This window comes from Thioalkalivibrio sp. AKL8, from assembly GCF_000380525.1.
Classification (GTDB): domain Bacteria; phylum Pseudomonadota; class Gammaproteobacteria; order Ectothiorhodospirales; family Ectothiorhodospiraceae; genus Thioalkalivibrio; species Thioalkalivibrio versutus.
Genome location: NZ_AQYF01000009.1, coordinates 566,967 through 671,471 on the forward strand (window position 1 = coordinate 566,967; position 104,505 = coordinate 671,471).

Sequence of the window (104,505 nt, forward strand, 5' to 3'; positions counted from 1 at the left end):
GGATTCCGAGGCCGGCATCGAGGCCGTCATGCACGGCGACGCCGACCTGGCCCTGGCCACCCTGCCCGAGGATCTGCCGAAGGGCGCCGAGGCGCACACGGTATGGACCGACGACCTCGTCCCCATGGTCGCCCGCAACCGCGCTGACGATACCCCGCTGGATACCCTGCGGCGCCTGCACGACTGGCCGGCCATCCTGCCGCCCGCGGATTCCACCACCCGCCGCCAGATCGACCAGGCCCTGGCCGCACAGGGCCTGCACCCCACCGCCGCACAGGAAAGCCCCTACCTGGAAGTCATCCGCATGATGATCGCGGCCGGCCTCGGCATCGGCTTCCTCCCCCGCACCATGGCCACCGCTGACCTCGCCGTACTCGACTGGCCCGGCGCGCCCGTCACCCGCCACCTCGGCTGGGTCCGCCACGCCGACCGCTACCGCTCCCAATCAATAAAGTCAATGATTCTGATGCTAGAGGGCCGTTAACGCTTTCAAGACGAGTGCTTCATCGAGGCGTCGCCCCCGGCTTGCACGCGTCCTGGTCCAGGACGAATTGTTCCCCGTCCCACACGAACATCGCGGCGACCGCCACGGCATCCTCCTGAAGCGGACGAAGGCTGTACTGGGCGCAATCGCGTTCATCGAAGCCCTGGAACACGAACGCCGCGACCGGGTTGCCCTCGGCATCGTACTGGTAGCCGTGGATGTTGGGGTCGGCGTTCATGTCCGCTCCGGCACAGGCCGCAAGAGGGAGGAGGAGAGCGGCCACGAGGACCGCCCGGTTGCAGGTGAGTGTGCGCATCGTCATGGTTCAGAACCGCTTGGAGAAGGTGGCAACACCCGCCGCGTCGGAACCATCCTGATGGTCCGGGTTGTTGGAGTACAGCAGGTTCACGTTCAGTCGGCTATCCACGCTCGGGGCGTAGGCGTAGCCCAGCTCGACATCCTGCTGACGCCCGTTCGGGGCCAGGCTGGCGCTGCGCTGTTCGCGGATCACGTTGCCCTCGACGTCCCGACCCACCGGCACATCCAGGTTCGCGGTGCCGGCGGTGACGCGCAGCGGCTGACTGACCATAAACACCGCTTCGTGCTGATCCCGCTCGAAAGTCAGGCCCAATGCGGACTGCTCGGTGGTCAGGCCGTCAATGGAGCGGATCATCCCCGGGCCGCCGGCCACATCTGCCTGGCCGCGCTCATAGCGCGCCATCAAGCCGAAGTAGTCACCCATGGACCAGTTCGCCCCCACCGACATGAGGCCCATGGTGGAGCGGTCGCCCAGCGACAGGGCGCCGTACCCACGAGAACCCAGCAGGCCGCCTTGTTCGTGGCGCTGGCCGTAGCCGACTTCCAGTTCCAGCGCATCGGTCGCATCGAAGCGCATGGCGACATCAGTGCGGGCCTGACGGTAGCCGTTATACAGGCTGTCCTCGTCGCGCTTGGCCGAGCCTGCCCAGTGGCCCACATCCATCGCTACACGGTCGGTCATCGACAAGGTGGCGGCGAAGCCCGCACCCTGACTCAGCAAGTGGGACAGGCCGCCCGAACCATCGGACAGCATCGCCATCCCGTTTTCCGGGGTCCACGGGTCCATGAGGGCCGTTTCACCCTGGTGGAAGCCGAATGCCGCCAGCTCGACCGTTCCGGTATCGAGGCGCACTTCACTCGCCCCCATCATTCCGCCAGTCGTGTGATGACTGGTCATCGACAACCCCGGGGCGACCTCATTGGTGATCGGGCGCGGGTTCAGGCCGGCCGTGGCGATCTTCTGCACTCGACCCGCCAGGCGCTGGCCATAGGCCATAACCGGGTGACTCTGACTGGACAGGTCCAGCTGGTAGTCCCGGCCCAGGTCATCAAATCCCACGACCCCTTCCAGCGCCGCGGTGTCGAAGCTGCCGCCGAAGCTGGAGGACCACGTCGCTTGCGTCTCGGACAGCGCGTGGCCGCCGTCTTCCACCTTTCCGCTGGACGCGATGGCCGTTTCGCCCTGCGGCTTCAACGCCTCCTCCAGGTCCGCGTGACCCTGACCGAGGTAGTAGTTCCCGCAATTCAGGTTCTCGTCCGGGCCGCAATCGTTCTTCTCGAACAGCTCGGAACCCTGGTCTGCCGTATCCAGCAGCAGCCCCGTGGTCTCTTTCGCCGACATGTGCGGCCACTGCGAGTTGATCGTGGCCACCATGCCCGCGATCTGGGGCGCGGCGATGGAGGTTCCGCCAAACGTGCCCGTGGCGTCATCGCTCGTATTCGAAGCGGACTGCGCAACAAACGGTGCCGCCAGTGCACGGGCCTGGAGATCCTCGTCCGCGCCGGGATAATTACTGGCCGGATACTTTTCCCATTCATCCGACCCGACCGCAATCAGCGTCTGGTCCAGCACCGACAGCAGCCCATCGTCGGTGGCCTTCTCCATGTCAAAGTTATCCGTAACGCTCTCGCCTTCGTTGCCGGCCGCAATCACGATCGCCGTTCCAAGACGCTCGAAGCTACCATCCGGCATTTCCATTTCCACCGAGCTCGCCAGTGCGTCCGCGGTGTCCGCATCGTTCAGGGCATTGAGGCCGCCCGAAAAGCTCAGATTGGCCACCCGGGCATCCTGCTCGGCCGACCACTTCATGCCCTCCTGAAGATAGCTCCTCCGAACAGACCCGCCGGAACCCGCCTTGAACAGGGCGAGCTTCCCATTGCCCGCCACACCGAAGGTGTTGCCGGCGGCGAGGGCGGCCACCGGCGTCCCGTGCATATAGGCAGGAATACCATCCTCGTCGTCCACCGATGCCGTTACATCCTCGCCGCCGGTCTGACGGTTATAGGAGGTCTCGATCCGGCCTTCGAATTCTTCATGGCTGGTGCGAAATTCCGTATCAATCACCGCGATTAGTGCGTCTTCCCCGTCTTCGATCGTGGTTTGCTGAACGGCCGGCGTAACGTTGACGTAAGTGTCTTCTTCCGGCTTCACGTTCGAGGAGGAGGAGCCGCCGCCACCGCAGCCGGTCAGCGCCAGCCCCGCGGCCGCCACCCCAGCAAAGAACACACTTCTCCCTGAAAGAGTCATTGATCCCCCAACGTGAAAAACAGAAAGATGCCCGGTGAAGTCCGGGCAATAGGCAATGGACAAGGCGAACTCACACCTCGTCGCCGGGCCTTGTGTACTACTTCATTATTGCTGCCCGGATCTTCTTATCCGTCTTGTACTGGTTCAACGCGTACACCGACCAGATCACAGCTGGGATCCATCCAATGATGGTGAGCTGCAACAACAGGCAGAGGATGCCCGAGAACGGTCGACCAATCGTAAACATCTGCAACCACGGCAGAAAAAAGGCAAGAAGCAATCGCATGGGACCTCCCTGGTACGCAATCTTGATCAAAAGTGTGATATCCGTCACACAACAGACCATTGCACCGTAAAGAAATCCGACATAGCAGGCAAGGCGACAACGGACCCAGCTGCTCCAAGTTGGAGAATGCCGATTCGGTTCTCAGGCGCGGGCGGCTTCGCGGGGGAGCAGGGACGAGATCATCCAGGTGGCGAAGATGAAGAAGGTGGAAGCGATCAGGGCGCCTTCCAGGCCCCAGACCATGAAGATGGCGCCGGAGGCGACGGTACCCACCAGGCGGCCGCCGGCGTTGGCCATGTAGTAGAAGCCGACCTTCATGGCGACGCGGTCGGCCTCGGCGTAGTCGAGGATCAGAAAGGAGTGGACGGCGGAGTTGATTGCGAACACCACGCCGAACACGCCCAGCCCGACCATCAGCACCCAGGCCGGGTCCAGGCCCACCTCCAGGCCGATCACGATGGCGATCGGCAGCAGCATCAGGATGAACGCCCACAGGCGCGCGGTGAGCCCGGTCGGATGCACCCCGCCCTTACCCAAGAGGCGGGGCACGGAGGCCTGCACGATGCCGTAGCCGATCACCCACAGCGCGAGGAACGCACCCACCTGCATGTGGTTCCAGTCCAGCGTGGCGCTGAGGAATACCGGCAGCGCGACCACGAACCAGACATCGCGCGCGCCGAACAGGAAGAAGCGCGCAGCCGAGAGCACATTGATCGCGGCGGAATTGGAGAACATCTGGGTGAACTTCGGCTTGCCGCCGACGCGCCCCAGCCCGCGCGGCAGTCCGACCACCGAGAAAAGCATGACGAGCGCCAGCATCCCGGCCAGGATGACCAGCGCCACCTGGAAACCCACGCTGTAGAGGAGCGCCCCGCCGACGAAGAAGCCGACCCCCTTCAGCGCGTTCTTCGAGCCGGTGAGTACCGCCACCCAGCGAAACAGCCGCCCCTCCCCGTCGCCGGCGATCAGCTTCACGCCGGACTTCGCGCTCATCTTGTTCAGATCCTTGGCGATCCCGGACAGGGCCTGCGCGAACATCACATAGGCGACCCCCAGCCAGGCCTCCGGCACCGTGAGCATCAGCAGGGCGGCCACCTGCAGCAGCGTCCCGCCGATCATGGTGGTGTTCACCCCCAGCCGCGCGGCCAGCCAGCCGCCGGTCAGGTTGGTGATCACCCCGAACAGCTCGTAGAACAGGAACAGGAAGGCGATCTCCAGCGGGCTGTAGCCCAGCTGGTGGAAGAACAACACGACCAGCATACGGATCGCGCCGTCGGTGACGGTGAACGCCCAGTAGTTCGCGGTGATCCGCGCGTAGGCACCCAGCCCCAGGGTGGGCGGCCCGCCCGGGTTTGGCTGGTCGGCCGCTCCGCTCAAGACGGCCTCAAACCCCCAGCTTGGCGACGCGGGCGACCAGCTCGACCAGCCGGTTCGCGTAGCCCCACTCGTTGTCGTACCAGGCCAGCACCTTCACCTGCGTGCCGTCGACCACCATGGTCGACTGGGCATCCACGATGGACGAGCGCGGGTCGGTGCGGAAATCGCTGGAGACCAGCGGGCGCTCCTCGTAGCCGAGGATGCCGTTCAGATCGCCGTTCGCCGCCTCGCGCAGCAGGCCGTTGACCTCCTCCACCGTGGTCTCGCGCGCGGACTCGAAGGTGAAATCGGTCAGCGACGCGTTCATCAGTGGCACGCGCACCGCATGGCCGTTCAGACGCCCGTTCAGTTCGGGAAAGATGTCGCCAATCGCCTTCGCCGAGCCGGTAGTGGTCGGGATCAGGTTCAGCCCGGCTGCACGGGCCCGACGCAGGTTGTCGCGCGGCAGGTCCACCGGGGACTGGGTGGCGGTCATGTCATGCACCGTCAGAATCGTCCCGTGGCGGATCGACAGCGCCGGGTGCAGTACCTTCACCAGCGGCGCCAGGCAGTTCGTGGTGCAGGAGGCGGCCGTCACGACGTGGTGCTTCGTGGGATCGTAAGCGGCGTCGTTCACACCCATCACCACGTTCAGCGCGCGCTCATCCTTCACCGGCGCCGCGACCACCACGCGCTTCGCGCCCCGGGTGAAATGCGGCTCCAGCGTGTCCATGGTGCGGAAGGCGCCAGTGGCGTCGATCACGATGTCCACGTCCGACTCGCCCCACGGCACCTGCCCCGGCTCGGCCAGGCTCGTGTGGCGCAGCTCGCGCCCGTCGATCCGGATCTGGTCCGCTTGGGCCTCGGGCTCGCGACCCCAACGCCCGTGAACGGAATCAAACTCCAGCAGGTGTCCGGTGACGGTCCCGTCGGCCGCGACCTCGTTCAGATGCACGATCTCGATGTCGTCCCGGTCCCATGCCGCGCGCAACGCCAAGCGACCAATCCGCCCCATCCCGTTGATCCCTACGCGCACCGCCATGGAGCCCCTCCCAGGAAAAATCGCGTCAGCATACCCCGCCCAAATGACAACCGCATGACGCCCAACCGCTGAAGACCCGGCTCGTCAGTTGAGCCAGACGATCCCGGCGTTGAGGTAGATGGCGAAGGCGACCCACAGCAGGTACGGCACCAGCAGCGCGCCGGCGATACGGTCGATCCGCCAGAAGGCAATCAGGGTGGCCAGGATCAGCGGCCACAGGATCAGGATCTCGGCGAGCGCCAGATCCGGGCGTTGCATGCCGAAGAACAGCACCGACCAGCCGAGATTCAGCGCGAGCTGGGCCAGGAACAGCCCCAGCGCCATCGGGGCACCGGTCAAACCGACGCGCCGCCAGACATGCCAGGCGGCGAGACCCATCAGGCCGAACAGCACGGACCAGACCGGGCCGAATACCGCGTCCGGCGGGTTCAGCGGCGGGCGCGTCAGCGTCGGATACCAGTCGCCCACCGACAGACTGGTCGCCCAGCCACCCAATCCCGCCACAGCGAAGACCAACACCATCCAGGCCAGCAGGCCCAGCATGTCCATGGCAAAGGAGCGCCGCCGCGGGCGCGGGGAACGGGCCGAATCGGATGTCGTCACGGAATTCTCCTTGTACTCGGGGGTCCTAGTCCGGGCTTCATCGAATCGGCGCCGGATTCCGAACGGAATTCATGCACGATTCAGTCAGCCACGCGACACTCTAACCTGACCACCCGGCACACAAGCGAGTTGCAATGCCCCGCCCCGCCACACTGATCACCGCGCTCCTGTTCCTCCTGGCCGCTGGCATCCTCGCCTGGATGCTGCTCGGGCCGGAAGACGACGCGGCCCCTTCCGGTCGTCCGGGCGGCGGCGAGACCCGCCCGGTCGCAGTCGCCATTGCCGGCATCGAGACCCGCGACCTGGTCGAACGGCGGCGCTTCACCGGCAGCATCGAGGGCGCCGACCGGATCGAGATCACCCCCCGCGTGGGCGGGCGGGTTGCCGAGGTGTTCGTCAATCTGGGCGACCGCGTGGAGCCCGGTGATCCGCTGCTGCAGCTGGATACCGAGGAATTCGAGCAGGACGTGGCCCAGGCCGCGGCGGAGCTGGAAGTCGCCGAGGCCAGCCTGGCCGAGGCCCTGGCCAGCCGCGATGCCACCCGGCGCGAACTGCAGCGCACCCGCGAGCTGCGCGACCAGGGGATCGCGTCGCGCTCGGAGCTGGAGGCCGCGGAAACCGAACTCGCCCTGGCACAGACGCGCGTCACCCTGGCCGAATCGCAGATCCGCCAGCGGCGTTCCGCGCTACGCACCCGCGAGATCCAGTTGAGCTACACCCGCATCGAGGCGGGTACGGCCGACAGCACCCGCTGGGTCGCCGAACGCCACGTGGATCCCGGCACGGTCATCAGCGCCAACGACACCGCACTGGCGCTGGTCCGGCTGCAGCCGGTGCGCGCCATCCTGGCCGTGACCGAGGCCGACTACGGCCGGCTGTCGCCGAGCCAGGGGGCGCAGGTCTACACCGCCGCCTATCCGGACGCCGGCTTTGCCGGCACCATCGCCCGCATCGCCCCGGAATTCCGGCCCGGGTCGCGTCAGGCGCGGGTCGAGGTGGAGATCCCCAACGAACGCGACCAGCTGCGCCCGGGCATGTTCGTGGAGGCCGCCATTACCCTGGGGGAACGCAACGCCGTCCGGGCCATCCCGCGCGACGCGATCATCCAGCGCGAGGCCGGCCCGACCCTGTTCAGCGTGGACCGCAGCGGCGAACGCCCGCAGGCCCGCCGCCATCAGGCGGTTACCGGCGTGCGTGATGGAGACTGGGTCGAGCTGCTGGAACCGGAGCTGCCGGAAGGCACCGAGGTCGTCGTGCTCGGCCAGCACCTGCTCGCGGACGGCACCCCGCTGCGCGTGACCGACCCGCGCAACGTGCCGGGTGGAGACGACACACCCGAGTCGGACACCCCGTGAATCCGGCCCGCGTAACGGTCCACCGCCCCGTGCTGACCAGCATGGTAGCCCTGATCGTGGTGATCCTCGGCCTGACCGCGCTGACCCGCCTGCCGGTGGATCTGCTGCCGAATATCACCTACCCGGTGGTCACGGTGATGACGTCCTACCCCAATGCCGGGGCCGAGGAAGTCGAACAACTCGTCACGCGCCAGGTGGAGCAGGCCGCGGCCGCCATTACCGGTGCCCAGGAGATCCGCTCGACCTCCGCCGAGGGCAACAGCAACGTCCGCATCAACTTTGCCTGGGGCACGGACATCCGCCAGGCGGTGGACGACCTGCGCGATCGCCTGGCGCGCATCGAGGACCGCCTGCCCGATGACGCCGATCGCCCGCTGGTACGCCAGTTCGACACCCAGGACTCGCCCATCATGCGTCTGGGCATCGGCTCGCAACTGGACGCCATCCACCTGCGCACTCTGATCGACAACCGTATCGCCCCGCGTCTGGAACGCATCCCCGGCGTGGCAGCTGTGGATACCTTCGGCGGCCTGGAGCGCGAGGTCCGCGTGGAGGTGGACCCGGAACGCATCGAGGCCATCGACCTCGGCCTGGACGACCTGCGTGATCGCATTCGAAACGCCAACGTGATCACCCCCGGCGGCCCGATCATGGACGGGCGCCGCGAATACCGCCTGCGCACCCCGGCCGAGTTCCGCTCGGTGGACGAGGTCCGCGACACCATCGTGCAGCGCAGCGAGGACGGTGTGACCTACCTGCACCAGGTGGCCGACGTGCGCGACACCCACCAGCGCGTTACCCGCCGGTTCCGGGTCAACCAGGAGGAAGGCGTGCAGCTCGCCGTGCGCAAGCTGGCCGACGCCAACACCGTAGAGGTCTACGAGGCGGTCCACGCCGAACTGGTGCGCCTGAACCGCGACTTCCCCCAGATCGACATCCGCGCCGTCACCGACGAGGCCGGTTTTATCCGCAACTCCATCACCAACGTCGGTCGTTCGATCCTCTACGGCAGTGCACTGGCCGTGCTGGTGCTGCTCGTGTTCCTGCGCAACATCCGCTACACGCTGGTGGCGGCCACCGCGATCCCGCTGGCGGTGATCGCCACCTTCGGCCTGGTCTACTTCGGCGGCTACTCGCTGAACCTGATGACACTCGGCGGGATCGCGCTGGGCGTGGGGCTGATGGTGGACAACGCCATCGTGGTGATCGAGAGCATCGCCCGACGGCGCGAGGAACATGCCGAGCAGACCGCCGCCGAGGCCGCCATCAGCGGCACCGGGCGCGTCGCGCCCGCCATCGTCGCCAGCACCCTGACCACCGTGGCGATCTTCCTGCCGCTGTTCTTCGCCGAGGAACTGGCCGGCCAGCTGTTCAAGCCGCTGGCGGCGGTGGTCGCCTTTGCCCTGGCAGGCTCGCTGATCGTCGCGCTGACCCTGGTCCCGATGCTGATGGCCCGCGCCCCGATGCCGAAGCGTGACACCAGTGCCCTCGCGCGCATGGAGCAACGCTACCAGGGGGTGCTGCGGCGCACCCTGACCCAGCCATGGATGGTCATCGGCATCAGCCTCCTGCTGCTGATGATCGCCCTGGCGGGGCTGCGCGGCGTGGGCACGGAATTCCTGCCCGCCACCGACGAAGGCGAGTTGCGCGTGCATGTCGCCATGGAGCCCGGCACGCCCCTGGAAGAGCTCTACGCCACCATGTCCGGCCTCGAGGCGATCATCCACGACGAGGTCCCGGAACTGGAAAACCTGGTCTCCAGCTCCGGCGCCTCGGCGTTCCGGGCCTCCTCGCCCGCCTCCGGCAACATGCGCGTGATGGTCGGCTCGCGCGACAGCCGCAGCCGCTCCTCCGACGCGATCGCCGCGGCCCTGCGCGACGCGCTGGGCAGCCCGCCGGGGGTCGAGATCCGCGTGCGCGCCTCCAGCGGGATCTTCTTCCGCGGCTTCGGGCGCGGCGCCGACGAGGAAAGCCTCTCCATCGAGGTCCGCGGCTTCGAACTGCCCACGATGAACGCCGTCATCGAGCGCTTCGAGACCGCGCTGGCGGACGTCCCCGGCGTCACCGACACCCGCGTTGGCTCCGACGGCGGACAGCCGGAATTCGCCACCCGCATCCACCGCGACCGCGCCGCCGACCTCGGCGTGGACGTGCGCACCATCGCCCAGACCCTGGAAACCGCCCTGGGCGGCTCCGGCGCCGGCCAGCTGCGCGCGGGCGGCGACGAGACGCGCATCTGGGTCCAGCTGCGCGACGCCGACCGGAGCTCGCTGGACGACCTCCTCAACCTGACCGTGCGCAGCGAGGACGGCGAACGCGTGGCATTGCGCAGCCTAGTCACGTTCGATACGGCGATCGGCCCGGACAGCATCCAGCGCCGCGAACAGGCGCGCATCAGCACCTTGTTCGTGAACATCGGCGACCGCTCGCTGGGCGAGGTCGCCGCCGACGTACGTGCGGCGCTGGCCGACATCCCGCTGCCGGAGGAGATCGACTTCTCGGTCACCGGCGACATCGAGGAGCAGGAAGCGGCGTTCTCCGAACTGCTGCTGGGCACCCTGCTCGCGACGTTGCTGGTCTACATGGTCATGGCCAGCCTGTACGAGTCCCTGCGCGACCCGCTGATCGTGATGTTCTCCATCCCGCTGGCGATCATTGGTGTAACCGGCGCACTCCTGATCACCGACACCACGCTCAACGTGCAGTCGCTGATCGGCATCCTGCTGCTGGTCGGGATCGTGGTGAACAACGCGATCCTGCTGGTGGACCGCATGGCGCGGCGCCACCGCGAAGACGGCATGGAACTGCAGGCCGCCATCGTCGCCGCTGCCGGCGAGCGCCTGCGCCCGATCCTGATGACCACGCTGACCACCATTCTCGCGCTGTCGCCACTGGCGATCGGAATGGGAGACGGCGGCGAGGCCCAGGCCCCGATGGCGCGGGTCGTGATCGGCGGGCTGCTCTCGTCTACCCTGATCACCCTGGTGCTGATCCCGACGCTCTACCTGCTGTTCCACCGCCGGGGCGAACACCCGCAACCCGTCTACCGAGTCGCCACGGATCATGCCTAGAACTCCCCTGCCCTTCCTCGTCGCGCTCGCACTGGCGCTGGCCCTCCCGGCCCACGCCTCTGAAGCGCCGGATGCCTCCGACGGGCTGCGCCTGTCCCTGCCCGCGGAGGCACTGACCGACGCCCGGCCGTTCGAACGCGAGGCGGTGGCGGAAGCGACCCTGTCCCTGGAGGAGGCCGTCGCCCGCGCGCTGGAAGGCAACCGCGGCCTGCGCGCCGAGCGCCTGCAGACCGCGATCCAGGGCACCTTCGAGGCGCAGGAACGCGCGGTGTTCGACCCCGAGCTGTTCGCCGAGCTGGAGATTAGCCGCGACCAGAGCGTGCGCCAGCTGGAACAGATCGGAGAAACCGATGAAGTAACCACGACCCGGCGCTTTGGCGAGGCGGGCCTGAGCAAGTCGCTGCCAACCGGCACGGACCTGACGGTCTCCGTACGCAGCTCGCGCAGTTCCAGCTCGCGCGTGGAGGCACCCCAGTTCACCACCCGCGCGGGCCTGAGCCTGACCCAGGCCCTGCTCCGCGGCGGGCGTATCGAGTCCAACCTGGTGCGCCTGCGCCAGGCCGGCCTCGACGTGGAGGCCTCGGAGTACGAGGTCCGCGGCTTCGTCGAACAGCTGATCACCGACGTCGAGGGACGCTACTGGGATCTGGTGCTGGCCGACGAACGGATCGCCATCTTCGAGGAGGCCCTGGCCGTGGCCCGCGAGCAGCTCGACCAGACCGAGCGGCGCATCGCCGCCGGCGACCGCCCCGAGACCGAGGCCGTGTCGGCCCGTGCCGAGGTGGCGCTGCGCCGTCAGGGCCTGATCGACGCCCGCGCCGAACGCGCCCGCGCGCAGGACAGTCTCGCCCGGCTCCTGCAGGGCGGCAACGGCGGGCTCTGGGATACCCGGCTGGAGGCCAGCTCGGAACCGGGCCTGGAACGCTACACGCTGGAACCCCTGAATGCCTACGTGGCGCTGGCCCGCGACCACCGCGCCGATCTCAACGAAACGCGACTGCGGGTCCAGCGCGACCAGCTGGAGGTCGTGCGCACCCGCAACGGCCTGCTGCCGCGCCTGGACTTCTTCGTGACCCTGGGCCAGTCGGGCTACGCGGACAGCTTCAGCCGCACCTGGCGCGACCGCCAGGGCGACGGCTACGACCTGGCGGCCGGCCTGCGCTTCGAAATGCCGATCGGCAACCGCGCCGCCGAGGCCGAACACACCCGGGCCCGGCTGACCCGCCAGCAGATCCAGGAAACCCTGGCCAACCTGGAACAACTCGCCATCGAGGACGTGCGCGGCACCTGGTTCGATGCGGCCCGCATCCGCGAACAAATTCAGGCACAGAAGGAAACCGTCGAGTTGCAGGAAGAGCTGCTGCGGGTGGAACAGACGCGCTTCCGCGTCGGCGCCGGGACCGCGCTGGCCGTCTCCCAGGCCCAGCGCGACCTGCTGGAGAGCCGCCTGAACCTGACCGAGACGGTCGTGCGCTTCCGTCAGCTCACCACCGAACTGCTGAACGCCAGCGGCACCCTGCTGCTCCATCGCGGTATCGACGCCCCCGGCGCCGAACGCGTGGAGATCCGTCTGTAAGCCGGCTTGCACACGACCCGGCGCCTTCGGGTCACGCGGCTATTCATCCACCGGCCGGGCGTTGCCCTGCGCGTCGATCTCGACGACCAGCATCGCCCCCGCGCCAATGCTGCGACCACTCAGCTCCATGATGTTCGCCCGGTGCGTTACGTAGACCGCAGGTCCTTGCGCCTGCCGGTATTCCTCCGCCAGGTGTTCGCGCCACGCCCGCATGCGTCGCTCCCGATGCGGGGCATTGGTGCGGAACACCGAGCCCAGCGCCTCCAGCACCACGGGCTCACCAAAGCCCAGGAGCGCCGCGGTATCGACATTGCGGCACCACGGACCCGCGAATACCCGGATCGACTCCAGGCCCGCCGCGCGCAGGCGCTCCCCACTGGCGCGCGCCTGCGCGCGTCCTTCAGCCGACAGGTTGCGCTGCGTGGCGCAGTCATCGACATCGAAGCCCGACGGGTCACCGATGCCGGGCGCCAGGGCATGGCGCATCAGCAGGATGCGGTGGGGCTCCTGTAATTGCGCGACGATCGCGCGTTCAGCCGCCAGATCGCCCGCCACCAGGGGCAGAGGCACCGCCAGCACGGCGATCCAGAACACCAGAACGACAAAGCGCTTTGTCACGCGATCTTCCCCGAACGGCGACGCCGGCAGGCGTCCGAACAGTAGCGAACCTCATCCCAGCACCGGGCCCATTTGCGCCGCCAGGCGAACGGGCGGCCGCATACCGCACAGGTCTTCTCCGGTAGATGCGGCTTGGCGTGGGCCACCTTAGCGGTCCGGGTGACAGACCCCATCGTCGCAGCGCGAGCGCCAGCGATAACGCGCAATCACGTTGTAGACGCGATCCATCAGCCAGACGATCGGCGGCAGGCGGTGCAGCACACCGCCAAGCCAGCGGTAATATGGCAGGTGCCGCCAGACCAGCACGAAGGCCCAGGCGCCGCTGCGAATGCGCCCGTCGGCGCTTACGGCATGCATGCGCTGCATCGCACGATCCCAGGTAATCCCCCAGGCGTCGAGCGGTGTGGCATCGGCATGGATATCACGCCAATCGATCGCGCCCGCGGTGTCGAGCCGCTGGTAGTGGCCGATCTCGCGCCGGCAAAGCGGACAGCCGCCGTCGAAGAACACCACCGGTCGTCCCGGGGCCTCGGAGTATTGGTCCTGGTGGTTTTCAGGCATGCCCCACCGGCCCGGTCTGCTGGTGCCGGGCGCCATCGAGGGATCTGAGCGCCCGCTCGACCACATCACGCGCCAGATCCTGGGTCATCTCGGGGTTGGCCGGGATCATCTCCGTGCGCACGGCCAGGGCCATTGCCAGCGCTTGCAGCACGTCGCCATTGCAGGTATCGCCCAGCACGCCGATCTCGCTGTCCAGCGTGTCGGTCAGGCGATCCAGCAACTGCTGTACCCGCACCGCCGAGCCGGTCTCGGGATGCAGATAAAAATCGAAGGACACGGCCTCGCCGCTCGGGGTGACATAGCGATAGGGCAATACGTCCATGGCTCTCTCCTTCGCGAACGGTTGGCTTGTTAAGGCGAATTCCGGGGTCGTCCTTCTCACCCCTTCGTCATTGGGCCACGAAACCGCAAAACAGTTCGCCGCGCGTGCTTCCAGGCGGGAAGAAAGGGCACGCCCCATCCCGCCCGCCGAGCGCAGGCGTTATCCTTTCAGCCCATGAATCCACGTGTCCGGACAGTCATCCATCCGCACGCCCACCGCCAAGGGGGGAGACCGTAGTGGCCGCGCGCCGCAAGCGCCGCCCGCTCCGGCGGTTGCTCTACTGGACGGGCGGGCTGGCCGCATTCGTCCTGGCGCTGGGAATCGGGGCAATGCTCGCCCTGGTGGTGCTCTTCGCCCGGATCGACCCGCCCTACGGCATGGCCATGGTGGTGGCAACCGACTGGCAAACCGCCTCCAACCGGCGCCCGGACTGGCAACGCCTGGACGATCTGCCCCGCCATCTGATGCTGGCGGTGATCGCGGCCGAGGACCAGCACTTCCCCAACCACCGCGGCTTCGACTGGGGCTCGGTGCGCCAGGCGCTCAGCGATCACGCCCGCGGCGGGCGCCTGCGCGGCGCCAGCACCATCAGCCAGCAAACCGCGAAAAACCTCTTTCTGTGGCACGGCCGCTCCTGGGCACGCAAGACGCTGGAGGCCGGGTTCACCTTCGGCATGGAGACCCTCTGGCCGAAGCGGCGCATCCTCGAGATCTACCTCAATCTGGCCGAATGGGGTCCCGGCATTTACGGCATCGAGAACGCCGCCCAACACTACTTCGGGATCTCCGCCACCGAGCTCGATCGCCACCAGTCCGCGCGCCTGGCCGCCATCCTGCCCAGCCCCGGGCGCATGAACCCGGTCCGCCCGGGGCCCAACCTTGACCGACGGATCGTCTGGGTCGAGCAGCAGATGGCCCAATTGGGCATCGCCTGGCTGGATCCGATGCTGCTGGAATAAAGCCTGTGCGCAGGCCACCGAAATTGTGGCACGGAACTTCCAGCCTTTAGACTGCCTCGGACTGACTGACCGTACCGGGGGCTCGCAAGGATGTCCCTCCCAGACATGGAGGTTTGCCGTGACCCATCTGCGCGCGCCGCGTATCGACTTCTCCCGCCTGCTGGTGCTTGTCGCCCTCCTACTGATCCTGCCCCTCGGGGCCGCGTCCGCACAGGACACCGGTCAGCAAGATTCCGGCAGCGATCTGCGCCAGATGCTCATCGACGCACTGGAGAACGAGGAGGCCCGCGAAGACTTGCTCGAGGCGCTGCGCTCCGGCGACGGGTCCAGCGCGGAGGACTCCGCCACGGATGACCTGCCGGTCGAAACCGGCGAAAGCGAATCCGTGGCGCGCCAGATTGCCCAGCTCACCCAGTCGCTGGCCGAAGGCACCGTGGCCGAGGTCCGGGCCCTGAACGACATCGCAGTGGATGTCGCCGAGCGCGTGCGCGGAGTCGAGCCCACCGTGTTCGGGCTGGCGGTACTGGATCTCGCCTTCGTCATCGTGTTCACCGTGGTGGTGTTCCTGACACTGCGAAGGCTGGGCGCACCGTTGTTCACCCGACTTGATCGCTGGGCCTTGAATGCGGCCGAGCATATGCGGCTCATGCGGGCGCTGCCGGCCGTGGTCCTGGCCGCGGCGATCGACTTCCTCGTCGTGATCCTTGCCTGGCTGGCCGGCTATGCACTAGCGCTGTTCGTGCTGGGCGACTCGGGCGAGATGAACACCCGGCACTCGCTGTTCCTGAACGCATTCCTTCTGATCGAGGTGACCAAGGCGGCCCTGCGCCTGATCTTCGCGACTCGCTACCACGGCCTGCGCCTGCTGCCGATGGCCGGGGACGAGGCCGCTTACTGGAACGCCTGGCTGGCCCGCATCGTGGGGTATATCGGCTACGGCCTGTTGCTGCTGGTCCCGATCACCAACAACCAGATCTCCTCCGAGGCGGGGCGCTCGTTGGGGCTGATCGTGATGCTGACGGCCTTCCTCTACGCCGCCGTGATCATCCTGCAGAACCGCACCCGGGTGCATGACCGCCTGATCAGGTTGGCCAACAGGGCGCAGTACGCCTTCACCCGCATCGTGATCTCGTTGCTGGCGAACTTCTGGCACTGGATCGCCCTGATCTACTTCCTGGCCCTGGCCGTGGTCAGCATCACCCGGCCGGAAGATGCGCTCCCCTTCATGGCCAAGGCGACCGGACAGACGCTGCTCGCCATCTTCGTGGGCATCTTCGTCGCCAACCTGCTGACCCAGTTGATCGGCCGCCGGATTCGGGTGCCCGAAGAGACCCGGGAGAAGTTCCCGTCGCTGGAGCTGCGCCTGAACTCCTACATCCCCAATGCGCTGAAGGTGATGCGCCTGGTGATCCTGCTGGTCGTGCTGGCCGTGGTCGCGGATGCCTGGGGTGCGTTCAGTCTGACCACATGGCTGGCCTCGGATATGGGCATGGCGGTGCTGGGCACCGCGATCTCGGTGGCGCTGATCCTGCTGGGCGTGCTGGCCATCTGGCTGGTCTTTGCCAGCTGGGTCGAGCACCGCATGAACCCGAACACCGGTGGCGGCGGGCCGACCGCCCGCGAGACCACCCTGCTGACGATCTTCCGCAACGCCATGGCCATCGTGCTGATCGTGCTGACCACCATGATCGTGCTCGCCGAGATCGGCGTGAACATCGGCCCGCTACTGGCCGGTGCCGGTGTCCTCGGCCTGGCGATCGGTTTCGGGGCGCAGAAACTGGTGCAGGACGTGATCACCGGCGTCTTCATCCAGCTGGAGAACGCCATCAACGTCGGCGACGTCGTCACGGTGGCCGGCACCACGGGCGTGGTGGAACGCCTGACCATCCGTTCGCTCGGCGTACGCGACCTCTCCGGGACCTACCACCTGATCCCGTTCTCGTCGGTGGATGCGGTCGCGAACTACATGCGCGAGTTCGCCTACCACGTGGGCGAATACGGGGTGGCCTACCGCGAGGACATCGACGAGGTCATCGTGCGCCTGCGCGAGGCCTTCGAGGAACTCCAGCAGGACCCCGACCAGGGGCCCAACATCCTCGACGAGATGGAGGTCCACGGGGTCACCGCACTGGCCGACAGCTCGGTCAACGTACGGGTCCGGATCAAGACCCTGCCGGGCACCCAGTTCGGCCTGGGCCGCGCGTTCAACCGCCTGGTCAAGAAGCACTTCGACGCCGCCGGCATCGAGATCCCGTTCCCGCACCAGACCATCTACTTCGGTCAGGAGAAAGACGGCGGCGCCCCGGCAGCCAATCTACGGCTTCTGCAGGACAAACCGGCCAACGAGCAGGATGGCGACGACTACTCGGATGACCGGCGGGCGCGCCCGAATCCGAAGCACAAGGGCGACTACGACGAGGCCGACGACTGAAGCGCTTGTCCGTGAGCGGGGCGCGCACTCGAATCCCCCCTGCCGCGGCCACTCCCGGGCAGGGGCTTCGCGGGCGACCCCGCTCCCAAGGCCCCAGGGCGACGCTGGCTCTTTCCGACGGCTCGGGCTTCGGGAGATCATGAGCGTATGCGTCTCCTGATCCTGCTTGTGCCTCTGCTCCTGCTCGTTGCCTGGACACCCGGCTGGTGGGTCCGCCACACCATGAAGAAATACCACCGCCCGGCGGACCGCTACGATGGCACCGGCGCGGAGCTGGCGCGCGAGCTGCTGGACCGCCACGGACTGCACAAGGTCCAGGTGGAAACCACGAAGGACGGCGATCACTACGACCCTGCCTCGCGCACCGTGCGCCTGTCACCGGAGAACCACGACGGCCACTCGCTGACGGCGATTACCGTGGCCGCCCACGAGGTCGGCCACGCCGTGCAGCACGCCCAGGGCTATGCGCCACTGCGCATGCGCAGCACGCTGGTCGGAATGACGCGCTACGGCCAGCAAATCGGCGCCTGGCTGCTGGTCGCCATTCCGTTCATTACGCTGCTGGCGCGGCACCCGGCGCCGGGGATCCTGTTCTTCCTGGCCGGGGTGCTGTCCATGGGCCTGGCCGCACTGGTCCACTTCATCACCCTGCCCACCGAGTTCGACGCCAGCTTCCGCCGTGCCATGCCGATGCTGCGCGAGGGCAACTACCTGCACCCGCCCGACTACCCGCATGCCGAACGCATCCTGAAGGCGGCGGCCTATACCTACCTGTCGCAGTCGCTGATGAGCCTGCTGAACATCGCCTCGTGGTTCCGGTACCTGCGCCGATGACCGTTCCCGCCCCGGACGCCTGCCCGTTGTGCGGGCAGCCCACCCGGCCGTTTCACCACCGCGGCATCGGCGACGCCTCGCCCGGAGACTATCGCCGCTGTCAGCACTGCGGCGTGATCGCGCTGGAACGCAACGCCTGGCCGCGCCGCGAGGTGGAACGGGCGTATTACCGCACCCACGAGAACCGGCCGGATGATCCCGGCTACCGCGCCCATCTGCAGCGGCTGATCGAACCATTGGTCAAGGCGCGGCCACCCCCGGCCCACGGACTCGACTGGGGTTGTGGCCCGCAACCCGTGCTCGCCGGGTTGCTACAAGGCTGCGGCTACACGATGGCGTTCTGGGACCCAGCCTTTGCCCCCGCACAACCCGATCCGCCCGACGACGGCTGGGACATCCTTACCTGCACCGAGGTCCTGGAACACCTGCACACGCCCCTGAACACGCTGGGAACCATGGTCGCGGGACTGCGCCCCGGCGGGGTCCTGGCCGTGATGACCGAATGGCCACCTGCGGCGGCCGGCTTTCGTCGCTGGCACTATCGCCGCGACCCCACCCATGTCGCCTTCTACGGCCCGGCCACACTCCAGTGGCTTGCCACCCGCCTGGGGTGCACACTGGACCTGCCTGCCCCCGATATCGCCCTGTTCAGCCGCACAGGAGACCCCCCGCAATGATCCACCGACTGCGTGCCTGGCGCCCGGAGTGGTTCGGTCTGCCCGTCGCGCACCTGCAGGCAATCCACGTCTGTGCCGCGGCTGGCGACCCGATGGAGTCGATCGAGTCCATCGAAGCCATCGCCGGCAGCGGACTCCGGGGCGATCGCTACGCCACCCATCGCGGGCACTGGCATGCGGTCGAGAGCTGCCCGGTCACACTGATCACGGCCCCGGAACTGCAACGGGCGTCACAGCGACGCGGCCGCCCGATCGCCCCCGGGGAACATCGCCGCAACCTCGTGGTCTCCGACTGGTACCGCATACCCCGCCAGAGTGGCTTTCTTCGGATCGGAGAGGCGGTCCTGAAGATCGGACGGCCACGCCCGCCCTGTGGGTATCTCAACCAGCTAGTGGGCGACAACCTCGCGCGAGCCCTCGGTCTCGACAGCGGGATTTGCCTTGAAGTCGCGCATTCCGGGATCCTTCGCGTCGGCGACCGGGTGAGCTGGCACCCGGGCGGGCCCGCATGATTCGGCCACGCTTGTTAAGCTGGGGTTAAGTGCCGTTGACTACGATATACGTGTATTCACAAGGAGAAACTTTATGAAGATTCGTTCCCAGTCCCTCGCCGGACTGATTGCCGCCGCCGCGCTCGCGCTGGCCAGCCCACTCGCCATCGCCCAGGGCATGGGTCAGGGGCAAGGTCAGGGCGGCATGGGCATGCAGGGTGGCCAGGGCGGCAACCCGCAGATGGAGATGCAGCAGCTCCAGCAGACCCTCGCCGAGACCCAGCAGCAGGCCATCGAGAACAACCCCCAGCTGGAACAGAAGGGTGAAGAACTGGAGAACCTGGTGCTGGACAAGATGGAGGCCGCCGGCTACCAGCCGCGCCGGGATCTGGAGACCCTGGAATCCGCCGAAGAGCAGCTGCGCGACCCCGATCTAAGCGCGGAGCAACGTCAGGAAGTCATTCAGTCCGAAGACGTGCAGCAGGCGCAGATGAATCTGCAGGAAGCACAGCAGGCCGTCGCGGAAGACCAGGAAATTCGTCAGGCGCAGGAATCCCTGCGTGAAGACCTGATGGCCGCCATGCGCCAGGAGAACGCCGATATCGACGACGTAATCGAGCGCATGCAGCAAATGCAGCAACAGATGCAGCAGCAACAGGGTGGTCAGGGCGGCATGATGCGCTAATCGCGCAACCAGCCCGGTAACAAAGAAAGCCCGGCCCCTGCAAAGGGACCGGGCTTTTTTCATGTCCGGGCCGGCGGACCGTCAGTCGAGGCGACCCGTCTCCTGCGCCAGCGCGCGCAGCGCCTCGGTCTGTCCATCGGGCAGCTGGTTCCAGCCAAAGCGCCAGCTCCAGTTGCCGTTACCGACTGTTCCGGGGGTGTTCATGCGCGCCTCCGATCCCAGGTGCAGGGCGTCCTGCATCGGCAGGATCGCAAGCTGGGCCGGTGAACGGCAGGCCGCACGAATCAGCGGCCAGGGCATCTCCTCGGCCCGGCCCTCATCCAGTGTCCCGATCACATGCTCCTGCATGGCCGGCTCCAGGGAGCGAAACCAGCCCAGCGTGGTGTCGTTGTCATGGGTCCCGGTATACACCGCACTCAGTTCATCGTGGTTCGCCGGCAGATAGGGGTTGTCCTCCCCTCCTTCGAAGGCGAACTGCAGGATGCGCATGCCCGGCAGATCGAAACGCAGGCGCAGTTCGGTGACCTCCGGCGTGATCACGCCCAGGTCCTCCGCAAGCAGCGGCAACACACCCAAACGAGCCTGCAATTGCTCGAAGAAGTCGGCGCCCGGCCCCGGCACCCAGTGGCCCTGAGTCGCATCCGGCTCGCTTGCCGGGACCGCCCAGCTCGCCTCGAAGCCGCGGAAGTGGTCGATGCGCACGGCATCCACTGTCTCCAGCGTCCAGCGCATGCGCTCCACCCACCAGTCGTATCCGCGCTCGGCAAGACGATCCCAGCGGTAATGCGGATTGCCCCAGCGCTGCCCGGTCGCGGAGAAGTAATCCGGCGGCACGCCGGCCACGGTCTGCGGATGCCCCGTGGCGTCCAGGTCGAACAGGTCGCGGTGGGCCCAGACCTCGGCCGAGTCGTGGGCCACGAAGATCGGCATGTCGCCGAGGATCAGGATGTCCTGCTTGCGTGCATGCTCGCGTACATCCTGCCACTGGTCGAACAGGACGAACTGGGCGAAGCGCACGGCCTCCAGGGCCTGGGCCGCTTCGGCCTCCACGGCCGCCAGGGCGGCCCGATCGCGATCGCGCAATGCGGCCGGCCATTCCCACCAGGGGCGGCCGTCCTCGCGGCCGCAGATGACCACGAAACGGGCAAAATCATCCAGCCAGACCGGACCCTGGGCATCAAGGAAGGCCTGGTAGGCCTGCGCCCAGCCCTCGCCCGCCTGCCCCAGCCGCTCCCGCGCCTGTTGCAGCAGGGTCTCGACCGGCCCGTCGTCCGCATCCAGCCCCGCCCGTGCGGCCAACCGTTGCGGGTCGATCAGGCGCACATCGCCGGCGAAGGCGGAGATACTGGCGTAGGGCGAACCGTCCTCCTGCGGCGGATGCAACGGCAGGATCTGCCACAGGCTGAACCCGGCATCCCGCGCCCAGTCCAGAAACCGGAAGGCCTCCTGCCCGAGCGTCCCCACCGGGCCCGGGCCCGGCAGTGAGGCCGGATGCAGCAACACACCGGCCCGCCGGCGCTGCATCAGGGGATTACAGTGTTCTTCGCCCGCCTCCATCGGTTACTGCCCCTTGCGCATGGTGCCGCCGGAGGCGGGATCACCACCCCCGACCGAGAGCACCTCGCCCAGTGACTCGGGCACTTCAAGGTCTGCCAGCTGGTACAGCCGCGCCAGGTGGCGGCGGTAGAGCTGTTCGAAGTCGCTGACCGAGCCGGCCGGGTTGTATTCCCCGAACCACCAGCACCAGTCAGAGCCCTCGCACACCGCCAGCTGCTTGCGCAGGGCCGGCGTATCCAGCGCGGGATGCCGGGCAATCGCCTGGTCCACCGCGGTCCACGCCTCGATCAGGCGGTCCCAGCCCAGGTTCTTGTCCGGATCGCCGATCCAGGTGGAAAAGGTCCCGTAGACCCAGGAGCCCGCCACCAGTCCGGACAGTTCGCCCCGGTCGGCCCGCGGGCCAGTGCGCTGGCAGACGTCCGAAAAGGTGCACAGGTTCAGCCTCGGGTTTTCCGCCAGGCGCTCATACAACGCCCGCAGGAAATGGAAGCCGTTGTCCGGGTAGTATTCCCAGGCGTTCTCGCCATCCAGGATGACGGCCACCACGCCACCCTCGGGCGAAACGGAGGCGATATTCTCCAGGTGATGGACGAAATCGCCGACTGCGTCGTCGGCATGCCAGTCGGCATAACGAAAACCGATGGCATCGGACAGCCCGTCATCACGGAAAAACATCTCGGTTTTGGCATCCGCCAACCGATAAGGTCGGTGCAGCCAGCCCTCCTGTTCCGCCGATCCGGTATTGGATTCGGCCGTCTGACCCGCTGCGGCCAGGCTGTTACCCAGCACCGTCTGGCCACTGGCCGTCCAGCAAATATCGTAGTCATCCAGCAGGCGCACGGTCGCCTCGCTGATGCCCCCCTCCGACGGCCAGCAGCCACGCGGACGAAAGCCGAAATACTGCTCGAACACCTCCAGCCCACGTTCGATGTGCCAGCGCACGCGGGCCTCGCCATCCGGGTAGACCGGGGCCTGTGGCAGGGCAATATCCGGCATCGCATCGCGAGCGGAACCCAGATCCAGCAGCAACGGCATGATCGGGTGGGCATACGGGGTAAACGACAGCTCCACCCGCTCCTGCTCCGCCAGCGCACGGTAGCGCGGCAGGATCGCCTTGACCTCGTCCCGGATCAGTTTCAGCAACCGTCCGCGGACATCGCGATTGAACCCCGTGTCCGCCTTCAGCCAGCCCTGCACCTCCGGATACGCCCGACGCACCGTCTCCCCCAGCCAGGCCAGGTGGTAACAGGTCGCCAGGTCCTGGAAGTAGCGGGTGTCCAGATGCGCCAGCAGCACCGGATCCTCCAGCGCCTGGCGCGCCAGGGCCGCCAGGCGCTCGAACAGCGGGAACGGCTCGATCATCCGCGGGGCATGCGCCCGCAGGCAGACGCGCAGGATCTCGCGGCGCTGCACCGGGTCCACCGGCACGATGTCCATCTGCAGCAGATCCAGCACCGGATCACCGAAGCTCGAGCGGTTGCCGATGCCGCTCTCCAGCCGCTCGCCGTAATCGGCAATCTGCTCCAGCAGGATCGGGGCGAAGTTCACCACCGCGCGCGCCTGGGGGCAGGCCTCCAGGTGCGCGGCCATGTCGGTGTAGTCCTTCAATGCGTGCAGGTAGGTCCACGGCAACACGTACTCACCCGCGCCCGAGTCGTAGTATTGCGGCTGGTGCATGTGCCAGCACAACACCACATCGAGCTGCGGCGGCTGCGTGGCGAGCGCAGTGGAACTGCCGGATTCAGCGGACATGATGAGTGGCCTGGCCCAGCATTTCCGGCGTGACCACGCGCACTCCGCCCGGAGAGACGAAGTAGTCGCGGGCATCCGCCTCGTCGTCCACCCCGATCTCGGTCCCGTCCGGCACCTTGCAGCCCTTGTCGATCACCGCGTTGCGGATCACGCAGTTCTCGCCAATGGTGACGCTCGGCAGAATCACCGAGTCCTCGACCGTGGCGCAGGCGTTCACCTGCACGTTGGAGAACAGCAGCGAGTGGCGCACGGTACTGCCGGAAATGATGCAGCCGCCGGAGACCATGGAATCGATCGCCATGCCGCGCCGGTCCTCGTCGTCGAACACGAACTTGGCCGGCGGCAGCTGTTCCTGGTAGGTCCAGATCGGCCATTCCGAATCGTACAGGTTGAGTTCCGGGGTCACGCCGATCAGCTCCAGGTTGGCCTGCCAGTACGAGTCGATGGTCCCCACATCACGCCAGTAGCCCTGGCGCACGCCCTGCTCGTCGCGGAACGGGTAGGCCATCACCTGATTCCGCTCGATGATCTCGGGGATAATGTCCTTGCCGAAGTCGTGACTGGAGAAGGTGTCGTCGGCATCCTTGATCAGCTGCTCGAACAGGAAGTCGGTATTGATCACGTAGATCCCCATGGAGGCCAGCGAGTGGGTCTTGCTGCCGGGGATCAGCGCCGGCTCCTCCGGCTTCTCGGCAAACGAGGTAATGCGGCTGGCGGCATCCACGCCCATCACCCCGAAGGCCTTGGCGCGCTCTTGCTCTACCTCCAGGCAGCCCACGGTCATGTCCGCGCCGCTCTCCACGTGGAAGGCGATCATCTGGCCGTAGTCCATCTTGTAGATGTGGTCCCCGGCCAGGATCAGCACGTAGCTCGGATTGTGCTGCCGGATAATGTCGATGTTCTGGTAGACCGCATCGGCCGTTCCCGCATACCAGGAAGTCTCGATGCGCTGTTGCGCCGGCAGCAGCTCGATGAATTCGCCGAATTCCCCGCGCAGGAAGCTCCAGCCGCGCTGCATGTGCTGGATCAGCGAGTGCGCCTTGTACTGGGTCACCACCGCCACCTGACGGATGCCCGAGTTGATGCAGTTGGACAGGGGGAAATCGATAATGCGGAACTTGCCGCCAAAGGGCACGGCCGGCTTGGCCCGCCACAGCGTCAGTTGTTTCAGTCGCGAGCCGCGCCCGCCGGCCAGGATCAGGGCCAGGGTCTCCCGCGTCAGGCGGCTAACGTAGCGTTGCGGTTGCGGAGTCATGCACCCTTCCTTGCTTAGTCATGTTGTACTAGAGACCGTAAACCCGAATTCCGTCGTTCCACATACGAAATGCGAGTTGGATCCGAGTATGGCAACAGCCCCCGACAAATGCACCCGTTCCGTCGCCGATTCGTTAGGACGCCTGACCGAGGCGCGGCTACATGATCCCCACCGCGTCCTCGGGCGCCATGCGCTGGATCAACAAACCACCTGCTACCGGGCCTGGCTGCCACATGCGAGCGCGGCGTCCATCACACTTTTTGACGGTCGTCTCGCGACGCTGGAACCGGCTGCCGGGTTCCCGGGGTTGTTCCTCTGGCAGGGGTCGGCGGACGACCTCCCCGCGCACCCGCAACTGGACTGGCAGCCCGAGGGTGGCACGACAACATTGCAGCAGGTCGATCCCTGGGCCTTCGCGCCGGACATCCCCGAATTCGACCGCCACCTGTTCGCCGAAGGCCGCCACTGGCATGCCCACCGCATGCTGGGTGCCCATCCGCTCACCCGCGACGGCATCCACGGCGTGCGCTTTGCCGTCTGGGCGCCCAACGCCGAGCGCGTCTCGGTGGTCGGCGACTTCAACCGCTGGGACGGCCGCTGCCACCCAATGACCGTCCACCCCGGCAGCGGCATATGGGAGCTCTTTATCCCGGACCTGGCCACGGAGACGCTGTACAAGTTCGAGATCCGCAACCGCGACCAGGGCAGTCTGCACCTGAAGGCCGATCCCTACGCCCGCGCCTACCAGCTCCGCCCCGAGACGGCCTCGCGGATCCAGCCCCCCAGCAGCTACGCCTGGGACGACGACCACTGGATGCGCAATCGCGACCCCGAGGCCTGGAAGCACCGGCCCATGAGCATCTACGAGGTGCACCTAGGCTCCTGGCAGCGCAGCCCGGAGGGCGAATGGCCCAACTACCGCGACCTGGCCGAGCGTCTGGTGCCCTACGCGCGCGACCTGGGCTTCACCCACCTCGAGTTGCTGCCGATCACCGAGCACCCGTTCGACGGCTCCTGGGGCTACCAGAGCACGGGGTTTTTCGCCCCCACCTCGCGCTTCGGCAACGCGGACGACTTTCGCTACTTCGTCGACCAGGCCCACCAGGCCGGACTGGGCGTGATCCTCGACTGGGTCCCGGGCCACTTCCCGCGCGACGAGTTCGCGCTGGCGCGCTTCGACGGCACGGCGCTGTACGAACATGCCGACCCGCGCATCGGCGAGCATCGTGGCTGGGGCACGCTGATCTTCAACTATTCGCGCCCCGAGGTCCGCAACTTCCTGCTCTCCAGTGCGCTGTGCTGGGTCGAGGACTTCCACCTCGACGGCCTGCGCGTGGACGCCGTGGCCTCCATGCTCTACCGCGACTACGACCGCGAAGGCGAGGACTGGCTGCCCAACATCCACGGCGGCAACGAGAACCTCGAGGCGATCGACTTCCTGCGCCACCTCAACGAGACCGTCCAGACCAGCCACCCCGGCGTCGCCATGATCGCCGAGGAATCGACCGCCTGGCCGGGTGTCAGCCGCCCACCGTCCATGGGCGGGCTGGGCTTCACCATGAAGTGGAACATGGGCTGGATGCACGACACCCTGACCTATTTCGGCATGGACCCGATCTACCGCACCCACCACCATGGCCAGCTCACCTTCGGCCAGCTCTACGCCTACAGCGAGAACTTCGTCCTGCCGTTCTCGCACGACGAGGTGGTGCACGGAAAACGCAGCCTGCGCGGGCGCATGCCCGGCAACGAGTGGGAGCAGCACGCCAACCTGCGCCTGCTCTACAGCTGGCAGTGGCTCTACCCCGGCAAGAAGCTGCTGTTCATGGGCCAGGAGTTCGGCCAGGGCCCCGAATGGTCCGAGGATCGCGAGCTGGACTGGTACGTGCTGCAGTACCCCCTGCACCAGGGCCTGCAGAATCTGGTGCGCGACCTCAACCGGGTGTACCGCGAAGACCCGGCCCTGCACGCCCGCGAATTCGAGCCGGACGGCTTCGACTGGCTGGACTGCGACGACGCCGGGCACTCCACGCTCAGCTTCGTGCGCCGCGACCACCAGGGTCGCCAGGTGGTCGTGGTGCTGAACCTGACGCCCATGGAACGCGCGGCCTATCCGGTACCCGCACCGCATGCCGGGCGCTGGCGGGTCACCCTGAACACGGATGCGGAAGTCTACGGCGGTGGCTCACGCGGCCCGGCAGAGGCCTACGCCGAGCCGCTCGAACGTCACGGCCATCCCGCCACGCTCTACCTGCACCTCCCGCCGCTCGCGGCGCTGCTGCTGGAACCGGTCGCAGACTGACATCACGTCGCCTCGGCTACTCGATGCCCAGACGCTTGATCTTGCGCCACAGCGACACGCGGTCAATGCCCAGCAGCCGCGCAGCCCGGGTGCGGTTGCCTCCGGTCTGCTCCAGCGCCTGACGGATCTGCAACACCTCCTGCTCTTCCAGCGTCCGCAGCGGGGCCGCGTCCTCGTGCACTACGCGGGCGCGGGTCTCGCGCAGGGCGCGCGGCAGATCGGCCAGGGTCAGATTCGCCGTACGTGCCAGTGCCACCCCGCGTTCGATAATGTTGGACAGCTCGCGCACGTTCCCGGGGTAGTCATGCTCGACCAGGCGCTCCAGCGCCTCCGGCTCGATGTCGTCGATGCGCTTGCCCATCGACAAGGCGTGGCGCTTGAGGAAGTAGTAGGCCAGCAGCGGGATATCGTCGCGCCGATCGCGTAGCGGTGGCAGCAGCAGGTTCACCACGTTCAGACGGAAATACAGGTCCTCGCGCATCTCGCCACGATCCACCGCACGATCCAGGCGCCGGTTGCTGGCGGCGATCACTCGCACATCCACCGGGATCGGCGTCCGCCCGCCGACCCGCAGCACTTCGCGTTCCTGCAGGACCCGCAACAGGTTCACCTGCATCGCCGGACTGGTCTCGGCGACTTCGTCGAGGAACAGTGTGCCCCCCGCCGCGGTCTCGAACAGGCCCTTCTTCTGCTGGGTGGCCCCGGTGAACGCGCCCTTCTCGTGGCCGAACAGCTCGCTGCTCAGCAGTTCGTCCTGCAGTGCCCCGCAGTTGACCGCGAGAAACGGCCCCTCGGCCCGCGCGCTGTGGTTATGGATGTAGCGCGCCAGCAATTCCTTGCCGGTCCCGCTCTCGCCCGTCAGCACCACATTGCAGTCGGTGGGCGCAATCTGGCGCGCGGTCTCCAGCAACCGCTGCATGGCCGTGTCCTGTGCCACCAGGGTCGCCTTGCGCCCGCCCTGGTCCACTTGATCGCGCAGGGTGCGGTTGTCGCGCCGCAGGCGGGTGAATTCCACCGCCTTGGCCACGACCTCGCGCACCTCGTCGATACGAAACGGCTTGGCAATGTAGTGGAAGGCCCCGGCCTTCATCGCCTCCACCGCGGAGTCCAGGGTGGCGTGCCCGGTGATCATGATCACCGCCAAGTCCGGATCCAGCTCGCGCGCCCGGCGCAGGATCTCCATACCGTCCACCCCGGCCATGCGCAGGTCGGTCAGGACGGCGTCAAAGCGCTCCTGCTCCAGTGCGCGCAAACCCGTCGCTCCCTCCTCGCGGGTCGTCACAGAATACGGGGAATGCCGAAAGACCTGCTCCAGCTGGCGGCAGGCAATCGGCTCGTCGTCAATCACCAGCAGGCGCGCCTCCCGCATTTCGCCGGCCGGAGACGTCCGATGACCGTTGTCCTCGCGACTCATGCGCGGTCCCCGCATTCGCAGGGCAGCCAGACCTGGAACCGCGTCCCGCCCATCGGGCAGCGACTGACGCCGATTGCCCCTCCGTGGTCCTGGACGATTTCCTGGCCCACGAACAGGCCCAGGCCCGAACCGCTCCCCTCGTCCCGTCCGCGGTAAAACGGCTCGAATACGTGATCCAGCGCCGCGTCCGGGATCCCCGGGCCGTCGTCGTCGATCGAAATCCGCACGACCGGGGTCGAATCCTGGCCGTGCACCACAAGATCGCCGACCACATGCCCGCCGGGACCCGGCCTCAGGTCAGCCAGGCGGCCCCGCTGGGCCTGGATGTGGACTTCTACGTCGTCGCCCCCTGCCTCGAAGGCATTGCGTAACAGGTTCACGAACACCTGCTGCAACCGCTCGGGGTCCACGGTGACCTGGAGGGCATCATCCACTCGCATGGTCACCTGATCCGCAGGGAGCGTGGCACGGATCAGATCGAGTGCCCCGTCCAGGATGGTCTGCAGCGAGCGGCACTCCTCCCGTTTGGGGCTCCGAGGCTGCTGGCGCGAATACATGAGCAGTCCGCGCACGATGTTCTGCGCCCGCGCCGTCTCGCCCTCGGCCTGCTGCAGCCACTCTTCCAGCAAGGCCGGATCACCGCCCCGCCCTTCCTCCGCGACCAGCTGCAGTGCCGTGGAGATATTGCCCAAGGGGTTGTTCAACTCGTGGGCTACACCCGATACCAGCACCCCCAGGGCCGCCAGCCGCTCGGAACGGCGCAGATCCTGGCTCCGCGCATCCAGCTCATCCAGCATCGCATTGAAGGCGTGGGTAAAGGACACCAGTTCACGATCCTGGTTGGGCGCGGTCAGACGCCTGCGCGACCCCGCCCCGATCGCCCGCAGCTGGTCCTCTACCGAGCGCAGCGGGGCGAGGATCCGCCGCGCCAGCCACCAGCCGCCCAGAAGGACCAGCACCAGCACGATACTCGTCGCCAGCAGCAATTCCGTACGTGATACCTGAACCCCGGTGCGCAGGTTCTCGCGCTCGCGCTGACTCAGCACCTTGGTCAGCGCCGAGGCCTCGCCGCCGGCGTTGCGAATGGACTCGACCAGCTGCTCGCGCCGCTCACCCGCCAGCCCGGGATACCGGCCCAGCCCCGTGCGATACAGCTCCAGAACGGCCTGTAACTCGTCGAGCTCGCCGGGGCGCGCATGTTGCGCCAGCGCCGCCTCGTTCTCGCGCACCCGTTCCAGCGCCGCCTCGGCATGGTCCCGCGCCGCAGCCAGGTCCCCATGCTCCCCGGAGCCATAGAACTTCTTCTCGAAGCGGCGCATCTCGAGACTGTCCTGCAACAGCTCGGCTACCACGTCCCCCTGTTGCAGCCGCGTCTCGATGGTCGAAAGCGCGATGTACTGCGCGAGCACCAGACCCAGCACCAACCCAACCACTCCGGCATACACCCAGCGGACCTTGCTGCGCAGACTGCGCCCCATAACGTTACTCGTTGCAATAGCGACCGCTACATTCTGCAACGCCCGGATGGTCGCCCGCAACGCTATTCGCGGCCCCTCACCTAGTCAAACGTTACAGGGTGCAACACACGCCTCCTCAGCACCGCATCACAAACCGGATAAGTCATTGTTTTCATGGAGTGGCACGCGATCTGCATAGAGGCTTCGTGGACGAACCACAACGGAGACATCGATGCCTGCCCTGAGCCACACCATGAAACAGATCCTCGAAGGCCTGGCCTATGCCGACCTCGCCGAGATGCAACCGATGGGCGACAAGTATCGTGCGCTCGCAAACGATAACCCGACCGCGAATCCGCCATCGGTCAGCGCACCTCAAGCCGCTGCGCAGCCCGCACCGCGCCGGCGGATTGGCCTGTTCGTCGGGCCATTCGCCCCGCGCCCCGTGTTCGACTATGCCGCCGACAGCTGCGAGCGCCTGGATGCCGAGCTGGTTGTCCTGACCTTTCTGGGCAAGGCCGAGGCAGGCGCGCTGATCGACGGCTTCATTCGTGACACTGGGCCCCTGCCGCACGGCGTTCACATCGAGGCCCTGACCGGCGACCCGGAACGGGCCCTGCGCCGGGTCCTCGGTCGCGGTCTGCGTCTGGACTTCCTGGTCTGCGACGAACAGGGCTACCTCGGCCACCAGATCCTTGCCACCGAGACGGCCGCGGAATTGCCGGTGGTCATGGTCGCCGCACCCCGCAAACCGCGGCCGGGCGACACCCGGACCGCGCCGTCCGGCGCCGCGCTCCCCTCCGCGGGCTAGTCATCCCCGTCGAGTTGCAGACCCGGCCGCAGCGCATCGCGGCCGGGCCGAACACGTTGGCCCGAATCCGAAAAAAGGAACACCCCACCTACATGAATACCGACCGGATCTACCGCCTGTTTCCCTTTCTCGCCTGGTTTCCCATGTCCGGGAAATCCGTCCGTGCCGACGTCATGGCCGGCCTCAGCGTCGCCATGATCCTGGTGCCCCAGGGCATGGCCTATGCCACACTCGCGGGCCTCCCGGTGGTGTACGGGCTGTACGCCTCGGCGATCCCGGCGATCGTCGGCTCGCTGTGGGGCTCCTCGCGCTTTCTGCATACCGGGCCGGTCGCGATGCTGTCGCTGCTGTCGGCCGCGTCGCTCGCGCCGTTCGCGGTGGCCGGCACCGAATACTTTATCCAGCTCTCGATCCTGCTCGCGCTGATGGTCGGCATCATGCGCCTTCTGCTGGGCGTATTCCGCCTCGGCATCCTGATGAACTTCGTCTCCCAGCCGGTCATCGTCGGCTTCACCAACGCGGCGGCGCTGATCATCGGACTCTCCCTGATCAACACCTTCTTCAATGTCCCGAAGCCCGATACCGGCGCCTTCCTGACCGACTTTGCCGGCGTCATTGCCCAGCTGGGGGAGGCCCACTGGCCGACCATCGCCTTCGGCGCCGGCACCCTGGTCACCCTCATCGTGATGCGACGGATCATGCCCCGCCTGCCGGGCGTGCTGGTGGTCGTCGTGCTGGGTACGCTACTCAGCGCCCTGACCGGCTTCGAGAACAACGAACGCATCACGCATGGGCAGATCCAGGCCACCGACGTGCGCAACCTGTACCAGGAGCTCGCCGCAACCCGCACGGAGATGGGTACCACGTCGGAAGAGTTGAGCGAGGCCAACAGCGCACTCAAGGAGGCCGAGAAGGCGGGCGAGGAATCACCCGACCTGGCGGTGCGCGTGGCCCGCCTGGAGGTCCGCGAGTCGCAACTCAAGCGCGAACTGAGCGACCTGCGCATAACAGCCCACCAGGTGCGCCTGGAGCGCACCGAGACCGCAGACGGCCAGGCGCGCTACCGCGCCTGGCATGCCGATGCCGAGGGCCGCCCATGGCGGCTGTCCGGCTTCGACGAGGAGCGCATCATTGTCGCTTCCGGCGGCCAGGTGGTCGGCACGATCCCCCAGGGACTGCCCAGCCTGCAGCTACCGGTGCTGGACTGGGAGGTCATCCCGGCCCTGCTGCCCGCCGCGTTCGTGATGGCCCTGATCGGCTTCATGGAGGCGACCTCCATCGCGCGCGCGCTCGCCGCCCAGCGGCGCGAGAAGCTGAACCCGAATCAGGAACTGATCGGCCAGGGTCTGGCCAACATCGTCGGGAGCTTCTTCCAGTCCTACTCCGTCAGCGGCTCGTTCTCGCGCTCGGCGGTCGCGGCCCGCTCCGGCGCACAAAGCGGACTGTTCGCGGTGGTCAGCGCGATCGGCGTGCTGATCACCATGCTGTTCCTGACCCCCTATCTCTACCATCTGCCCCAGGCAGTGCTGGCGGCCATCGTGATATCGGCGGTGTTCGGCTTGCTCGACTTCCGGGCCCTGGCGCGGTCGTGGACCATCAACCGCGCCGATGGCCTGGCCGGGTTCCTGACCTTCTTCGTCACGTTGTACATGGCCCCGGATCTCGCGAATGGCGTGATCGTCGGCGTAATCCTGTCATCGCTGCTGTTCCTGGTCGGCACCGTGCGCCCGCGCTCCGAGATCCAGGGCCTGCGCCCCGACGGTTCCCTGGCCGGGGCGATCAGCAACGACCTGCGTCCGGCCGGCCCGAACTTCACCGTACTGCGCTTCGATGCCTCGTTGGTGTTCATGAACGTCGCCCACTTCGAGGACGCGGTCATGGACGCCGTCGCGCGCAACCCGAATGCCCGGGCGGTGCTGGTGCTCGGCAACAGTATCAACCGCATCGACGCCTCGGGCGTGGACAAGGTGCGCGCCCTGATCAGCGATCTTGCGGCCGCCGACTGCAAGCTGATGTTCAGTGGTCTCAAGAAACCCGTCCGCGAGGCCATGGAACGTGCCGGCCTGCTGGACGAGATCGGCCGCGGAAACATCTTCCCCAACAAGCGCGTCGCCCTCGCCGAACTGCAGCAGCGCGCCCTCGGCACCCCGGACCGAGTGGAAACCGCCAACCCGGCACCACCCGGCGCTCGAGGCGACGATAATCCATCGTGAAGGGAGGCCGGGACTCGCCCATGCAAGGCCGGCCTTCCCGTCTATACTCGGCAGAAAGCGAGCATGCAACCCGTGGCGAACCCGAATTGACGCGTTTCGAGGAGATCCAGCTGGACGGCGCACACGCGATTGGGCCTTTGCGTGGGGGCCGCCTGATCAGAACCTTTCCTGACGCGCCCGGGGCGCAATGCGATACTGACGCGCAGCCGGTCCTTGCCACTCCCCAGAACCCACCATCAGGTCTCGAACTCATGAATCTGCGCCTTCTCTACCTTGCCGTCGCCCCGCTCATCGTCCTGCTGGCGGCGTGCAGCCCCGGTCAGTCCGACACCATCCCGCTCGAGTCGATACAGGCCATCGTCGACATCGGCCAGGAACACGGTTTCGACACCTTCGAGGAACTGGAGGCAGAAAGTGACCGGGAATTCGTCCTCAAGGGCTGGGACGACGCACAGCTGCGCATGGAGACCCGGTTTAATCTGGATGGTGATCTGCTTCGCGAAGAACGCGTACGCGACCCCGATCACGCGGCGGGCATGACCGCCCAGATGATGCTCCGCTCAGCGGCTGTCGCGCGGGATCACGGCATGCTCCGCTTCAAGGAGATCGAGTTCGAAGACGACGGCGTCATCGAGCTCGAGGGCATCACCGAAGACGGCGACGAGCTGAACATCCGACTCGATGGCGAAGATTTTACGCTGCTGTCACTCGAACGAGATTGACGAAACGCTAACCCCTTCGCCGCCCTCGAACCGCCCCCGGTCGGCATGACCGACGCGCGAGGGTTCAGGCCTCCGGGCGCAGGTGCGGGAACAGCAGCACGTCGCGAATCGAGGCGCTGTCGGTCAGCAGCATCACCAGGCGGTCGATGCCAATGCCCTCCCCGGCGGTGGGCGGCAGGCCGTACTCCAGCGCGCGGATGTAATCGGCATCAAAGTGCATGGCCTCGTCGTCACCGGCGTCCTTCTCCGCAACCTGGGCGCGGAAGCGCTCGGCCTGGTCTTCCGGATCGTTCAGCTCGGAGAAGCCGTTCGCGATCTCGCGCCCGCCGACAAACAACTCGAAGCGATCGGTGACGAACGGGTCATCGTCGTTGCGCCGCGCCAGTGGCGAGACCTCGGTCGGATAGGCGGTAATAAAGGTCGGGTGACGCAACTGGTTCTCGGCGGTGTACTCGAAGATCTCGGTCCACAGCTTGCCCAGACCGAAGCTCGGCTTGATCGGGATCTCCAGGCGCTCGCAGTGCGCGCGCACCTTCTCGATATCCTCGAGGTCGGCGTCCGCGATCTCGGCATTGTGGGCCAGGATCGCCTCGCGCACGCTCATGCGGGTGAACGGCTTGCCAAAATCGTAGCTCTCGCCCTGGTACTCAATGGTGGTCGTGCCCAGCACGTCCTCGCACAGTCCGCGCAACAGGGTCTCGGTGCGATCCATCAGCGCGCGATAATCCACGAACGCCTCGTAGAACTCGAGCATGGTGAACTCGGGGTTGTGCCGCGTGGACAGCCCCTCGTTGCGGAAATTGCGGTTGATCTCGAAGACCTTCTCGAAGCCGCCGACCACCAGGCGCTTGAGATACAGCTCCGGCGCGACGCGCAGGTACAGCGGCATGTCCAGCGCGTTGTGATGGGTGGTGAACGGCCGCGCGGTCGCCCCGCCCGGGATCACCTGCATCATCGGCGTCTCCACCTCGATGAAGTCCTGATCCTCGAAGTACTCGCGGATGTAGCGCACGATCCGGGTACGGGTGCGGAACAGCTCGCGGCTGTCCAGGCTGGTGATCAAGTCCACGTAGCGCTGGCGATACCGCTGTTCCTGATCGGTCAGGCCGTGGAACTTTTCCGGCAGCGGACGCAGGCTCTTGGTCAGCAGACGCAGCTCGTCGAGCTGGACCGTCAATTCCCCGGTCTTGGTCTTGAACAGCGTGCCCTGGCCACCCACGATATCGCCCAGATCCCACTGCTTGAACGCCGGGTACACGCCCTCCGGCAGGCTGTCGCGCTGCGCGAACAACTGGATGTCGCCCGACTGATCGCGCAGGCGGATGAAGCTTGCCTTGCCCATCACGCGCTTGCCGACCATGCGCCCGGCGACCGTCACGCGAATCCCCTGGGCCTCCAGCGCCTCGCCTTCGGTCTCGTCGTGCGCGGCGTGCAGCGCACCCGCCAACGCATCGCGACGGAAATCGTTGGGGAACGCCGGACCGGCCGCGCGCAGCTCGTTCAGCTTGCTGCGGCGCTGCGCGACCAGTTTGTTCTCGTCAGTGGTTTCGGTCATCAGAAATCCATGCAATAGATAGACTTACAAGCCACTCTTGAGACTGGCTTCAATAAAGGGGTCGAGGTCGCCGTCGAGCACACCCTGGGTGTTCCCGACCTCCACGCCGGTGCGCAGATCCTTGATCCGCGACTGATCCAGCACGTAGGAGCGGATCTGGCTGCCCCAGCCGATGTCGGACTTGGTGTCCTCCACCGCCTGCTTCTCGGCATTGCGCTCCTGCAACTCGCGCTCGTACAGCTTGGCGCGCAGCTGGTTCATCGCCATCTCGCGGTTCTTGTGCTGCGAACGCCCGGCCTGACACGCCGCCACCACTCCGGTCGGGACGTGGGTAATGCGCACCGCCGAGTCGGTGGTGTTCACGTGCTGACCACCGGCGCCGGAGGAGCGATAGGTATCGACCCGCAGATCGGCCGGATTGATCTCGATCTCGAAGTTCTCGTCGATCTCCGGGGAGGCGAACACCGACGCGAACGAGGTATGCCGGCGGTTGCCGGAATCGAACGGCGACTTGCGCACCAGCCGATGCACGCCGGTCTCGGTGCGCAACCAACCGAAGGCGTACTCGCCCTGGATGTGCACGGTCGCACTCTTGATCCCGGCGGTCTCGCCCTCGGAGAGTTCGGTGACCTCCGCCTTGAAGCCCTTGTGCTCGGCCCAGCGCAGGTACATGCGCAGCAGGATGTTGGCCCAGTCCTGGGCCTCGGTGCCCCCGGAACCGGCCTGGATATCGAGGTAGGCGTTGGCCTCGTCCATATCGCCGGAGAACATGCGGCGAAACTCCAGGCCCTCGATACGCGCGGTCAGCGCCTCCACATCGGCCTCGACCGATGCCGCCGTCTCCTCGTCATCGTCCGCCTCGGCCATCTCCAGCAGGTCCCGGCTTTCATCCAGCTGGGTGCCGATCTCGCGGATGTTGACCACCACGCCCTCAAGCTGGGCCCGCTCCTTGTTCAGCGCCTGGGCCTGCTCCGGGTCGTTCCAGATATCCGGGTTCTGCTCCAGCTCGCGCTGGACTTCCTCTAGCCGTTCTTCCTTGGCAGGGTAGTCAAAGATACCCCCTAAGGCCTTCCAGGCGGCCTTTCAGGTCATCGATCAGGGAATACAGCGCGTTCAGTTCCATGGCAGTTTCCGTCGGGTGCCGTGGCGCACACGGCAGGTTCGATCACGTGGCGAGAAAAGCCGCGCAGTATAACACCCGACAGCGGCTTCAGGGCCGGCGGGGACGGCGCCAGAACGCCAGCGTGTCGCGGCGTTCCAGCACCAGGGCGCCGGCGCCCGACCCGGCCGTGGATTGCGGATCAACAAATTCGAGCGCGCCCAGGCCGCCACGGATCAGAGCCCGCAGCTTCGGCGCCACCACGTCGTCGGCAACCGACTCCAGAAGCTCGAGCCGGCGCTCGAGCGACGGCGCCGCCTCCAGTGCCTCGACGACGACCACGGTGTCGCCGGATTCCGCCGGGTCGGCCGCCGGGTCGGCCGCCCAGTCGATGCCGGCACCCCGCGCCAGCCAGTGCGCGACCACACCGCCGCCACACACACGGCCCACACTCGTTGGGCCACCGGGATGCCCGGGCGACCAGGGCCAGAGGCCATGCACGGCCCCACGCCCCTCCCGCTCGCGCGCCAGATTCACCGGGTGCTGGAACCAGGCCATCTGCAAGGCGTTGGCCAGCACCTGCAGGCGCCGAGCTACATCGCCCTGCATCGACGGCGCCACCATCGCGCGCCCCATGCCGATCGACGGTGGCGGGCCCGACGCATCGCCCGCGGCGTCCATCCGCAACTCCCACAAGCCGTCTTCGCTCAGCGCCAAGGTCGCCCCGGCCGCCTCCAGTTCCGGCTGTGCAGCCGACCACAAGGCCTCGCGCTCGGCCTCCGACACCGGATCCACCGGATAGGCCACCAGGTCCTTCATCCCCGCAGTCAGCTGCACCGGCTGGACCAGCCAGGTTCGCCAGCCGGAATCGGTTGGCCGGTATCCCAGCCGCTCGGCCAACGCGGCCTCCCACCCTGGTGCTTCCGTGCCGGTGACCCCGCTCCGCGCCCGTCCCAGCCAGCGCGCCAGACGTCGCACAGAGAGCGGAGGCGCACCGGCCACCGCACCCTCGGGCGCTGCCCACAGGCCGGGCAACAGGTGAATCACCCGCCGGCTTGCACCCGGCCGCGTCATCGATCGGACCCGTAGCGCCCCTTCGGCACGTCGCGCTCCTTCGCCGGATCGTCCTCGATGCCCGGCGTGATGCGACCTTCGTCGTCATACGGGAGCCGGACATGACCGTAGCGAAGCACCAGCACTGCGCCTGCCAGAATCAGGACCCCGGCAGTCACCGCGATCAGCTCCCATACGTCCATGTCCTTCATGTCGATGATCACGTAGCGCGCCAGCGCGACGATCGCGATGTAGATCGGCAGGCGCACCGGGAGACGCCCGGAACGCAAGTAGATCCCGACCATCGCCAGCACCTCAAGAAAGATGAACAGCAACAGCAGGTCGGCCAACCCCACCCACATCGCCGAGACCATGGTGGCGATTTCCTGCAGGATCGCGATCACGGTGGCGACGGCGATCACCACCAGCACGGCCACTTCGACATGATGCAGGGCGCGGCGCCCGGCGCGTTCGACGTTCATGCATTCACCACAATTGCCCCAATACGTCCGGCCATCCTACCACCCGCCCCGGGCACGAACGCTCAATTCTCCCATTGGTCTATACCAATAGACACAACGATCTGAAGCACCCGCGATGACTAAACCTCTCCACATCAAAAGTCCGCCCGCTACGCACCGCATCCAGTGGTCCGCCGCACGCGGTTTCGTCGCGGGACTCGTCCTGCTGTTGCTCGCGCTGCCGGCCGCCGCGGAGGACTACCCCGCCGATTCCGCAATCGCGTGGCAGGACTGGGACAGCCAGCTTTTCGAGGAGTCCGAGGCACGCGAGCGGCCCATCTTCTTTTATTTTCACGGCCAGTGGTGCACTTGGTGCCGCGACTTCCAGGACGAGTCCCTGGAGAACCCCGACGTGGTGGACACCATCGACCAGCATTACATCCCGGTCCTGGTCGATCTGGACGAACGTGCGGATCTGTTCCGGCGCTACGGTGGCCGCGGCCTGCCCTTCGTGGTCATCGTGAATCACGAGGACGAGATGCTGACCCGCTTTACCGGTCACGTGAATGCCCGCGACCTGCAGAGCATCCTGGTGGCCCAGCGGGACATGTTCTCGGTCACCGGTCGCGAGATCACGCCGGACGATGCCGCGATCGACGATCTTGATGCCTTCATGGAGATGCTCGACGAGGTCTATGATGCCCGCGCCGACCGCCTGAGCGGCAGCGCCACCTTCGGCACCCTCAGCAAGCGCCCGCAGCCCTGGACCTATCGCTTCCTGCTCACCGCCGAAGCGTGGCGGGATCGCATGCCCGGGCTACTCGACCAGATCGCGGAGGACCTCTACGACGAGGTCGAAGGCGGCTTCTTCTTCTTTCACGACCCGGACCAGCGCGACCCGGTCCTGGCACTGGAGACCTCCAAGCGCCTGGACCAGAACGCCGCCTTCCTGTGGCTGTTCTCGAACGCCTACGAGACGCTGGGTGACGAGCACCACGCCGAGATCGCCCGCGGCATCCGCGACTACCTGCGCAATCAACTATGGGACGAGCGTCAGCTGCGTTTCGGCAACAGCCAGTACGCCGACCGCGACTACTACCAGCTGGACCCGGAGACGCGCACGCAAACCGACCCGCCCCGGGTCGACCGCAACACCTACGCCGACACCTCGGGCCAGGCCATCGCCGCCCTGGCGAACATGGCGCGGGTAATGGAAGACCGGGAAACGCTTGAGTGGGCGCGCGAGGCCCTGACGGCGCTGGATCGCTACCTGCAGACCGAACAGGGTTACCTCCACGGCATCTCGGCTACCGGCCGCCCGGCAATGGGGGGCTACCTGCCCTCGCAGATCTGGCCGGAGATCGCCCGCCAGGAATTGGCGCGCGCCACGGAGGCACTGGACGGGGAGCGACCGGAGATGCCCGACCCGCTCGCGGCACTGGACCGGCTGGAACCGTTCTTCAACAAGGAGCTGGGCGCCCACGCCGAGCGGATCGGCACCGATCTGGAACCCTGGTCGGAGACCCGCACCCAGGCGGCGCTGGCCTGGTGGCTCTACCACCTGCCGGACGCTGCCATCGAGGAATCCCACATCGATCGCGACATGGTGCGCGAACGCCTGCGCATCGAGCCCGGTGCCGACCCCGACGACGTCGCTCTGGGCTTCGACGCCCTGCGCCGGGGCTTCTAAAGCCCCGAAGCAAACCCTCGCGGTCGCTTATCCGGCGTCACACCACCCCCGGTTTCCCAGGATGGCGAGCCGAACCTGCGATGGGCCTGGCTCGGCCGTTACGCCTGTTGACGGAAGCCCGCGACCTCGCCCTGTAGCTTCTGTGCCAGGGCCTCCAGGGCCTCCACCGCCTGCTGCATCTCGTTCGCCCCGTCGGCATTGCGCACGGCGATGTCGTTGATGTGGTGGATGTTGCGGTTGATCTCTTCCGCCACCTGGCTTTGCTCCTCGGTCGCGCTGGCCACCTGGCGGGTCATGTCGTCGATGGCGGTCACCGAGTCGTGGATGTACTCCAGGGTCTCGCCGGCCTCGCCCGCCTTCGCCACGGAGGTCTCCGCATGCTGCTGGCTGACCTCCATCGCCTGCACCGCACGGGTGGCCCCGCCCTGCAGGCGCTGAATGATCTCGCGGATCTCCCCGGTCGAGTCGTTCGTGCGCTGTGCCAGGTGGCGCACTTCGTCCGCCACCACCGCGAAGCCCCGCCCGGCCTCGCCGGCCCGCGCCGCCTCGATGGCCGCGTTCAGCGCCAGCAGGTTGGTCTTCTCGGCGATCTCCTCGATGACCTGCAGGATCGTGCCGATGTTGTCGCTGTCACCTTTCAGCTCCACGATCACGTTGTTCGCCTGACGAATCTCGCCGGCCAGGGTGTTGATCGCCGCCTGGGTCGCCTGCACCACGGTGCGCCCGCCTTCCGCCGCACGCGTCGCCTGCCCCGCGCTCTCGGCCGTACTCTGCGTGTTGTTGGCGACCTCCTGCACCGTGGCAGACATCTGGTTCATCGCCGTGACCACCTGCTCTACATCACCGCGCTGTTCGTGAGTGGCACGCGTCATTTCATTGCTGCGCCCATCCAGCTGCCGCGCCGAGGCGGCAATCCCGTCCGCCGCGTCCGCAACCTGGCGAATGAGCCCCGAAAGCCGGTCCATCACCGTGTTGAAGGCCGCGCCGGTGCGCCCGATCTCGTCGTCGGTCGTCACCTCCACCCGGTGCCCGAGATCCGCGCGGCCCTCGCCGATCGCCTCCAGCCCCTCGGCCAGGCGCTCCATGGGGCGCGTCAGCACATTGGCGTAGAACCAGCCAATACCCAGCGCCACCACGAACGCGACGATCCACAGCACCCACAGCAGCCACCACAACTGGGTCACCAGCGCCGCGTCCACACCCGCAGCGAGATCGCCCTTCATGGTGTGGAAGGTCACCCCGCCCATGATGGACAACGGCACGGTGCTCACCACGATCACCAGGATAATCAGCTTCAGTCGCAGCCCACCCAACGGTCCAATCTTCATCGACGCCCTCCTTTCCGTCCCTTAACGACCAGCCGATCCCGGTCTTGAGCCCGACACAGTATCCATCCGCCCCGCCCCTATCGTCTTGACCCGGGTCAACCCCAGGTCCCACGACAAGCCGAAAAACCGTTTCACCACGAAACGAATGAAGGCACGAAGAAGATCAACGGCGATTGCGCCAGAAAGGACACGGAGTTCACGGAGAGGATGGAAAGGCTGTCAACTTGAAGCAGGGGGCTCGCTTGGTTTCAGCGGTGGGGCCAGCGGCGATGGCTAACGGACGTTCCAGACAGAATTCGTCCTTTCTCTGGGTCCTCCGTGTCCTCTGTGTTAATACGCCTTTGGCCTTGACCTTCTTCGTGCCTTCGTGCGCTTCGTGGTGAATAAAGCCCTTGAGCGGGCGCTCGCCTCACCCCCGATACCCAGACACAAAAAACCCGCGGGCCCGAGACTCGGGACCGCGGGTTCGCGGTACTGCGTTAGCGGATCCGCTTACCGGCTGCGGGCCGCGCGGTTGCCGCTGGCGGACGGGCGACCGTTGCCGCCGCGACCCCCACCGGGCTTGCCACCGCGACCGTTGCGCGGGGCGCCACTGCGGGCACCTCCGCCCGGCTTGCCACCCGGACCACCACGGCGATTGCCGTTGCCGTCATTGGCAGCCGGTTTCGGCGTGGCGAAGCCCTCGGTTTCGATACGGTCGATCGGGCGCTTGATCAGGCGTTCGATGCCCTTCAGCAGCTTGATCTCCTCGCCATCCACTAGCGACAGCGCGGCGCCGTCGGAGCCGGCACGCCCGGTGCGACCGATGCGATGCACGTAGTCTTCCGGCACGTTCGGCAGCTCGAAATTGACCACCTGCGGCAGCTGGTCGATGTCCAGCCCGCGCGCGGCGATATCCGTGGCTACCAGGACCGGCACCTGGCCGGACTTGAACTGCTTCAGCGCCTTGGTGCGCGCCGCCTGGCTCTTGTTGCCGTGGATCGCCTCGGAGCGCACGCCATCCTTCGACAGCTTCTCGGCCAGGCGATTGGCGCCATGCTTGGTGCGGGTAAACACCAGCACCTGTTCCCATTTGTTGGTGCGGATCAGGTGGCTCAGCAGCTCGCGCTTCTGGCTGGTCTCGACCAGGTGCACGCTTTGCTTCACGCCCTCGGCGGTCGTGTTGCGCGGCGCGATGTCGATCTCCGCCGGGTTGTTCAGCAGGCCGTTGGCCAGCTTGCGGATCTCGTCGGAGAACGTCGCCGAGAACATCAGGTTCTGGCGGTTCTTCGGCATCATCGCAATCAGCTTCTTGATATCACGGATGAAGCCCATGTCGAGCATGCGATCGGCCTCGTCGAGGACCAGAATCTCCACACCGGACAGGTCGATGGTCTTCTGATTGGCGTGATCCAGCAGACGCCCCGGCGTCGCCACCACGATGTCCATGCGATCACGCAGGGCCTTGATCTGCGGGTTCATGTTGACACCGCCGAAGATCGTCATCGAGCGCATCTTCAGATTGCGCCCGTAGGTCTTCACGGATTCGTGAACCTGCGCAGCCAGCTCGCGGGTCGGGGTCAGCACCAGGCAACGCGGGCGGCCATTGCCGGCCTGCGGCGCATCCGAGGTGGAAAGGCGCTGCAGAATCGGCAGGGTGAAGCCCGCGGTCTTGCCGGTGCCGGTCTGGGCGGCGGCCAGCAGGTCGCCTCCCTTCAGGACTTCCGGGATGGCCTGGGCCTGGATCGGGGTCGGGTGCTGGTACCCGGAGGTTTCCAGCGCACGCAAAAGGGTATCGGCCAACCCGAGGTCGGCAAAGGTCGTATCAGTCATGGAATGCTCCAACGCCACCCGCCACTCGTTCAACACAGAGCACCCATCGGGGGAAACGAAATCAGGGGGATCACTGCGAGCCGGAAGGCTCTGGATCAAATGAACGGACGCTGACGGGCGGGGCGTTCGATCCGGGCACTATACGCCTTTTGTCAATGAAAAGACACCGCTCCATACCCCATCGGATATATATTTGTTTTGTGCGGGAATATCCGCTAGCTTCATCTCAAAAAAACCGATGCCAACGCAGCATCGGTCAGGCCGACGCGACCCCAAACAACAACGATCGGCCATCAGGGGAACAAAATGAAACGCAACCTGCCTGTCACCGGGATCGAGGTGGACTACCCGGAGAGTGCCAATATCCTCTCCACCACCAACCTCAAGGGGGCCATCAGCTACGTCAACCCAGAGTTCATCGACATCAGCGGCTTCGAGGAAGAAGAGCTGCTGGGCAAGAATCACAACGTGGTTCGTCACCCGGACATGCCCCCTGCCGCATTCGAGGACCTCTGGCAGACCGTTCAAGGCGGACGATCCTGGATGGGAATGGTCAAGAACCGCTGCAAGAACGGCGACCATTACTGGGTCAGCGCGTACGTCACACCGGTGACCGAGGACGGTCAAACGGTCGAATACCAATCCGTCCGCACCAAGCCGCAACGCGAGCTGGTGGAAAAGGCCGAATCCGTCTACACCGCCCTGCTCGAGGGGCGCATGCCCCTGTCGCTGCGTCTGCCACGCATTGGCATCAAGACCCGGGCCGTCGCCTCGGTGGCCGGTGGCGTGCTGCTGGGCCTGATTGCCAGCCTCGCCCTGACCGGCATCACCTGGGGCTCCGCACTGGTCTTCACCCTGACCACCCTGCTGGTCGCCGGCCTGCTCGTCTGGACCAGTCTGACGCCGCTTTGCCGCGCGGTGGCCCACGCCCGCCGCATTGCCAACAACCCGGTCAGCCAGTACATCTACACCGGGCGTACCGACGAGGCCGGCGAGATCCTGTTCGCGATGCAGATGCTGGAGGCAGAGGCAGGCTCGGTCGTCGGGCGCATGGGGAACGCGGCCGAACGCCTTACCCGGACCGCCGACGCCCTGGTCACTGCGGTCGGTGACAGCCGGCAAGCCTGCAACCATCAACAGACCGAGACCGAGCAGGTGGCGAGCGCCACCCAGCAGATGGTGAACAGCGTGCAGGAGGTCGCCCGCAGCGCCCAGGGTGCGGCCGATGCAGCCGACCGGACCGACCGCGAAGCCGGTGCCGGAAGCGGCGTCGTGGCCGAAAGCACGCAGGCTATCGAAAACCTGGGACAGCATATTCGCGATGGATCGGGTGTGATGGCCGAACTGGAACGCCACAGCCAGGACATCAGCAGCGTTCTGGACGTGATCCGCGGCATCGCCGAGCAGACCAACCTGCTCGCCCTGAACGCGGCGATCGAGGCCGCACGCGCCGGCGAACAGGGGCGAGGCTTCGCCGTGGTGGCGGACGAGGTGCGCACACTGGCCAGTCGAACACAGGATTCCACCGCCGAAATCCAGCAGATGATCGAGCGTCTCCAGGATCGCGCGCGGGCTGCGGTGGCCTCCATGGAGCAAAGCCGCACGCAGGCCGAAACCAGCGTCGAACAGGCCCGGCAGGCGGCGGCGGCACTCGAAAACATCACCTCGGGCGTCGGACAGATCCGCGACATGAGCACCCGGATTGCGGCCGCCGTGGAACAACAGGGGACCGCCGGGGAAGAGATCCGCCGGGGGGTCGACTCGATCCGCAGCGCCGCCGACACCACCGCGAACCGGGCCGATCAAAGCGACACCGCCGCCCGCGAGGTCGCGCAGCTCGCAACCGGACTGCAAGGCCTCGCCCGGCAGTTCTGGGCAAGACATCGCTGAAAGGGAAAGCTCCCCAGATGACTTCCCCATCCGATCGGTACCTGCGGCAACATATTGCCCTCGCCTCCGGCGTTCTGCTGGCGCTATTGCTGTTACCGCTGGCGATCTGGATGCTCGGGGCGGAGCTGCCCCGCATCCTGCCCAGCGAACACCTGACCGCCTTCCACACGGGCGCGGAGTTGTTCGCGGTGGTTGTGGCCGTACTGGTGTTTGCGGTGGGCTACCACGTAATCGACCGCCGCCGCGTGGCCGCTTCTCTGCTGCTGGCGTGCGCCTTCCTGGCGGTCGCGTTGCTTGATTTCCTGCACCTGATGACCTATCCGGCCATGCCGGATTTCATCACCCCGAACTCGCCACAACAGACCTTGTTGTTCTGGCTGGCCGCGCGCCTGGTCGCGGCGGCGGCGTTGCTCGCCTACGTGGCCCTGCCCATGGTCTCGCAAAGCGACGGTCCACCACGCCATGTCTACCTGATCGGGAGTCTCCTGCTAGTCGCCTTGCTGGCGTGGATCGGACTTTGGCATGCGGAGATCATCCCGCCCCTGTTCGACCCGGTCAGCGGGCTCACGCCCATCAAGGTGGGGCTGGAGGCGCTGGTGATCAGCCTGCACCTGGTCACCCTGGCCCTGCTCGCCCTGCGCCGTGAGCTGCTGCAACGTCCGGGCATGCCCCTGGTCGCCGCCGCCCTGGTCATCAGCATCGGCAGCGGGCTGTTCTTCATGTTCTACGAAGACCTGACGGACACCCCGTTTGTACTCGGCCATATCTACAAGCTCGCGGCGTATCTCCTGATCTACCAGGGCCTGTTCCTGGAAAGCGTACGCTCGCCCCTCCAGCGCCTGCACCAGGCCCACCGCGATATCGAGATGCGCGAGCAGCGTTACCAGCAACTGGTGGAGACGGCCCCCGACGGCGTGCTGGTCACCGACATGGACGGCCGTATCGTGATGGCCAATCGCAACATCGAACGTCTGTTCGGATATCCACGCCAGCAATTGATCGGGCAACCGGTGGAGCGGCTGGTCCCCGAGCGCCTGCGCGAACGCCACCGCATGCACCGGCGAACACATGCCCACACCATCAACCGCCGCACCATGGGGCAGGTGCCCCACCTGCGCGGGTGCCGCATCGACGGCACCGAGTTCCCGCTGGACATCAGCCTGAATGCTTTCGACGACAGCGAAGGCCGCCGCATCACCGCGTTCATCCGCGACATCACCGACCGCCAGCGCCGCGAGGCGCGGATCCAGCACCAGGCCACCCACGACAGCCTGACCGAACTACCCAACCGCTGGCTCCTGCACGACCGCCTGACGCAGGGGATCGCCCAGGCCGAACGTCACGGCCACCCGATCGCCGTCATGCTGCTGGATCTCGACAACTTCAAGATGGTCAACGACACCTTCGGCCATCACGAGGGCGACCAGCTGCTGAAGGCCGTGGCCGCCCGACTTCAGGGCGCCCTGGACCAGGAGGCGACCATCGGGCGTTTCGGCGGCGACGAGTTCATGATCCTGCTGACCAACGTCGAGGACGAACAGGCCATCGGCCAGGTCGCCCAGCGCATCCTCGGCATCTTCGACAGCCCGTTCCAGACCGAACACGCGCGCAACCTCGCCTCCACCGGGAGCGTCGGTATCGCCCTGTTCCCGCGCGATGCCCGCGACGAATGCACCCTGGTGCGTTACGCCGACATGGCGATGTATGAGGCCAAGCACTCCGGACGCAACACCTATGCCTTCTTCTCACAGCACCTGGACGCCCAGGTGCATGAGGAACAGCGCCTGCAGCAGCGCCTCCAGCAGGCGCTGGAGAACCACGAACTCGAGCTGCACTACCAGCCCCTGCTCGATGTCGCCTCGAACCGCATCATCGGCGTCGAGGCCCTGGCACGCTGGACGGACACCGAGCTCGGACCGGTTGCTCCGGCACGCTTTATCGCCAGCGCCGAGGCCAACGGACTGATCCTGCCGCTGGGCGACTGGGTCATCCGCACGGCCTGCGAGCAGCTCGCCCAGTGGTCCCGCGCGGGTCTCGACCTCCGCGTCGCGATCAACATCTCCGCCATTCAGTTCCGCCAACATGACCTGGTGGACCATCTGGGCAGGGCTCTCCGAGCCACCGGCGCCCCACCCGAGCACCTCGAAATCGAGGTCACCGAAACCGTGGCCATGGCGGACGTCGCATTGACCCGCGATCAACTGCGCGGGCTAAAGGCCTTGGGCATCCGGGTCGCACTGGATGATTTCGGCACCGGCTATTCCTCCCTTGCCTACCTGAAATCGCTGCCGATCGACAAGCTCAAGATCGATCGCTCGTTCATCGCCGACATCGGCCAGGACCCGGAATCCGACATGATCCTGCGCTCCATCGTCCACCTCGGCCACAGCCTGGGCCTGACCCTGGTGGCCGAGGGCGTGGAGACCGAGGCACAGCGCGACTTCCTCCGGACGATCGGCTGCGACCTCTACCAGGGCTGGATTCATTCAAGGGCCATGGCGCCTCTCGCCCTCGCCGACTGCCTGGAGACACGCCTGGTCTGAAGCGGGGCCCCCACACCACCCCGTCGTCCCGGACACCGCGTAGCGGTGATCCGGGATCCCCCGGCCGGCCACCGCGACACCGAAGATCCCGGCTCCGCGCTGCGGTACGGCCGGGATGACATCAAGGGGAAGGACACCCACCATCAGCTCGAACCAGCGAGCGATCATTTTGCGTATCGCTCCGCCTGGCCTCCAACGCCTGCGCGCCAGCCAGCAACAAAAAGGCCGCCCGAAGGCGGCCTTTCGTGACCGAATCCAGCCATTCGCGCCGCCATCGAACCCCCGGCGACGCGGCGCTGGATCAGTACCCCGTACTGCCGTGCACGTCCGGCGGGGCCTCGCGCGTCAGCATCGACCACGTCAGGTGCGCCATCACCTCGGGCGCCACCACCGTATGGCGGTTCCCGCTGTTCTGCATCCCCTCGCGCAGCTCCTGGCGGACCTGCGGCTGCCCGGTCAGATCGAAGATCACGTCCACCTGATCCCCGCGCGCCACGAGATCCGCAACCGACTCCAGCGGGATCCCCTTCGCCTCGGCCAGCCGGCGCCCCTCGGTCTCGCCCTGCTCCGAGGCCGCGCAGATCGTCATCCCCGGCAGACCGGACTCCAGCAACATCTCGAGGAAGCGGCCGCCCACCCGGCCAAGCCCCACCACTGCAATCTGAATCGACATATGCACTCCATCCTTTTCTATTTTTGTTGTTTCCATGCATGCCCACGGTTGCCATCCGCCGGGCACGCTCCCCGACTGTAGGCCATGTGCGGCGCCCACGCACGCCAACCCGTGCACCGGGCCGCCCCGCCCGCCATCCGGCCATTTGGAGCGGCCCGCGGCACGCCCTAGAGTGCCCTGAGTTTGCCAACCAACCGGAGCCCCCCCATGGAAAACGTTCACCTGCCGATCCGCGCAGACCGCCGCGAGCAGGGCAAGATCATTCAGCGCATCGAACGCCTGGAGGGAGTGGAGCTGGAATTCACCGACCTCGACGTCGGCGACTACCTGCTGCCAAACGGCGTCGTGGTCGAGCGCAAGTCCGCCACCGACATGGTGCTCAGCGTCGTCGACAAGACCCTGTGGGAGAGCGCCGCCAAGCTGAAGGCCAACTACCAGCAGGTCGTCTACATCGTGGAGGGGGACCTCTACGAGCCGCGTTTCCACCAGCAGGCGCTGGACATCCACCGCGCCCTGGCCCACCTGACGATCGCCCTCGGGATCAGCGTCCTGCCCAGCTCCGATGCCGACAACAGCGGCATGCTGATCTACCTGCTGGGGCTGAACGCACAGATCGAGCCGGACCCGTCTGACCGCCCGACCAAGCCCGACACCCGGCGCAAGGCTGCCGAATTCATCGTCAGCGGCCTGCCCGGCGTCGAGGCCGACCAGGCCCGCGACCTCCTGCGCGACATCGGCAGCGTGCGCGACATCATCAACGCCGATGCTGCCACCCTCGCCCAGACCGACGGCCTCGACGCAGAACGCGCCCAACGCATCGAATCCGTCGTCACCTACGGCAGCCGCACCACCTGAACACCCCCCGAGCGGCCAGCCGCACGACCCTCTGTGGGAGCCTGCTTGCAGGCGAAGCCCCCGCCAAAGCCGGACCTGGACAGCGGACGATTGGCGAGGTGATGCGAGTCGCGGGGCTCATCGCATCCGACAATGCTGCCAACCCCGGACACGGGCAACGGACGTAGGATGCCGATGAGCGCAGCGAATCGCATCAAGAGGGCGGGTGTTGTCCCGTGAACGGTGCGTTTCGCGATGCTCAACGCACTCTACGACGCGTTACGACGCGTTCCCCAGCCACCGCCGCAGGCCGCCGCTACGGCGGATCTGGCGCTGGCTGGCCGCAACCAGCGTGCCCGCACGTGGCTCCAGCAGGCTGAACCAGCGGCTGGCGCGGGTGATCGCGGTGTACGCCAACTCGCGGGTCAGGATCGGGCTGTCCGCGTCCGGCAGCACCAGGGCCACGTGCTCGAACTCCGACCCCTGGGCCTTGTGCACCGTCAGGGCAAACGCGGTCTCGATGGCCTCCAGGCGGTTGGGCAGCACCCAGCGCACACGCCCGCCGTCCCCGGCGGCCAGGAACGCCACCCGCAGCACCCAGTCTTCGCCCTTGGTGGCATCCGAGTCCGCCTCCGGCTCGCCACGCGCCAGCCAGGCCGGGACGGCCAGGGCAATGCCGATATCGCCGTTGATCAGCCCCAGCGCGTAGTCATTGCGCGTGACGATCACCGGGCGCCCCTCGACCCATTGTCCGCCGGCCCCCGGCCCGTCCATCCGTCCCGCGTCCCCCTCGAGCAGGCCGCGCGCCTGCAAGGCCGCGGCGACGCGCCGGTTCAGCGTCTCCAGCCCCCACGGGCCGCGGCGCACCGCGCACAGGAGCTGGAACTGCCCGTGGGCCGCCAGCACGTCGCGCGCCCAGTCCTCCCAGGCCGCGCGCGGGGCCGCCGGGGCCGGCCGCGCCGCCCGCAGGCCCTCGAGATAGCCCGCATAACCCACCGCCTCGCCCTCCGGCGTGTCCGCGCGCCCGTCCACCGCGAGCGTCACCAGTGCCGGGTCCTCGGGCCCAGCGAGTACCTTTTGCCGGACGGCATCGTCCCCGTCCGGCCCATTCAATGCCTCGCCCGTGTTCACCGCCGCGGCCAACCGCCCGATCCCGCTGTCCGCGCCGAAGCGATGACTCTCGCGCAGCATCACGATGTGCTGGTCCAGCGCCTGACCGGCCGCATCCTGCATGGCCGCCGGCACGGCCATCCCGGTCACGGCCTCCAGCCAGTGCGCGGTCTGCGGCGTGTAGTGCCCGCCCCCGGCGCGGTGGCACAGTTCGCCCAGCACCGCGCCGGCCTCCACCGAGGCGAGCTGATCGCGATCCCCCAGCAGGATCAGGCGCGCCGTGCGGGGCACGGCCTCGACCAGGCTCGCCATCAGCTCCAGGTCGATCATCGAGGCCTCGTCCACCACCAGCACATCCACCGCCAGCGGGTTGCGCGCCCCGTGGCGGAAGTGCCGGGTATCCGGGCGCGCCCCGAGCAGGCGGTGCACCGTCACCACCTCGGCGGGCAGGTTCCGACGCAGCGCGTCGCCATCGGGCAGCTGGTCCAGCCCCAGGCGATCCAGCGCCCCGCTGACCGAGGCATTCAGGCGCGCCGCCGCCTTGCCGGTCGGCGCCGCCAGGCGGATGCGCAGCGGGTCGTCCGGACCCTGCAACCCCTGCAACAACGCGAGCAGTCGCAGCACGGTGGTGGTCTTGCCGGTCCCCGGCCCGCCGGTAATCACACTGAAGCCGGACCCGGCCGCCAGGGCGCAGGCCAGGCGCTGCCAGTCCGGGTCAGTGGCAGCCTCCGCCGGCGGTCCGAACAGATGATCCAGCCAGTCCCGCGCCGCCTGCTCGTCCAGCGCACCTTGCCAGGCCTCGCGGTCCGCCAGGCGCGCGCGGATGGCCTGGCCGATGCGGCGCTCGCTCTCCCAATAGCGGCGCAGATAGACCTGCTCCCCGGTATACACCAGCGGCGTTCCACCCAATTCGCCCGGTCCGGCCAGGCCACTGTCCTGCAGGGCCTCCGCGACCTGCGCAACGGATACCCCCTGCAGTACCGACGAAGGTCGCGGCGGCGGCCGCGAACCCGGCTCGCCCTCCGGCGGCAGGGCCAGCGTGGCGTCGGGGGCCTGCAGCAATGCGTCCAATTCCAGACAGACATGGCCGCGTCCGACCTGATGGCTGGCCAGCGCCGCCAGCAGCAGGGCCAACGGCGACGACGCCGGGGCCTGCTCGTGCAGGAAGCGCACCAGCGCCCGGTCCACGCTGCGCAGCCAGCCGGCCTCCTCCCACTCGCGCAATAGGTCGAGCACGGCCTCCGCCGAGGCCAGGGGGCCCGTTGTCATCACCGCGCTCATGCCGTCGCCTCCCGGTTCGGGCCGGCCGCCATGCGGTGATCCAGCCATTCAATCAGCGCGCGCGGCGGACAGTGATGGAACACCCCGTGCCCCGGCGCATCCACGCCACGCAGGAACAGGTACACCCCGCCGCCCATGTGGTGGTCATAGTCGTAGCCCGGCAGGCGTGCGGCCAGCTGGCGATGCAGTGCCAGGGTGTAGAGCACCAGCTGCAGGTCGTAACGGTGTTCCAGCACCGCCGCCTGCAGGCGTTCCGGGGTGTAGGCCTGGGCCGAGGCTCCCAGCCAGTTGGACTTGTAGTCCGCCACGTAATAGCGCCCGCCGTGCTCGAAGACCAGATCGACGAATCCCTTCAGCATCCCGTTCAGGGTCACGTTCCCTAGCGGCGGGCGCGGTTGTCCGGGCAGGATCTGCGCGCGGACCCCCTGATCCAGCTCGCCCGCCTGCAGGTTGCGCGTCGGATACAGGAACTCCAGCTCCGGCTGATAGGTGGTCAGGCCGCCCAGACTGAAATGTTCGCCGTCCTCCAGCGGGAAGGCGACCGCAAGCAACTGCTGCATCCAGTCCGCGACCGTCTCCGACCACTCGCCCCAGCCCCGCCGCTCGCAGCGTGTCGCGATCTCCTGCGCCATCCGTTCGGGATCTGCCGCCTGCGCAGCGAGCCCCTGCTCCGCCGCCCACTCCAGCAGCCCGTGGAGGAAGGTGCCGGGCCCGGGCCCGCGCGGGAAGGCATGCAGCCCACTGGCCGCGCGCGACTCGGGCTCCGACGCCTCCACCGGCGGCCGACTCGCATCCGCCACCCCCTCGCGCAGCACGTCCTCGCGCGCCGAGTCGGGGGCCACCGGCGCGACCCCCTCGTCATGCGCGGCAATCGCACTGTAACTGGCCACCCACCAGCGCTCGAAGCGGCGCGGCGGCGGCACCCGGGCCGGCCCCGTCGCGGTCGTGGCACTGCCCATCTGCGCGGCCACCGCGCGCGCCTCCGGCAGAGCCCCCACATGAATCGCCGATGCGTCGCCGGCTGCATCCCGCAGCGCGGCCTCCAACCCGCTGTCCTGCACCCCCGCGGGTCCGGCCAGCAGGTATCCGGCCGCCGTGCGGTCGAAGTGATTGGTCTTGCTGTTTCCGGAGACGATCGGCGCAATCCCCAGCCAGCAGGCATGCCGCGCGCGGGTCATGCCGACATACAACAGGCGCAGATCCTCGGCCAGGCGCTCGCGCTCGGCGCGCTCGAACACCTCGCCGTCCATGCGGAATACCCAGCGCGCCCCACCCTGCGGCGGATGATCGCGGTAGGGCACGTCCTTGGCCGTATCCGTCTGACGGAAATTGCAGACGAACGGCAGGAACACCAGCGGATACTCCAGCCCCTTGGACTTGTGCAGCGTAACCACCTTGACCAGGTCCTCGTCGCTCTCCAGGCGCAGGACCTGCTCCTCCCCGGTCTCGCCTTCGCCGCCGCGATGTTCCGTCAGATGCCGGATCAGCGCCTGCTCGCCATCCAGCTCGGCGGCCGCCTGCTGCAACAGCTCGCTCAGATGCAGCAGGTTGGTCAGGGCACGCTCGCCCTCGGCCGTGGCCCGCAGCCGGCGCGGGACCTCGAAGTCGTGCAGCAGGCGGCGCAGCATCGGCAGCACCCCGCGCGACTGCCACAGCCGCCGATAGTCGCGGAACTGCTCGACGCGGACCTCCCACGCCAGCTCGTCCAGCGTCAGCCGATGCAGTTCGTCCAGCGACTGCCCCAGCGTCGCGGTCGCCAGCGCCGCGCGCAGCAGGCGTTCACTGGTCGGCTCGGCGCAGGCGCGCAGCCAGCGCAGCAGGTCTCCCGCCTCGGCGGTCGCATACACCGACTCGCGATCGGACAGGTACACACTGCGCACACCCCGCCGGCGCAGCTCCGCACGGATCGCATCCGCCTCGCCACGCCCGCGCACCAGCACCGCCATGTCGCGTGGCCGTACCCCGGTCAATTCCTCACCTTTGCGGAAGCCACAGCGACCGGCCATCCCGCCGTTGAGCAGTTCCACCATGTAGCTGGCGCAGGCCTGCGCCATGCGCTCGCGATAGGCGCCCTTGCCCACCGGCTCGCCCGGGTCATGGCACCACAGCGTAACGGCCGGCACCGCCTGTCCGTCGGTCTCAAAGGCCTCCGGGCGGCCGTTCGCGTCCACCGGCAGAAACGGCAAGGGGTTCTCCGTTCCCGAGCGGAACAGGAAGGCCCCGTCCTGCCAGCCCTCGGCATGCTGGAACAGCCGGTTCACGCCCTGCACCAGGGCATCGGTCGACCGGAAGTTTCGCTCCAGCGTGTAATGCCGCCCGGCGGTGGCCGCGCGCGCGGCGAGATAGGTATGGATATCCGCCCCGCGAAAGCGATAGATCGACTGCTTGGGGTCGCCGATCAGCAGCACGCCCAGATCGCGCGGGTTCTCGTCGATGCGGTAGACGCGGTGGAAGATCCGATACTGCACCGGATCGGTATCCTGGAACTCGTCGACCAGCGCCACCGGGAACTGGGCGCGCAGGGTCGCTGCCAGGTGTTCGCCGCCGGGTCCGTCCAGGGCGTCGCGCAGCCGGGTCAGCAGGTCGTTGAAACCCATCTGCGCGCGTTGACGCTGTGCCTGGCGAAACCGCGCGTCCACCTGCCGCGCAGCCGCCTGCAACAGGCGCTCGCGGTCGTCCAAACAGACCTCGGCATGATCGTCCAGCCCCGCGAAGGCCGGATGCAGATCGTCCGGCAGCGCCTGCCCCGCCTTCAGCCGGGCCTGCATCCCGGCCGCGCTGAAACGCTCCAGGGGCGAGTCGCCGGAGACCCCGCCTGGTCGCAGTGCGCCGGGGTCCGCCGCCCAGTCGCGCATGGCCCCCAGCAACTTCTCCGGGTTGCTGTACTTCTGCTTGTTCAGAACCGAGTTGCGCAGCGTCTCGAACTGCGCGGCCACCGCCGCAAAGTCCTCGCGCCAGGGCCGCTTCATGGCCTCCAGCCGCGCCAGCCGATCGCCCAATGCAGCTGCCAAGCCTTCCGGCGTCTCCAGCTCCACATCCGCCGTGTGGGCCGGGAGATGCCCGACCAGCGGCCGGATCTTCTGCAGCAACGTGTCGGGATCAGCACCGAAGGCGTTGCGCAGCAGCGCGAGTGGCGCCGCCGGTTGCGGATAGACAAAACGGCGCCAGTAGTCGCGCGCCGCGTCCGCCAGCAACTCCTGCTGGTCGCTCGCCAGGTCCTGGGTGAACAGGCTCCCGCTGTCGAAGGCATGCTCGCGCAGCATGCGATAGCACCAGCCATGAATGGTGGAGACCGCGGCCTCGTCCATCCACTCCGCCGCCAGCTCCAGCCGGCGCGCGGCGCCCGGACGCTCCGCCTCCGTGTATTCGCGGCGCAACTGCTTGTGGATATCCTGGACGCCCGGCACCGCGTCCGGGTCCTGCGCGCGGAACACGCGCGCGGCAATCGCCAGCGCGTCGCGGATGCGTTCGCGCAACTCCTGGGTCGCCGCGTCGGTAAAGGTCATCACCAGGATCTGCGGCGGCGTCAGGGCGTCAATGCCCTCGGGCAGCTCGCCGTGCCCCAGCACCAGGCGCAGGTACAGCGCGGCGATGGTGTAAGTCTTGCCGGTGCCGGCACTCGCCTCGATCAGGCGGCTGCCGTGCAGGGGCAGCCCCAGCAGATCCAGCTTGTGGGCGGTCGCGCTCATGCGGGGTCCTCTGCCTGATTCACCACGAAAAACACCGGCCGGTAGATCCGGTCGCGCCAGAAGGCAAAGTCCGGATCGTCCAGCAGGGTCTCGGGGTCGGGCCAGGCACGCGCCAGCGCCGGGCTGCGCGACCATTCGCCGGCGGCGAAGTCATTCCCGCGCAGGGTCTTCAGCGCCTCGTCATACGGATCCTTCGATCCCTCCTCCGCCGCGAGCCAGGCAAAGGCTGCGGCGCAGGCCAGCGGCAGCGGCCGCTCCTGGCCCGCCGCCCAGGCCTCCAGCAGCGTCCCCAGCAACTCCTCGGCCAGCCCCGGCTCCAGCCCCGGGAGCTCCAGGCGCTTGTCCAGTCCAACCAGTTCGGAGCCCACGCCGCCCGTCCCGGCGTTGGCCAGCAGATGCATCACCCAGGGCGCCATCAGCTTGTCGAAGCGCCACTTCTTGCCATCGCCGATGCGGCTTGCGGTGTAGTCGAGGCACATCCGCGCCTGCCCGTCGCTGCGCAGGGCGGGTGGCACGGCCTCCAGGCCCCAGTGCTCGTGTTCCAGACGCAGGGGCCGCGCGGCCGGCAACGACTCGGGGTACAGCGCATAGCGCTCGCCGATCCGCTCCAGAAGCCGCGCGGCCTCCTCCACCATCGCGCCGCGCTCCAGCTCGCCTGCCGCACCCAGCGGCAGCCGGCCCGCGCGCTGCAGCCGGGCCGACTCCGCCTCTAGGATGCTCGGCCAGGCCTCCGCGTCGTCGGTGGTATCGAGTGCCGCCGCGACCAGTTGCTGACGCACCTGCCACTGCTCCAGCCCGGCCAGGCCAAAGGGTTCCAGGTCGTCGCCGGCCTCTTCCTCCTCGTCGAAAAACACCCCCAGACGATGGCGGAAGAACGCCTCCACCGGGAAGCGCAGAAAGCGCGTTAGTGCCTCCGGCCCCAGGGCGCGCGGCTCGCGCTCGGCCTCCAGCAACGGCACCGCCGCGGGGGCGCCACCAGCGGCATCCGCCGCAGCGGCCGGCGCCGGATCGTGCACCGCCTCCCACTCCCGCGCGTAGGTAAAGTGCCGAGCGTCGGCGGCGTCTGTTGCCGGGAAATTCACCGGGGAGAACGGCTGCAGCGGGTGCCAGGTGGTCAGGTGGTCCACCAGGGCCGGGCCGGCCTCCGGCCCGTCGGACCCGGCCAGCCCCCAGCCCACCGCCAGGTGATCACGCAGCTGGCCCACCAGCACCGACGGCGGGCGCGGCTCGTTGTCGCGCACGTGCCGCCCTACCCAGCTCACATGCAGCTGGCGCCGCGCGGAGAGCAGCGCCTCCAGGAACAGGTAGCGGTCGTCCTCGCGCCGCGAGCGATCGCCCGGACGGTAGTCGTTCGCCATCAGGTCGAAGTCCACCGGGGTCGGGCTGCGCGGATAGTCGCCGTCGTTCATCCCCAGCAGACAGACCACCTGGAACGGGATCGCCCGCATCGGCATCAGGGTGCAGAAGTTCACCTGCCCGGCCAGAAAACGCTGGCCCACCCCGGAATCGTCCTGGCTGGCCAGCCACTGTTCGCGCACCACCGCCAGCGGCAGCGCCTCTTCCAGTCCGGCCGCCGCGCAGTCCTCGCGCCATTGATCCAGGGCCTCGCCCAGCTGCTCCAGGGTGAACAGCTCGGCATCGGTCTCGGCCGCGAAGAACTGCTCCAGCAGCCCGCCCAGATGCACGGCCCAGTCTGCCGGCGCATGCGCCTGGCGCAGCCACGCCCACGCCTCCTCCAGGGCGGCGATCAGGGCGTCCAGCGGCCCCAGCAGCGCGGCACTCAGCCCGCCGATCTCGTCGTAGGGCTCCAGGCCCTGCCACGGGCCCTGGTCTCCCAGCGCGTAGCCCAGCAACATCCGTCGCAGGCCGAAGCGCCAGGTGTTCTGCTCCAGCCCCTCGGGCAGGCCCAGCCCGGCGCGCTGCGCGGCATCCAGCCCCCAGCGCACGCCGGCCCCCTCGGCCCAGTGGTGCAGCTGGCCCAGGTCCTCCTCCGCGATGCCAAAGCGCCGGCGCACCGCCGAAACATCCAGCAGATCCAGCAGCTCGCTGACGCCCATCCGGCTCTCCGGCAGCGACAACAACTGCTCCAGCGCAATCAGCACCGGATCGCGACCGCGCGGCCCCTGGTCCGACAGCGTGTACGGGATAAAACGCGGATCATCGGTCTCCGGCTGGCCGAACACCGCCTCTATGTGCGGGGCGTACTGATCGATGTCCGGCACCATCACGATCACGTCGCGCGGGCGCAGCGACGAGTCGCGCTCGAAGTGGTCCAGCAGCCGGTCGTGCAGCAGCTCCACCTCGCGCAGCGGGCTGTGCGCCACGTGGAACTGGATGGAATGGTCCTCCGCCGGGACCGCGGGCCAGGTCTCCCGGGTCTCGGCGAGCGGGCGCAGCTCGCGGATGTCCTCCTGCAGCTGGTGCAGCAGGCAGTCCTCCGGCCCGCGCGTGCCGTGTGGCTCGAAGACGTCGACGCGCTCCCAGTCCAGCGTGCGCAGCACCCGGCCGTAGTGTTCGGGGTCGTCGTGTTCGTCCAGCAGCCCGATGTAGTCGCGTCCCTGCTTGCCCCAGGCCGCCAGCAGCGGGTGGGCGTGGTTGTGCAGCTCCGCCTCGTCGAGGGCCTCGGGCATGCTTGCCTTGCGCGCCTGGCGCCGGCGCGTGGCGCGCAGCAGGTCCTTGTCGGCGACGATGTCGGCCCAGTAGTGCTCGCAGGGGTTGTGCACGCAGACCAGCACCTGGCAGAACCGCGCCAGGCCCTCCAGCGCCTCCAGGATCTGCCCCGGCAGCGAAGAGATGCCGAACACGATGATCCGCCGGGGCAGGCCCGCCGGGCGCTGCTCCAGCGCGCGCACCGCGTCCATGTACCGGGCATGCACGGCCGAGCGACTGACCGCCTCGCGGGCCGCACCGATATCCGCCTGCAGCAGGCGCCACAGCTCGGCCTGCCAGCGCTGCCCCGGGGCCAGCTCGCGCTCCTGCCCGCGGGCGTCGCGCAGGATGTCGCGTCCGGCCGCCCAGTCGGTCAGCCAGTCAGCGCGGTACACCTGGTACTGATCGAACAGGTCCGCCAGGCGCTCGGCCAGCTGGAAACGCTTGCGCAGGTCGCCCCCCTGCCCCGGATCGTCGTCCTGCAGGAACTGGCGCAGCGGTGCAAAGGCGTCCTGCGCCAGGCACTCGGGCAACAGGCGCATCAGGCGCCAGGTCAGCGGCCGCTTGGCGTACGGGGATTCCAGCGGGACGGCCTCGGCGCCAAGCACCGCGCGATAGGCCGACCACACGAAGCGCGACGGCAACTGCATGTCCAGCGCCGCCGCGATCCCGCAGCCCGGCGGGTCGGCATCCGGCGGCGCGGCCAGGGCATGCCGCAGCCACTGCGCCATGCCGTTGCTCTGCACCAGGATGGTCTCGTTCTCCAGCGGACCGAGCGGCGCGCGGCGCATCCACTCCACCGCCAGCGTGCGCAGCGACTCCAGGTGATTGCCATGCAGCACCACCATCCCTGGCTGCAACTCGCGCGACTCCACCAACCCGGCTCCTTGATCCATTCGGGAAATACCGCGCAAGGCCTCAAGGCCCGCGTGGTCCAGATGCGCCTACCCTACCATCCCCAGGCGACGATCCCCGTCGCGGTATTCACCGTTACGGCGTGAATTCCGGGCTATCCTCAAGGCAACAGGCTTCAGGCCCGAGGCGCAGCCAGCAAGGCCTCGAACTCGAGCGCCGGCACCGGGCGGCTGGCGTAGAAGCCCTGATAGTGGTCACAGCCCAGCTCGCGCAGAACCGCGAGCTGCTCGGCGGTCTCCACGCCTTCCGCCAGCACGGTCAGCCCAAGGCCATGGCCCAGACCAACGATGGAGCGGGCAATGGAGCGATCGTCCGCGCTGCCGGTCGCATCGTCCTCGGCCAGACCGTCGACGAAGCTCTTATCGATCTTGAGCGTATCCACCGGGAAACGCTTGAGCTGCGCCATGGAGGAGTACCCGGTGCCAAAGTCGTCGATGGCGAAGTGCACCCCGCGCTCGCGCAGGCGCATCAGGATGCGCCGGGCCCGGCTCGGGTCCGCCATCAACGCGGACTCGGTGATCTCCAGCTCCAGCTGATCCGCCGGGAACTCGAAGTCCTCCAGCAGCTGGCCCACCTGCTGGTCGATCGGCACCCGCTGGAACTGCAGCGCCGAGACGTTCACCGCCAGGCGGATCGGCGGATAGCCCGCCGCGCGCCAGCGATGGCCCTGCTCGATCACCCGGCGCAGCACCCAGCCCCCTAGCTCCACGATCAGGCCGGTCTGCTCGGCCAGCGGGATAAAGCGCCCCGGCGAGATCGGACCCAACTCGGGATCGGTCCAGCGCAACAGCGCCTCCGCCCCCAGCAGACGCCCGTCCTCGACGTTGTATTGCGGCTGGTAGTGGACCTCCAGCGCATCCGCCTCGATGGCGCGGCGCAGGCGCGCCGACAGGTCAATGCGCTCGCGTGCCGCACGGGTGAACTCGTCGGAGTAATACCGATAGCTCCCGCGCCCGTCCATCTTGGCCTGTGATAGCGCGGTACTCGCCTGCTGCAACAGGGTGTCGGCATCCACCCCATGGTCGGGGAAGACCGCGATGCCAACCGTCGCGGCAATCTCCATCTCCACGCCGTTGCCGAGATCACAGGGGTAGCCCACCTCGCGGATGATGTTCTCCGCCACCAGCGCGGCGTCGTCCACATGCCCCAGGTTCTCCACCAGCACCGCGAACTCGTCGCTCGCCAGGCGGGCAACGGTATCGGTTCCGCGCCGCCCCACCTGCAGGCGCTCACCGACGATCTTCAGCAAGCGGTCGCCCGCGGCGTGGCCCTGGCTGTCGTTGATGTCCTTGAAGCGGTCGATATCCACGAACAGCAGCGCCAGATGCCCCTGGCGTCGACGCATCAACGAGATGCCGTGCGTCAGGCGTGCGCGCAGCAAGCGGCGATTCGGCAGCTCGGTCAGCGGATCGTGATGCGCGAGGAAGTCGAGCTCCGCCTCCGACGCCTTGATCCGCGAGATATCCGCGAACACCGATACGTAATGTGTAAGGTGGCCCTGCTCGTCGCGCACCGCGGTAATGCTCTGCAACTCTGGGAAGATCTCGCCGTTCTTGCGCCGGTTCCAGATCTCGCCCTGCCAGTGACCGTTCACCTGCAGCTCGTGATACATGCTGGTGTAGAACGCCTGATCGTGGCGCCCGGACTGGAACATCTTCGGCGTGTGCCCCACCACCTCGTCCTGGGTGTATCCCATCAACTGGGTAAAGGCCCGGTTCACCGACAGGATATGGGCGCTGGCATCCGTAATCACCACCCCTTCTCGGGTGTTCTCGAACACCACCGAGGCCAGGCGCTGCCGCTCTTCCTGTTCGCGCTGTTCGGTGATGTCCCCGACCGTCGCCACCACCCGGTCCAGCTCGCCCTGCGGCGTGCGGCTGCACTTCACGTCGATATCCGCGACCATCACCCGCCCGTCACGGCGCAGCAGGCGTTTCACCACGCTATAACCCGGACGGTCGCCGCGGCGCATCTCGGCGTCCAGCACCGCCTCGCAACCACGATCCTCGGGTATGGCCAGGCGGTCCCAGTCCATCGCCGCCAACTCGTCCGGCGCATAACCCAGCATGTCGGCCAGGCACGCATTCATGCGCTCCCAGCCCTGACCCCGCGGCCCCGAAATCGCCATGCCGACAAACGGCATATCGAAAAAGATCCCGAGCAGCCGATCTTGATCGGCGTGAGCCCGCACCAGGACCAGGTTGCGCCGCAACCACTGCTGACGCCACAGCAACGCCCCCGCCCCGAGCACGACCAGCCAGACGAACAGCGTGGCCCCGGCCGCCCACGCCCCCTGCTGCCGTGGCAGCGCCTGAAGCGCGTCGAGATCGCGCTTCAGCACCAGGTCCCAGCCCGCGGGTGCCAGCCCCTGTACACCGGCAAGGAACGGACTGTCCGCGTCCTCAAAGCGCTCGATCACAACGTCGCCACGCGGATGATCCAGGACCCGTTCGCGCAGCCGGGGGAAGGCCGCAGGCGCCGGGATAATCAGGCCTCCGGACTCGGTGATCCGGGCAATCATGGCGCGCTGGTCGCCCTCGCGCACCACGATATGCGCCTGGGCATCCATGCCGTTGCGATTCTCGGTCAGGGTCAGCAACGGATGCAGGTTCTCGAGCGTCGATGACAGCAGCACCAGTCCCACCACCGGATCCTGCGGCGCCGCCCGGTCGCGCACCGGCACCGCCCAGCTGATCCGCGGGCGCCGGTCCGGGTCCGCGTGCAGGATCGGCTCACTGGTCTCGCCACTGCGGCGCACCTCGCGCAGCACCGCGTCCATCGCGGCCTCGTCGAGGGCACTGCGGCCCAGTTCGATCACCGGCTGACGATCCGCGTCCAGCAGGGCCACGCTGTCGTAATCATAAGCCGTGCGCATCAGCTCCAGGCGATCGAGCACCTGCTCCAGCGCCAGCGTCGAACGCCGCTCGAGGGCCGTTACCGCGAACAGGTTGAAGCCCCGCGCCTCGCCCAGAACCATCGCGTCGCCGGTACGCTCCGCCAGCCATTGGTCGATCACGCCGCCCTTCAAGAAAGCCGCGCGTTGCAGATCCTCACGCGCCTGCGATTCGGCGGCGGCCCCCTGCAAATGCCACGCGCCTAGCCCTACGCCTGCGGTGGAGGCGATCACCGCCACGGCCAGCACCAGCCAGGGCCAGGAGCCGAAACGCGCCAGCTCCTCGCGCGCACCCGTACCCGGCGCCTCGTCGCGCCAGGCCGGCAACCAGCGCATCGCAAGATAAAGCAGCGCCCCGGAGACCAGCACGAACCCAAAGCCCTTGCCCAGGTTCACCCGTGTCAGGGCGGTCGTGATGTCCGCCCCCGCCCACCAGGCCAGCGCCACATCGGACAGGGCAATCCACAACAGCCCCAGCACGACATAGGCACCCGCGATCCACCCGGCCGCGAAGCGCCGCGACACCTGACGCCGGGTCGTCATCGGCGGTGCCCGCACGCGCTCGACGCGGACGCAAAAAAGCGCCGCGCCCCGTTGCCGGCCGGCGCGGCGCCCCATCGGGCCGAATCGCTGCTAATCGCGTCGCTTCTCGTCAATGCCAACGGCATCTGCATCGGGGGGCACCCCGTCTCCATTCAAGCGTTCATTGCACATTCCAGGGGAACCGGCGGGCCGTCATCCCCTCGGCCCCAACAACAAGGGACCCGCCGAAGCGGGCCCCATTGCACCGGGCACGTCAGATCCTATCCAGCCTGACGCCCGGCCTGCGGTACAGGACTGTACCGGATTGCGTTACTCGGCGATGGCCCGCTCGATAATCGCCTCGATCTCCTCGGAAGACTTCTCCATCACCTCGGCCACGCCTTCCGGCATCATCGGCAGGAAGTCCGGGACATTCATCCGCGAGATGAACACATCCCCCTGGCTGTCCTGATAAATGCTCACCCGGCAGGGCATGAAGGCGGAAACCGGGCGATACGCATCCTCTTCCAGGATCTGCGCGCTGTAGCGCCCGCTGCAGACGTCCAGGATCACCACCGGATCAATGGTGAAACCGCGCTCGGACAGCGTCCCGGCCATGTTGTTGCGGTTCAGGATGCTCCAGCCGGCCTCGGACGCCTCGCGCTCGAACGCGGCCAGGGTTTCCGGGAACGAATGGGGGCTCTGCGTCACCTTCACCATCTCCGGCTGCTGGTCGCCATGGTTATCGGCCTGCGCCGCACCGACAAACGCCAGCGCCAGCAGCATCGCCACCAGTGCGAGGAACCGCGGGCCGTGGCGCATGGTCATCACTTTAGAATGCATCATGGTTTCTCCTTTCCCGGGAAGCGGGAATGCTCGTGATCGGCTGCCTCTTCGGTACGTTGGAGGCAGCAACGGTTATACAGGATAGCGCCCAACGAGCCCGGCTATCTTGATGCAGGTCAACCGAACACGAATCAGACCCGTTCTACACGGGCACAACCGACGTCACCAACATCGCAACCAGGAGATCGACATGGAAGCCACACTGAAGGACGGAACGGTCACCCTGAAGATCGACAAGAAGACCGCGAAGGGCATCGCCGAAAACATCACCGAGCTCGAAGGCGAGATCAGCAACGGCGCGCGGGCACTGGGCTCCGTGCTGCAAGACGGCATCTACGAGCTGGAAAACGAATTCCGCCAGCCGCCGCATGCCTTCGACGAGCAGGCCCCCAAGCAGCCCTCCATCGAGGACTGAGCCTGCCGCCGCAAAGGCATCATCGACTCACCACAAGACACTAAGGAGCAGCACATGCACCTGGAAAAAGCGGAAAACGGGGAACTCGTCATCACCATGCCCCAGGCGGAAGCCGCCGACGCCCTGGCCACGCTCAAGAAGCGCGCCGACGAACTCGACGAGTGCGAGGAGCTAACCGAAGCCCTGGAAAACGCCGGCATCCAACTACCGGAGCAACCGGACCACATCCGCCACGAATACATGCCCCCCGCCGACCACTGACCCGGCACCCGCCCCACACCCCGTGGGGCTGGCCCAGTGCCACCACCGCTGCAAGAGACCAGGCCCCTGGGCGATACGGGTCCAACCAACCCGCAATCGCCGAGCGGCTCGGCTCCTGCACGGCCCGGAGCCACAGAAGGTGCAAGGCCCGACCCTCGTGGGAGCGCCGCAGTCCGCGCCGCCCCGCCAGACCCGACCCCTGCACATCCCCCGGATCCTTCTCCTCGCGACCACAGCCCTTAATCCCGCCATCGCGAGGAGCAAAGCGACGTGGCGATCTCCTCGATCGACCCAAACGCCCGCCCATTAGCCCGGCCGTACTACCCGGCACGCCTCCAGGCTCCAAGACCCCGAATCACCGGAGACAAGCCTGTAACGGCGCCTCCCACCCATCGGAAAGCCACGTCTCCTTCACAAGACCCGCAAAGAGAAAGAGCCGCCTCGGCGTCCATGCCCAGGCGGCTCTTTCGGGGGCATCCTTGTCCCCGCGGCAAAAATTAACACAGCGACAAAATTATTCCATCCACACACCCGGAAAATACGTCAGCGGTCGATTTCCGCCCCTGAGCGGTCGTTTCGCCTCCCGTCGCAGCCCGTGATTCGCGACCCAACGCACTTCTTCCGCCCGTACTGCCCCACCGCGGCACCCGAACCACCGAGGCCATCCCACCAGGGCGCCAGGCCTGAACCCGGCATCCCGAAGCCGCTTCCCCACCTCGTCAATCCGGGGCGGGCCCTCCCCCGTCATCCCGGCCACCGCGCCACCCTTACCCCGTCATCCCGGCCGCAGCGCAGCGAAGAGCCGGGATCTCCAGCGCAGGATCACCCCCAATGTCGAAGATCTTGAATCGCCGCCGAAGGGCCAGCAGTCGCGGGGCAACCTGCCCGAAAGCCGGGCTTCCTTCACCACACCCAGAAAGAGAAAGAGCCACCCCAGCATCCTTGCCCGGGCGGCTCTTTCGGGAACGTTCCGTGTCCCCGCGACAGAAACTAGCACATAAAGTAGAGGATTCCAGCCCCGCAGCAGAAAAACCCGCCAACGGTCCATGTCCGCCTGTCAACGGTGGATTCTCATGGTCTCATGAGTGCCACACACGGCTGCCCCTACCCGTTTCTCCGATCCCGCATCCCGGAATTACGGGCGCCGAGCACCGGCCCTGGAGCACATGCGACCCAGGCCGGGGACGAACCCCCGCAACATACTCAAGCGGCTACCTCCACTCCAGCCGCAGCGCGACCCCGTCATCCCGGCCGTAGCGCAGCGAAGAGCCGGGATCTCCACCGCGTAAGTCACCCCCAACGCACGAGATCCCGGCAACCGGCTACCTGGGCCGCGGTTGCCGGGATCGCGAAGGATGGGAATGTGGCTTTCCGGCAGGGGTGAAGCCCCCCCCCCGAAATCCCGGGGCCAGGGCACCCTCTAGTGGTCCAGGGCCTGAACCGCCAACGGGGCGAGGCACCCACCGGCGAGCGCCCACAAACACTGAATCCTGCGGCACAAGGCCCGACCCCCGATAGGCGCTCAGCGCTCGGCGCGCCCCCCCGCGCGTCGCAGCCCCAGCAGCCAGGGTGCAAGCCCACCTCTGCGAAGCATTCGATGGATCGCCTCGGTCCGGGCGGCCCTCAGCCCTGCAACAGCGCCTGCGTATCCGGATCCAGGGCCCCCCAGTGCTGGCGCAACCGCTCGGCCAGGTCCGCCGGCTCCAGCAGCATGACCGGAACGGACAAGTCCGCCGCACGCTCCCGCGCCTCGGCCGAAAACCCGCCGGGGCTCACATACATCCCTCGGTCCCCGGCACGCCGACCGCTGGCAAAGACCTCCAGCTCGTCCAAATCCGTTTCCGCCGACGGATCACGCGCCACACCCACCACCAGCCGCGGCAGGTCCTCGCCACCCGCCGCAGGCACCATCACTCGCTCCAGCCACGGGCGGGCATCCTCCTCCGGCTCCGCGACCTCGATGTACCCCATAGCGCGCAGCAACCCTTGCACCAGCCGAACGCGGTCCGCAGTCCCCAGTTGTTCCAATCGCTCAGTCCAATCGTCCATCTTGATCGCCCTCCCGGAGTGCCCACACCCCAAACGCTACCGGAACCTTGCCGAATGTACACGCCCGAATCGAGTTTCCACGCAGCCAACGCGCGGTGACGCCCATGCAGGCTCGCTGCACACTCAGGGAAACGCTCACCCATTCCCCCGTCCAGGCCACAGGATCTCATCCCCACCCGGTCATGCCCGCCGCAGCACCACCCTTGCATCGCGAGGAGCAAGGCGACGACGCGCTGTACAAGGCCACCCTCCACCACCGGCCTAACCCCGTGGGAGCGGGCTCGCCCGCGAAACCCCCGCCAAAGCCCGAAAGCCACCAGCCCTTTCCACGAAACGGCACGACCGCCCACCCCACTCTGTCATCCCGAGGCGCGCAGCGACGCGAATGCCATCCCAATCATCCCGGCCGCAGGGCCCCACGACGTCATCCTGGCCGCAGCGGCCCCTAAGCCCGTCATCCCGGCCGTAGCGCAGCGAAGAGCCGGGATCTCCCACGTCGGAACCACACCAAACGCCAGAGATCCCGGATAACCGCAACGCGTTTTCCAGGATGACGAAGGATGGAGATATGGCTTTTCGACGGTGCCGGAAGCCGAAGAGAGGGACGTGATGCGGCTGCTAGACAGCAAAGGACGCCGCGCTCGGTTTGAGGGGCCCGGCCAACGCCGGATCGGCCAGAGGGCTGGCCTCCCACAATACCGGTGGCCCAAACCTTCAGGAGGTCAGGCCCGATCCTCCAGATGCAGTCGGAGCCGACGCCCCGTGGCCTCCGCATACCGGCAAAGGGTCTTCCAGGTAGGGGCCGACCGGCCACCCTCCAGCCGCGCCACCACCGACTGCGTGGTCCCCATGCGTCGGGCGACTTCTGCCTGGCTGAGGCCCGCCCTGGCGCGCGCGTCGAGCAGCGCCTCGATGAACTCGAACTCCGGCCCCAGCTGCTCATACTCGCGGCGTACCTCCGAGTCTTCCAGCAGCTCGGCTTTCAGTTCCTCATGGGTCTTCATCACAGATACTCCTCCCATCGCTTCCTGGCCGTATCAATCGCCCGACGCGGGGCCTTCTGGCTTTTCTTCACGAAGGCATGCAGAACAACCACCTCACGTGAAGCTGCGCAGACATAAAGGGCTCGAGCAATCCCGTCACGCCCCTTCAGCCGCAACTCCCAGATCTTGCCCTCCACCTGCCGCGCATGGGGCATACCTAACACCCCCGGGCCGTGTTCCTGAATCACATCCACCAGCCGCAGATAGCGAGCCTGAAGATCCGGCGGCAGCGCCCTGATCTCCTCCTCGGCGAGTGGCACGACACGCACCTTCCATGGAGTATATCGCATTTTTGCTATCTTCCTTCGCCATCCATGGCGTAATACCGCCCCCGAAGCCACTCAAGCCGCAGCGCCACCGACCCCGCCATCCCGGCCGCAGCACCACCCCGTCACCCCGGCCGCAGCACCACCCCGTCACCCCGGCCGCACCACCACCCCGTCATCCCGGCCGTAGCACCACCCCACACCGTCATCCCGGCCGTAGCGCAGCGAAGAGCCGGGATCTCCCACGTCGAAGGCACACCAAACGCCAGCGCTACCACCTACGCACGAGATCCCGGATAACCGCAACGCGGTTTCCGGGATGACGACGCATAGGACCTGGCTGTGAGGTAGTGCGGAAACCCGCAAACCGAACTACGGCCGAACCCGGTCCCCCGATCCGCGCCCCAGCACCGTCAGCACCAGATACCGAAAATACGCCCGGACCGTCAGCGCATCCAGCATCTGCCGGTCCACCTCGGCCAGCTCGCGCGGCGTGGACATATCGATCCCGCGAATCTGCGCCAGCCCGGTAATCCCCGGCCGCGCATCCAGCACACCGCGCGCTGCGCGCTCCTGCAGCAGCTCTTCCTGGTTGAACAGCCCCGGCCGCGGCCCCACCAAGCTCATCTCGCCCTTCAGCACATTCCACAACTGCGGCAGCTCATCCAGCTTCGTCTTGCGCAGAAAGCGCCCCAGGGGCGTCACCGCCGAGGCCTCGGCCAGATGCGTCGCCACCGACGCCGTATCCGGCCGCATCGTGCGGAACTTCACCAGCACAAACGGCCGCTGATGCCGCCCCACGCGCTCCTGCCGAAACAGCGGCGACCGCGACTCCATCCAGCCCAGCACCCACAACACCAGCAACACCGGCGCCGCCACCACCAGCCCCAACACCGACAACACCACATCCAGAACCCGTATCAAAACACTCTCACCTCTATTCCTACATGTAGGCGCCCAGCCCCCTGGGCGATCACCACGCTAACCCATACCCCATCGGCCAGAGGCTGGCCACCTATGCCAAGCGCCACTCCCGTAGGAGCCGCCTCGGCGGCGAAGCCCCCGCCAAAGCCCGAAAACCACCAGCTCTTTTCAACGTAACGCCACGACCGCCCACCCCACTCTGTCATCCCGAGGCGCGCAGCGACGCGAATGCCATCCCAATCACCCCGGCCGCAGGGCCCCACGACGTCATCCTGGCCGCAGCGGCCCCTAGCCCGTCATCCCGGCCGTAGCACAGCGGAGAGCCGGGATCTCGTACGTAAGTGGCGGTACTGGCGTTGGTGTTTTCCTGACGAGGGAGATCCCGGCTCTTCGCTGCGCTACGGCCGGGATGACAGCAGGACCGTAAGCCAGCAGCATAGGGTATTCGAAGCCCCAGCAAGGGCATTCCCGGTACATCCCCCGTTCACGGAACGATTGGCCAGGCGACACACTCGAACATATCATCCCACTTATATGCCTAGCAGGAGGAACGTATGGGCCAAGTCACCATCTACCTCGACAATGACCACGAACAGCGCCTCAAGCGCGCAGCTCAATCGGCCGGCATCCCCGTCAGCCGCTTCGTCGCACGGCTGGTAGAAGAAAACACCAGAACCGAGTGGCCCGACTCCGTCCGCACCCTAGCCGGTCAATGGAATGACTTCCCCACGGCCGAGGAACTGCGCGACACGCCCCCGGACAGCCCCCGCGAAGCGCTGTGAAATACGCCCTGGACACCAACACCCTGATTTATTTCTTCAAGGGTCAGGGCAAGGTTGCCGAAAACCTGCTGGCCACAGCACCCTCCGACGTCCTCGTTCCCGCCATTGTGGTGTACGAGCTCGAAACCGGCATCGCCAAGTCCAGCGAGCCCGAAAAACGCCAAAAGCAGCTGGCCGAGCTACTCGATGTCGTCACCGTCCTCCCGTTTGACCGACCCACCGCCAGCCATGCCGCCCGCATACGCGCCCACCTCGAGCAACAGGGCACACCCATCGGCCCCATGGACACAATGACCGCCGCCACTGCCGTGGCCCACAACGCGAGCCTCGTCACCCACAACGTGGCCGAGTTCCAACGTGTCCCCAGTCTCCCACTCACCGACTGGTTCACCTGACCCGCAAGCCCCTCCCGGCCATCCCGACCACACCCCACTACAACCCGTCATCGCGAGGAGCAAAGCGACGAAGCGATCTCCAAAGCCAACCCCCGCAGCCGATCCATCATCGGCGGCCGCAGCGCCACCCTACCCCGTCATCCCGCCTGCAGCGCCACCACTACAACGTCATCCCGGCCGTAGCGCAGCGAAGAGCCGGGATCCTCCCACGGATGGGGTCCCACAACCACGGTGCTAACGCTGGCCGGTACAGATCCCGGATAACGGCTTCGCCGTTTCCGGGATGACCCGGCAGGTTAATCCTGCGGGGCGACGGAGCAGGCAGTCTCCGTGGTAACCCCTTGCCGTCATCCCGGCCGCAGCGCAGCGAAGAGCCGGGATCTCCCACGTCAGAGAAACACCAAACGCCGGTGCGGCCACCCACGCCAGAGACCCCGGATAACCACTCCACAGTTTCCGGGATAACGGCCAACAACAAAATCCTCTCCGCCCCAGTGTTGCCCCTACTAACGAGACGCCAATCACCCATGAATGCGAACGTGCACATTCAAAGACATCTCCCTACACTGGGATGCATGAGCCATCGCACCGAAATCGATCGCATTCGTGCAGTGTTGCGACACCATCACGAGCTGGAACTAGCCATTCTGTTCGGGTCCCTGGCGAGCGGAAAAATGCATCCACATAGCGATGTCGACCTGGCCGTCAGCGCGGGAGCGCCGCTTCCAGCCACCACGCGCATCGCGCTCATCGAAGAAATCGCCTCCACCACCGGGCGCCCCGTCGACCTTGTGGACCTCACCCAGGCCGGCGAACCCTTACTGGGCGAGATTGTCACACGCGGCATCCGCCTGACCGGACAAGACGAGGCCCACGCCCGCTTCCTCACGCGCCACTTGCTCGACCAGGCGGATTTTTCCCCCTACCGCGACCGCATTCTGGCCGAACGGAGACAAGCGTGGATCGCCGGGTAATCGAACAAAAGCTCGAAACGCTGCGCTATTGCGTCCAGCGGGTCGAGCAACGTTGCCCCGACGACCCCAACCAACTCCAGTAAGATCCGGACACACAGGACATCATTGCCCTCAACCTGTCCCGTGCGGTGCAACGATGTGTCGACATTGGAGCCCATCTCGTGACCGCGCTCGAGCTACCACCTCCGGACACCATGGGCGAGACGTTCGACCGTCTCGCTGAAGGCGGCATCATTGAAGCGAGCCTGGCCGACCGGCTCAAGAAGGCCGTCGGCTTTCGCAACATCGCAGTCCATAACTACGAGCGCATCAACTGGGAGATCGTTCACGCCGTGTGCTCGCGCCACCTCGACGACTTCCGGACCTTTGCACGCACAGTCAACGAACGCCTCTAACGCGTCACCCCTCAAACAGGTGCAACCATCGATTCGCACGAGCAGCCCCCGTAGGAGCCGCCTCGGCGGCGAAGCCCCCGCCAAAGCCAGAAAACCACCAACGCTACCGCCGTAACGGCGCAACAGCCCGCCGCAACCCCTCATCCAGCGAAACCGGCGGCACCCACCCCAGCACCTCCCGCGCCTTCGAAGCATCCACCTGCAACGACCCCAACAACCGCCGCGCCATCTCCCGCTTGCCCAACGCCGACGCCCCGGCCCGCAACATCCACACCGGCACCGGCACCAACCGCGCCGGCCGCTCCAGCGCATCCCCCACCTTGCGCAACAACCTGGCCGTGGACACATCCTCCCCATCCGCCACCAGGAAGGTCTCCCCGGCTGCGGCCGGATGGTCCAGACACGTCACAATCAGATCCACCAGATTATCCAGCGCCACCAGCGAACGCCGATTCTGTGTCACCGCGCCCAGTGGCAACGGCACACCCTTGTGCACCCAGCGCAGCAGACTGCCGAAATTCGCACCTACACCCGGCCCGTACACCAGCGGCGGCCGAATGATCACCACCTCCAGCCCCGTCTCCGCACTCAACGCCCGCAGTCCATCCTCTGCCTCACGCTTGGACACGCCATAAGGGTCCTCCGGCGCCGGCGCATCCGCCTCGCGGAACGGCTGCCCCGTCGGCGTCTCCTCCCCGTTCACCTTCACCGAGCTGACAAACACAAACCGGCGCACCCCGGCCTCCGCCGCCTGGCGCGCCAGCCGCAGCGTGCCTTCCACATTCACCCCCCGAAACGCCTCCAGCGGATCCGTCTCCGGCTCGTCCATCACATGCACCCGCGCCGCCAAATGCACCACCGCATCCACCCCGGCCAAGGCATCCGCCCACTCCGTCGCGCCGTCAATCCCGCCCACCATCACCGGCTCGAACGAACCCGAAGCTGTCACCTCGCGTCGCACCGCGCCACGAACGGCCACGCCGTCGGCAACTAGCTGATCCACCAACACCGACCCGACAAACCCCGTCGCTCCGGTAACCAACTTCAGGCCATCAGCAGCTGAGTCAGTCTCGGTCACCCCACCATCTCCAGGATGTCGCGCGCCATCTCCCGCATGATCGCCTCACGTGCGTACTTTGTTTTGAATTCCGCCCGCTCGACGGGGCTCGAAAGTCCTTCAAGGCGTTCAAAACCGTCCACCAGCCCCTCGGCGGAACAGGGCGCAAAAACCGCCGCCCCAGGAATCTCTCGCTCAATGAACTCCGCCGCAAAACCGCCCACACCCGCCAGAACGGGTTTCCCCGTAGCCGCATACTCGAACAACTTCGAAGGCAGCACTTTCCTGAACGCCGCGTGATCGTTCAGATGCAGGAACAGGATGTCCGCCTCGCGATAGTGGGCCATCAACTCGGACCGCTGCACCGGCGGCAAGAGCTCCACATTGGAGACCCCGGTCTGTGCCAACCGCTCCTCCAGGATCGGCCGGCGCCCGCCATCACCAATAATCCGAAACCGCGCCCGCCCCTCAAGCCGCCGGGCCGCCTCCGGGATGACCTCATGCAACCCCTGCCCTTCACCAATATTTCCGGCATAAAGAATCAGTGGCTCTGAACGTCCCTTAGTTCGTTCACTGTCAAAGTCCAGGCCAAGGAACTCGCTATCGATCCCGTTGGTGAACGTCCGGTAGTCCCCCTCCCCCGCCACTTGGCGGAGATGGGGCAAGAAGCCGGCGGAAACGACGTTAAGACGATTGGCGGCCTGGAATGTCGAGCGCTCAACCCACCGGAACCCCGGCAGCAGCGCTTTCAATGGACTGCCCGCCAGCACATCGGCCATCGTGTCGGTGAACAGGTCGCGAATGTCGAGATACAACGGTGCATTCAACCCCTTGGCAACGCGAGCCCCCAGCGCTGCCGTCATCAGGCGCGAAGAGGTCGCCACCACCGCATCCCACTGCTTGTGGCGGGTCGCCTTTGACACCTGTTTGGCATATGACAGGAAGGCACGCGCCTGGTCCTTCATACCACTGCGGTGAGAAGGCAACTCATACCGCCGGATGGAGACCCCTTCGTTTTCCTCGAAAACCTCCGCCCCCCAGTCCATGGAGTGGTAGCGGTTGGGCATGGTCGTGAGGACATCAATATGAAGGTCGGACGGGCCCTGTTCCCGCAACGCCTCCACCAACGCCGCCGCACGAAACGATCCGGCGGAGAGGTCCGGCGGGTAGTAGAACGTCAACAACAGAATGCGCATCGGGGGGAGATCCTCAACCACGTCCTTCCTGATAGAGAGGCCCCTCTATTGCAGAAGCCTCAGCAGCCCGCAGGCATCCACGATCATCTTCCCCTGGATCCGAGCTGCCGGCACGGAGCGGAACGGCCGATGTGGGACCAGCGCCACGATGATATCCGCCAACTGCAGGGCTTCATCAAGGGAGGTCCCAACCACGCCTTGTTCCTGCAAACCCGCGGGCAGTGCCTCGATATAGGGCTCCACAGCCAGTAGTTTCCCTGGCGATTGTGCAGCCAGACGTTCGACGATCTGCAGGGCCGGGCTCTCGCGCAGATCGTCGACATCAGGTTTGTAGGCCAGCCCCAGGCAGGCGATGACCGGCTCCTTCAGGCGGCTGGCGCGCTCGACGACCTGCTCGACCACATGCTCCGGCTTGGAGTCGTTAACCTCCCGCGCCATTCGAATCAGCCGCGCCTGCTCGGGGGCGGCATCGACGATGAACCAGGGATCCACGGCAATGCAGTGGCCGCCCACGCCCGGCCCCGGCTGCAGCACATTGACCCGGGGATGCCGGTTCGCCAATTCGATCAGGCGCCAAACATCGATCTCCAGACGGTCACAGATGAGGGACAACTCATTAGCCAGCGCGATGTTGACATCGCGAAAGGTATTCTCGGTCAGCTTCGCCATCTCGGCAGTACGCGCTGTCGTCAATAGCACCTCGCCCGAGACGAACTCGCGGTAGAACGCCGCCGCTTCCTCGGTAGAAGTCTGATCGAGCCCACCGACCACACGATCATTCTCGACCAGCTCCTGAATGATCCGGCCAGGCAGCACGCGCTCCGGGCAATGCGCCACCCGCACCGCCCCCGGCCCCAGGTCGGGTCGCGTCTCGGCAATCCACTCGGCCACGCGCTCCGTGGTTCCAACCGGGCTGGTCGACTCGAGAATGACGAGATTCCCTGGCTCCAGCATCTCCGCCAAGGCCCGTGTAGCAGCTTCGACGTAGGAGAGATCGGGTTGCTTGCCGTCCATGAAAGGAGTCGGAACCGCAATCAAGAATACATCCGCCGCCACGGGATCGGTCGATGCTCTTAGCTGACCGCTGTGGACCGCCGAACGAACGAGCACGTCCAGTTCCGGCTCGACAATATGGATATTGCCCTCGTTGATCGTCTCGACGACTTCAGGGCGCACATCAACCCCATGGACTTTGAACCCCCGCGTGGCCAGGAGACTGGCCGTAGGCAGGCCGATATACCCCAGCCCCAAGACGGTGACTGCACGCCTCTGCGTGGCAACTTCACTCACTGGCTTCCTCCAGTAGTCGATTCACAATACGTTCGGCGGCTTTACCATCCCCGTAAGGATTATGGGCATAGGCCATGGCCTCGTAGGCGTCGACATCATCGAGCAATCGGGTCGCTTCCTCAACGATGCGCTGGGTGTCTGTACCAACCAACCTCACCGTCCCCGCCTCGACAGCCTCGGGCCGCTCCGTCGTCTCGCGGGTAACCAGCACCGGCTTACCGAGCGATGGGGCCTCTTCCTGAATGCCACCGGAGTCTGTGATGACCAAGTACGAGCGGTCCAACAAGGCGACGAAGGGCAGATAATCCATGGGCTCAACCAAATGAACATTGGCTTGACCACCCAGTGCCTCCGTGACCGGCCCCAGCACGTTGGGGTTGAGATGAACCGGGTAGACCACCTGCACGTCATCCCGTTGCCCCAGCAATCGCAGGGCTTCACACAGCCGCTCAAAACCGGCTCCAAAGCTCTCACGACGATGGCCGGTAACTACGATCAGACGACGAGAAGGGTCCAGGAAATCAAGAGAGGACAACTGCTGCTCTGACCATGACGGGTTTGTCCGCAAACGCTCCACAACCTCAAGCAGGGCGTCGACAACCGTGTTGCCCGTCACCCGGATCTGCCCCGAAGAGACACCTTCGCGCAAGAGGTGAACTTGCGCCCCTTCGGTGGGCGCAAAATGCAGCCGGGCTAGCCCCCCTACCAGTCTTCGATTCATCTCCTCGGGCCAAGGCGAGTAGGGATCTCCTGTGCGCAGACCCGCTTCAACATGGCCCACGGGGATTTGCTGATAGTAAGCCGCCAAAGCGGCGGCGAACGCCGTAGTCGTATCACCGTGGACGAGCACCCAATCTGGCTGTTCTCGGGCAAGGATCTGTTGCACTCCCGTCAAGACCGACGAGGTAATGCCGGCAAGATCCTGTCCCGGACGCATGACAGCAAGATCATAATCCGGCCGCAATCCAAACAGGTCCAAAACCTGCCTCAGCATTTCCTTATGCTGCCCCGTGACACAGAGCCGAGCCACAACATCCGGCACCTCCTGAAGCCGCTGGACAACCGAAGCCATCTTGATGGCCTCGGGCCGCGTACCGAAAACAATCAGAACCCGCATTACTGGTACGCCTGTCTAGGCGCCAAAGCGGCCACAATACGACCAGCCGCATTACCGTCTCCGTAGGGCCGGCCGCCGCGGCCGGTGGTGCCGAGGGCGTGGCGGATCTCGGAAGCGATATCGGCACGAGTGGGCGGGGCCAGGCGGTTCCAGCCGAGGTCCACCAGTTCGGTCCATTCGGTTTCGTCGCGCAGCGTGACGCAGGGGACGCCGTGGAAGTAGGCCTCCTTCTGCACACCGCCTGAGTCGGTGGCGATGAGGGCCGCGTGTCGCTCCAGGGCGACCATGTCCAGATACCCCACGGGGTCAATGGCGCGCACCCTTGCAAGCGCGAACCCGTGGCGCCCCAAAGCCGCGCGGGTACGCGGGTGTAGCGGCAAGATGACCGGGTGCTCGGCGGCCACGGCCTCCAGGCCGTCGACGATCGCGCGCAGACGCTCCGGGTCGTCGGTGTTGTCAGCGCGATGGACAGTCGCCAGGATGTAGGCGCCGGCCTGCAAGCCATGCTGCGCGAGTACTGCGCTGCGTTCGGCGGCTCGGTCCGCATAGTAGAGTGCGGCGTCGAACATCACGTCCCCTACCTGCACAATGCGCGCGTCAGGAATGCCCTCCTCCCGCAGCCGCTGGGTCGCCCCATCCGTTGGCGTCAGCAGCAGATCGGAAAGGTGATCCGTGACAATCCGGTTCTGCTCCTCCGGCATCCGCCGGTTGAACGAGCGAAGCCCCGCCTCCACGTGCGCCACGGGGATGTGCAGCTTGCTCGCGGCCAGAGCACCCGCCAGGGTGGAGTTCGTATCACCGTAGACCAGCACCCAATCGGGCGCCTCCCTCTCCATCAGCGGCTCAAGCGCCTGAAGCATCGCGCCGGTCATCGCGCCGTGACCGCCACCGGACACACCCAAATGATGCGCCGGCGCGGGGATGCCCAGCTCGTCAAAGAACACATCGGACATCCCGACATCGAAGTGCTGGCCGGTGTGCACGATCTGCTCGCGCATACCCCCAGCGGCCAGCGCGCGCGAGACCGGCGCCGCCTTGATGAACTGGGGCCGGGCCCCGACGATGGTCATCACTTGCATGAAGCCTCCTGCTTGCCACCACGCGCAGTCCGCAGGATCATGGCGACATTGCACCATCGCCCTGCGCGACCCCGATCCAGGTCGCGAATGCTCTCCACTTCCAGCTCAACCAGGCCGGTCCCCTTCAGCTCCTCCACAAGGCGCATCTCATCCGCGATCCGCAACAAATTATCGAGACTTTGGGGATGATTGGGAGTCTTGCGCCATTTGATACGGCCTGTACCTCGCTCAACCATCTTGGAAGCCAGACGTCTTCCCTTATTCACAACCCAGCCCAAACCATCGGCGACCTGCCCCAAAACACCCGCCTTCAAAGTAGTACCCGCAGTGGTCCGTAGCGAACCCACATCCGGAAGCGGGCTTGCCGCAATCCACTTCCGGTGCGCGCGCTCCATCCATCGTTCTCTCCGTGGAAGCTGATAACCACATTGGACTAAACGAGAATCAAGTAGTGGCGGAACAACCCCGATACCCAATTTCGCCCCCCCCACAACAAAGGGAACCGGAACGTGGGCCATCTTCTCCCAATAGTAAATGCGATCATAAATTTCTGAATTGACTCCGCCTTCAGTCGATACGTCTTGGAGCCGATTCCAACAGGATGAACGAGCCGCTTCCAGACTGACGGAAGCCCTACTGGTCAACCCACCTTTAGACATCGGCCTGCTATTAAATCGGAATCGGTATAGCCTCCCCAAGTTCGCCTTCTTTTTTCTATATCTCGGGAAATCCTGGAGCCACCAAAAGTCCTTGAACAACTCCCCTCCAATACCCGAAAGGCTTACTCGAATCCCACGCTTCGCCCGATCTTCTTGCATCTTTCTGTGCCGAAGCCCATCAAGCACGTCTCCCAGCCCATCCACATAGTCCAACGAGGACCACAAATCGTTTGGCGACTCAACATTCGGTGCCGCCACAAAGTGGTATTTCAGTTTGACCCGGTCGGCAACGGCCTGGCCGATCCGAATCTCGTCTGCATCAGACGTCGAATAGGAACATGAGGCTTCTTTTACCTGTTTGCTATACGGCGAAAACGCAGCAAGCAAGCGAGAATCTGATCCCCCGGTGATATCCACCCCTACTGGCCCTGGCAGCTCACTAACGAGTTCTCGCAAACGAGCAGTAAGATACGTAACGGAATCGCGACCAGGGACATTCTTTTCCAACACACCCGGACTCAACGGGTTCTCGTTCGCACGGACCCTGCGGATCCCCTTGGGACCTACCACAACCACATCCCCGGGACATGTGCAGTAAAGGCGCTCGAACATTGTCTTCCCGGGTTCGGGATAACCGAACTCCAAAAAATGCATGACCGAATCGAAATCCACCTCCGGGCTCCAATCGAGTTCCTCACGCGGGAGAGCCACTAGGCCTGTAAATGTATCGGATACAATCGTTTCCGAGTAATAGACAGGCCGAAGACCAAGAAGATCGGGAATGAGGAGTATCTCACCTGAGGGTAGCCTTTTGACGCCAATAAAAGTCCCAGCGGCAAGCTGGTATTGGGCGGCGTCGCCAATCGACGAGACCTGCTCCAAATCCGGAAGCTCACCCTCAGGGTTCAACCGCATACCGAACTCGCCCTCGTTACCGGACTCCCTCAGCAGGTCCCCCAGTGACCAAGTCCCCATCATCAGCTTGCCATGATCATCATCACGCATCCGTCATCCTCCCCAATCGTTCCTTGTACAGCGCCAGGAGCTTCTCCGCCTCTGGGGCCCAGTTGTACAGGCGCTCCACTGCCTCGCGACCGCGGCGGCCCATGGCCTCGGCCTCTTCCGGATGCGACAACAGCCACTCCATTGCCTGGGCAATCGCGGCCGGGGCCTGCGGATCGACCAGCAGCCCGCAGCCCGCACCGTCCACGATCTCCCGCCACAGGGGGAACTCGGACGCGATAATCGGCAGCCCAGCAGCCATGTATTCGAACATCTTGTTTGGCTGGGCATCCAGATGGTTCGGGGCTGGGTGAAACAGCACCAGCCCCGCCCTCACGTTCCCCAGGAGCGCCGCCACCTCCGGGCGCGAGGCCCAGCCATGGAACGCCACGCGTTCCCAGCCCGACAGGGCGGCAAGTTCTTCGCGATGCGCGGCGGGCGAGAACCCGCCGGCCACTTGCAGCCGACAATCTGGCTCGGTCACTTGGCCAATGGCCTCCACCATCTCCCGCGAACCACGGATGCCGGTGATCCCACCGACATAGGCGAAGTGCGGCTGGCGCTGCTCGTACGGCACCGGGTCCGGTGCCACCAGCTCGGCCAGGATCGGGAAGTTCTGAACGGTAACGGTCTTGTGATCCGGAAAGCGCCGCGCAATGGTCGGCGTCGCGGCCACCACCCCGTCGAACGCATGCCCCGCCAGCCACTCGAACGCCTCCGCTGCCCAGGCCACCGGTCGCCTCAGCCACGGCGAAATCCAGTGCTTGCCCAGGATCTGCCGGGGCACGTCTTCGTGCACGTCGTACACCACCTTGATGCCCGACAGCTTCAGCGCCAGCCCCACCGGGATCAGCTCCGGGTCATGGAAATGCGCGACCTGCGGTCGCGCCGAACGCACCGCCCGGTACATCCGCCAAGCGCCGAGCACCATCCTCCGCACACGCCCCCTGGGCGGCGGCCCGGTATCCACGATCTCGACACCCGAAACTTCATCGCACTCGGCCCCCCTCCCATCCTGGACATATAGGGCCACGCCCGCGCCCATGGCTTCCACCAGCGAAGCCGTCTCCTTCACTCGGATGCGCGTATCGCCACGCGGATGGACGGTGGTGAAGTGGATCAACTGCCTCATCGCTGGCCTCCGCCGTCCTGGGACAGGTTCTCGTACAACGCCGTCAACGTCTTCGATTCGTTTTCCCAGGTGAGTCCACTCACTCGCTCCGCCAAGCCTTGACGCAGGGCGAGACCTTCGGCCCTCGTCAAACCGCGAAGAAAGGCAGCCACGGAGGTCGGATCGTTTTCGACCACCCAACCCCCGTCGTGCTGATCCACCACGGCCGCCTGATCGGGAAGATTGGACGCCAGCACCGGCAACCCGGAAAGGAGACTCTCGAATAGCTTGTTGGGGAGGCAGTAGCGGTGATTCAGACACGTATCCTCATAGAGACAAAGCCCCACATCCGCGCCCGAAGCATGTGCAATCACCTCGCCAGGGGGCACGGGCTCCTTGTAATGGATGCGCGGGTCACGGTCAGCCGCATCGCGGACCGCATTTGCCAACGGGCCGCTACCCATGAAGAGGATGTGGTGTGGCACGCCCTGCTGTTGGAAGGCTTCCAGCGCGATCTCGATACCCCGCCCCGTACCCAGCCCCCCGAGATACAGGAAAAGCAGGGCCTCCTCCGGCACGCCAAACTGCTCCCGTAACGGGACGATGTCGTGTGCATCACCCGGCGCTTCCGGGATGTTTCGCACAAGGTGGATCGGCGTCTCCGGATAGCGCTCGGCGTACCAGGCTTGAATCGAGGGACTGACCGTGATCATGGCATCCGCCCTGGGTATCAGCCGCTTCTCCAGGGATTGCGCCAACCGTTGTCGCAGACCGCCGGCGCCCACGGTTTCCGTCTCCAGCTCATGGGCGTCGTAAATCAGCCGAGCGCCCGTCAACTGCTTCAGTCGCACCGCAATCGGCAGTGGCGCCAGGTCGTGGCAGTGGATCACTCGCAGCGGCGCCTGGCGATAGCGCCGCACCAGTTGTCGGTACCACTCGGCATACTTGATCCCTTGACTCACCAGGTCCTTCGGCAGACTTCGGGTTCGCAATGACGCACGCCAGATGGTCCGCCCGTCTTCCAGGGTCTCCCATTCCGAATGCCCGGGCTCCATGAAGCCAGCGATCTCGACCTGCCCGAACAGGCCGTCTTCATGGATGCTCTTCGTCTCCTTTAAAACGCGAGAGTCATGCGTTACGGGGTTGCGGACGATGTGCAGGCATATATTGCTGGACTTCAATTGGTTTTCCCTCGGAACGATAGGCGTTGGTCCGCCTCCAGCCAACGTGATTGGAATGTAACCGGCTGGGATATGAACCCAAGCGCGAACCACAACACCACCCATGACACCCCGGTGGCCAGGTTTGCGAACACCAGTAGATACAAAAGAATCAGGAACGAATAGATGGCAATCAAGTTCAACCGGTAGGCGTACACACCCCCCGACAGCCGCTGCTTTGATTCGCGATAGAGCTGCAAAAAGACCGTCAGGAAGAGAAGCAGAACCAAAGCCAGGCCGACAAGGCCCAGATTGGCCATCACGTAAGGGAAGAAGCTGTGGAGCGTGCGCCCGGCGCTGCCCGTGGTCAGATAGGCCACGTTCATGTTGCCAAGCAAGGGGGCGTAGCTCAGTTGCGCAGCCCCATGCTCCATCATGATGTCCAGGCGCGAAGCCAACGATGATATCCTCCCCGCGCCAAATCCGAGCACCCGGAGTCTCTCAAGCTCGAAACCTGTTACGGTGATCAGCGCCGCGACCCCCAGAACCACGGCCACCAATCCGACAAGCGCGCTCAGTGCCATGGATCGGAGAAGGCGCTTCGACAGGGGCAACGCAAGGCGACCTCTTGCATACGATAGAAAAGCCTTTTTTCTTGGCGCGAACACCGCCAAAGCCAAAGTGATGACGGTGACGCCTGCGATCACCGCGGTCGCACTGTTGGAACCCATGAGCTGTGCTGTACCGAGCATGGTGATGGCTACGGCGACATAAACGGTTACCCACAAGACTTCAGACTTCAGGCGCGACGAAAGGCTTTGTGTCTTCAATGCGCCAAGGATGAAAAGAAACGAAAACACCAAAAAGACAATAGACAAGAAGTTGCCTGGGCGCTGGTAGCCGCCATCGATCCCCGTCAATAGAAAATAGCGGGTATGAAGCCGCCCGGAAAACTCGAGCAGGATCCACACCAAAAAAAAGACAACCAACGAGAGCGCCAGGGTGATCGGCCAGCGAACTCTCTCATCCTGCACAAGCTGCTGGTAGCCGACTCGAAGGGCGGCGCCCATCAAATAGAAGAGAAGCATGCCACCCGTGGTTGCTATGGTCAGTGCTTTCAGGCGGTCGAGGTCACCCAGGTCGTAGACGACACGAAAGGCGACCCATGCCATAAGGCCCAAGAAGAGGAAGAGATGGGGCCGCACGTAGAGTCGATCTTTCATCCATAACGCCAGGAACAGCACTACGGATGCCCCGACAAACAGCGCGAGCACGGGCAACGCCACGCCGCCTGAACCAATGCTGACGATGTTGTACTTCAGGTAAACCAACAACGTGGCTGACTGAAACGACACCAGCAACCACACCCACGTTATCGTCGGTATTTTAATCGGCAAGATGTACGCCCCGGAATTTTATCGAATGACTCTTTAAGGTCCAATTTAGCAGTATCAACAAACAGTGGTTCTCTCAGGGCTGACAAGACGTTGATAGAAATACCGGTCGTTTGTATTTTGGAAATACGAGTTGTGCCAGAGCAAAACAAACTCGCCGCCGAACTTTTGCGTTATTTCCTTGAAGCGCCTCATGGTTCGAAGCGTCTTATCAGAGTACCCATGACCACCATAGACTGGGGAAAGAACTGAACACTCCATGAGAACCAGTGGGCGCTCTTTGACCAGCAAGGGGCACCGCTGCAACAAGTCATAGAGCGCGTAGGCATGGCACGTGCCACAACGGAATCCGGCGTGGTCTGCAAACGAGAGCGTCGTGTCATAGTGAAAGCCGGCGTCCGATAGATATTGGGCTGTTTTCCGGCTATCCCAGCGCAGGTAGTGCTGACGGCAACCGAGCACCTCCTGGTCAATGGCCTCCTCCGCCATGACCGCGCGCAGTCGTTCCACTTCATGCCGGATCTGCGCAGGATCCCGGTAGGTGCCATAACTTCCATGCAACCCGATCTCATGCCCCCGCTCATGGATGCGCCGCATCAATTGCCGAATACGTGGTTCGTCGATGGAGTAGTGGCCATCCATGCCCGGCACCGAGTGATCGACGATGAAGTAGAACGCCATGCGGTTACCTGCGGCCTCGTTCACCCCCATCATCCAGTCGAAGGTATCGAACGGGTCATGGCGGTAGTCGCCACGGCGGGTTGCCAGGGTGTTACGCAGCGTACGGACAGCCTCCGGCACGCTGCGGCGTTTGAGGAGATCGCCCCCCATCTTGCGCAGCGTCGCCGCCATGGTCTTGGTGTAGGCGGCATAGGGGTTGTCGACGTCGCAGGTGACAAAGGTGCGCGGCTGGCGTTTTTTGCGTTGCAGACCGGGCCAAAGCCGCTGCATCGCCGCCCACAGGATCTCGACGTACTCATCGACAATAGGCCGCTCCAGGAAGCCCTCCCGGTAGGCGAGCGACGCCCAGGCGGGGAAGCGGTCGTGCTCGTCGCGATCCGGTGTCACGAGTTCTTCGTACCGGGAGAGCATGAAGAAGGCGGAGCCGAAGATGTCGATGGGCAGGCTTACCCGCCCGTCTTCGAGAACGGCAAAGGCTTCTGCCCCGGCATTCTGGCGCTTTCCGTCGTCGGACGCGTGGCCATGGCTCGCATTTGATCGCCCAGGGGGCTGGGCTCCTACAGGAATGGGGTGGCCGCCGTAGATCACGGGGACGGTGGGATCCACCAGGGTGATGTCCTTGGCGAGATCGCGCGTGTCCCACTGCGCGAACGGCCGCCGGGGCATGGAGGCCTCGGTGAGCCAGTCCGCATCGGCCACGGAGAACAGGATGTCGGGCAGCCGGATTTCCCCAGGCAGCCCGCCCAGGGTGATCCGCACGTCCTGGCGTTCGCTCACTTCCCGCCGCCAGGACAGGCCGAGGAAATCGCCCAGCAGTACGCCCAGAACATAGTCGCGCTCGGGGCAGCGACCATTCGGCGCTTCAACAAGTAAGGTCATGTCGTCGTAGTTTGTCGTGGCGGAAGTACAAGCGTTCAGAACCGCTCGCCTTTCAGGACGCGGCGGGCACGGCCTGCAAACTGCTTCGCCGCCTGGATCGTCGCCATTACTGCGACTTTCGGATCATCGCGCGCGAACTCGGCGAACACGCCCCTGCGCCCCGAGTAGGTTTTCCACCATTGCCCCGGCGAGAGGACCCAATCACGGGCGTCACTGAATCGATACCACAATAGAGAATTCTGCAAGTCGGCCAGCAGCTTCGTGTAATAGACCGATTCACCATCCCGGCAGCCCAACTGTGTTTCCTCCGGAGCCTCGCCGAAAGCCAGATTCCGATACGCCAACCACGGCAAATCGACGCCTGCAGCTCCCGATACCCCAACCCAGCTCCAGCTTCTCGGGTTGATTTCTATAAGAAATCGGATCTCTGTCTCGGCATCCTGCATTACCTCTAACTCCGCAATCCCGGTATATCGAAGCTGGCGGCAGGCCTTCTCGGCCAACTTCAAGGCCCAATCCGGAACGGGGCTTGCGATTCCGACTATGCAATCACCAAACCCTGGCGGAAAGCCACGAAGCTTCTTCCCGTACACCAGACCCAGAATCTCCCCATCGCGCGCATACAGTCCGATCGTGTGCATCGAATCCGACCGACCCTTGACAACCTCCTGAAGGAATACGGGAATACCTGCGGTATCGGCTTCTGTCAGGACCTGCTCCATTCCTGTACGCGTCTCACAGACACGGAACCTAAGCCCATCTGCGGCACGCGCCCACGAAGCCCCTTGACCCACCTGGCGCCGAGCATTCGCTTTGACGGCAATCGGTAGGGGCAGCTCAGGCTCCTGCCGCGCCTCTTCAACCGACCACACTCGGGGCACTGGCAAGCCCGCATCATGCCCCCACCGACCAAAGCGCTCTTTGTCCAACAGCAGAGAAACGGTTTCGTAATCCGCAACGCAGCATTCGAATCCTCGCGATAGCTCTTCTTGATGCCTCGCGACAGATTCAGCCCAGTGATCATTGGTGGGGATCAGAACCGGGTTGGTCTCCAGCCCTTCTCTATAGCGCCAAAGTGCCTCCACGAACCCCGGTTCGTCCACCATCGGGTCCGGTATCGCGCCGTATTTCGAAAATCGACTGTGCGTTCCAACACCCCGCTTCGCATCGAGCGCACGAACCTCAACCCCGCGTCGCCCCAATGCCTGAATGACCGAGAGTCCGTTGTAATCGCAGTTGAACACCCACGCCTCCAGGCGATATTTCTCTTTCTCAACCTCCATTCTCGCGCCAATCACTCTCAAAACCTAGCCATTAGTTTAGTTCACCAACCGCAAGACAATAAATGAAGTTTGCACGCTTCCCCTAGGGTTCAGACGCATATCCCGCTTTTCCCAAAACGCCCTGAATCTACGGGAATTCAACAGCGCCCGCAACGCGGACTTTCCCAAGACTCGACGAATATACCTATTTCGCAATAATCTTAGACGCGGTTTAGAGCGGAACATCTCTTCAACACGAAAGCCCATGCTATCTACTATATTGGCCCAGTCTTGCGTCGACCGATAGTAGCAGCACTGACCTTTCACGTAACTGGACTGGACAACCATGGATTGTGTCGGCGAAATGAAATCCCGAAGGATCAACACGCCCCCATCAGACAACCTTTCTTTAGCCTCACGAAGAAACGTAAGCAACTTCTCATCATCATAAAAATAGACTACGCCACTAGAAAGAATGACGCGCATTTTCGACCCAAACCTTGCGCCCTCAAAACATTCGTTACGAAATTCAAACTTCCTATCCGAATCGAGAACTTCTTTCATTGTACGGAAAAGCGATGGAGCTGGTTCCAGCAGGACAACCTCGTCGAGAGCCTTGGCAAGGGTACGTGCAAACCGTCCATATCCAGCTCCCACATCTACGCCTGCACCAGCACGGATGCCGAGCCTTTCCAAAAGGCTCGCCAGCCTACGGTTCTCCACATAGTTATCAAAACTCGCCCACAATGGATCTCCACCACTCGTAGAGCTATCCAGGCTTTTTAGACCCGCTGAATCCCAATACTTTACGACCGATCTTATTTCACTATTCCTCATATCCTTTTCACCCACCGCGGCTCAACGCGTCGCCTTGGAAGACAAACGAACCGCCGAAACTTGTTTAAAATCCGAGTCCACACGTACTTTTCGTAAGTCGTACGGAAGTAGAATGGCGCCTCCCTGTTATCATGCACAGCGTTACCGCGCGATACATTTTCCATCGCCTCAATGATAACCCCAGATGTTATCCATGCCCGCTTAAGATTGAGTGTCTTTGGGGATTCTCTCTCACAAATCTGGACCTTGTGTCGGGCAAAGATTCTACCACTATCGAACCGGTCCTCGATCTCATGAACCGACACACCAGAGCTCTTTTCTCCGTTAATCAAAGGAGCAAACGTCACATTCCCCCCGCGGTACTCAGGCAGGAATGATGAATGACAGTTGAGGGCGGCCAACGACGCTAGATCGTAAATTTCATTAGGAATATGAGACTGCCAGCCATTCGAAAACACTACATCAGGTGAGGCCTTTTTAATAATGGACTGCAATTCCCCAATACGCGCCCCCTCAGTTTCGACCCAATCAATGCCATTTTTTTGGCAAATAAGTTCGCAGTCATCGCATTTTATTTCCGCGACAGGATCGCTTCTTGGCAGAAGCAACTTATCTAGAACCTTTGCCAAAAAAAGCCTTGTTCCTTTTATTAATCCTGGGTTTATTTTTGTGTTCGGTGAGCTCCAACCTATAGCGAGATTAACGTTGTATCCGGCATCAATAAGAGCCTGAAGCCCCACCGCACTTTTTACGTTTGATTTCGTGCAGAGGTATACTATTGAAGTCTTTTTGCGGGATTCGGACATGCTTCGCTTCGTCAATTTACCAACCTCCGGCTCGCACAAAAAAATCAAACTGGTTGCTCAAATAGTTCTTCATGACTCACGCAAGAAAATACGCGCGGACCGCCCCATAAATGTATACCCCATTTTTTTTAATCTAGTAATTTGTTTCTTGTCGTACCTCCCCTCTCTTGCCAATGCATCATCCACTGAAAAAAACCTCGTTGGGAAGCCCGAGCCCAGACGCCGCCGGAGTGATTGATACACTGGCAAGTAACGGAGTCGTGCTCTAAGTCCGTGGTGGGTGGTTGAGCTCGCGTTATCTAATGGTTGGCTCCCGCTTGCTGCAGCGTATACGGATTTGACGTATTGCGTGTACCACCTCTTTCCGCATCGCACCCATAAGGGGGCCGCCCCCCAGAAATCCATAAATTCCGAATCCCAAAGCGGCAACCACCAATCGAAGCCGTAAAACTCATAGACGCGAACAGAGTTATTAATGAATTTTGCCTGTCGCTCCTGCCACTCCCACTTCTCGAATGCGTCGGCGGCGGCCTCGGCCGTCTGGATATCGGCTGATTCGGCTCGGTCGATAATGCGTTGGCGCCACTCGGATTCGGGGCGGCGGGTGACCAGCCGCCATGGGGCGAGTGAGACATGCTTCTTGATGACGGCTCCAACCATATCTGCGGTGCTGGCAGATGAACCGGGGACAAACTCGTCCGGGATGTGCCCGCCCGCAACGGAGCCACCATGCCCTGGGCAGAAAACAGCGTCGGCGGCTACAACCCCATTGGCTTTAAGCTCTCTCACAGCCAGCCAGTCCTGAACATGGGGAAGGCTGGCCCAGCCGGAGGCCCAGCGTTGGTAGGCCAGCCGCTCATCGGTTTGCCAGGCTTGGCTCCACTTCGTTCCGCTGTACTCGACAAAATGCCAGGGCAGCGACAGGGCCTCCGCCACCTGGCGGCTGTACTCTGATTCCTTGTTGCCGGGCACGCCATAGGTAAAGGTCAGGATGTTGTCGTAGCCGATGCGCTTGAGCAGTAATGCGATGAGCCGGGAGTCGTATCCACCGCTGAGGGGGATGACGATTTGCCGTCCCGCCGCATACTCCGCAAGGCGTCGAACACTGGACTCTGCGGACTTGTCTAGTTCGTCACGCAGCTCACCCTCATCCCACTGTTGGGGTTCGGTGTGGGTGAATCGGTACCAGCGATGGGTGGCGATTTCGGGCTCTTCTCCGGCGACAATGTGAAGCAGCTCGCCGGCCTGGAGTTGCTTGACGTTGGGATAGAGTGTGTCCGAGCCGGTCACGTAGCCCGCCAACTGAAACTCTTCGCGCGCGAGGGGTTCCATTTCAGTGTCCCCAACGGACTGGCGGACCCACTCGGCATCGTCGCTGACGAAGACTGTACCGCCTTGCTGGCCATAGAAGACGGGGATGCTACGGATTCGATCCACCGCCACCAGAGTAGCCGTAGGGGTCTGGCGGGCGATAGCGAAAAACCCGTTGCAGTGGCTTAGTACATCCTGCCAGGTTTCGGGGCCGGGGTCCGCCTCGCTGAACACAGTGGCGAGCTGCCCGCCCCGCAAGAGTTGGCCATCATGGAACGCTGAGCCGTGGACCATCACTTTCTCGGCGGGATCGCTCTCCCAACCGGCGTTGTTCCAATGCGTTACGACATTATTCATTACCAGGCTTTCCTTAACATTTGGCCGTAGTGGAGAGCAGAGACCAGAAGAGTGACCAACAACGCCGCCAAACCGTAGCCCCAGGCCGCATCAAGCCAGTAATACACCGCTAGTGGCGCGATCAGCACTGCTGCAACTAGCGCGGCCGTCGCTGTCGGACGCCAGGCCTCTACCAGGCGATTACCAGAGGCATGAATGATCCAGATGAGGAATCCAGCCCAGCACAAGGCGCTGCCGATGGTGAACAACGCGACGGCCAGGATCAGATCGCCCAGTAGGCCGCCGATGACCAGTGCCCCAACCCGAACGGCAAGCAGCACACCCTGGAAGAACATCCCCTGGGCCTGCTTTTCCATTACCGAAAACAAGGTGCTCAAGGGGGAGGTGACAAAGACCAGGTAAACCCACGGGGCCATCCATTGGGCAAACTCGCCGGCCTGGCGCCAATCTGCGCCGAAAACCCAACCAAAGAGGTCCGGGCCCGCAAGGAGGAGAATGAAGGCCGGGGGCATGGCGATGTGGGCCAGCTTGCCGTGAATGCTCGATACGAGCGGCGCCAGGTCTCCGTTTCTGTGCGCCTCGGATGCGGACGAGAAGAAGACGTCGGCAATGGCCTTGCCGAGCAACTGCATGGGCATGGCCAGTACGCGGTGCGCCAGCATATATATGCCGGCGGCTGCGGGGCTGAACAGCGCCGCAAAAAGGATGGCGGGGAGTTGCGTACCCGCCTTGTTGAAGAACCCGCCCCACGACGAGTAGATGGGGAAGCGCCGGTAGCGGCTGGCGGCCCAGCGGATATCCGCCAGCCGAACTTGCCGGAACGCGGCCCATTTGCGGCGCACGGCCAGGAGCCCGAGGCTTGAGGTGCCTGCGGCCTGGCCGGTGACTTGCCCCAGCAGCAAGGCCAGGGGGCCGAGCGTGTAGGCGCCAAGCTGCACACCCACCATGCTGATCGCCTGGGTGAGCTTAGTTCGGGCGATCGCCGGGAAGGCCCGGGTACGGATCGCCCAATAGCTGAATACCTGGTACACACCCGTCAACAGCAGACCGAGGGGCAACAGCCACAGATACGGTTCCAGTGCCGGTGTATTCAACGCCGTGGTGATGGGTTCGCCCCATAAGCCCACGATGAGGGCGCTGACGGCGGTCATCCCCAGCACCAATAGCAGGCTGAGCACCGCCACGCTGGCGGCCTCCTCGTCGCTCTCGGGGAGCGGGATGGCCAGTTGGTAGCGCAGGCTGGCGATGACGCCGAGGATGCCGAGCAGCCCCGCGTAGACGGCCAGCAGCCCGAAATCCTCCGGGCTGTACAGCCGCGTGAGGATCGGCGAGGCCGCGACCACGATGATCTGCCCGGCCGCTGTGCCACCGGCCAGCACCGAGACACTGCGTGCAAACCGATTCTTCGGCAGCAGGCGCTTAATGCGTTCCTTCATCAAGCGACTAGGGGAAGGGTGTTGAAAGAAATTTTAGCCACGGATGTTCACGGATATACGCAGATAAGGGCGATAAAGATTAGGGCTGTGCGGCATGAACATTGTGAAAACCCATAGGAGCCACGGATTGGCACGGATGAACGCGGATTAGGGCAAAAGCGATGGGGGCTCTGCGCCATGGTCAGACTCTGTGCCAACTGAAACCATCCGTGTTTATCGGTGTTCATCCGTGGCTACAACGAGGGGGCCAGGGATCCTCGGAAGGACACGGAAAGATGGGTGAAAATCGAAAATACCCGCGTCGGACGGCCCATCCGAACGCGCTCTATCCATCGGTGTTTATCTGTGAAGATCCGTGGCTCACCGGTTTTCCGCTTCGTGGACACTCGGCGGTGTGGCGGGCAGCAGTACACGCCCGGTGTGGGTTTGCGCAGTGACGATGTCGGCCATGTGGCGCATCTGTAACCACAACTGTGGCACGACAAACTGATGGATGAACTGTTGGCGCTCCAGCTCGGGTGGAAGCTGGGCATTTCGCCCCAGTACGTACTCCGCCCGGTAGATCAGACGTGCATGGAACACGGTCAGATCATCGTCGGCCGACGCCGAGGTTTCTGCATCGGGATGCAGGCCTTTCAGGTCCAGTTCCAGGCGCACATGAATAAGGGAGCCTTCACTCTCGCCCCCGCGGGCCGGAAGCCCGGCGCTCTGGTCGCTCGAATGCAGGCGACTGTTCAGGATGCCGGGACGGTCTCCCGGCATGGAGGCGACGCCACGCTCGTAGTGGATGCCATCCAGGTAGGCATCCACGAGTTGCGCATGGGTCGCCCATTCCGGTTGTGGCTCGTTCGCGGTGCGTTCGGTGGTCATCGGGTCATTACCCATGCGGTGTCCTGGCCGCCAAAGCGATGATGAGTTTCGATCCAGTATTCGCCATCCGGGCCTGTGGCCAGGTCGATCTGCACGCGATTGATACCGCCGTCCGGCAGGTTCTGCATGAGGCGATCAATATCGCGCCAGGCATAACGAAGGGAGGCCAGCGTCCACGTACGTATCAGACGATCGGCGACCTGCTGAACGGGAACGTGCCCCTGCTCCCAGCGCGAAACGCTGACGGGGTTCACTCCAATGCGCCGGGCCAGCTCGGTCGCTGTCAGATTCAACTCACGACGCAACAGCGCGAACTCCTCGCCAGTCAGGACGCGATTCAGCGCGCAGAGTCGATCCCGGATCTGGCGAGCCACCTGGACATAGCGCGGGATACGGATGGCTTCGTCGCCGCAGTCGCGGCAACGGGCAAGGGGGGTGTTCAGGAACTCGACGGCGCGCACGCCGAACTCTTCTGCCCGATGCGTAACGCATTCGTGTTCGATGTTGGTGGAGCCGCAGATGACGCACTGATCCATGATGTTCACTCCGAACGCGTAACGGTCACGATGACCAGGGTGTCGGTTTGGGGGATGGCCGTGACCACGGCGGATCGCCCCCAGTTGTCGACGAAGGCGACGCGATACCGCCAGGTACCGTGCTCTTGCCGGGTTTCATCCACACGTCCTTCTCGCAGCACGTGGTCCACCCAATCGGCATGGACCTGGCGCTCACGCATCCGCTGGCGGGCATGCCCGCTGAAGACGCGCGAGACATTCGGATCCCGCGCCATTTCGTGAATCCGGCGCGTGGCCTCTGCCTCCGTGAGAGGGTGATTAATACCATCCGTGGTCATTCAGAAATTAACACAGTGTTAAGTTTTTTACATCCAGGGCCAGGACTGGTGTAGCCACGGATGCACGCGGATGAACACCGATGAACAGGACTAGTGTGAATGGCGGCTCAAAGCGGCTGTTTTTTCCGTTACCCATCTTTCCGTGCCCTTCAGCGGATTCCGTGGCAAAAGCCCTTTTCGCCACCGAACCCACGGAAGTACACGGACGGTAGACAGAGATGGCGAACTGACAGGCATCTTCTGCACTTATTCTCGCCCTTCAATCCGTGTTCATCCGCGTGCATCCGTGGCTAAAACAGCTTTGGCCACGGATTGACACGGATGAACCCGGATGAGGGCCATTTCTTGGAAAGGCGATTGGCCGGTCCGGCCCTTTCCCCATCCAATCCGTGTTCATCCGTGCACATCCGTGGCTACCCAGTCTCTTAGCCTGCGAGCAAGGCGTTGATGACGGCTTGTTGTTCGGATTCGGTAATGTACGGGTGCATGGGCAGGCTCATGACCTGCTCGCTGGCCTCCTCGGCGTTCGGGAATGCTTCCGGAGCGTAGCCCAGGTCGGCGAAGGCCGGCTGGCGATAGAGCGGCACCGGGTAATGCACCGCCGTGGGGATACCCGCCTGCTGGAGCCGGGCCTGCACCGCTTCGCGGTCCTGCACCCGCAAGGTGTACTGCGCGTACACATGGGTACAGCCGGGCGCGGTGAAGGGCGTTATAGCCACGGATGAACACGGATGAACACCGATATTGGGCTCTTGTTCTTCCATCCGTGTCTGTCCGTGTCCATCCGTGGCGAGCAGCAGCTGGTTGTAGCGTTCGCCGGCCTGCTGGCGCAGGTGGACCTCCTCCGGGAAGACCTCCAGCTTGGGCAGCACGATGGCGGCCTGCAGGGTGTCCATGCGCCCATTCACGCCGATGACCGGGTGGTGGTAGCGCCGGTCCTGGCCGTGGACGCGGATCTCGCGCATGGCCTTGGCCAGGTGGTCATCATCGGTGAACAGCGCGCCGCCGTCGCCGTAGCCACCCAGCGGTTTGCTGGGGAAGAAGCTGGTGGAGCCGAGGGTGGAGAGCGCACAGCTCTTGCGGCCCTTGTAGGTGGCGCCGAAGGACTGGGCGCCGTCCTCGATCACCGGCAGGCCGTGCTTCTCCGCAATGGCATTGATCGCGTCGAAGTCCGCACACTGGCCGTACAGGCTCACCGGCATAATGGCGCGGGTCTTCGGGGAGATGGCCGCCTCGATGTTTTCGGGGGCGATGTTGTAGGTGGCCGGGTCGATATCCACGAACACCGGCTTCGCCCCCAGCAGGGCAATCATCTCGCCGGTGGCGATGAAGGTGAACGGGGTAGTGATCACCTCGTCCCCGCGCCCGATGCCAAGCGCCATCATGGCGATGAGCAGGCTGTCGGTGCCGCTGCTGACGCTGATGCAGTGCTTGCTGCCGGTGTAGGCGGCCAGCCGCTCTTCCAGCTCGCCGACTTCCGGCCCCATGATGTATTTTCCGTGGCGCAGGACGGTCTCGATGCGCCGTTCGATTTCGGGCCGGATGCGCCGCTGCTGGGCGGCGAGATCGATGAAGGGGATCGCCGCGTCGGTTGCGTTCGTCGCGGGCTGCAGCCGGGCGAGCGCCTCGCTCGGTTGCATGGCCTCGCACTCGCCGAGTGTGTCGAAGGTCGCGTCGAGCGTGACGATGGCCACGCGGCCGCCCCGAAGGCTGCGGGCGCCCGCCGCGATCTGGGCATCCTCGAAGTCGCGGGCCTCGGCGTACAGGGCGGCTTGCTCGTGACCGGGCAGGCTCAACACCGCGACCCGTTCCAGCAGTTGCTGCATGAGCTGCTGGACGGTGGCGCGGGCGGTTTCCGGTTCGGCACCCAGATCCTTCAGCCGACGCACGGCGACGAAGTCCAAGGTGTTCAAGGCGCTGGCACCGACCCAGAGTTTGGCGCCCGCAACCTCCGCGTCTTCCAGGAGCCGCGCCGTGGGGTTGTTTTCCACGTCCGCGTCCAGCCACATGTCGAGGATGGCACTGACGTCGAGAATATAGTGCCGATCAGCCACGGTGCTTTTCCTCCCACGCTTGGTCGCGCAGTTCGCGCATTTCGTCCTTGCTCAGCGAGGTGTTCTCTGCCGATTGCAGAACATCACGGATCGGGGCCTGGATCGACTGGAGTTCGTCGATGAAGTCCGAGGCGGCCTCTGGCCCGTTGTAGGGGATATGGGGTTCCGGTTCGCTGGTTGCCGCCTCCTCTTCCCCTTCTTCGATCTCGTCGTCCGGAAGGGTGACCAGAACGCGTACCCGCGTATGGCGGAGCTTGAGAGGACGGGCGAACTGCAGGTGCCCTTTGTCGTCGAGAGTGGCTTCAATTTTCATGCTTCGCACCTGGTGATCGTTGGTAAACACGCGCCTTCATCCATTGCCCGGTGGGGCAAGCGGACATACGGGCGAATCTTGCGCGGTGAAGGGCGTTTTGGCCACGGATACACACGGATGGACTCGGATAAAAACAATAAAAACCCAGCATCCGTGTTCATCCGTGTCGATCCGTGGCTACCCTCTGTTCGTTGTGCCCTTGCCGCCGGCTGAAGAAAAGCATACCCAACGGGGCAAACATGCATACGGGCAAATCCTGCGCGGTGAAGGGCGGTTTGGCCACGGATGTACACGGATGGACCCGGATAAAAACAATAAAACCCAAAAATTCGTGTTCATCTGTGTCGATCCGTGGCTACCCTCTGTTCGTTGTGCCCTTGCCGCCGGCTGAAGAAAAGCATACCCAACGGGGCAAACATACATACGGGCGAATCTTGCGCGGTGAAGGGCGTTTTGGCCACGGATGCACACGGATGGACCCGGATAAAAACAATAAAACCCAAAAATCCGTGTTCATCTGTGTCGATCCGTGGCTACCCTCTGTTCGTTGTACCGCTGGAGCGCCAAAAGACCGTTTTTTACCCTCGGCTGAGTGTCGTGCCGCGGAGGGTATAGCCGGTGCCGGTGGCGGGGCATTGGGCGGTGGCCTCGCCCTGCAGCGGCAGATCGAGCTGTTCGCCGTGTTCGCTCATCCAGCCGATCTGTTTGGCGGGGACGCCGACCATCAGGGCGTAGGGCCGGACGTCCTTGTTGACCACGGCCCCGGCGCCGATGAAGGCGTGCTCGCCGATGGTGACGCCACAGACGATGGTGCAGTTGGCGCCGAGCGTGGCTCCGCGCTTGACGCACGTGTTGCGGTACTCGTCCTTGCGCGGCACGGCGGAGCGCGGGTTGTAGACGTTGGTGAAGACCATGCTGGGGCCGCAGAAGACGTCGTCTTCCAGGGTGACGTCGTCGTAGACGGAGACGTTGTTCTGCACCTTGACGTTGTCGCCGATAACCACGCGGTTGCCGACGAAGACGTTCTGGCCAAAGGAGCAGCGCTCGCCAACGCGGGCCCCGCCGCAGATATGGACCCAGTGCCAGACGCGAGTGCCTGCGCCGAGCTGCGCGCCGTCATCGACGATGGCGGTGGGATGGATGATTGTAGTCATTGAATTAGCCACGGATGTTCACAGATGGACACTGAGGGTCATGGGTTTTGGGTAGTCACGGATGATCACGAATTCACCTGGATGCCTTAGCGGACGAAGCGTTTGATTTGCGCCCGGGGCTGTCCGAAGTTGATCAGCAGGCCGAGCGGAATGCCGGTGGCCTGCAAATAGTTGAGCAGTTGCGCCTGGTGCTCCGGCGCCAGGCTGTTGCAGGCCTTCAGCTCCAGCAGCACCCGGTTTTCGACGAGGATATCGGCAACGTACTCGCCAACCGTATGCGCCTTGTAGCAGACCTTGATCGGCTGCTGCGTCTGAACCAGGAGTCCCGCATCACGCAGTTCGATTGCCAGGGCATTTTCATACACTCGCTCCAGGAACCCCGGTCCAAGTTCATTGGACACCGCGAAGACACAGGACCGGATCCGATAGGTCAGATCCTCTTCAACAAGCGTTCCCTGCTCGTCCATACCCATTCGCCCTTCATCCGTGTTCATCCGTGAACATCCGTGGCCGGCTTTTTGCCCTTGGTCGTCAGTAATCCAGCGGCAGAGGCGTTTGGCGGCCGTCGCGGGCGGACAGATACGTGGCGATGAGGATTTCCAGGGAGCGCAGGCCCTCGCGGCCGTCGGTTTCCGGATCGGCTTCGCCGCGCAGGCTGTCGATCACGTTTTCGTAGTACGCCGGGTGGCCGAAGCCGTAGACCGAGGTGGTCTCGTAATTGGCCTCCTTCACCTTGGCGTCTTCGGGCTGCTCGTCCGCGAACTCCCAGTGCTGGATCTCGTTCACCGCGACGCCACCCACGCGTACCGTGCCCTTCTCGCCGAGGATGGTGATGGAGCCTTCCAGGTTCTTCGGGTAGGTGAGCATGGTGACGGCCATGCTGCCCAGGGCGCCGTTGCGCCAACGGACGTTGAGCACGCCCGAGTCTTCGACCTCGATCAGGCGATCCTGCGTGGCAGTGTAGGCCTGCACGCTCTCCACCGGGCCGATCAGCCAGTCGAGCAGATCCACGTAGTGGCTGGCCTGGTTCATGAAGGCGCCGCCGTCGAACTCCCAGGTGCCGCGCCATTTCGCACTGTCGTAGTACTCCTGAGGGCGCGTCCAGAAGACGTTCAGGTTGACCATGAAGATGCGGCCGAAGCGGCGCTGCTCCACTGCGCGCTTGAGCAGTTGCAGCGTGGCGTTGCGTCGGTTCTGCTTGACCACGAACAGCCGCACACCCGCATGGTCGCAGGCTTCTACCATGGCCTTGGCATCCGCCCAGCGCGTGGCCATGGGCTTTTCGGTGATCACGTGCTTGCCGGCCTCGGCGGCCAGGATGGCCTGGCGGGCATGCACGCCGCTGGGGGTGCAGAGGATGACGCCGTCCAGGCCCGGGTCCTGTTCGAGAAGATCGCTCAGATGGCGGTATCCGGGGGCGCCGGTACGCGCCTCGGCCTGGGCCAACGCAGCCGGGTCGATGTCGCAAACGGCGGCCAGTTCGATGTTCTCGGCGTGCTTTTCCAGCGCGTCGATATGCTTCTGGGCAATGCGGCCACAGCCCACCAGGGCTAGGCGGATGCGGCGATCGGTAATCGGGGTGAACTGATGAATCATGGGGTTCCCTGTGTTGAATGGGCTCAGGCGCGAACGATCTTCGGGTCGGTACGATCCCGGTAGACTCCGCGGGTATCGAGGATCAGCGGTGCATGCTTCTGGACTAGCTCGTAGTCCACGGCTTCGTGATCGGTGGCGATGAGCACACAGTCCTGTGCCGCCAGGGTTTCCTCGCTGATCGGCGTGTGCTCAAGATCGAACTGGTGCTCACGCATGGGGGGAAAACTGGGCACGTGTGGATCGGAATAGGCCAGGACGGCGCCCTGCTCGCGCAGGTATTCCATCATCTCGACCGCCGGGGATTCCCGCATGTCGTCCACGTTCTTCTTGTAGGCGATGCCAAGGATCAGGATGCGGCTGCCGTGGACGGCCTTGCCGCGTGCATTGAGCGCGTCGGCGAGTTTGCGCAGCACCCACTCCGGCATGCTGCTGTTGACCTCGCCGGCGAGCTCGATGAAACGGGTATTGAGCCCGTACTCACGCGCCTTCCAGGTGAGGTAAAAGGGATCGATAGGGATGCAGTGCCCGCCCAGGCCCGGCCCCGGGTAGTACGGCACGAAGCCGAACGGCTTGGTGGCGGCTGCATCAATGACCTCGTAGATGTCGATGCCCATGCGCTCGGCGACCATCTTCATCTCATTGACGAGGCCGATGTTCACCGCGCGGTGGATGTTCTCCAGGAGCTTGGTCATCTCCGCGGCACGGGCACTGCTGACCGGTACGACCCGATCCACCACCTGGCCGTACAGGGCCTGGCCTACCTCCTGACATGCGGGGGAGTACCCGCCGCAGACCTTGGGGATCGTCTGGGTCTTGAAGTCGGGGTTGGCGGGGTCTTCGCGTTCCGGGGAATAGACGAGGAAGATGTCCTCACCCACCTTGAGCCCGCCGGAGCCGATGCGCGGGGCCAGCTCCTCTTCGGTCGTACCTGGATAGGTGGTACTTTCCAGCGACACCACCTGGCCGGAGCGCAAATGCGGAACAAGGGCATCCGTGGTGCCCACCACATAGGACAGATCCGGTTGACGGTAGCGATCCAGTGGCGTGGGGACACAGATGATCAGGGCGTCCGCCTGCGATGCCCGCGACATGTCGCTTGTGGCCTCGAACAGACCGCACCCAACCGCATCGGCGATCTGGTCGCTGTGGATATGCTCGATGGGGCTTTGGCCCGCGTTCAGCTGCTCGACCTTGGAGGCGTCGTTATCGAAGCCAAGTACGTGGTAGCCCAGCTCCACATAACGAAGCATGAGGGGCAGACCGACGTAGCCAAGCCCGATGATGCCGATGACGGCGCTGCGGTCTTGCAAGCGCTTGATCAATTCCTGTTGTGCAGACATTCCGTTGTATTCCGTTTAGGTTTTTTGGTTCGCTGATTCGCTTTGGCGCCGTCAATGTCGAGGGCAGTCCTGACCGCCCGAGATCCCGGCTTTTCGCTCCGCTGCGCTCCTCGCGATGACGGAGATGTGTTCTTTGGTCATCCCGGGGACCGCGCAGCCCAAGACCCGTCTTCCTGTGAACCGCCCTGCCCTTCCGTCATCCCGGAAACTGCACCACCCCACCGTCATCCCGGAAACCGCGGCGCGGTTATCCGGGATCTCGCGCGTCCGGGCAGCCTCCACCGGTGGAGATCCCGGCTCTTCGCTTCGCTACGGCCGGGATGACCGGGAAGGTGTGCCGGACGGGTCGTTGGTATGTGGGGTGGCCCGGGGCTCGCGGCCCGCTCTGGCGGGGGCTTCGCCGCCAAGGCGGCTCCTACGGGGTGGGTGGCTCATCCGCGGGTTTGGCGTTTTGCACCTCGGCGCGGAGTTGTTCGATTTCGGTCATCAGGGCTTCGTGCTCGGCGCGTTTGCGCTGGAGCAGGCCGTACGCCAGGCGCGCCTTTTCCTGCAGGCCGTTCGGCGTGAGCTTGTACAGGTAGGCCGAGCGGTTGTCCGAGCGGCGGAAGTTCTGCGCCTTGACCCAGCCACGGTCGAGCACGGCCTTGAGCGCGTAGTGCGTCTTGCCCACAGACAGGCCCAGCGCCCGCGCGAGCTGGCGCTGGCTCATGTCCGGCTCGCGCTCCAGCAGGCGGAGCACTTCTAGATGAAGATCTTCTTCAATCAATGGGTTATCTGGGTCTTGAGCAGCGTTTTGGCACGCTACCGCCGGGACGGTGCACCCGGATTTTCGCGGGTCCGCCCTGGGGGAAGCTGCTGACTGTGCGTTCACGGGGTGAACGAAGGCCGAAAGTAGAGCATATCGGTCGGTCGCATGGCAACGGAACGCGCGGGTCCGGTCGGGCCCGCGCGCAAACATGACCATGCTTTGAAGAAGCCCTCCCCTCCAGAAGCTTCGGCGGGGAACGCTACATGGGTCCGTAGCCGTAGCTAGCCTTGTTCGGGGCGGCGGCTTCGGGCGTTGCTGACGAACTCCCAGAAGAACGCCGCAAACAATCCGAGCATGCCTCCAAGCACCACGGACAGGGCGACAATGAGCGAGCGGCCGGCCCCCACAGGGCTATCGGATTCCCCGGCAAGGAAGGTTTGTTCGGTATCGCGGCTCATTGCTTCAACCGTTTCGGCACTGGATGCCGCATCCGTGCGGGACGAACGCAGCCTGGACAGCTCTCGGCGGATATCGCCAATTTGCTGGGCCACGATCAGGCCGGCGATGTCATCGCCCTCGCCCAGACGCTCGTAGAGCGCGTTGAGGTCCTCCTGCAGCAGCGCGATCTGGTCATCCAGCACCTCGATGCGGCTGTTCAAGGGCCTCAGATGGCTGGCCAGGCTTTGTTCAAACCGTGGCCTCAGCCACTCGGCCATAGCCGCGATCACCCCCTCGTGGAGATCCGCCACATGCTCGGCGGCCTCGCGCGTACTGGTGGACTCCAGGATCAGGCTGTAGTCCGAGCCGTGGGCACTCACGCGAACGCGAGGCCCCCGCCCTTCTCCAGCGAAGAGCTGATCGCGTTGCTGCGGGATCAGCACATCCTCGAGCCGAGCGATCGCCAACTCCTGTGATACGACGTTTGTGAGACCGCCGGAATAGACCCGCGGGAGATCCACGCCCGAGCGGTACTCGTACACCACCGGCTGCATCAAGGCATGGACGACACCCAGAACGACCGTGAGCACCCCGACACCCAGCAGGACCGGCAAACGGCGCATCAGCACATCCCACAGCTCGTACAGGCTGATTTCGTCGTCGTACGGACGGGATTGCGGACCGGCGGGATCGTTCATGAGTCAGTTCCTGTATTCAAACGCAATGTGGAGGGGACCTCGATTCGGCCCGAGGCGTTCGGCCAGGTCGATACCGGCAGTGATGGCGGCCCCGAACCACTTGCCAGGAAGGCGCTCGGGCGTTGCCATAATGCGGGCTCGAAGTGCCTTAAGGGTTCAACCCCAGGGCGTTGCGATTGGACCGGAAACCAGGGCTTTTTGCAAGGTTAGGCGCCGCCCTTTTACACGCGCGCCACCAAATGACACCCGCAACCGGCCAGCCGGTGATGATCAGAGGCATAAAGCCGCATCCGCCGAGATGACCCAACCAAAGGCACCGTCGGTCCGTGGCTGCATGAGCACGGAGACGAGCCTTGTGGGAGCGGGCCTGCTCGCGAAGGGGGACCCGGGCTGGCTTTGGCGGGGGCTTCGCGGGCGAGCCCGTCCTACAGGGGGACAACGAACCGGGCTGGGTCAGTCGTTGTTGAAGAGGTCGCGGGTGTAGACCTTGTCCGTCTGGTCGCGGAGGTCGTCGGTGATGCGGTTGGCGACGATGACGTCGGACACGCGCTTGAACTCGTCCAGGTCGCGGATGACGCGGGAGCGGTAGAACTCGTCATCGGGGAGCTCCGGCTCGTAGACGACGACTTCGATGCCCTTGGCCTTGATGCGCTTCATCACGCCCTGGATGGCGGAGGCGCGGAAGTTGTCGGATCCGCTCTTCATCACCAGGCGGTAGATGCCGACGACCTTTGGCTGACGCTTGATGATCGCGTCGGAAACAAAGTCCTTGCGCGTGCGATTGGCGTCGACAATGGCCTTGATGATGTTGTTCGGAACCTCGTCATAGTTGGCCAGTAGCTGCTTGGTGTCTTTCGGCAGGCAATAGCCGCCAAAGCCGAACGACGGATTGTTGTAGTGGCTACCGATGCGCGGGTCCAGGCAGACGCCCTCGATGATCTGGCGCGTATCCAGGCCGTTGGCTTCGGCGTAGCTGTCCAGCTCGTTGAAATACGCCACGCGCATGGCCAGGTAGGTATTCGCGAACAGCTTGATCGCCTCGGCCTCGGTCGAGTGCGTGAAGACCATGGGGATATCGTCGTCCATCGCGCCTTCCGCCAGCAGCCGGGCGAAGGTCTCGGCCCGCTCGGACTGCTCGCCGACAATGATCCGGGAGGGGTGCAGGTTGTCGTACAGCGCCCGGCCCTCGCGCAGGAATTCCGGCGAGAACAGGATGTTGTCGGTCTCCATCTGCGCCTTGATTTCGCGGGTGTAGCCGACCGGCACGGTGGATTTGATGACCATCACTGCGTGCGGATTAATCTCTAGCACGTCGCGGATGACCGACTCCACCGTGGAGGTGTTGAAGTAGTTGGTCTGCGGGTCGTAGTCCGTGGGCGTGGCGATGATCACGAAGTCCGCTTCCGCGTAGGCCTCCTGCTTGTCCAGCGTGGCCTTGAGGTTCAGCGCGCGGTTCTCGAGGAAGTCCTGGATCTCGACATCGATGATCGGGGAGTGCTTGCGGTTGATCTGGTCGACCTTCTCCGGCACCACGTCGAGCGCGACGACCTCGTGGTTCTGCGCAAGCAGGACGGCGTTGGAGAGCCCGACGTAGCCGGTTCCGGCGACTGCGATTTTCATTCCTGGTTTCCTTCCTGTTGCAATCTGTGTAGCCAAGTTCGTCGGCCTTGCGTCCGAGCCCCGTAGGAGCCGCCTTGGCGGCGAAGCCCCTGCCGAAGTCCGGCGCGGGCAGGGGCTTCGCCTGCGAGCAGGCTCCTACAGGGGCGTTGGCACGTTTGCCCAGCGCCGAGGATACTGGGGCGCCATGAACAATGATGCGATCGGGGGCACGAAAGGTTAACGCCCGCCTTACCCAGCCACGCGTTCCTGCGGTGGGTGATTGGCCGGGGCGTACTCGTGCACTACAGCGCGGATGGTGCGGCAGGCCCGCTCGGTGTCCATGTCGCGGTCGGCCTGGTCCAGCTGATTGAGGGCTGCGTGCAGGTCCTTCGCCGATACGCAGTCCTCGCGTGCGCGCATGATCCGCGGATGGCCTGTGGCCTGGACGTTGTCGCAGATCAGCAGCTCCTCGTAGAGCTTCTCGCCCGGACGCAGGCCGGTGAACACGATCTCCACGCCATCTTCGGGCACGCCGTCTTCCTTCACCTGGCGCCCATGCAGATGGATCATGCGGCGCGCCAGGTCCACGATGCGGACCGGCTCGCCCATGTCGAGCACGTAGACCTCGCCGCCCTCGGCCATGGCACCGGCCTGGATCACCAGTTCGGCCGCCTCGGGGATGGACATGAAGTAGCGCGTGATCTCCGGATGGGTCACCGTCACCGGGCCGCCATCGCGGATCTGCTGGTGGAACAGCGGCACCACGGAGCCGGACGAGCCCAGCACGTTGCCGAAGCGCACCATGCTGAAGATGGTCCCGCGCTGCTCGCGGGCGCGATCCTGCAGGACCATCTCGGCCAGGCGCTTGGTGGCGCCCATGACGTTGGTGGGGCGCACGGCCTTGTCGGTGGAGATCAGGATAAAGCGGTCCACGCCGGCATTGAGCGCCGCCTCCGCGAGCACGGCGGTACCGAAGACATTGTTGCGCACGCCCTCGATCAGGTTGGCCTCGACGATCGGCACATGCTTGTAGGCCGCGGCGTGGTACAGCGTTTGTACGCCGTATTCCGCCAGCACGGAGGCCACACGCCGCGCATTGGCCACCGAACCCAGCACGGCGTGGATGGCCGGGCACTGCTCCAGTTGCGCCGAGTACTCCTGCAGCTCGCGCTCGATGCTGTAGAGCGCGAACTCGTTGCGCTCGAACAGGATCAGCGCCGCCGGCTCCAGACGGATGATGCGCCGGCACAGCTCGGAGCCAATGGAACCGCCCGCGCCGGTCACCATCACCACCCGCCCGTGCACGCTGCAGGTCAGCAGCTCGGGGTCCGGGGGTACCGGGTCGCGCCCGAGCAGATCGGCGATGTCCACATCTTCCAGTTGTTCCAGGCTCGCATGCCCGGAGACCACCGACTCCATCGACGGGACCGTCTGCACGTACACCGGGAGCGGTTCCAGCTGTTCCAGGATGCGCCGGCGTTCCTGGCGCGTCGCGGACGGAATGGCCAGGAGCATCCGCTTGACCCGAAAACGCGACACAAAGCGCTCCAGACGATCCGGACTATGGACCGGAATCCCGTCGATCGAACTCCCCTGCAGGCTGCGATCCTCGTCTACGAAGGCGACCACTCGAAACCGGCCCCCGGCCTTGAGCCCGGACAGGAGCTGCACGCCGGCCTCGCCCGCCCCGAACACCACCACCGGCTCGGCACCCGCGCCCGCCTCGACGATCGAGCGATACCACGTGCGCACCAGGAAGCGGCTGCCGCCGACATAGATGAAGGCCACGATCGCGAAGTTAATCGGCACCGAACGCGGGAAGCCCTCGACCCGTCCCAGCATCGCGGCCGCCCATAGCACCAACGCCAGGACCACCACCCCGGACCCCACGGCCCAGATGGTGCGCGACCCCATGAACCGCACCACGGCCCGATAAAGCCCCAGCCGCACAAACAGCGGAATACCGACCAGGACCACCAGCGGGAACAGCCACCAGGTCTCCAGCATGATCGGCGGGAACGGCTCGGCCAGGCGGATCGCAAAGCCGGACCACAACGCCAGCGGCAGCATGACGATATCCGCCATCACCATGAGCCAGCGCTTCTTCGAGCGCGGCAGCTTGAACAAGCTTTCCAGGCCCTTCCTCAGCATGATCTGCAACACCGTCCCGGCATGTCTCGCCCGACTCCCCCGTCCACAAAAACTACCCGGATTACACTACAGCAAGTGTACGCACCCGCTCGCCGCCGCTCTCCATCGCGGCGTGCGGAGCATAAGCAAGCCGTCATAAAAATGCACTCACGGCCGAGAGTGTTGCCACCAACCGACGCTGGCAGGGGCTTCGCGGGCAAGCCCGCTCCCACAGGGCCGCTACCGCTAGCAGACTCCATCCCCGCTCCCTGCCTCATTCACTGTGGGAGCGGCCCTGGCCGCGAAGCCCCCGCCAAAGTCCATTCAGCCCCTTACTCCAGCCAGGCCGCATCCCACAGGGGGTAATCACCGAGATTGCCGACCAGCCCTGCCCGCAGCGGGTTCGCCACCACATAGCGGGCGACCGCCTGGAGATCCTCTTCCCGGCGCAACGCGCGGTCATGGAAGCCTGGCTGCCATATCCGACACGGTCGGCCGCGCAATTGACCAATTCGCCGCGTGGCCGAACCCTTCAGCTTCTGTGCGGTGCGGGACAACTCCCCATCTTCCAGTTGCATCAGCCAGTGGACGTGGTCGGGCATGACCACGAAGCAGAGTGTAGTCGCCACCCCTTCCACCTCACGCAACGCCTGAACCACGCAGCGACCGTGATCGAGCGCTCCAAACCAGGCATGCCGGTCGGCGCAAACGGCCGTGATCAAATAGACCCTTCCCGGCTCGCTGAACCGTCCAATCCGCAGCCGGTGCGTTCGTGCCTTCCCTGGCATTCGAACCTCCTGCTCACAACACTTTCGCCCAGTATGGCCTCATTCCATGGGCGCGCACCTTGTGGGAGCGGGCTTGCCCGCGAAGCCCCCGCCCGGGTCGGACTTTGGCAGGGGCTTCGCGGGCAAGCCCGCTCCCACAAAGACTTCCACCTTCCACACCTCGTCGTGATTACCAGCGGGGACGCTCAACCCCGCGAGCTGGGGCGCCTACGCGCGTTGTTCGGCCCATTGGGCGAACTGGTCATACGCATCAAGGGCCGGCGTGACGGCCCCGACGACCCGTTCCAGGTCGATCGTGTCGTAGAGGTGCGTAAGGAGGTTGCGCATGGCGCAGGCATCCATCAAACGCTCCGTTAATGCCTCGTCGAGATCGAGGCGGTCACGGAGGGCCTCGAACACCTCGCGATAGGTCGCAGCGAGCCGATAACCATCGCGGCGCAACAACTGCAGGCCAATGTCCGCCGAGGACTCGCAGAGGAGCTGCAGCAAGCGCTCGATGGCGTAGTGTTCCCGGCGCTGCTGTCTCGGCTCCATTGCCGCGTAGAGCTCCAGGTCCGCCAGGAACTGGCGCAGCATTCCGAGCTTGCGCTGCATCACCTCGGAGGCTTCAGGCGGCATCCGGGCCCTCCGTCAGGTGGCGCTGGAACAGGACGGAATCCGCGTGCAGGAAGAACGCACGGTCCTGTTCCGCGTGGAAGCGGCCTGCCTCCGCCTCGAACAGGCATTCGCCATCCCGGAAAATCTCGAAGCGCGTGGTCGGCGAGGTGCCATCCGTGAGTACCAGAAGATCCACCGGTGAGGGATCGAGCACGTCCTCCAGCTCTCTTTGCCAGCGGCCCTGCGTCATGAGATCCGGCGTCGACCGCGGCTGAACGGCCAGATCCACATCCCGCCCCTGGCCGTCACGCGCAGTAGAGCCGAACAGGATGACCAGGCGCCAGTCATGGCGCGCGGCGAGCTCGGTAATGCGGCTTGTGTGGTCTGGCTGGAGCATTCGAATCACGAACCGTGGTTACCCGTGTTGCCAGAGTAGCAAACGCGTTCACCGCACACCTTCTGTCCGCAAAGATCTTCTGCGGCCCACCCCTGTTGCCTCAATCATCGGCAACACCCCTTATCGCTAGGGTGAGCCCTGTGGGAGCGGCCTTGGCCGCGAAGCCCCTGCCCGGGTCCGACTTTGGCAGGGGCTTCGCGGCCAAGGCCGCTTGTATGTTTACCCGTGGCAGGCCTAGAAAGGGTCTGTCGGGGTGGAGGGACGAGGCCGGCATCTGGCCTGTGGCACAGACGGTAGGAGAGTTCGTCCCACCCCTCACCTTAAACGCCGATAAGGAATCGATCGGCACGGGACCGACGATAGATGGCAAGCCAGCGTTCGGTGAGGCCCCGACAGACAACTCCAAGCTAGCTCGGGAGGTGTGATGATGGCAACGCATCGGATCGGGGTCGATGTCGGCAAGGCCGAGTTGTGGATCAGCATCGACGGTGAAACCGCACAGCCGTGTCCCAACGAGCTCCCGGCGATCCGCCGGTGGGTCCGTGGCTT

The 104,505-nt window shown here is 65.3% G+C and carries 85 protein-coding genes and 2 pseudogenes (1 of these 87 cut by a window edge); 25 read left to right on the forward strand and 62 right to left on the reverse strand.

Features of this window, described 5'->3' with window-relative positions:
• Positions 1-484 carry the 3' portion of a LysR family transcriptional regulator gene (locus G335_RS0112015; RefSeq protein WP_018176898.1) on the forward strand. Its footprint begins 395 nt before the window's first position, so the window shows 484 of its 879 coding nt (coding positions 396-879); the start codon falls outside the window, past its left edge; it ends in the stop codon at positions 482-484.
• Between the two features lie 19 nt (positions 485-503).
• Here G335_RS0112015 and G335_RS0112020 read toward each other — a convergent pair whose 3' ends face one another.
• From G335_RS0112020 to G335_RS0112045, 6 genes are all read right to left on the reverse strand, one after another.
• A complete protein-coding gene (locus tag G335_RS0112020; RefSeq protein WP_018169603.1) occupies positions 504-722 on the reverse strand; it encodes a hypothetical protein in 219 nt (72 codons plus the stop codon).
• Between the two features lie 87 nt (positions 723-809).
• Positions 810-3,029 (reverse strand): S8 family serine peptidase, encoded by a 2,220-nt coding sequence (locus G335_RS0112025; RefSeq protein WP_018176899.1) that lies wholly within the window; start codon positions 3,027-3,029, stop codon positions 810-812.
• 118 nt (positions 3,030-3,147) lie between these two features.
• On the reverse strand, positions 3,148-3,336 hold the full coding sequence (locus tag G335_RS0112030) for a YqaE/Pmp3 family membrane protein (protein ID WP_018169601.1): 189 nt from the start codon (positions 3,334-3,336) through the stop codon (positions 3,148-3,150).
• A 141-nt stretch (positions 3,337-3,477) separates the two neighbouring features.
• Entirely contained in the window at positions 3,478-4,713 is a 1,236-nt protein-coding gene (arsJ, locus tag G335_RS0112035) for an organoarsenical effux MFS transporter ArsJ (RefSeq protein ID WP_018176901.1), read from the reverse strand.
• A gap of 7 nt (positions 4,714-4,720) precedes the next feature.
• Positions 4,721-5,734, reverse strand: coding sequence for an ArsJ-associated glyceraldehyde-3-phosphate dehydrogenase (locus G335_RS0112040; protein WP_018176902.1), 1,014 nt, complete (start codon positions 5,732-5,734; stop codon positions 4,721-4,723).
• A gap of 84 nt (positions 5,735-5,818) precedes the next feature.
• Positions 5,819-6,277: a TspO/MBR family protein gene (locus G335_RS0112045; RefSeq protein ID WP_038034590.1), complete on the reverse strand. Its 459-nt coding sequence runs from the start codon at positions 6,275-6,277 to the stop codon at positions 5,819-5,821.
• A 194-nt stretch (positions 6,278-6,471) separates the two neighbouring features.
• Here G335_RS0112045 and G335_RS0112050 point away from each other — a divergent pair, with 194 nt between their 5' ends.
• From G335_RS0112050 to G335_RS0112060, 3 genes are read left to right on the forward strand one after another with little or no spacing between them, the layout of a single operon-like run.
• Complete coding sequence (locus G335_RS0112050; RefSeq protein ID WP_018176904.1) at positions 6,472-7,692, forward strand: efflux RND transporter periplasmic adaptor subunit; 1,221 nt, start codon at positions 6,472-6,474, stop codon at positions 7,690-7,692.
• Positions 7,689-10,763, forward strand: coding sequence for an efflux RND transporter permease subunit (locus tag G335_RS0112055; protein ID WP_018176905.1), 3,075 nt, complete (start codon positions 7,689-7,691; stop codon positions 10,761-10,763). Before G335_RS0112050 ends, G335_RS0112055 begins: the two co-directional genes overlap by 4 nt.
• Complete coding sequence (locus G335_RS0112060) at positions 10,756-12,339, forward strand: TolC family protein (protein ID WP_018176906.1); 1,584 nt, start codon at positions 10,756-10,758, stop codon at positions 12,337-12,339. The genes G335_RS0112055 and G335_RS0112060 overlap by 8 nt, the downstream gene beginning before the upstream one ends.
• Before the next feature lie 39 nt (positions 12,340-12,378).
• On the opposite strand, the gene G335_RS0112065 is transcribed toward G335_RS0112060, so the two are convergent.
• From G335_RS0112065 to G335_RS0112075, 4 genes are read right to left on the reverse strand one after another with little or no spacing between them, the layout of a single operon-like run.
• Positions 12,379-12,957: a histidine phosphatase family protein gene (locus tag G335_RS0112065; RefSeq protein ID WP_018176907.1), complete on the reverse strand. Its 579-nt coding sequence runs from the start codon at positions 12,955-12,957 to the stop codon at positions 12,379-12,381.
• Entirely contained in the window at positions 12,954-13,130 is a 177-nt protein-coding gene (locus tag G335_RS14515) for a DUF2256 domain-containing protein (RefSeq protein ID WP_077276949.1), read from the reverse strand. The genes G335_RS0112065 and G335_RS14515 overlap by 4 nt, the downstream gene beginning before the upstream one ends.
• Positions 13,105-13,518, reverse strand: coding sequence for a thiol-disulfide oxidoreductase DCC family protein (locus G335_RS0112070; protein ID WP_018169593.1), 414 nt, complete (start codon positions 13,516-13,518; stop codon positions 13,105-13,107). Before G335_RS0112070 ends, G335_RS14515 begins: the two co-directional genes overlap by 26 nt.
• Complete coding sequence (locus G335_RS0112075) at positions 13,511-13,840, reverse strand: hypothetical protein (protein ID WP_018169592.1); 330 nt, start codon at positions 13,838-13,840, stop codon at positions 13,511-13,513. Before G335_RS0112075 ends, G335_RS0112070 begins: the two co-directional genes overlap by 8 nt.
• Positions 13,841-14,076: 236 nt before the next feature.
• On the opposite strand from G335_RS0112075, the gene mtgA reads away from it, so the two are divergent.
• From mtgA to G335_RS0112105, 6 genes are all read left to right on the forward strand, one after another.
• Positions 14,077-14,799: a monofunctional biosynthetic peptidoglycan transglycosylase gene (gene mtgA / locus G335_RS0112080; protein WP_018176908.1), complete on the forward strand. Its 723-nt coding sequence runs from the start codon at positions 14,077-14,079 to the stop codon at positions 14,797-14,799.
• A 118-nt stretch (positions 14,800-14,917) separates the two neighbouring features.
• Positions 14,918-17,230, forward strand: a complete 2,313-nt coding sequence (locus G335_RS0112085; RefSeq protein WP_018176909.1) for a mechanosensitive ion channel domain-containing protein — start codon at positions 14,918-14,920, stop codon at positions 17,228-17,230.
• Between the two features lie 147 nt (positions 17,231-17,377).
• Positions 17,378-18,064 carry a zinc metallopeptidase gene (locus G335_RS0112090; protein WP_018176910.1) on the forward strand — a complete coding sequence of 229 codons (687 nt, stop codon included), beginning with the start codon at positions 17,378-17,380 and terminating at the stop codon, positions 18,062-18,064.
• A gap of 26 nt (positions 18,065-18,090) precedes the next feature.
• On the forward strand, positions 18,091-18,741 hold the full coding sequence (locus G335_RS0112095; RefSeq protein WP_018176911.1) for a class I SAM-dependent methyltransferase: 651 nt from the start codon (positions 18,091-18,093) through the stop codon (positions 18,739-18,741).
• Positions 18,738-19,253, forward strand: a complete 516-nt coding sequence (locus G335_RS0112100) for an MOSC domain-containing protein (RefSeq protein WP_018176912.1) — start codon at positions 18,738-18,740, stop codon at positions 19,251-19,253. The genes G335_RS0112095 and G335_RS0112100 overlap by 4 nt, the downstream gene beginning before the upstream one ends.
• A 73-nt stretch (positions 19,254-19,326) precedes the next feature.
• A complete protein-coding gene (locus tag G335_RS0112105) occupies positions 19,327-19,917 on the forward strand; it encodes a hypothetical protein (protein WP_018169586.1) in 591 nt (196 codons plus the stop codon).
• Positions 19,918-19,998: 81 nt separating this feature from the next.
• On the opposite strand, the gene malQ is transcribed toward G335_RS0112105, so the two are convergent.
• Genes malQ through glgC form a run of 3 tightly spaced genes read right to left on the reverse strand, consistent with a single transcriptional unit; the run spans position 19,999 to position 24,481 of the window.
• Positions 19,999-21,474, reverse strand: a complete 1,476-nt coding sequence (gene malQ / locus G335_RS0112110; RefSeq protein WP_018176913.1) for a 4-alpha-glucanotransferase — start codon at positions 21,472-21,474, stop codon at positions 19,999-20,001.
• A 3-nt stretch (positions 21,475-21,477) separates the two neighbouring features.
• Positions 21,478-23,226: a glycoside hydrolase family 57 protein gene (locus tag G335_RS0112115; protein ID WP_018176914.1), complete on the reverse strand. Its 1,749-nt coding sequence runs from the start codon at positions 23,224-23,226 to the stop codon at positions 21,478-21,480.
• Complete coding sequence (gene glgC / locus G335_RS0112120; RefSeq protein WP_018176915.1) at positions 23,216-24,481, reverse strand: glucose-1-phosphate adenylyltransferase; 1,266 nt, start codon at positions 24,479-24,481, stop codon at positions 23,216-23,218. The genes G335_RS0112115 and glgC overlap by 11 nt, the downstream gene beginning before the upstream one ends.
• A gap of 88 nt (positions 24,482-24,569) precedes the next feature.
• On the opposite strand from glgC, the gene glgB reads away from it, so the two are divergent.
• Positions 24,570-26,783: a 1,4-alpha-glucan branching protein GlgB gene (glgB, locus tag G335_RS0112125; RefSeq protein ID WP_019611641.1), complete on the forward strand. Its 2,214-nt coding sequence runs from the start codon at positions 24,570-24,572 to the stop codon at positions 26,781-26,783.
• Positions 26,784-26,799: 16 nt separating this feature from the next.
• Here glgB and G335_RS0112130 read toward each other — a convergent pair whose 3' ends face one another.
• Together G335_RS0112130 and G335_RS0112135 are read right to left on the reverse strand one after the other, a co-directional pair.
• A complete protein-coding gene (locus G335_RS0112130) occupies positions 26,800-28,197 on the reverse strand; it encodes a sigma-54 dependent transcriptional regulator (protein WP_026304837.1) in 1,398 nt (465 codons plus the stop codon).
• Positions 28,194-29,675 (reverse strand): HAMP domain-containing sensor histidine kinase, encoded by a 1,482-nt coding sequence (locus G335_RS0112135; protein WP_018176918.1) that lies wholly within the window; start codon positions 29,673-29,675, stop codon positions 28,194-28,196. Before G335_RS0112135 ends, G335_RS0112130 begins: the two co-directional genes overlap by 4 nt.
• Before the next feature lie 211 nt (positions 29,676-29,886).
• Here G335_RS0112135 and G335_RS0112140 point away from each other — a divergent pair, with 211 nt between their 5' ends.
• The 3 genes from G335_RS0112140 (at position 29,887) to G335_RS0112150 (ending at position 33,400) form a co-directional block, all read left to right on the forward strand.
• The gene (locus G335_RS0112140) at positions 29,887-30,465 is read left to right on the forward strand and encodes a hypothetical protein (protein WP_018145881.1); all 579 of its coding nucleotides are present in this window, start codon (positions 29,887-29,889) and stop codon (positions 30,463-30,465) included.
• Positions 30,466-30,557: 92 nt separating this feature from the next.
• On the forward strand, positions 30,558-32,678 hold the full coding sequence (locus G335_RS0112145) for a SulP family inorganic anion transporter (RefSeq protein WP_018176919.1): 2,121 nt from the start codon (positions 30,558-30,560) through the stop codon (positions 32,676-32,678).
• 251 nt (positions 32,679-32,929) lie between these two features.
• Positions 32,930-33,400: a PepSY domain-containing protein gene (locus tag G335_RS0112150; protein ID WP_018176920.1), complete on the forward strand. Its 471-nt coding sequence runs from the start codon at positions 32,930-32,932 to the stop codon at positions 33,398-33,400.
• A 64-nt stretch (positions 33,401-33,464) separates the two neighbouring features.
• Here the strand turns inward: G335_RS0112150 and lysS are convergent, their stop codons facing one another.
• The 4 genes from lysS to G335_RS0112170 all read right to left on the reverse strand — a co-directional run bounded on the left by lysS (position 33,465) and on the right by G335_RS0112170 (position 37,589).
• A complete protein-coding gene (gene lysS / locus G335_RS0112155) occupies positions 33,465-34,955 on the reverse strand; it encodes a lysine--tRNA ligase (protein ID WP_018176921.1) in 1,491 nt (496 codons plus the stop codon).
• A 24-nt stretch (positions 34,956-34,979) separates the two neighbouring features.
• A protein-coding gene (gene prfB, locus G335_RS0112160; RefSeq protein ID WP_155986721.1) for a peptide chain release factor 2 occupies positions 34,980-36,078 on the reverse strand; the annotation gives its coding sequence in 2 pieces (ribosomal slippage) (positions 34,980-36,005 and positions 36,007-36,078; 1,098 coding nt in all).
• An 87-nt stretch (positions 36,079-36,165) separates the two neighbouring features.
• Positions 36,166-36,954, reverse strand: a complete 789-nt coding sequence (locus G335_RS0112165; RefSeq protein WP_018176923.1) for a hypothetical protein — start codon at positions 36,952-36,954, stop codon at positions 36,166-36,168.
• A 170-nt stretch (positions 36,955-37,124) separates the two neighbouring features.
• Entirely contained in the window at positions 37,125-37,589 is a 465-nt protein-coding gene (locus G335_RS0112170) for a phosphate-starvation-inducible protein PsiE (protein WP_018176924.1), read from the reverse strand.
• Between the two features lie 115 nt (positions 37,590-37,704).
• Here G335_RS0112170 and G335_RS0112175 point away from each other — a divergent pair, with 115 nt between their 5' ends.
• A complete protein-coding gene (locus tag G335_RS0112175; protein ID WP_026304838.1) occupies positions 37,705-39,258 on the forward strand; it encodes a DUF255 domain-containing protein in 1,554 nt (517 codons plus the stop codon).
• A gap of 98 nt (positions 39,259-39,356) precedes the next feature.
• On the opposite strand, the gene G335_RS0112180 is transcribed toward G335_RS0112175, so the two are convergent.
• Positions 39,357-40,586, reverse strand: a complete 1,230-nt coding sequence (locus tag G335_RS0112180) for a methyl-accepting chemotaxis protein (RefSeq protein ID WP_018176926.1) — start codon at positions 40,584-40,586, stop codon at positions 39,357-39,359.
• 492 nt (positions 40,587-41,078) lie between these two features.
• Positions 41,079-42,398 (reverse strand): DEAD/DEAH box helicase, encoded by a 1,320-nt coding sequence (locus G335_RS0112185; protein WP_018176927.1) that lies wholly within the window; start codon positions 42,396-42,398, stop codon positions 41,079-41,081.
• Positions 42,399-42,704: 306 nt separating this feature from the next.
• Between G335_RS0112185 and G335_RS0112190 the strand changes: the two genes are divergently transcribed.
• Together G335_RS0112190 and G335_RS0112195 are read left to right on the forward strand one after the other, a co-directional pair.
• The gene (locus G335_RS0112190; protein WP_018176928.1) at positions 42,705-44,288 is read left to right on the forward strand and encodes a PAS domain-containing methyl-accepting chemotaxis protein; all 1,584 of its coding nucleotides are present in this window, start codon (positions 42,705-42,707) and stop codon (positions 44,286-44,288) included.
• Between the two features lie 17 nt (positions 44,289-44,305).
• On the forward strand, positions 44,306-46,831 hold the full coding sequence (locus G335_RS0112195) for a bifunctional diguanylate cyclase/phosphodiesterase (protein ID WP_018176929.1): 2,526 nt from the start codon (positions 44,306-44,308) through the stop codon (positions 46,829-46,831).
• A 301-nt stretch (positions 46,832-47,132) separates the two neighbouring features.
• On the opposite strand, the gene G335_RS0112200 is transcribed toward G335_RS0112195, so the two are convergent.
• Positions 47,133-47,504: a hypothetical protein gene (locus G335_RS0112200; protein ID WP_018169568.1), complete on the reverse strand. Its 372-nt coding sequence runs from the start codon at positions 47,502-47,504 to the stop codon at positions 47,133-47,135.
• Positions 47,505-47,711: 207 nt separating this feature from the next.
• Here G335_RS0112200 and G335_RS0112205 point away from each other — a divergent pair, with 207 nt between their 5' ends.
• Positions 47,712-48,359, forward strand: coding sequence for an ERCC4 domain-containing protein (locus tag G335_RS0112205; RefSeq protein WP_018169567.1), 648 nt, complete (start codon positions 47,712-47,714; stop codon positions 48,357-48,359).
• Between the two features lie 258 nt (positions 48,360-48,617).
• On the opposite strand, the gene recD is transcribed toward G335_RS0112205, so the two are convergent.
• The 5 genes from recD to G335_RS0112230 all read right to left on the reverse strand — a co-directional run bounded on the left by recD (position 48,618) and on the right by G335_RS0112230 (position 62,225).
• A complete protein-coding gene (recD, locus tag G335_RS0112210) occupies positions 48,618-50,729 on the reverse strand; it encodes an exodeoxyribonuclease V subunit alpha (RefSeq protein WP_018176930.1) in 2,112 nt (703 codons plus the stop codon).
• Positions 50,726-54,418 (reverse strand): exodeoxyribonuclease V subunit beta, encoded by a 3,693-nt coding sequence (gene recB, locus G335_RS0112215; protein WP_018176931.1) that lies wholly within the window; start codon positions 54,416-54,418, stop codon positions 50,726-50,728. Before recB ends, recD begins: the two co-directional genes overlap by 4 nt.
• On the reverse strand, positions 54,415-57,915 hold the full coding sequence (gene recC / locus G335_RS0112220) for an exodeoxyribonuclease V subunit gamma (RefSeq protein WP_043690124.1): 3,501 nt from the start codon (positions 57,913-57,915) through the stop codon (positions 54,415-54,417). The genes recB and recC overlap by 4 nt, the downstream gene beginning before the upstream one ends.
• Before the next feature lie 182 nt (positions 57,916-58,097).
• The gene (locus tag G335_RS0112225) at positions 58,098-61,418 is read right to left on the reverse strand and encodes a bifunctional diguanylate cyclase/phosphodiesterase (protein WP_026304839.1); all 3,321 of its coding nucleotides are present in this window, start codon (positions 61,416-61,418) and stop codon (positions 58,098-58,100) included.
• Between the two features lie 309 nt (positions 61,419-61,727).
• A complete protein-coding gene (locus G335_RS0112230; RefSeq protein WP_018176934.1) occupies positions 61,728-62,225 on the reverse strand; it encodes a DUF302 domain-containing protein in 498 nt (165 codons plus the stop codon).
• Between the two features lie 208 nt (positions 62,226-62,433).
• Here G335_RS0112230 and G335_RS0112235 point away from each other — a divergent pair, with 208 nt between their 5' ends.
• Both G335_RS0112235 and G335_RS0112240 read left to right on the forward strand, forming a co-directional pair.
• Entirely contained in the window at positions 62,434-62,658 is a 225-nt protein-coding gene (locus G335_RS0112235) for a hypothetical protein (RefSeq protein ID WP_018169561.1), read from the forward strand.
• Between the two features lie 54 nt (positions 62,659-62,712).
• Entirely contained in the window at positions 62,713-62,919 is a 207-nt protein-coding gene (locus tag G335_RS0112240; protein ID WP_018145901.1) for a hypothetical protein, read from the forward strand.
• 1,623 nt (positions 62,920-64,542) lie between these two features.
• Here G335_RS0112240 and G335_RS0112245 read toward each other — a convergent pair.
• The 4 genes from G335_RS0112245 to G335_RS0112260 form a co-directional block, all read right to left on the reverse strand.
• A complete protein-coding gene (locus tag G335_RS0112245; protein ID WP_018176935.1) occupies positions 64,543-64,968 on the reverse strand; it encodes a restriction endonuclease in 426 nt (141 codons plus the stop codon).
• A gap of 722 nt (positions 64,969-65,690) precedes the next feature.
• On the reverse strand, positions 65,691-65,972 hold the full coding sequence (locus G335_RS0112250) for a helix-turn-helix domain-containing protein (protein ID WP_017926249.1): 282 nt from the start codon (positions 65,970-65,972) through the stop codon (positions 65,691-65,693).
• On the reverse strand, positions 65,972-66,271 hold the full coding sequence (locus G335_RS0112255) for a type II toxin-antitoxin system RelE/ParE family toxin (protein ID WP_231368516.1): 300 nt from the start codon (positions 66,269-66,271) through the stop codon (positions 65,972-65,974). Before G335_RS0112255 ends, G335_RS0112250 begins: the two co-directional genes overlap by 1 nt.
• A 378-nt stretch (positions 66,272-66,649) precedes the next feature.
• Positions 66,650-67,201: a sugar transferase gene (locus tag G335_RS0112260; RefSeq protein WP_081623074.1), complete on the reverse strand. Its 552-nt coding sequence runs from the start codon at positions 67,199-67,201 to the stop codon at positions 66,650-66,652.
• A 554-nt stretch (positions 67,202-67,755) separates the two neighbouring features.
• On the opposite strand from G335_RS0112260, the gene G335_RS0112265 reads away from it, so the two are divergent.
• The 4 genes and pseudogenes from G335_RS0112265 (at position 67,756) to hepT (G335_RS13590) (ending at position 69,747) form a co-directional block, all read left to right on the forward strand.
• On the forward strand, positions 67,756-67,983 hold the full coding sequence (locus G335_RS0112265; RefSeq protein ID WP_018176938.1) for a hypothetical protein: 228 nt from the start codon (positions 67,756-67,758) through the stop codon (positions 67,981-67,983).
• Positions 67,980-68,378 carry a type II toxin-antitoxin system VapC family toxin gene (locus G335_RS0112270; RefSeq protein WP_018176939.1) on the forward strand — a complete coding sequence of 133 codons (399 nt, stop codon included), beginning with the start codon at positions 67,980-67,982 and terminating at the stop codon, positions 68,376-68,378. The genes G335_RS0112265 and G335_RS0112270 overlap by 4 nt, the downstream gene beginning before the upstream one ends.
• A gap of 575 nt (positions 68,379-68,953) precedes the next feature.
• Positions 68,954-69,352 carry a type VII toxin-antitoxin system MntA family adenylyltransferase antitoxin gene (gene mntA, locus G335_RS0112275; RefSeq protein WP_017926251.1) on the forward strand — a complete coding sequence of 133 codons (399 nt, stop codon included), beginning with the start codon at positions 68,954-68,956 and terminating at the stop codon, positions 69,350-69,352.
• A pseudogene (gene hepT, locus G335_RS13590) lies at positions 69,337-69,747 on the forward strand (type VII toxin-antitoxin system HepT family RNase toxin). The gene mntA and the pseudogene hepT (G335_RS13590) overlap by 16 nt, the downstream one beginning before the upstream one ends.
• 103 nt (positions 69,748-69,850) lie before the next feature.
• Here the strand turns inward: hepT (G335_RS13590) and G335_RS0112285 are convergent.
• From G335_RS0112285 to G335_RS0112425, 31 genes are all read right to left on the reverse strand, one after another.
• Complete coding sequence (locus tag G335_RS0112285; RefSeq protein ID WP_231368518.1) at positions 69,851-70,825, reverse strand: SDR family oxidoreductase; 975 nt, start codon at positions 70,823-70,825, stop codon at positions 69,851-69,853.
• The gene (locus G335_RS0112290; RefSeq protein ID WP_018176941.1) at positions 70,822-72,000 is read right to left on the reverse strand and encodes a glycosyltransferase family 4 protein; all 1,179 of its coding nucleotides are present in this window, start codon (positions 71,998-72,000) and stop codon (positions 70,822-70,824) included. Before G335_RS0112290 ends, G335_RS0112285 begins: the two co-directional genes overlap by 4 nt.
• A gap of 45 nt (positions 72,001-72,045) precedes the next feature.
• Complete coding sequence (wecC, locus tag G335_RS0112295; protein ID WP_018176942.1) at positions 72,046-73,290, reverse strand: UDP-N-acetyl-D-mannosamine dehydrogenase; 1,245 nt, start codon at positions 73,288-73,290, stop codon at positions 72,046-72,048.
• On the reverse strand, positions 73,283-74,407 hold the full coding sequence (gene wecB / locus G335_RS0112300; RefSeq protein ID WP_018176943.1) for a non-hydrolyzing UDP-N-acetylglucosamine 2-epimerase: 1,125 nt from the start codon (positions 74,405-74,407) through the stop codon (positions 73,283-73,285). Before wecB (G335_RS0112300) ends, wecC begins: the two co-directional genes overlap by 8 nt.
• Complete coding sequence (wecB, locus tag G335_RS0112305) at positions 74,407-75,477, reverse strand: non-hydrolyzing UDP-N-acetylglucosamine 2-epimerase (protein ID WP_081623079.1); 1,071 nt, start codon at positions 75,475-75,477, stop codon at positions 74,407-74,409. The genes wecB (G335_RS0112300) and wecB (G335_RS0112305) overlap by 1 nt, the downstream gene beginning before the upstream one ends.
• A complete protein-coding gene (locus G335_RS14215) occupies positions 75,477-77,150 on the reverse strand; it encodes an asparagine synthase-related protein (protein ID WP_155986722.1) in 1,674 nt (557 codons plus the stop codon). The genes wecB (G335_RS0112305) and G335_RS14215 overlap by 1 nt, the downstream gene beginning before the upstream one ends.
• Positions 77,143-78,279, reverse strand: a complete 1,137-nt coding sequence (locus tag G335_RS0112315; RefSeq protein WP_018176946.1) for a glycosyltransferase — start codon at positions 78,277-78,279, stop codon at positions 77,143-77,145. The genes G335_RS14215 and G335_RS0112315 overlap by 8 nt, the downstream gene beginning before the upstream one ends.
• The gene (locus tag G335_RS0112320) at positions 78,276-79,439 is read right to left on the reverse strand and encodes a glycosyltransferase (RefSeq protein WP_018176947.1); all 1,164 of its coding nucleotides are present in this window, start codon (positions 79,437-79,439) and stop codon (positions 78,276-78,278) included. The genes G335_RS0112315 and G335_RS0112320 overlap by 4 nt, the downstream gene beginning before the upstream one ends.
• On the reverse strand, positions 79,436-80,785 hold the full coding sequence (locus G335_RS0112325; protein ID WP_018176948.1) for a hypothetical protein: 1,350 nt from the start codon (positions 80,783-80,785) through the stop codon (positions 79,436-79,438). Before G335_RS0112325 ends, G335_RS0112320 begins: the two co-directional genes overlap by 4 nt.
• 84 nt (positions 80,786-80,869) lie before the next feature.
• Positions 80,870-82,372 (reverse strand): polysaccharide deacetylase family protein, encoded by a 1,503-nt coding sequence (locus G335_RS0112330; RefSeq protein WP_018176949.1) that lies wholly within the window; start codon positions 82,370-82,372, stop codon positions 80,870-80,872.
• Between the two features lie 35 nt (positions 82,373-82,407).
• The gene (locus G335_RS0112335) at positions 82,408-83,655 is read right to left on the reverse strand and encodes a hypothetical protein (RefSeq protein WP_018176950.1); all 1,248 of its coding nucleotides are present in this window, start codon (positions 83,653-83,655) and stop codon (positions 82,408-82,410) included.
• Between the two features lie 36 nt (positions 83,656-83,691).
• A complete protein-coding gene (locus tag G335_RS14070) occupies positions 83,692-84,471 on the reverse strand; it encodes a bifunctional 2-polyprenyl-6-hydroxyphenol methylase/3-demethylubiquinol 3-O-methyltransferase UbiG (protein WP_081623075.1) in 780 nt (259 codons plus the stop codon).
• The gene (locus tag G335_RS14075) at positions 84,468-85,277 is read right to left on the reverse strand and encodes a formyltransferase family protein (RefSeq protein ID WP_081623076.1); all 810 of its coding nucleotides are present in this window, start codon (positions 85,275-85,277) and stop codon (positions 84,468-84,470) included. The genes G335_RS14070 and G335_RS14075 overlap by 4 nt, the downstream gene beginning before the upstream one ends.
• Before the next feature lie 69 nt (positions 85,278-85,346).
• Positions 85,347-86,945: an asparagine synthetase B family protein gene (locus tag G335_RS13595; protein WP_018176951.1), complete on the reverse strand. Its 1,599-nt coding sequence runs from the start codon at positions 86,943-86,945 to the stop codon at positions 85,347-85,349.
• Positions 86,945-88,381 carry a lipopolysaccharide biosynthesis protein gene (locus tag G335_RS0112345; protein WP_026304841.1) on the reverse strand — a complete coding sequence of 479 codons (1,437 nt, stop codon included), beginning with the start codon at positions 88,379-88,381 and terminating at the stop codon, positions 86,945-86,947. Before G335_RS0112345 ends, G335_RS13595 begins: the two co-directional genes overlap by 1 nt.
• Before the next feature lie 360 nt (positions 88,382-88,741).
• Complete coding sequence (locus G335_RS0112350) at positions 88,742-89,266, reverse strand: hypothetical protein (RefSeq protein WP_231368521.1); 525 nt, start codon at positions 89,264-89,266, stop codon at positions 88,742-88,744.
• Positions 89,248-89,787, reverse strand: coding sequence for a type II TA system antitoxin MqsA family protein (locus tag G335_RS0112355; RefSeq protein WP_018176954.1), 540 nt, complete (start codon positions 89,785-89,787; stop codon positions 89,248-89,250). The genes G335_RS0112350 and G335_RS0112355 overlap by 19 nt, the downstream gene beginning before the upstream one ends.
• A 5-nt stretch (positions 89,788-89,792) precedes the next feature.
• A complete protein-coding gene (locus tag G335_RS0112360; RefSeq protein ID WP_018176955.1) occupies positions 89,793-90,041 on the reverse strand; it encodes a DUF4258 domain-containing protein in 249 nt (82 codons plus the stop codon).
• A gap of 488 nt (positions 90,042-90,529) precedes the next feature.
• Positions 90,530-92,158, reverse strand: a complete 1,629-nt coding sequence (locus G335_RS0112365) for an aminotransferase class I/II-fold pyridoxal phosphate-dependent enzyme (RefSeq protein WP_018176956.1) — start codon at positions 92,156-92,158, stop codon at positions 90,530-90,532.
• Complete coding sequence (locus G335_RS0112370) at positions 92,151-92,471, reverse strand: hypothetical protein (protein ID WP_231368524.1); 321 nt, start codon at positions 92,469-92,471, stop codon at positions 92,151-92,153. The genes G335_RS0112365 and G335_RS0112370 overlap by 8 nt, the downstream gene beginning before the upstream one ends.
• A 578-nt stretch (positions 92,472-93,049) precedes the next feature.
• Positions 93,050-93,625 (reverse strand): acyltransferase, encoded by a 576-nt coding sequence (locus G335_RS0112375; protein ID WP_018176958.1) that lies wholly within the window; start codon positions 93,623-93,625, stop codon positions 93,050-93,052.
• A gap of 86 nt (positions 93,626-93,711) precedes the next feature.
• Positions 93,712-94,098: a GxxExxY protein gene (locus G335_RS0112380; protein WP_018176959.1), complete on the reverse strand. Its 387-nt coding sequence runs from the start codon at positions 94,096-94,098 to the stop codon at positions 93,712-93,714.
• 58 nt (positions 94,099-94,156) lie between these two features.
• Complete coding sequence (locus tag G335_RS0112385) at positions 94,157-95,221, reverse strand: Gfo/Idh/MocA family protein (protein WP_018176960.1); 1,065 nt, start codon at positions 95,219-95,221, stop codon at positions 94,157-94,159.
• 23 nt (positions 95,222-95,244) lie between these two features.
• Entirely contained in the window at positions 95,245-96,561 is a 1,317-nt protein-coding gene (locus G335_RS0112390; protein WP_018176961.1) for a nucleotide sugar dehydrogenase, read from the reverse strand.
• Positions 96,562-96,976: 415 nt separating this feature from the next.
• Positions 96,977-97,327 (reverse strand): MarR family EPS-associated transcriptional regulator, encoded by a 351-nt coding sequence (locus tag G335_RS0112395; protein WP_026304843.1) that lies wholly within the window; start codon positions 97,325-97,327, stop codon positions 96,977-96,979.
• 263 nt (positions 97,328-97,590) lie between these two features.
• A complete protein-coding gene (locus tag G335_RS0112400) occupies positions 97,591-98,445 on the reverse strand; it encodes a hypothetical protein (RefSeq protein WP_018176963.1) in 855 nt (284 codons plus the stop codon).
• A 453-nt stretch (positions 98,446-98,898) separates the two neighbouring features.
• On the reverse strand, positions 98,899-100,065 hold the full coding sequence (locus G335_RS0112405; RefSeq protein ID WP_018176964.1) for a nucleotide sugar dehydrogenase: 1,167 nt from the start codon (positions 100,063-100,065) through the stop codon (positions 98,899-98,901).
• 228 nt (positions 100,066-100,293) lie between these two features.
• Positions 100,294-102,195, reverse strand: a complete 1,902-nt coding sequence (locus G335_RS0112410; RefSeq protein WP_026304844.1) for a nucleoside-diphosphate sugar epimerase/dehydratase — start codon at positions 102,193-102,195, stop codon at positions 100,294-100,296.
• 311 nt (positions 102,196-102,506) lie between these two features.
• Positions 102,507-102,962: an REP-associated tyrosine transposase gene (locus G335_RS0112415; protein ID WP_018176966.1), complete on the reverse strand. Its 456-nt coding sequence runs from the start codon at positions 102,960-102,962 to the stop codon at positions 102,507-102,509.
• A gap of 207 nt (positions 102,963-103,169) precedes the next feature.
• Positions 103,170-103,580: a type VII toxin-antitoxin system HepT family RNase toxin gene (gene hepT / locus G335_RS0112420; protein ID WP_018176967.1), complete on the reverse strand. Its 411-nt coding sequence runs from the start codon at positions 103,578-103,580 to the stop codon at positions 103,170-103,172.
• The gene (locus tag G335_RS0112425) at positions 103,570-103,956 is read right to left on the reverse strand and encodes a nucleotidyltransferase domain-containing protein (protein ID WP_018176968.1); all 387 of its coding nucleotides are present in this window, start codon (positions 103,954-103,956) and stop codon (positions 103,570-103,572) included. Before G335_RS0112425 ends, hepT (G335_RS0112420) begins: the two co-directional genes overlap by 11 nt.
• A gap of 424 nt (positions 103,957-104,380) precedes the next feature.
• On the opposite strand from G335_RS0112425, the pseudogene G335_RS14520 reads away from it, so the two are divergent.
• Positions 104,381-104,505: pseudogene (locus G335_RS14520) on the forward strand (IS110 family transposase); the annotation flags it as partial.

What these genes read in the sequence shown, in the direction of transcription:
- glgB (WP_019611641.1), top strand. Translation starts at nt 24,570, where the DNA reads ATGGCAACAGCCCCCGACAAATGCACCCGTTCCGTCGCCGATTCGTTA.
- G335_RS0112235 (WP_018169561.1), top strand. Translation starts at nt 62,434, where the DNA reads ATGGAAGCCACACTGAAGGACGGAACGGTCACCCTGAAGATCGACAAG.
- malQ (WP_018176913.1), bottom strand. Translation starts at nt 21,474, where the DNA reads ATGGAGGCGGGCGAAGAACACTGTAATCCCCTGATGCAGCGCCGGCGG.
- G335_RS0112175 (WP_026304838.1), top strand. Translation starts at nt 37,705, where the DNA reads ATGACTAAACCTCTCCACATCAAAAGTCCGCCCGCTACGCACCGCATC.
- G335_RS0112075 (WP_018169592.1), bottom strand. Translation starts at nt 13,840, where the DNA reads ATGGACGTATTGCCCTATCGCTATGTCACCCCGAGCGGCGAGGCCGTG.
- G335_RS0112040 (WP_018176902.1), bottom strand. Translation starts at nt 5,734, where the DNA reads ATGGCGGTGCGCGTAGGGATCAACGGGATGGGGCGGATTGGTCGCTTG.
- G335_RS0112370 (WP_231368524.1), bottom strand. Translation starts at nt 92,471, where the DNA reads ATGAAAATTGAAGCCACTCTCGACGACAAAGGGCACCTGCAGTTCGCC.
- G335_RS0112170 (WP_018176924.1), bottom strand. Translation starts at nt 37,589, where the DNA reads ATGAACGTCGAACGCGCCGGGCGCCGCGCCCTGCATCATGTCGAAGTG.
- recD (WP_018176930.1), bottom strand. Translation starts at nt 50,729, where the DNA reads ATGAGCGCGGTGATGACAACGGGCCCCCTGGCCTCGGCGGAGGCCGTG.
- G335_RS0112090 (WP_018176910.1), top strand. Translation starts at nt 17,378, where the DNA reads ATGCGTCTCCTGATCCTGCTTGTGCCTCTGCTCCTGCTCGTTGCCTGG.
- G335_RS0112240 (WP_018145901.1), top strand. Translation starts at nt 62,713, where the DNA reads ATGCACCTGGAAAAAGCGGAAAACGGGGAACTCGTCATCACCATGCCC.
- G335_RS0112030 (WP_018169601.1), bottom strand. Translation starts at nt 3,336, where the DNA reads ATGCGATTGCTTCTTGCCTTTTTTCTGCCGTGGTTGCAGATGTTTACG.
- G335_RS0112130 (WP_026304837.1), bottom strand. Translation starts at nt 28,197, where the DNA reads ATGAGTCGCGAGGACAACGGTCATCGGACGTCTCCGGCCGGCGAAATG.
- G335_RS0112150 (WP_018176920.1), top strand. Translation starts at nt 32,930, where the DNA reads ATGAATCTGCGCCTTCTCTACCTTGCCGTCGCCCCGCTCATCGTCCTG.
- G335_RS0112100 (WP_018176912.1), top strand. Translation starts at nt 18,738, where the DNA reads ATGATCCACCGACTGCGTGCCTGGCGCCCGGAGTGGTTCGGTCTGCCC.
- G335_RS0112140 (WP_018145881.1), top strand. Translation starts at nt 29,887, where the DNA reads ATGCCTGCCCTGAGCCACACCATGAAACAGATCCTCGAAGGCCTGGCC.
- wecB (WP_018176943.1), bottom strand. Translation starts at nt 74,407, where the DNA reads ATGCGGGTTCTGATTGTTTTCGGTACGCGGCCCGAGGCCATCAAGATG.
- G335_RS14515 (WP_077276949.1), bottom strand. Translation starts at nt 13,130, where the DNA reads ATGGGGTCTGTCACCCGGACCGCTAAGGTGGCCCACGCCAAGCCGCAT.
- G335_RS0112345 (WP_026304841.1), bottom strand. Translation starts at nt 88,381, where the DNA reads ATGAAGGAACGCATTAAGCGCCTGCTGCCGAAGAATCGGTTTGCACGC.
- G335_RS0112350 (WP_231368521.1), bottom strand. Translation starts at nt 89,266, where the DNA reads ATGGGTAATGACCCGATGACCACCGAACGCACCGCGAACGAGCCACAA.
- lysS (WP_018176921.1), bottom strand. Translation starts at nt 34,955, where the DNA reads ATGACCGAAACCACTGACGAGAACAAACTGGTCGCGCAGCGCCGCAGC.
- mntA (WP_017926251.1), top strand. Translation starts at nt 68,954, where the DNA reads ATGAGCCATCGCACCGAAATCGATCGCATTCGTGCAGTGTTGCGACAC.
- glgC (WP_018176915.1), bottom strand. Translation starts at nt 24,481, where the DNA reads ATGACTCCGCAACCGCAACGCTACGTTAGCCGCCTGACGCGGGAGACC.
- G335_RS0112380 (WP_018176959.1), bottom strand. Translation starts at nt 94,098, where the DNA reads ATGGGTATGGACGAGCAGGGAACGCTTGTTGAAGAGGATCTGACCTAT.
- G335_RS14075 (WP_081623076.1), bottom strand. Translation starts at nt 85,277, where the DNA reads ATGTCCGAATCCCGCAAAAAGACTTCAATAGTATACCTCTGCACGAAA.
- G335_RS0112195 (WP_018176929.1), top strand. Translation starts at nt 44,306, where the DNA reads ATGACTTCCCCATCCGATCGGTACCTGCGGCAACATATTGCCCTCGCC.
- G335_RS0112045 (WP_038034590.1), bottom strand. Translation starts at nt 6,277, where the DNA reads ATGCTGGGCCTGCTGGCCTGGATGGTGTTGGTCTTCGCTGTGGCGGGA.
- recC (WP_043690124.1), bottom strand. Translation starts at nt 57,915, where the DNA reads ATGGTGGTGCTGCATGGCAATCACCTGGAGTCGCTGCGCACGCTGGCG.
- hepT (WP_018176967.1), bottom strand. Translation starts at nt 103,580, where the DNA reads ATGCCGCCTGAAGCCTCCGAGGTGATGCAGCGCAAGCTCGGAATGCTG.
- G335_RS0112405 (WP_018176964.1), bottom strand. Translation starts at nt 100,065, where the DNA reads ATGAAAATCGCAGTCGCCGGAACCGGCTACGTCGGGCTCTCCAACGCC.
- G335_RS0112145 (WP_018176919.1), top strand. Translation starts at nt 30,558, where the DNA reads ATGAATACCGACCGGATCTACCGCCTGTTTCCCTTTCTCGCCTGGTTT.
- G335_RS0112330 (WP_018176949.1), bottom strand. Translation starts at nt 82,372, where the DNA reads ATGACCTTACTTGTTGAAGCGCCGAATGGTCGCTGCCCCGAGCGCGAC.
- G335_RS0112180 (WP_018176926.1), bottom strand. Translation starts at nt 40,586, where the DNA reads ATGAAGATTGGACCGTTGGGTGGGCTGCGACTGAAGCTGATTATCCTG.
- G335_RS0112290 (WP_018176941.1), bottom strand. Translation starts at nt 72,000, where the DNA reads ATGCGCATTCTGTTGTTGACGTTCTACTACCCGCCGGACCTCTCCGCC.
- G335_RS0112265 (WP_018176938.1), top strand. Translation starts at nt 67,756, where the DNA reads ATGGGCCAAGTCACCATCTACCTCGACAATGACCACGAACAGCGCCTC.
- G335_RS0112390 (WP_018176961.1), bottom strand. Translation starts at nt 96,561, where the DNA reads ATGTCTGCACAACAGGAATTGATCAAGCGCTTGCAAGACCGCAGCGCC.
- G335_RS0112355 (WP_018176954.1), bottom strand. Translation starts at nt 89,787, where the DNA reads ATGGATCAGTGCGTCATCTGCGGCTCCACCAACATCGAACACGAATGC.
- G335_RS0112070 (WP_018169593.1), bottom strand. Translation starts at nt 13,518, where the DNA reads ATGCCTGAAAACCACCAGGACCAATACTCCGAGGCCCCGGGACGACCG.
- G335_RS0112400 (WP_018176963.1), bottom strand. Translation starts at nt 98,445, where the DNA reads ATGAACGATCCCGCCGGTCCGCAATCCCGTCCGTACGACGACGAAATC.
- G335_RS0112410 (WP_026304844.1), bottom strand. Translation starts at nt 102,195, where the DNA reads ATGCTGAGGAAGGGCCTGGAAAGCTTGTTCAAGCTGCCGCGCTCGAAG.
- G335_RS0112115 (WP_018176914.1), bottom strand. Translation starts at nt 23,226, where the DNA reads ATGTCCGCTGAATCCGGCAGTTCCACTGCGCTCGCCACGCAGCCGCCG.
- G335_RS0112225 (WP_026304839.1), bottom strand. Translation starts at nt 61,418, where the DNA reads ATGACGACCCGGCGTCAGGTGTCGCGGCGCTTCGCGGCCGGGTGGATC.
- G335_RS0112335 (WP_018176950.1), bottom strand. Translation starts at nt 83,655, where the DNA reads ATGGAGGTTGAGAAAGAGAAATATCGCCTGGAGGCGTGGGTGTTCAAC.
- G335_RS0112135 (WP_018176918.1), bottom strand. Translation starts at nt 29,675, where the DNA reads ATGGGGCGCAGTCTGCGCAGCAAGGTCCGCTGGGTGTATGCCGGAGTG.
- G335_RS0112245 (WP_018176935.1), bottom strand. Translation starts at nt 64,968, where the DNA reads ATGGACGATTGGACTGAGCGATTGGAACAACTGGGGACTGCGGACCGC.
- G335_RS0112375 (WP_018176958.1), bottom strand. Translation starts at nt 93,625, where the DNA reads ATGACTACAATCATCCATCCCACCGCCATCGTCGATGACGGCGCGCAG.
- G335_RS0112360 (WP_018176955.1), bottom strand. Translation starts at nt 90,041, where the DNA reads ATGGCGCGGGATCCGAATGTCTCGCGCGTCTTCAGCGGGCATGCCCGC.
- G335_RS0112020 (WP_018169603.1), bottom strand. Translation starts at nt 722, where the DNA reads ATGAACGCCGACCCCAACATCCACGGCTACCAGTACGATGCCGAGGGC.
- G335_RS0112105 (WP_018169586.1), top strand. Translation starts at nt 19,327, where the DNA reads ATGAAGATTCGTTCCCAGTCCCTCGCCGGACTGATTGCCGCCGCCGCG.
- G335_RS0112185 (WP_018176927.1), bottom strand. Translation starts at nt 42,398, where the DNA reads ATGACTGATACGACCTTTGCCGACCTCGGGTTGGCCGATACCCTTTTG.
- recB (WP_018176931.1), bottom strand. Translation starts at nt 54,418, where the DNA reads ATGAGCGCGACCGCCCACAAGCTGGATCTGCTGGGGCTGCCCCTGCAC.
- G335_RS0112050 (WP_018176904.1), top strand. Translation starts at nt 6,472, where the DNA reads ATGCCCCGCCCCGCCACACTGATCACCGCGCTCCTGTTCCTCCTGGCC.
- G335_RS0112060 (WP_018176906.1), top strand. Translation starts at nt 10,756, where the DNA reads ATGCCTAGAACTCCCCTGCCCTTCCTCGTCGCGCTCGCACTGGCGCTG.
- G335_RS14215 (WP_155986722.1), bottom strand. Translation starts at nt 77,150, where the DNA reads ATGCGTGATGATGATCATGGCAAGCTGATGATGGGGACTTGGTCACTG.
- G335_RS0112250 (WP_017926249.1), bottom strand. Translation starts at nt 65,972, where the DNA reads ATGAAGACCCATGAGGAACTGAAAGCCGAGCTGCTGGAAGACTCGGAG.
- G335_RS0112385 (WP_018176960.1), bottom strand. Translation starts at nt 95,221, where the DNA reads ATGATTCATCAGTTCACCCCGATTACCGATCGCCGCATCCGCCTAGCC.
- G335_RS0112190 (WP_018176928.1), top strand. Translation starts at nt 42,705, where the DNA reads ATGAAACGCAACCTGCCTGTCACCGGGATCGAGGTGGACTACCCGGAG.
- G335_RS0112315 (WP_018176946.1), bottom strand. Translation starts at nt 78,279, where the DNA reads ATGAGGCAGTTGATCCACTTCACCACCGTCCATCCGCGTGGCGATACG.
- G335_RS14070 (WP_081623075.1), bottom strand. Translation starts at nt 84,471, where the DNA reads ATGAGGAATAGTGAAATAAGATCGGTCGTAAAGTATTGGGATTCAGCG.
- G335_RS0112415 (WP_018176966.1), bottom strand. Translation starts at nt 102,962, where the DNA reads ATGCCAGGGAAGGCACGAACGCACCGGCTGCGGATTGGACGGTTCAGC.
- G335_RS0112205 (WP_018169567.1), top strand. Translation starts at nt 47,712, where the DNA reads ATGGAAAACGTTCACCTGCCGATCCGCGCAGACCGCCGCGAGCAGGGC.
- G335_RS0112230 (WP_018176934.1), bottom strand. Translation starts at nt 62,225, where the DNA reads ATGACCATGCGCCACGGCCCGCGGTTCCTCGCACTGGTGGCGATGCTG.
- G335_RS13595 (WP_018176951.1), bottom strand. Translation starts at nt 86,945, where the DNA reads ATGAATAATGTCGTAACGCATTGGAACAACGCCGGTTGGGAGAGCGAT.
- G335_RS0112425 (WP_018176968.1), bottom strand. Translation starts at nt 103,956, where the DNA reads ATGCTCCAGCCAGACCACACAAGCCGCATTACCGAGCTCGCCGCGCGC.
- wecB (WP_081623079.1), bottom strand. Translation starts at nt 75,477, where the DNA reads ATGACCATCGTCGGGGCCCGGCCCCAGTTCATCAAGGCGGCGCCGGTC.
- G335_RS0112200 (WP_018169568.1), bottom strand. Translation starts at nt 47,504, where the DNA reads ATGTCGATTCAGATTGCAGTGGTGGGGCTTGGCCGGGTGGGCGGCCGC.